Here is a 115,343-nt window from a genome sequence, read left to right as displayed (position 1 = left end):
CACGGTGCTCGAGGGCGACACCGTTGAGCTGGGCAAGCACGAGCTGAGCTTCATCGAGGCCCCGTGGGTGCACTGGCCCGAGGTCATGATGACGTACGACGCCGTGAGCGGCACGCTGTTCTCGGCCGACGCGTTCGGCACGTTCGGCGCGCTCGACGGCAACATCTACGCCGACCAGGTCAACTTCGCTGACGAGTGGCTCGACGACGCCCGCCGCTACTACTGCAACATCGTGGGCAAGTACGGCCCCTACGTGCAGGACGTCCTCAAGAAGGCCGCTGACCTGCAGCTCCAGCGCGTCTGCCCGGCCCACGGCCCCATCTGGCGCACGGACCTCGGCTGGTACATCAACAAGTACAACACGTGGAGCACGTACGAGCCCGAGGACAACGCCGTCGCTGTCTTCTGCGGCTCCATCTACGGCGGCACGGAGAACGCGGCCAACATCCTGGCGTCCAAGCTGTCCGCCGCCGGCGTGCGCGACGTCAAGGTGTACGACGTCTCGAAGACCGACGTCAGCTATCTCGTGGCCGAGGCGTTCCGCTGCAGCCACCTCGTGTTCGCCAGCGTCACGTACAACGACGGCATCTTCACGAAGATGCGCGACCTGCTCGAGGACCTGGCCGACCACCACATGCGCAACCGTCACGTCTCGTTCGTGCAGAACGGCACGTGGCACCCGCACTCGGGCGAGCTCATGCGCGAGCTCGTGGCCGACAAGATGCCCGGCATGACGATGGTGGGTGACGTCGTCACGGTGAAGAGCGCCGTCAACGACTGCGCCATCCAGCAGATCGACGCGCTGGCCGGCGCCATCGCCGCCTCGCTCAAGGGCGACGACTCGCAGGCCACGCAGCTCTCCGAGGCCGCCGTCGACACGGTGAGCGGCGCCACGGCGCACGCCCCGCACGCGCCGGCCACGCCCGAGCCGGAGCCCGCGCCCTCGAAGGCCGTGCAGGCTGACGGCTCCATCGACCCGTCGCAGCTCTCCGAGGCCGACAAGATCAAGCTCGTCATGGGCCTGCCGCTCGGCTCGCTCGGCGGCGACGGCACGCCCGAGAAGGCGGCGGCCAAGTACGTGGCGCCTGTCGAGGAGAAGCGCGAGGCCGCCAAGGTCGACGCCATCTCCGCGGCGACGTCCTGGTTCCCGACGATGCACCACTAGGCCGCTGGGCTCATACAGGCAGCAAAACAACGCGACCCCCGAAGGCCAATCGTACGGCCTTCGGGGGTCGCTCAGTCGAGAGCGCGCCCTTCGGAGGGGGAGCCGTTAGGCGTGCTACTCCTCGACCTCAAACACGGTGCTGGATGCCAGCGGCGAGACGGTGCCGTCCTCGGTGACGGCGCGCACGTCGAGCTTGAACGTGCCCGGCTGCTCGGCCACGTAGTCGAAGTTCCAATACACCCAGCTCTCAGTATCCGACGAGGACGTGTCGAACGACGTCCACGTCTGCCCGCCGTCCAGGGAGAACTCAACGGCCGTGACCTGGGTCCCGCAGTCGTCCGCGTAGCCCTCGAACGAGATCTGGTCGCCGACCTTGAACGTGTCGCGCACGGTGTTCATGACGCTGACCTTGGCGCGCTGGTCGGCATCGGGACCCTCGACCTCGGGCAGCACTTCCTGCGTCGACAGCTCGATGTCGGTGACGGCGCGGGTGAAGTACTTCGCGACCGTGTCGGGGATCCAGACCTGCAGGCGCTCGCCGTCGGAGAACGGCTGGCCGCCGACCTGGTACACGAGCAGAGCGTCCTTGTCCGTCACGTAGGACAGCGGCAGGGGCAGGCCGTAGCCGTCCTTGTCCTTGAACGTGATGGTGTTGGCCTCGGGCGCCACCTCGGTCATCGAGAGGATGTCGGAGACGCGGACACCCTGCACCTGGGCCATCGCGATGGCGGGGCTCATGCCGCACGTGCAGCGCATCTGCTGCGTCTCGGAGTCCATCTGCTCGATCTGGTCGAGGCCGACGGTGTAGACCTTCTTCACGTCGCCGCCGACGTTGAGGTAGTAGCACTCGTGCGACACCTCGTCGAAGGCGTATCCGGGCTTGGCGCACAGCGTCGTCGTCGCGGTGCCGAACAGGTTGAACACGTCGTCGCCGGGCGTGAGCACGTCCTGGGAGAACGAGAACGTGCCGTTGACGTTCGGGATCGTCGCGTACTCGACGGCGTCGCGCTGCACGACCTCGACGGGTGCCGGGGCCTCGTCGGCCATTGCGACGAGCGGGGCGGCAAGGCCTGTGCCCGCAAGAGCGATGCTCGCGCCCATGGTGCAGCTCAGGAGCTTCGTCCCAAGAGTGTTGTTCATGTCGTTACGCCTCCACGTCGCTCTTCGCGGTGACCATTACCTTCTGGGGGTCGACGCTGACCAGGCCGGACTCGGTCGTCGCCCGCACGATGAGCACGTAGCTGCCGTCGGACTCGGGCGTCCAGGTGAAGTGCCAGTACACCCACTGGCGCGGGTCGGTCTGGCCGAGGTCGAACGCGGTCCACGTCTCGCCGCCGTCCATGGAGAACTCGAGCTTCGTCACGGCCTCGTTAAAGGCGTCCGCGTAGCCCTCGAACGTGAACGGCACGCCGGTCTCAATGATCTTGCCCTCGGGGACCTTCAGCACGGTGGCGTTGGGCTTGTTCATGTAGGGGCCCTCGCCGTACGTGTTGAAGCCGTTCATCATCCAGCCGTCCCAGTTCTTCTCCTCGTTCGTCAGCGTGTAGCCCACGACCTGCTTCACGTTGGACTGGGCGTCGCACGCCTCGACCCAGTTGATGCACGGGCTGCCGGAGCTCACGTCGATGGGCTTGCCGCCGATCTCGTAGACGAGGTAGACGTCGCCGAACTTGTCCTCGGGCACGCCGCGGCTGCTGTGCGACATGGCGCTGTTCGTGTGGAACTCGCGGCGGTCGAACAGGACGCCGGTGATGTCCTCGCTCGGGCCGCCGGCCTTCTCGACGAGCCACGTGAGCGGGATGCCCGTGATCTCGACGTTGGAGATGCCGCCGCCACCGGGCATGTTGTCGACGCAGTGGATCTTCGACAGCTTCGTGACAACGGCGCCGTCGGCTTCGGCCTCAGCGATGAGGTCGCCGAGCTTCGCGGTGAACGGCTCGTTGACGAGGCCGTTCATGGTGATCTCCCAGTTGTAGACCGCGTCCTCGGGGAACGACTCGTCGAGCTTGTTCTTGCCCAGGATGGTGATCATGTGGTCGTAGTCGGAGTGGATCCAGTCGTACGTGTACATGTCCTCGGGCGCGACGACTGTGTCCTGGTCGAACTCGAACTCGCCCTGGACGTCGGCGACGTCAACGATGCCGTCGAGGTGGTCGTACTTCACGACGTCCCACAGCTCGACGCCGTTGCCGTTCTCCGTCATGTTGTGGCAACTGTTGCAGTTGCCGTTCATGGCGTCGAACGTCTCGCCGTTGCGCGTGCCGTAGTGGACGGCGTGCAACAGCGTGCCGAACTCGTAGCCGTCGTCGTCGCTGTGGCACAGCATGCACTGGTCGACGGTCGTCCAGCTGCCCAGCGCCTCGTTCCACACGGTCGGGTGCGCGTACTCCATGTTCGACAGCGTGTCGGCGAGGTCGATGTGGCAGGCACCGCAGCCGCGGTGGTCGGCGTCGAGATAGTAGTTGTTGTACGACATGCCGTTCTGGTACGGACGGTTCCAGTGGTAGCCCCGGTACTCGGTGGGCGTGCGCTGAACCTTCGTGCCGTCCTCGAGCGTGCGCACCTCGGGAGCGTACTCGGCGTTGATCTCGTCCTGACGCGCGTTGACCTCTGCGAGGTAGTCGAGTCCCCTCTCGTACTCCTCGGTGTCTTCGATGCTCGTGCGAAGGACGTCGTCCGATCCTGATCCCATTTCGGTGTTCGCGAGTGCGGTCCCGCTGACGAGCAGCGAGCCGGCGAGCATCGCAGAGACTATGGCGACCCTCTTCCTCATGCCCCTTCCCCTTTCTTTGTCCCCCTGCGCAAAGGCGCCTATGGCTCACCACCATACGGTGAGCGGTTATCCCGGCGTATCACCCAAATGTCCTATTTGCTGACCATTGGGGCTATACGCAGGCGTTTTGTCGCCTACAATGCCTGTGCGGGTGCATGGGCTGCGCGGGGTTGTGCATCAAGGGGCGCAGCACTGCGAAACGGGGGAGAGATGACGGCGGCGGGGGATGTGCGGGGGACGAATCGCCTGATGGGGTGGTTTTTGTCCGATCCGCTGGGACGTGCGGGCGGTGCCCTGATCGCGCTGTGCATGGGGCTGAACCTTGTGTGGTGCACGCTCATGGGCCACACGGACGGTTTCACGTCGCTGATGTGGGAGACGCGCCTCGAGGTGAACCCCCGCCTGTTCTTCCTGTTGGGCGTCGCCGTGGCTGGGCTGATCAGCGTGGCGGTGCCGGGCTGGCTGAGGCATGCCGACGCCGTGCTGCGCTTTGCCCTGCCTCTGCTCGGCCTTCTGGGTACGGCGTGCTTTGCCGTCCCCCATCGCTGGGGCGGCCACGATTTCTGCGTGCAGCTCGCCGTCGTCGGATTGCTTGCGACGGGCGTTGTCTACTTCTGGATTCCCGCCCGCTGCGTGCTCGTCACGATGCGAACGCGCGGCGCCGCGTCGGTGCTGGCGTGCCTGACGGGCGCGACGGCCGTCCGGCTGGTTGTGCCCCCGCTCGTGGGGGTGGCCGTCAGCCCGGACGTGCAAGTGGGCATCGCGATGGGGATGCCCGTGCTCGCCTGCGTTGCCTTCGAGCTCGCCTGCGTCTGCCTGCGGCGCGCCGCTGCTCGGGAGCGGGACGCGCGCGAGACGGTTGGGATGGGCGAGGGGAGTGCGGCGCAAGGCATCGAGAGCTTGCGCGCTCGCACGGTGTACGGCATCCCGCAGCGCTCCGACGTGCACGGCGCCGTGGCGGCGTCGCAGGCGGCGACGGCGTACCTGCTGATATTCATCGCGGGCGTCGTGCTGGCCGTGACGCGCAGCACCAGCGTGTTCGGCGAGTGGGGAGACGTGGACGGACATATTTCCGGCGTGCATTCGCTGCTGCTCGTGATTATCGTGCCGCTCGCGTGCACGGTCCTGTTCGCGTATGGCGTCGTAGGCAAGATGGCGCACCGGCCTCTCGCCGTGCGCTTTCAGCCCGCGCTGCTGCTGACGCTCGCCGGTCTGTTCGTGTCGGGCATCCAGCTCGCCCCTGGTGACGGCGGTGTTGTCTTGCTGCTCGTCATCGAGCAGGTGGGCGAGCTGTGGGCGCATCTGCTGTTCTGGCTCATCGTCGCCACGGCGCTCGACGTGGTCGGCCAACCATCCTATCGCGTCATCGGCGCAGGCGGGCTCGTGTACGGTCTGGGCTCTGCCGTGTGGATGACGCTGTTCGGGGAGGGCGAGGCGCGGCCGATGCTCGCCGCCCTGCTCGGCGTGTACGTCCTGGTCACGGTGCTGCTCAGCATTCTGAGCAGCCGCTTTCTGGGCGAGACCCCATTTGGACGCGCCACGGGACCGGTGGCTCCCGCGCTCGCGCCTGCCACTGCGCTTGCCGGCGGGACGAATGCGGCCCAGGATCCCGCTACTGTGGGCTCCATGCTGGACTTCTGCGCCGACCTCGCCGAGCGCTACGGCCTGTCGCCACGCGAGACGGAGGTATTCGTGCTCATGGTGCAGGGGCGCTCGCGCTCGTTCATCCAGGAGGAGCTGTCACTGTCGGGCAACACCGTGAAGACGCATGTCACGCACATCTACGCGAAGATGGGCATCCAGGGCCGCCAGGAGCTCATGGATCTCATCTGGCGGTAGGGCGGGCGTTTCCAAAAAAGCCTGGCAAAGTTAGTCCGATCTCTTGCATTCCGGCCATTACATGTGTACTATGTGAAATACAGAAAGTTACTTGACAGGATGCAAAGACATCCTGCAGAGGCTTTCTGGGCGTTCTTCCGTTGCTCGCATTGACGTGAAGAAAGGGGTGGTCGAGATGACGGGAACAAAGATCGCTCTCGACGAGGGCACTGAGCCCGGCAGTACGGCCGCCGTCGGCGGGGGTTTCCCGCTCTAACGAGATTCGCAGGCGGCGGCGAGATTTTCTCAGCGTGACCGCATGTTGCGCTTTTTAGCATTCCATCAGAGCATCTATCCCGCACTACGAGAGCAGCTGGCTGAATGGGAGCTGAGTCCAAAGTAAGATGATCGGTCTACCTCATGGTACCGAGCGCTAAAGAGGCGAGGGGCGGATCCCCTCAAACTGTCGTACGTTGACAGAGGTTGCACGTTGATATGCCTATGAGCGCGCGTCGCACGCGCTCGCGGGAGCCGGCAGCAGAACGGGTGCGCCGGCCCCCGCTTTTTGTTTGCGGGGTTTTAGGCGCGGGCTATGCGCTAGAGTGGCGGCAGATCTTTCGACCTGGGGAGCTGAGGCCCGATGCCGTGCTGCGACAACCGATTCTGCCGCTCGCTCGAGGATGCTGACCGCGCGGAGCTCTGCCGCATCTGTGCCCGCTCGCACTTCGAGAAAGACGCGCTCTTGCCGCAGGAGCCGTTCGAGGCGCATCTGATGCTCATCGTCTCCGGTGCCCTCACGACTATCAAGGCGGCCAACGGCAAGATGCAGTATCTCTACTGCTCGGGCGACATCATCGGGCACGAGTACCTGTTCAACGAGCGCCGCATCAAGTACACGGGCTATGGCCTGCTCCAGGCGTTTCGCGACCTCGAGGTCGCCTGGTTTCCGACGATGCGCCTGCGGGAGCTGTTTTACGAGCGTCCGGGTATCGCGCGGGCCCTCTACATGAACGTGTCGGTCATGGATAACCGCAAGGCATACTACCGCATTATGGTGTCGCTCGAGGACGCTTACCACGCTGTGCTCTACATGATGCTATACCTGCAGCGCCGCGGCATCTCGACGCCTAGTCACGCTGAGCTCGCCTTTCTCTGCGGCCTGAACCGTGTGACTGTCACACGCGTGCTCAAAGAGATCCTGCGTTCGGAGCCCTATGAGGACTTGCGGGAGTATATGGAAAGCGAGCTCGGGCGCCTGTCGTTTCCCGACTGACGCCAGTCCCGCCTCTTTTTGTAGCCCAGGCTACAGCCCGCTGGGGCCGGTAGCCTGGGCTACATCTTTGTCTCGACCCATTTCGTACTCTGCCTACCGCACTGCGAGGGAGGCTCTGCTCCGGCGTCCGAAAGGATGCAGGGGCGTGGTTGCCCATCGCGCGACACGAGCGAGTATGGAGGAGAGATGGGGGAGAGCGATACCCTGGCGCGCCCGTCGAGGCGCGCGTTTCTGAAGGGTGCGGGCGTTGTTGCGGGCGCCGGCCTGTTCGGTTCGGGCCTGTCCGTCTTTGACGCGAGCGCCTGGCTGGCGCCGGTGCAAGCATCGGCCGACGAGGCCCCGCAGGAGCGGGTCATCTGTACATACCACTCCGCGAACTGCGGCAACCGCTGCGCCATGAGGTGCACGGTGCGTGACGGCCGCCTTGTGCTCATCGAGCCAAACAAGTGGAGCGGGCCCGAGGCGGACCACTCCGTCTGCTGTCTCAAGGGCATCAGCGAGATCCAGCGTACGTACAGCCCCGACCGCATCCAGCGTCCGCTGCGACGCGTGGGGCCGCGTGGCTCGGACGAGTTCGAGGAGATCAGCTGGGACGAGGCCTACCGGACGATCGTCGACGCGTTTTCCAGGGCAAACGAGGAGTATGGCCCTGGCTCCATCCTGTTCGAGTACGGCTCTCCCGTCGAGTATCCCATGCCTAAGCTGCGCGCCTTTCTCGGCGCCTGCTCCGGCATGGTCGACGGCATCGACATGGGCCAGGGCAACGGCATGGACCTCACGACGGGCGAGCGTATGGTCGGCCTGCACATGCACGAGATCACGGACTGGCCCAACTCAAACCTGGTGCTGCTTGTGGGCAACAACTTCCTCGAGACGCAGATGACGGACGCAGACATCTTCTTCCGGGCTAAGGAGGCGGGCACGAAGTTCGTCTGCATCGACCCCATGTTCACGCCGACGGCCCAGCACTGCGACGCGTGGTACTCCATCCGCCCCGGTACGGACGCGGCCCTCTACCTGGGCATGGCGGCCGAGATCATCGAGCAGGGCTACTACGACGAGCAGTTCATCCTCGAGCACAGCACGTTCCCGTTCCTCATCGATCCCGACGACGGAACTCTGCTGAGGGAGAAGACCCCCTCCGAGGGCGATGACGCCGAGTCGAACCCCTTCCTTGTGTGGGACACGGTCACGAAGTCTGCGCGCCCGGCCAACGACGAGAAGGTCGTCCCGGCCCTCGAGGGGACGTACACGGTTGGCGGGAAGAGGTGCGCGACCGTATTCTCGCGGTTCAAGGAGGAGCTCGCCGAGGGAGACACCGTTGCGTGGGCGGCCGAGGAGACCGACATCGACGCCGACGTCATCCGCGAGCTCGCACGACAGTATGCCTGCGACGGCCCGGCCTTCCTCGCGACGGGGTTCGGCGGCATCGACAAGTTCTCCAACGCTGATATCGCGGGCCACGCTGCATCCATCCTGCCGGTTCTCACGGGAAACTTCGGTAACGTTGGTGGCGGGTACGGCTGCGTCAACACGCACCTGGCATGCCACGGCTGGACGCACGGCATCGGTGGCTGGCAACTGCCCGGGCAGTTTGCCGAGACACCCAACACCGTTCAGCCCGTGCTGTACAAGAGCGTCGAGAACAGCGTGCACGTCGTCGTGTGCATCGGCAACAACCTCTATACGGCCATGGGCAACTGGACGACCACGACGAAGTGGCTGGACACGCTCGACCTCGTCGTAACCGTCGACCCGCACTTCAACGACTCGGCGCGCTACTCCGACATCATCCTGCCGGGGACGGGCTGCTTCGAGAGCCGCGAGCCGTACCGCGGCGTCACGGGCACGAAGAACCACATGCTGCTGCAGCGCGCCGTCATCGAGCCGCTGTTCGAGTCCAAGACGGACTACGAGATCGAGCGCGACCTCTGCGAGCTGCTCGGATTTGCCGAGTACCTGCCCGAGAGCCGGGAGGCGGAGCTGCGCGCGGGCTTTGCCCAGGTTGAGGGTGACGAGGCTATGGCAGGCATCACGCTCGACACGCTGGTCGAGAACGACTCCATCATGCGCTTCGACGTGCCGACCGACGTATACGACAAGTACCGCGACCTCCAGTTCGCGACGGACTCGGGCCGGCTTGAGCCGTACCACGCCTCCATGGTGGCGGTGGACCAGGAGCTGCCTCACTACATCCCGCCTGTCGAGGCGTACCGCGACAACCCGCTCGCCGAGAAGTACCCGCTGCAGCTCGGCCAGAAGCACGGGCGGTATCGCGCCCACTCAATGTTCTCCAACTCGACGTGGATCAACCAGATCGAGCCTGCCGGCCTGGTGTACGTCTCCGTCGATGACGCGACGCAGCGAGGCATTGCAAGCGGTGATCGCGTGCGCGTCTTTAACGATCGCGGCTCCATGGAGGGCGTCGCCCGCGTGAGCGGCGCGGTCAGGCCCGGCTCGCTGCTCGTCAACGACGGCTGCTGGACGCGCGAGACGGGCGGACAGGGCATGCCCAACCTCATCAACGACGCGCTGAACGAGCGCGCGGCGCACCTGATTTACGGCGGGAACATGGCGCTGAACGACACGCTCGTCCAGGTCGAGAAGGCGTAGGGGGAAGACATGAGACTTGGAATGGTCATAGATCTCAAGCGGTGCATCGGGTGCCAGACGTGCATGATCAGCTGCAAGGTCAGCAACCGCGTGCCGCAGGGCATGTTCTGGAACCGCGTGGAGAGCACGGCGGAGGATTGCTACGACGGTGCCGTTGGCTCCTGGCCACACCTCAGCAGGACGTATACGCCCATCGCCTGCCAGCACTGCGAGAACCCTGCGTGTGAGCGGGTGTGCCCGACGGGCGCCACTTACGTTGATGACGAGGGGCGCGTCGAGATCGACTATGACCGTTGTATCGGGTGCCGCATGTGCATGGCGGCGTGCCCGTACAACGCGCGCCAGTTCAACTGGTCTGACCCGGCGTATGACCCCGAGTTCGCCTACGGGCGCTCCGACGTGCCCGTTCGACCGCAGGGCGTTGCCGAGAAGTGCACGCTGTGCCGGGAGCGCACCGCCCGGGGCGAACAGCCGATGTGCGTGAGTACCTGCCTGGGACACGCCCGCGTTTTCGGTGACCTCGACGATCCCGACAGCGAGGTGTCTCGCCTGCTCGCGGCGAACAACGCCGTGCAGCTTCTGCCCGAGATGGGGACGAACCCCCACGTCTACTACCTGATGTAAGGATGGGTGCTCATGAATCGCGCATCTCTGGGGAGCAAGACGCTTATGGGTGTCTGCGCGCTCCTGACGCTCATGGCGTTTGGAGCGTGGGTGTTCCAGCAGGTGAACGGCCTGTCCGTCACGGGCATGTCCAACGTCACCTCGTGGGGCCTCTACATCGTCTGCTTCATGTTCTTCGTGGGCCTCTCTGCTGGCGGCCTGATCGTGGCCTCGTCTGCAACGGTGTTCCACATCGAGCGCTTTAAGAGCGTCGCGCTGCCCGCCGTCATCCTCTCGACGGTCTGTATCTGCCTGGCTGGGGCGTTTGTTCTCATCGACCTCGGCGGCATCCAGCGCGTGTGGCGCATGTTTACGGGGCTCAACGTGCGCTCGCCGCTGGCCTGGGACATGGTCGTCATCGTTTGCTACCTCACGATCAATGTCATCTACCTGTACTTCATGTGCGCTCCGCGCGCCAGACGCGACAACGTCAGGTACGTCTCGCGCGTCGCTCTGCCGGTGGCCATCCTCGTCCACACGGTCACGGCGTGGATATTCGGCCTGCAAATCAGCCACGAGGGCTGGCACTCGGCCATCATGGGCCCGCTGTTCGTCGTGTCTGCCATGGACTCGGGACTGGCGCTGCTCATCCTCGTGTTGCTCGGCCTCGAGAGGCGCGGCGCGTTCCACACGGAGAAGGCGCTCATCTCCTCGCTCGCCGGTCTCATGGTCACGTGCCTTGCTGTCGATGCGTACATGATCGGCTGCGAGCTGCTGACGACGGGCTATCCCGGAGGTGAGGGCTTCGAGCGCATCCTGTCCGTCATGCTGAGCGGGCAGACGGCCCCGTTCTTCTGGTTCGAGGTCATCGCGGGCATCCTGGTCCCGTTCTGTATCCTCGTGTTCAAGCGCGGCCGCGAGAACACGGCGCTGGTTGCTCTGTCGAGCGTGCTCATCGTCTGTGGCGTGTTCTGCAAGCGCGTTTGGCTGCTGTTCACGTCGTTCGTGCATCCGAACCTTTCTGGCGCGCCGGGCGTGTCGCTGGGAACGACGGTGGCTCAGGGCGGCGACGCGTGGGCGGTGTTCGCCACGGTAGGGACGTATGCCCCGACGTGGGTGGAGCTTGCCGTTGTCGTTGGCGCCGTGGCGTTTGGTGTGCTGGCGTTCACACTGCTGGCGCGCTGGCTGCTGCCCAAGGCGCGCTAGGGGGCGATCGCTATGTCAGTCGTGTTGCAAGCAGCGGGTGCGAGGGATGTCGTGACGTGCAATAGGCTTGCCCAGGCCTACGCGTTTCTGGGCAACTCGCTGCTGAGTCCCATAAGCGAGACGGGTACATACGGTCTGGATGTCGAGCTTTGGGATCGCTTGCGCGCGCTTGACGATCGCGAGGTCAGCGAGGCTGTGGACGCGATGGTCGCGTTTCTCGAGCGCCATGCGGGGCACGACGTCTCCGAGCTCGTCCGGGAGTGCTCCGTCGAGCACGCCTGGCTGTTCGTTGGGCCGCCGCGACCCCACGTGTACCCTTGGGAGACGCTGGCGCGCTCCGGGGGCGCGGGCCCGGCGTTCGGCTTGCCGGCTCGGTGCCTTGCCGAGCTCATGCGCGAGGACGGGCTGGTGCTGGCGCAGGCAAATCGACAGGCTGAGGATCACATGGGCGTCGAGCTGCTCTACCTGTCAGTGCTGAGCGAGCGTATGGCTCGCTGCCTCGAAGAGGACGATTCGCGGGGTGCCGAGCGGGCTGCGGGACGCCTTCGGGTTCTGCTTGACGGGCACATCCTCGGATGGATCGGCGCGTTTGTGCAGCAGGTTTGCCAGGAGCGTCCCGATGGGTATTATGCGCCGCTCGTGCGCGTTGCCCAGACGCTTGTAGAGAAGCATCGCTCGCTACTGGTGTAACGGGGCGTTTGGGGGCTGCCCGGCGGGCGCAGGCTACCTGCCGGGCGGAGGCTCCTCAGGGGTTGGGCCGCGCGCTCTGATTTGGGATGTGGGCCGCGCGCGGGCGCGGGGCCGGGCCCCGGCCTCCCGGTTCTCGGGATCTTGAACCTCGGGACCCTGAGCCTCCGGATCTCTGGCCAGGTCAATTGTTGCGGTTGTGCGAGGTTTTGCAAAACCCGGGGCTGGAAATGGGCGCGGATTGCGGTTGTGCTAGGTTTGCGCGGCTCTTTCGCGTGCGTGGCGAGGGGATCGTGGAGCCCGCAACCTCCCTACCTGCGGGTTTCTCTGGGCGTCCTGCGCATGCACGGCACATCCGGGTCCGCAAACCTTGCAGAGCCGTAAATTGGGGCCAGTTTCGGTGCCTCTTTTTGCAAAACCTAGCAGAACCGAAAATCAAGGCCACCAGAAAGGCGGCTATCCCCAGCGCCGGCCCCGCGCGTGGCTTGGGACAGCCGAGTCCGCACCTGCGCCTGGTCAAGCGCGGCACAAAAAGCCCCCGCCACCCAGCAGGCGCGGGTGGCGGGGGCTTGGGGAATGCCCTTGGAATCCTGCAGCGCTTTTACGCGAGCGGGCGCTCGGTGGCGGTGCTCAGCGGCTCCTCCTTCTCGGAGCCGAACGCGGTCTCAGCGCGCTTCTTGAAGCAGCTCACGGCGATGATGACGCCGAGCACGAGCAGAAGCACGCCAAAGATGAGCTGCAGCCCCTGCTTGAGGAAGCTGAAGTCCGCCGTCCCGATCGTCGGCACGATGCCGATGAGGATGCTCACGAGCGACACGAACACGACGACGAGCATGAAGCACGCCGGGATGACGAGCATGAGGCCCTTGCGGCCCGTGGCCTTGAGGAACACGGACAGCGCGATGAGCACCATGGCGGCAAGCAGCTGGTTAGCGGAGCCGAACAGCGCCCAGATGTTGTTGTAGCCGCCCAGGGCCAGCAGGAAGCCCGGCACAAGCACGAGCAGCGTGGCGACCCAGCGGCTGCCCAGGAAGCGGCGCACGGGGTTGACGTCGGAGCCGTCGGCCTTCTCGCCGAGGAACAGCTCCTGGAAGCTCATGGCGCCGATGCGGGCCACGGCGTCCAGCGAGGACAGGGCGAGCGTCGACACGGCCATCGTCATGAAGACCTGCGAGAACACGACGGGCAGGCCGAGCTGCTCCATGAACGACGCGACGGACGTGGAGAACACGCTGAACGGCGTGCCTGTGCCGACCTCCGAGTAGTCGCCGCCGGCGGTGGCAACGGCCGCGACGCAGATGAGCGCCAGCGTGGCCACGACGCACTCGAGCACCATGGAGCCGTAACCCACGGGCAGCATGTCGCGCTCGTTGGCGATGGTCTTCGACGACGTGCCCGTGCTCACGAGGCTGTGGAAGCCCGACACGGCGCCGCACGCAATGGTGACGAACAGCACGGGGAACAGCATCTTGGCGCTCGAGCCCTCGCCGAGCACGAAGCCGTTGAACATGTTGAGCTGCAGCGTCGGGTTGTACACGACGACGCCGACGAACGCGAACACGATCATGCCGATCAGCACGATGAAGCACAGGTAGTCACGCGGCTGCTTGAGGTAGGTCATGGGCACGCACGACGCGAAGAACAGGTACACCATGATGGCGATGTCCCACGTGATCTTGTTCGGCGTCTCGATGGGGAACACCATGCCCACGGCAAACGACGCGACGAACAGCACCATGGCGACGAGGAACTTCACGATGCCACGCAGCTGCAGACGCGCGCAGGCGATGCCCATGATGACGGCCGCGACGATGAACGCGATGTTGATCGTGGCCGTGGCGCCGTTGGCGTATGTCGTGGCGTCGTCGCCGGCCTTGGAGACGAACGTGCCGGCCACCATGTCCGTGAACGCGGCGACGACGAGCATCGTGAACAGCCAGCAGAACAGCAGGAACAGACGGCGGCCGTAGCGGCCGATGTACTTCTCGATGAGCAGGCCCATCGACTTGCCCTGGTTGCGCACCGAGGCGTACAGCGCGGTGAAGTCCTGCACGGCGCCGAAGAAGATGCCGCCGACGAGGATCCACAGGAACGCGGGCAACCAGCCGAACACGCAGGCGATGATGGGGCCGGTCACAGGGCCGGCGCCGCAGATGGACGAGAACTGGTGCGCGAACACGGACAGGCGGTCGGAGGGCGCATAGTCCTTGCCATCCTCAAACTGCTTGGCGGGCGTGAGCGCCTTGGGGTCGATGCCCCATGTCTTCTGCAGCCACCGGCCGTACAGAAGATAGCCGGCGGCGAGCACGACGACGGCGATGATGAGCAGTGTCAAGCCATTCATGGAGCTGATCGACCTTCTTTCTTGAGAAGCCTGTGGAACGTTGGCGGAAAACTCTAGCACGCAGAGCTCCATATGCGCAGGGGCATCCGGAAGTTTTTTCCTTCCGGATGCCCCCTCTTTTTTCAAAGATTAAGGTAGGTGGCGGAGAGCCCAACAGAAAGGTCGCGTGGGATACCTGCAGGACGTGGGCCAGCGGCAATTTGCCTGCTAGTCGATGACGACGGCCGTTCCCGACGCCGTGACCATGAGCATGCCGTTGTCCGTACCGAGCACCTCGTAGTCGATGTCGACGCCCACGACGGCGTTGGCGCCGCGATCCGCCGCGCGGTTCTGCATCTCGGCGAGCGCCTCTTCGCGGGCATCGGACAGCTCCTTCTCGTAGCCTGCCGAGCGGCCGCCGACGAGGTTGCGCACGCCGGCGAACATGTCGCGGAACATATTGACGCCGGTGATGACCTCGCCGAACACGATGCCCTCGTAGCGGACGATGCGGTGGCCTTCGACGCTTGCGGTGGTGGTGACAACCATGGGAGTTCCTTTCGGTGGGGGAGGGACGCGGGCAGCGCCCACTATTTAGTATAGACGGCGCCGTGCGGGCTCTCAGATTCTTGGCAGCTTGCTTAAAGCGCGGCTCTGCTACAGCGGACGCCCGAACGCAACGGCCGTCTCGTCGGGCCCGAGCTGCTGGCCCTCGTAGTTGATGCCGCGTGTGAGCTCGCAGGCGGGCGTGCCGTCGAGCAGGCCGCTCAGCAGCAGGCGGTACAGCCTCTGGGCGGTGTCGAAGCGGTCGCGGAAGCTGTCCGTGTTCGTCGCGGCGGGGTCGTCGGCGGGCAGGAACGGGTTGGTCCATGGCCGGTGTCCGGGGTTCATCGAGGCGCACGTCTCGTCGAGGTCGCTGCGGTGCGCCAGCGCCTCCATCTGCGAGTGCGGCCGGGCGCGGCGCTCAAGCGTGCCGATGCCGCGCGAGCGCAGCGACCCCGCCGGCTCGATCGTCCGGTAGCACAGACGCATGTCGGCCAGGCCTCCCGCGTAGTCGCCTGGTCGCAGCGGCAGGCTGAACACGCTCAGCGCGCAGTCGGCGAGCAGCGCGCCGCCGGCCCGCTCGGCCTCGACGTCGCCCTCGATGGCGCTGACGGGAGCGACCTGCGCTGTCGTGGTCCCGCGCAGCGCGTGCAGCATGCCGGCGTCGATGTCGCTCTCGATGAGGGCGTGCACCTCGTGGTAGGCGTCGTGCAGCTCGGGGCTGTCGTCGCACAGGGCGAACTCGTGAGCGTATACGTAGGGGTGTGCCGTGCGGTCGAGCGCGTAGTGGCCGAGCAGGCCGCACACGAACGCGAGCCCTGTGTCGCGCGCGCCCATGGGCAGGCGTGACACGCCGGCGCGCAGAGTGTCGAAGCACGCGGCCATGCGCTCGTTGTGCATGCGGTGGCCCATCTCGCGCACGACGGAGCCGCGCGGTGTCGTGACGGCGAAGAAGAACGGGTCGGGCCCTTGGTTGCCCAGCAGGAATGCTGTGCGCTGCGATGCAGTGGCGCGCAGGTGCTCGGGAAGCGCGGGCAGCGCCTCCTCGCCGAACAGGCGGTGCGTGATGAGTGCGGGCATAGGTGCCTCGTTTCGCTGACGGGCCCGCTGCGCCGAATGCGCGCGGGGCAAGCTGAGCTTTCCTATCCTACCCACAGCCGTGCTTTTCCTGACGTCCCGTGCGCCTCGCTCTGCAAGCACTCCGCAAGCTCTCGGCAAGCATCGCTCCCCATTAGCGCCTCTGTTGTAGCGCAGTGGTTGGCAAACGGATACCATAGGCATGATGGGTGCGCTGCGCTCCGCCCGCGGACATCGCGCGCATTTACCGCTGCGCCACCGTTTGTCCCGCGCCACCCGAGGGGAGAATCCCGTGTCCGACCGATCGACCAAACCTGCGGCGCCGCGCACGCATCTCGGCGGCCTCACGACGCTCGAGCGCAACTGGGTGCTCTACGACGTCGCCAACTCGGCGTTCGTGCTGCTGTCCACAGCCGTCGTGCCCATCTATCTCAACGGCCTGCTCGAGGCGGCCGGCCACTCGAACGTCGTGACGTCGTTTGGCTACGCGCAGACGATCGCCTCGCTCGTCGTGGCCATCCTCATGCCGATCCTGGGCTCGCTTGCGGACTTCCAGGGCAAGAAGATCAAGTTCTTCCTCGGCTTCTTCCTGACGGGCCTCGTGTGCTGTGCCGGCATGGCCATGCCGCTGGGTTGGCTCGCCTTCCTCTTTGTGTACGTGCTGGCGACGATCGGTCTCAACTCGTCCATGACGTTCTATGACGCCATGCTCGTCGACGTCACGACTGACGAGCGCATGGACAAGGTGTCTTCGTCGGGCTATGCCTGGGGCTATGTGGGCTCGACGATTCCGTTCCTCGTGTGCCTCGCCGTCATATTCGGCGGCCCGGCTATCGGCATCCCCACGGCGCTGGCGACGCGCATTTCGTTCATCATCACGGCGGCGTGGTGGCTGGCGTTCACGATCCCGCTGGTCAAGAGCTACAAGCAGGTGCACTTCAAGGTGAAGGGCGAGGGGGAACGCACGGGTGCCGGCGCAGCCGTCGCGGCGACGTTCAGGGGCCTGGCTGCGACGATGCGCAAGATCGCGCGCGACAAGACGCTGCTCTACTTCATGGTGGCGTTCTTCTTCTATATCGATGGCGTGCACACGGTCATCGCGATGAGCACGTCGTACGGCACGCAACTCGGCATCGACAGCACACAGCTCGTTCTGGCGCTGCTCGTGACGCAGTTCGTGGCGTTCCCCAGCGCCATTGCCTATGGCAGGCTTGCGGGGCGCTTTGGCACGTGGCGCATGATCGTCATCGCCGTCGTGGCCTACCTGTGCATCGTGTTCTTTGCGGCGTTCTTCCTCAAGACGGCAGCGGAATTCTGGGTGCTGGCCATCGCCGTCGGCCTGTTCCAAGGCGGTATTCAGGCGCTGTCGCGCAGCTACTTCGGCAAGCTCATCCCCAAGGAGAACGCCAATGAGTTCTACGGCTTCTTCGACGTGTTCGGCCGGTATGCCAGCGTGATGGGCACGCTGCTCGTCTCGGTGTTCACGCAGATCACCGGCAACGCAAGCATTGGCGTGCTCTCCATCGCCATCATACTAGGCATCGGACTTGTCTTCCTGCTGCGCATGCCGCGCCCCGCCGCCGGCAAGCCCGGCGCGCGCTAGGCCTTTTGCAGGGCGGCCGGGCTCCGAGAGCTGCCGCGGCGTTACTGGGCGCGGGGAACGGGGCCGTTGGCGTCGGGGCGCAGGCGCGACTCAGCGGCGATGACCTGGCGCATGAGCGGCTTGTCGAACGAGATGACCTCGTCGCCGTTGATGACGTTGCGCGCAACCATGAGGCAGTCGGTGTAGTCGAGCTTCGACGTGCCGAACAGGCGCGACGCCAGGCGGACGACGTCCTCCTCCTCGACGGTGATGTCCTCGAGCAGGCTCGTTATGGCGGCGCTGATGACGGAGCGCGGCACCTGGTACACGTCGCGCAGCGTCACGATCGTCCGGGCGAGGATCTCGGGGAACGTGAACGCGTCTCCCTGGGCTACGATGTCGCGCGCCTTTTTGGAGAGGTGACGGTCGTCGTCGAGCAGGTAGCGCAGCAGCAGCGTCTCATCAACGATTGTCATTGCCATACCTCTTTGCTTCCTTGGCGGACAGCGACCGCACCCACGCGTCGCGCTCCTGGCCGCGCAGGCCCGGGTTCATGTAGAGACGCAGCGCGCCGTACGCCTTGCAGGAGCTGCGCTTCATGGTTGATCGGGGGCGAAACGGCATCTGGTTCTCGACGATGCTCTGAGCCACGAACATGCGCACTGCCTCTGACAGCGAGATACCCATGCTCTTATAGAGGTCTTCCGCCTGCTTTTTCAGGTCCGCGTCAATGCGCACCTGCAGTATCGCGTCCTTTGCCATGCACGTCCGTCCGATCCATCGTTCCAGTGCTGGGCGGCCCTATCGGCCTTTTTCGCCGCTCGAATTTAACACGTGCGCGCGATGCGATGACGGAAGCATTGTCTGCTCCATCTGCCTTTCACTGCCGTATGCCTGCAGCCACGGGGGCCCTGCTCGTCTCGGCAGCCCTAATCCTCCGCGTCCTCGCCGTTGACGCATGCGAGGAACGCTGCTCCGTAGCGAGCGGCCTTGGCCGCGCCGACGCCGGACACCTCGAGCATCTCGTCGTCGGTTGTCGGCCGCTTGCGCGCCATGTCGGCGAGCGTCGCGTTGGAGAACACCAGGTATGCGGGGATGCCGGCCTCGCCGGCAATCCGTCCGCGTAGCGCGCGCAGGCGCTCGAACAGCTCGAGATCGGCCTCGTCCAGGTCGGCGACGCTTGCTTTGCCGCCGTGCGCCCGGTCAGCTCCGCCCGCGCCGTACGTCCCCGAAGCACTGCCGCTGGCCTTGGCCTCCACTCTGGGGAGACGCTTGGGCACGTTGATAGCGAACGCCCGCTTTTCTCGCAGGAACGCCAGGGTCTCGGGCGTTGCGCTCACGACGGGGTACTGTCCCCCGCTCACGGCGAGCAGCCCGGCGTCTACAAGGGCGTCGAGCACGTAGCGGATGCGCTTCGTCGCGACGTCGGCCATGATGCCGTAGGTCGAGAGCTCGTCGAAGTGCTGGTTGAGCACGGCCTGCTCCTTCGAGCCGCGCAGGATGTTTGCGATCATGGCCTTGCCCATGGACCGGCCGCGCTGGCGGAGGCGCAGCACGCACGAGATGATTTTCTGGGCTTCGACGGTGACGTCCTGCGCCTCGAAGTTCGTCGAGCAGTTCGAACAGTGCTCGCAGCGAAATGGCGCGTCGTTCTCGCCGAAGTATCGCAGGATCGTCGAGCGCAGGCAGTCCGTCGTCGTGCAGTACAGCGTCATCTTGCGCAGACGCTCCTCGTCGGCGGCGCGCGTGCGCTGGGCCAGCTCGGGATCAGCGCCGCTCGCGACGTTGTCCTCATAGGACTTTTCGATGAGGAACTGTCGCGTCTGCACGTCTCCCTTGTTGTAGATGAGCAGGCAGTCTGCCGGCGAGCCGTCGCGCCCGGCGCGCCCGGCCTCCTGGTAGTAGCTCTCGAGGTCGCCGGGCATGTTGTAGTGGATGACGAAGCTGACGTTGCTCTTGTCGATACCCATGCCAAACGCGTTTGTCGCCACCATGACGGGGGCACGGTCGAACACGAAGTCCTCCTGGTTTGCGGCGCGCTCCTCAGCCGAAAGCCCGGCGTGGTAGCGCGTCGCGGGCACGCCCTTGTCGCGCAGCAGCTCGCAGACCTCCTCGACGTTCTTGCGTGTCGAGCAGTACACGATGCCGCTCTGGTTGGCATGGGCGCGTACGAGGCGTAGCAGGCAGGCTTTTTTGTCGCGCGGCTCGGGGCGCTCGACGCCGAAGTACAGGTTGGGCCGGTCGAAGCCGGACACCATGACGAAGGGGTCGCGCAGCTCGAGTCCGACGGCGATGTCGGCGCGCACGGCTGCAGTGGCCGTGGCCGTCAGCGCGCACACCTGCGGTCGCTGTGCGCCATCGGCGACGAGGCGCTCGACGAAGCGGGCGATGCCCAGGTAGCTCGGGCGGAAGTCCTGGCCCCACTGCGAGACGCAGTGCGCCTCGTCGACGGCGAGCAGCGGGATGCGCAGGTGCGTGGCGAGCTCGAGAAAGCCGGGGTCCTCCAGGCGCTCGGGCGCCACGTACAGCAGGGACAGATGCCCGGAGCGGGCGCGCGCGAACGTCTCGGAGCGCTGCTCGGCCGAAAGGGCGCTCGTGATGCACGCGGCGGCGACGCCGGCCTGCTCCAGGGCCTGCACCTGGTCGTTCATCAGCGAGATGAGCGGGGAGATGACGACGGTCGTGCCGCCGAGCACCAGGGCCGGCACCTGGTAGACGAGCGACTTGCCCGCGCCGGTGGGCATGACGCCGAGCACGTCTCCGCCGGCGAGCACGCGCTGCACGAGCGTGCCCTGCGCCGGGCGGAAGTCCGCGTACCCGAAGCGCTCGCCCAGCACGCGCCGGGCGCGGTCGAGCAGCGTCGGGTCGCAGATCGTATCGGTGGCGTCGGGCATCGGCGGCTCCTTCGAGTGACATCGAGTCTGACGCTAAGGGTACCCCGGGGCCATGACCGAAATGAGGACGAGCGGCGCGCTCCGCCGGCTGCCAGTGCCTCGAAGGCCGCTCTTTCAGGGGTCTCTCAGGTGCCTCGCACACCTTCTTCATGCCGCACAGGGAAGCGTTTGCTACACTAGCGTTCAGCCATGTCTCTCGACCAGATGTGCCTCGGTGCGTTAGGCGGGGTCATGGCCAGCAGGTGCCAACGCACTACAGTCAATCCCCGTGCCTGCGCTCTTGATTGGAGTCCCTCAGTGCCGCAACACTTCCAGGGCAACGCGCCCCAGGGGCAGCAGATGGCCGGTGCGACGGGCCAGCAGCGCCCGGTGCAGCGCCAGCGCGCCGCCGCCATGGGCAACGTGCCGCCAACCGTCGCCATGCGCCACCTCTCGGTCGTCTATCCCGCCCAGCCCGACAAGCCCGCGCTCGACGACGTGTCCGTCGACATCATGCCGGGCGACTTCTGCTTCCTCGTCGGACACTCCGGCTCGGGCAAGTCTACGTTCATCAAGACGATCATCCGCTCTATTAAGCCTACGAGCGGCAACATCTACGTCGCTGGCCAGGACCTCTCTCGCCTGCGCGACCGCAAGGTGCCGTTCCTGCGCCGTCAGATCGGCTGCGTCTTCCAGGACTACAAGCTGCTGCCCAAGCGCACGGCCTATGAGAACGTGGCCTTCGCGCTCGAGTGCATCGGCAAGTCCAAGAACGTCATCAAGGTCCAGGTGCCCGAGGTGCTGCGCCTCGTCGGCCTCGAGGAGAAGATGGACAAGCTGCCCGACCAGCTTTCCGGCGGCGAGCAGCAGCGCGTCTCTGTGGCGCGCGCCATGGTGAACCGCCCGCCGCTGCTCGTGTGCGACGAGCCTACGGGCAACCTCGACCCGGCCATTTCTCTGGGCATCATGAAGCTTCTCGAGCGCATTAACCGCACGGGCACGACCGTGCTCGTGGCGACGCACGACCGCGAGATGGTCGACTCGATGCGCCGTCGCGTCATCGCTCTGGAGAGCGGCCATATCGTCCGTGACGAGCAGAACGGAGGGTATGGCTACTATGGTGCCCTTTAAGCTTGGCTATTCCGTCAAGGAGGCGGGCAGCCACTTTGCCCGCAACTGGTCCACGAGCCTCGGCGCTGTCGTGACCATCTTCCTGTCGCTGTTCATCATCGGCCTGTTTACGATTGGCAGCCTCATGGTGAACAACATGGTGGGCGACGTCGAGGCGCGCATCACCATCCAGGCCTTCCTGGCTGACGAGGCCGACCAGACCGTTGTCACGCAGCTCCAGGACAGCATGAAGACCTGGGAGGGCGTCGCCGACGTCACGTACAAGACGAAGGAAGAAGCGCTCGAGGACTACCGCAGCACGATGGTGGCCGCCAACGCCGAGGACGCCGTCGCGGCGCTCGACGGGCGCAACCCCATCCCTGCCTCGCTCGTCGTCAAGCTGACCGACGCCGATCAGGCCGAGCAGGTCGCCCAGCGCATCATGTCCGACCCGACGTTCCTGACGGTGTGCGACTCGCCCGACACGCCCTCGGCCTCCGTGCTCTACGGCGCCGAGACGGTCGATCGCCTGCTCACGGTCACGAACATCATCCGCATCGTCATGCTCGCCCTCGTCGTGCTGCTCATCTTCGTGGCGTTCGTGTTCATCAACAACACGATTCGCCTGTCCATCATGGCGCGCCAGGCCGAGATCGGCATCATGCGTCTCGTGGGCGCGTCGAACAGCTTCATTCGCGGGCCGTTCCTCATGGAGGGTGTGCTGCAGGCCCTCATCGGCTACCTGCTCGCCCTGGTCGCGCTCGTGTGCATCAAGGTGTTCCTCATCCCGACGTTCACGAGCAGCCTGTCGTTCCTGAACCTGTCGGTGCCCGAGCTCGCGTACTACGGCGTCTACGCCATCCTGCTCGTGCTCGGCCTGCTCATCGGTCTGCTCGGATCCACGCTCGCTATGCGCCGCTACCTCAGGGTCTAACGGGGCGCTTTCGTGGGCAGGGACTCCGGCTTGCACGGAATCCATGGACGGCTCGACGACCTTCTCGGTCGATCCGCTTCGGCGGGTCGCTCCGGGGAGGGCGGCGAGCCGTCCTCGCGTTCCGGGCGAGATGACAGTGCAAGCGAACAGCAGAATGGCGCAGGCACCACGAGCGAGTTGCCCGTGGTTGGCGGGGGTGCCGACACTACGGGCGAGCTGCCGATCGTGGGCGACGTGCGCTCTGCCGAGGAACCGATTCCGGGCGACGCGGGCGCGACGGGCGTGCTGCCGACGGCCGGCGACCGGGGTGCGGACGTCGAAGACACGGACGCGTTCATGCCCGTGAGAGCCGGCGAAGAAGACGCCGCCGCTGACGATGACGCTCCCGTCCCAGGTGTGCTTGTGTTCCGTCCGAGCCGCCACGGCTCTGCCTCTCCCGACGAAACGGCGGGCGCTGGCGAGTTGGTAGATGTTCCGCCTGCGGGGCGCGCCGAGAAGACCGATGCGTTTCCCCCGGTCGGAGAGGGCTTCTCTGCAGAGGCTACGGGGTCGCTTTCCCGACGCGCTGCTGGCAATGCGGTTGCGCGTGCCTGTCGTAATCTCTTTTCGAGAGGCGCCAAGGCGGAGGGGCCTGCCGATCGTGGCGGAAAAGCGGCGCGCTCTTCCGGGGGAGCCCGGTTCGTGCCGCCGTCCGACCATGCCGGCCTGCGCCGCGCCCTGTGGGGCATCGGGCTGGCGCTCGGAGCTGTCGTGCTTGTCGGCGGGGGTTTCGCGTTGGGGACGCGCTTTGGCGACCAGGTCGTTGACGCGGTGTTTCCCAGCGTTGCGGCCAACCGTCCGCTGCCCGAGGCGCAGACTGTCGAGCTGACGGACGGCTACGACGGCTCGCTATCGCGCCGTGTCTCTGCCGCGGCCGCTGACGTCGTGGCGTACGCGCTAGATGCCCCCTCGCTCGACGAGGTGACGGCGGGCGCGATCACGGGCGTGCTGACGTCGGCAGGAGATATGGACGCCGCGTACCTTACGCAGGAAGAATACGAGCGCTACCAGCGCCTGGCGGCCGGCGTGAGCGTCGGCGTCGGCGCGAGCTTCATCGACGGGCGGGACGGTGCCGTCGTGGCGCTGGTGGGCGAGGGCTCGCCGGCGGACGAGGCGGGGCTCACGCCCGGGGACACTATCGTCGCGGTGAACGGCGAGCGCCGCTCGTGGAGCTCGGCCGAGCTGACGGACGCTCTGGCAGGGGAGGTGGGCGCACAGGTCGAGCTGACCTGGATCGGGCCGGACTCCCAGGCGGCGCAGGAGCCTGCCGGCGCCGACGAGGGCGCTGAGGAGACGACGGCGACGATGTCGCTCGTCGATGACGGGGCCCCGATTGTGGCGTCGCGCCTGGACGGCACGACGGGCATCCTCACGCTGCTGCGCTTTGCGCCGGGAGCGGCGGATCGTCTTGCGTCTGCCATCGACGACCTCGTGCAAGGGGGCGCCACGTCGTTCGTGCTCGACCTGCGCGACAACCCCGGCGGGGAGCTGTCCGAGTTCATCCACGTTGCCTCGCTGTTCATGGAGGGGGGCACGATTGCCACGGCCGCGACGCGCGACGGGGTGGAGCGCCTCGAGGTCACGCCGGGCCTCTACGTGACGGACGCCCCGCTCGTCGTGCTCGTCTCCAACAACACGGCAAGCGCGGCTGAGCTGCTTGCCGGCGCCTTACAGGATCATCAGCGCGCGCTCATCGCCGGTGAGCTGACGCATGGCAAGGGAAGCTCTCAGACGCTGCGCACGTTGTCGTTTGGCGGGGCGCTGTCGTATACGACGGCGACGTACGAGACGCCGGACGGCAACGCCATCCAGCACGAGGGGATCGCGCCCGACCTGCTCGTCGCGCCGGCGAGCCGCACGGAGGAGCGTCTCGCCGCAAGTGCCCAGGGGCAGGCTGACCCACAGCTCACGGCTGCCGTCGGGGCGGCGCTCAGCTGGCAGCAGGGCGGCTCTGTCGCTATCGAAGGGCTGTCGAACGCGCCCGGCCCCCAGCAGGAGGCGTTCGAGCAGGCGCGCACGGCGCTGGAGAGCGCCCGCGAGGAGGCCATCGCAGCTCGCGTCGCAAGCATTTCCGGAAGCGGGGCTGCGCAGGCGGACGCCGACTCGGACGCGACGGCGGAGGGCTCGGTTGCGACCGATGCGACGGCGGCTGCCGCGGAGAATACGCCTGCTGCTGATCCCGCTGCGGTAGACGCCCCCAATGCGGGCGCCGCCGAGGCAAACGCCCCCGATGCGGTCCCAGCCGATCCGGATGAGGGCGTCGCCCTCGACGCCCAAGTTGCCCCCGCCTCGGAAGCCGGCGCCCCCACCCGCACGCTCGCTCTTGACGGGACCCGCTCGTGAGCGCAGCTCGCGCCCGTCGCGGCGGCAGGTCACACCGCCCCTCGACGCGTCCCAAGTCCCGCGCCTTCCTCGGCGGCGTCCTTCGCGTGAACGCGCGCGGCGCTGGCCAGGTCGACACGGCCGAGGGCACGTTCGCCATCCCGTCCCACCGCATCGCCGAGGCCATGGCTGGCGACACGGTGCAGATCCGCCACCTGGGCGCGCGGGAGGGTTCCACGCGTTCGGCATCGGGCCTGCCGCTCGGTGCCGTCGTCGCTGTCATAGAGCGCGCAACGACGACGTTTGCGGGCGTCTACCAGGAAGACGGCCCCCTGCGTGTTCTTGTGCCGCTCGACGATCGCCTCATGCACGACTTCGTGCTCGACGCGGGCGACCGCACGCCCGGCGAGCTCGGCGTCGAGCCTGGGGACGTCGTCACGGCTCGCATCGTGGCTTATCCCACGCGCCGCGAGGCCGGCGTTGCTACGGTCGAGCGCCGCATCGGACAGGCCGACGGCGAGGACGTGCCCGTGGAGTCCGTCATCGCCTCGCATGGGCTGGCCACGGAGTTCTCGTCGGCTGTCCTGGAGGCCGCCGACGCCCTGACGCTCGACGTCGCCGCCGAGCTTGCCGCCGACGGACGCCGCCGTGACATCCGCGATCGCTTCCTCGTGACGGTTGATCCCGCCGACGCGCGCGACTTCGACGATGCCGTCTCCCTCGACGAGCTGCCGGGCGGCGGGTGGCTGCTCGGCGTCCACATTGCCGACGTCTCGCACTACGTGGGCTGGGGCTCGCCCATCGACCTCGCCGCCCGAGAGCGCGCCACGAGCGTCTACCTCGTCGACCGCATGCTGCCGATGCTGCCCGAGCGCCTGAGCACCGACCTGTGCTCGCTGCGTCCCGGCGAAGACCGCCTTGCCATGACGGTCGACCTCGCGCTCGACGCCCGGGGCCGCGTCACGGGCAGCGACATCTACCCCTCGGCCATTCGATCGCGCACCCGCCTGTCCTACGACGAGGTCGACGCCCTGCTCGAGGGCCACGTGCCCGGCGGCCTCAGCGTGGAGGGTCGCGACCTGCTGAGTTTCTTCGCAGGGCTCGACCGCGTGAGCCGCCTGCGCCAGCAGCTGCGCCGGGAGCGGGGAGCCATCGAGTTCGTGACGACGGAGTCCAAGGTCGCACTCGACGACGAGCACCGGCCCGTCGGCGTGCGCGTGCGCCGCAGGACGGCAGCCACGCAGCTTGTCGAGGAGGCCATGCTCGCCGCCAACGAGGCAGTCGCCCGGTACCTTGACGCCGCGAGCGCCCCAGCGGCGTTTCGCGTGCACGAGCCGCCGGCCGCCGACGCGCTTGCCGGCCTTATTGCCCCGCTCGACCAGCTTGGCAGTCTTCCCTCTGAGCGCCGCCTCGGTGTCATGCAGGGCGATCCCTACGCGCTGCAGGCCGTGCTCGACGGCGTGGCGGGCGAGCCTGAAGAGCTCGTCGTGAGCGGCCTCATGCTGCGCGCCATGCGCAAGGCGTCCTACGAGCCACGCAACGAGGGGCACTTCGGCTTGGGCGCGCCAGCGTACTGCCACTTCACGAGCCCCATCCGCCGCTACCCGGACCTCGTCGTGCACCGCAGCCTCAAAGCCCAGCTCAGCGGCAAGATGCGCGGCATGTGGCGCCGCGAGCTCATCGACGCCATGCCCACGGTCTGCCGCCACTCCTCGCGGATGGAACGCGTGGCTGCCGAGGCGGCCGCCGAGAGCCAGGCCTGCAAGATGGCCGAGTATCTGGGCGGCTTCATCGGGCAGGACTTCGCGGGCGTCGTCGTGAGCGTGGCGCCCTACGGCGCGTTCGTGCGGCTCGACGACACGGGTGCCGAGGGCTTACTGCACGTGCGCGAGCTGGCCGAGCATGGCGGTTGGCACGACTTCGACGACGCGACGCGCACGCTCGTGAGCGCCGACACGGGTGATGTCTGGCAGGTGGGGAGGCGCGTTGACGTCGTCGTGGCCGACACCGATCCCATGCACGGGCGCATCGATTTTGCGCTGCCCGACGACCGAGCCCTCTAGCGGCGCTTCGTTGGGGTACAAATACCTGATCTGAAACGTTTGCTTGCGGTGCGCCTGGGATAGGTCCCGGGGCGCCTTTCGAGGAGAGGCACCATGACGCTATTCACGACCGAGCAGCTCGAGCGCGCCGAGAGCTACCTCGCCGATGCCAAGTACGACTACATCCTGCCGGCCTTCGAGGGCCTTGTCGCCGACATGGAGACGTACATCGACGAGAACTGCCCCACGACGGATGCGGTGCAGTGGTTCTCGTTCGACACGCCGTTCGAGCTGCTGACGTACCGTCGCGTCGAGAACGATCCGCGCGAACTCAAGGCAGTTGAGCGCCCGTTTGCCCGCGCCTATGCTGACCTGGCGTTTTGCCAGATCAGCCTCGGCAACTACGAGGATGCCGCCGAGAACCTCAAGAAGGCCGTGCGCTGGAACCCGATGAACTGCTCCTACCGCCTCAACCTCGCCGGCGTGATGCAGCGCCTCGGCGACTACGAGGAGCACCTGCGCATGACGTTCTCCGTGTTTGCGCGCGCCTCGCACTCCACCCACCTCGTGCGCGCCTACGCCAACTTCACGGACTACTTCATGAACTGCGAGCAGTACGAGACGGCAGCGGCGTGCGCCAAGGCCGGCCTGCGCCTGAGCGCGCACGACAAGCACCTGCTCGAGAAGGCGGCGACGCTGCGCGACGAGCATCAGTGCGATCCTCTTGCCCAGGCGGACGAGCTGACGGAGAGCCTGCTCGACGAGCAGGGCATCCCCGAGGGCGCCAACGTCGAGGTCGTGCTGAGCGCCCTGCTGCTTGCGGACATCTCCGGTGCGCGCCACGACATGCAGACGTGTGCCGACATGGCGCAGATCGCCGTTGACCTCGTGGGCCAGGAGCGCGCCACGGCGCTGGCGCACATGGTGAGCGACGCCGCGCAGGAGACATACCCCGAGGAAGGGACCGACGAGCGCGTGAGCTCGGACTTCGACGATCCCAACGCCGCCGCCACGCTCGACGCTGCCGCTGCTGCCGCAAAGGCGGCGCAGGGTGGCGGGGCTACGGCTGCCGAGAAGACGGACGCCTAGCATGGCCGCTCCAAAGACGTATGTGACGGAGGCGGGCCAGCGTGCGTCGGCCGCCGGCAAGGCCGGGGCGGCGCGGGGCAAGGGCGGCGAGCCGTCCATCAAGGTCATCGCCAAGAACCGCACCGCGAGCCATGACTTTTTCATCGACGAGACGTTCGAGGCGGGCCTCGTGCTCACAGGTACGGAGGTGCGCAGCCTGCGCGAGCGCAACTGCCAGATCACGGATGCGTTCGTGCTTATCCGCAACGGCGAGGCGTGGCTGCATGGCGTGCACATCCTGCCGTTCTCGCATGGCACGATCTTCAACGCCAACCCCGACCGCAAGCGCAAGCTGCTGCTGCACAAGCGCCAGATCGAGTATCTCAACTCCAAAGTGACGCAGCAGGGTGCGGCCGTCATCGCGCTTCAGATGTACTTTGACGAGCACAACCGCGTCAAGCTCGAGATTGGGCTCGCGCGCGGCAAGAAGACGTTCGACAAGCGCGCTGACATGGCCAAGCGGGATGCCGACCGCGAGATCCGTCGCGCGCTCAAGGAGCGCAGCCGCGGGTAGAGCGTGTGGAGCGCCCTTGTGTCCGGCTGTGATGGGGGCGTGGCGGGTATACTTAGCAAATAAGAACGATTCCTAATTTCGCGGAGAGGCCGCGAGGGGGATAGAGGAGAGGAGCTCGACATGGCTGACGAGACGAAGACCGAGGGCGCCGAGGAGACGAAGCATCACTTCCGTTGCAACCTGTGCGGCTACGTGTACGAGACGACCGACGAGGAGCTGCCGGCCGACTTCAAGTGCCCGCTGTGTGGCGCCGGCGCGAACATGTTCACGAAGGTCGACTAGGACTCTGCTGCAGGACGGCCGCGCAGGCGCGCGAGCCCGGCGCTCGGTCAGTCCTCGTACCGCAACGTTGGAGGGGCAGGAGTTGCGTTTCCTGAAGATGGGAACGCGCCCCTGCCCCTCCTTGTTGCACTGCGGAATCTCGCGGCGGGCTCGTGCGCCCGCGCGGCCTGCGTCACGCCCTAGGGGTCGGCTGGCTGGGGGAAGGGCTGAGGGCGAGCGGGCGAGTCGGAGGCTCGCGCGGTTTGCATGCGGATGGCGGGAGGATGGCCAGTTTTGTGGGGCGTGTATGGGTCGCGTGCAGACGCTGTCGACGCCACTCCGAGAAGGCGCAGGTCAGACCGGTGCTGCCTGATGAGGACGCCGTGCGCTCTCGCTTCCCGGTCGCGTACACAGTTCACGAGCTGGGTTCTTGGCCAGTTTTAGGGCCGCAGCACGCAAAACGGTCGTTACACGCCGCTCGCTGCGCGTGGAAGACAGACAACTGGCCAGTTCCGGGGGGCGTGTATAGGTCGTGTGCGAACGCTGGCGATGTTCTCCCGGGAAACTGCAGGTCAGCGCGATGCCGCCCGGTAGGGCATAGCTCGTCCCGGGCTCGTCGGCCGCGTATGCAATTCACGAGCGGGATTCCCGGCCACTTTTGGGGCGTCAGCGTGCGAGACGGCCGCCACACGCTCTCCTGCTACACACAGATGGCAGGAGGCTGGCCAGTTCCGGGGGGCGTGTATGGGCCGCACGGGGATAGCGGCGACGCTGCCTGGAGAAACTGCAGGTCAAGGCCAGTGCGCGCCTGGCAGCTCATTGCGCATTCTACCTCCCCGGTTGTGCGCGCGGTTCACGAGCCGGGTTCTTGGCCGGTTTTGGTCCGCCAGCACGCAAGACGGCCGCCGCACGCTTGCCTACTGCGCGCGGCGGCCGAGGTTTCGGGCCATAGAGGTAGCTAACCCGCGGGCGATTACAGACTCAGGAACGCGGCGAGCTCGGCGAGGCGCGCGGACGTTGCCTGCCTGCCCTGCTGGTAGAGGTCGAGCAGCTTGGCGCCATCGTGCTCCATGTTGCCGACCTGCACGGGACGCTCGGGCGCGATGACGAATATCTTCCCGGCAGCTTCGAGCTCCCAGATGCGCTCGCGCTGGGCGTTGTAGCGCTCGTGGCGGTTGAGCAGCGCCTCGAGGTAGTACGGGTAGTCGCCGTACAGCCGACGTGCGGCACTCTCCAGCGACATCGGTCCCTTCTTGTAGGGGCGCTCCTGCGTCAGCACGACGACAGCGCGCTCGACGTCCGGCTTCTGCAGCGCACGCTCCGCCGGCACGGAGTCGCACGTACCGCCATCGAGGTAACGGTGCCCATCGATGTCTACGATCTGCGACACGAGGGGCAGCGAGGCGGAAGCGCGCAGGTAGTCGGTCTGCTCGGGCAGGGAGTCGATGCGCACATAGGCGGGCTGGCCGAACACGACGTCGCTCAGCGTGGCCCACATCGCGGTGGGGGAGTTGTTGAACGTCTCATAGTCGAACGGGTCGAGCTCGTTCTGGACGGTCTCGTAGAGAAACGTCGTGCTCATGATGTTGCCGGTCGTGGCGAGCTGATAGGGGCTCATGTAGCGCCGGTCGTCGCGATAGGCGAGGTTGATGCGGGCCGAGCGACCCACCTGGCGCGAGACGTACGACGAGCCGATGAGCGCGCCGGCCGACACGCCCCATACGCTGGCGAAGCCGTAGATGTTGCGCTCCATGAGCACGTCGAGCGCGCCCGAGGTGAACAGGCCGCGGAAGCCTCCGCCCTCAAGGACGAGTGCCGTATGCTGGATCATGCAGGTCCCCCTTCAAGGTGGTACGCGCCGTGCTGTCGCCATTCGTAGTCTGTTTCCTAAGATACCCCACGAGTGCGGCGAAGATGCGCACGCTCTGTATGTCCGGCAACACAAGGCGCACCTCGGACATGTGGCAGGCTTGACAGAGGCGAGGTGTGCGACCTATAGTCAAATATCCGACCAAAGCTTCTATGCCGTAGTCGGATGCACTTTGAAAGGGTGGAACGCAGCGCCCATGCTTATGGGGGCGACTGGTTTCGACATGGTTGTCCTGAGAGGGGAAGCAGGCCGTGGTCTCCTCGCCACGTTAAACAGGGGTCCTTGTCAAAATAAATGACAAGCCTCAGTACGCCCTCGCTGCTTAATTAGCTAGCGACGTCAACCCGGAGTCCGTCCTCAGCTCCGGTGCGACGCCATTTTTGAGGACTGCTCGCGCGGACGTAGTCGGTATGCCGCGCGCTAAGACCGAACTGACTGGAGCGCCGATCGCCTGACGTCGTGCTTGACGCGCTCGAGACCTGAACGATGTCTGAGCCTGGAGATGCCCCTCAGGGGATGGCTATGGACCGGAGTTCGATTCTCCGCGCCTCCACCATCGCACAACTTATGCGAACTCGTCACCGCGCACCGTGCTTTCTGGCGGCAACGATGGCGGGCTCGCTGCGTTTGAAAGCTCTCCTCATGTGAGGGACCGCTCGGAATCTCGTCAACGCAAAGCAAACGAGCCCGCCACCGAGTGCCACTTTCTTATGGCAGCGATGGCGGGCTCGTTGCACGCGATGCCAGGATGGCGGGCTGGCGCCTACTCTTAAACGTCGTCGGTGTAGTCGAAGGCGTAAAAGAGCTGCTTCCAGCTGTGCTCGAGCGAGGTGAGGTTTTCGGGCGTTCCGGTGGGCCGGGCCTCCCATGCGTCGCCGTTCTTGGTGACGAGGCATTTGACGCTCATCCATGACCATCCGTACGTGTCGTCTTGCGCGACGGCCACGAGTTCGTCTTGGACGAGCTGGGCTAGGCCGGCCCGCAGCGCCTCCTGCGACGTCTCGCCCTGGGCTGTGAGATCGGCGACAACGGCGTCGGCTTTCTCATCGAGTTCGTTGTACAGGCGATGTATGTCGTGCATCTGCACGGGGAAGCTGACCTCTGCCAGTGTGTCGCCGAGGACGGACACCTCGATGCCGTCGGGCTCGTAGAAACCGACGCCGTCGTAAAGGAAGTCCACGACCTCCATCGGGTCGACGCCCAGCTCTGTCAGCGTGCAGGGCTCGACGGCGCCCGTCTCTTCTATCTCGGGGAACTCGCCCTTGAAGTAACCGTCGATGGCCGCAGCGAGCTCCTGCTTGCGCGTGTCGTCCGGGCTGACGAAGTACGCGTCGAACGCCTGCTGGGCTGCCGCAAGCACGGCCTGCTCGTCCTGCTCGGACAGGGCGGCCGGGGCGTCGGAAGCCTGCGAGGCACCATCCGATTCCGCTGAGCTCTCGGACGCCGGGGCGGTAGCAGCTGTCTGCTCCGGGGCACTTGTCGCCTGCCCCGTATCGCCACTTGGCGAGCAGGCGCTCAGCGCCAGCACACATCCCAGGGCCCCGAGGGACAGGGCGCCGTTTCTCACCAGGCGCGTCAGGGGCGAGGCGCCTCCTGTGAGTCCAGGAGACTCGATCGGACGAGGGGTTGTTGCCATGGCAGGTGATGCCTTCCTTCGGGTTGTGGCGTGCCGTGAGTGCGGAACGCGCATGCGGGAACGGGAAAACTCGAGGCAAACGCAAGGGCGCGCGGTCGAGAAGACGAACCTCCTCGGCCGCGCGCCCCATTCTTGCACATTCAACACGCGAGTGTGGGCTGATATCTCGTGCTTACGCTGCGCCGGTCACCACCATGACGTTGCCGGCGACGATCCACGAGCCGTCGCTGTTGATGAGCGTCGCGCCGAGGGCCGTTGCGATAGCCTGGGCCTCGGCCTCATAAGCGGCGTCCTCGTAGACGACGTACGTCGTGCTGCCCGCCGACAGGCCTGCAGCCGCGCCGCCATCGCTGACGTTCGTGTAGCCAAGCGCCGTGATGGCTCCGATCGTGCCGGCGTTGCTGGCGCCGCTGACGTCGCGTACGTCCACCGAGATGCCGGCGTTGCCGACAACCTGCGGCGTCGTTGCGGGCGTGTCCGCTGCCGGGGCGTTTGCGTCCGTCGTCGCACCGGCTGGCGCGGCGGTGCTGCTACTCGTGCTGTCGACGTACGCGCTGCCCGTGGGGTCGCTCGTAGGGTTGTTGCTGTTGATGTCGTCGAGCGGGTCGATGTAGTCGGCATCGACCGCAGGACGCTGGCCAGCGTCGACGGCTGCCATGATCTCCTGCCACTGGGCGTCGCGGTTGATCTCGTATGACGTCCCATTGATGTACTGGTTGTCTGTCGGGTTCATCGTCGAGTAGATGTCGGTGCCCGTGTCCATGCCCCTCATCGTCAGCGCGAGGCCGGCGATCTGGTCGAGCTCGAGGTCGGTCGTCACGTAGTCGGCCAGCGAGTTGATGGCGGCGATCATTGTCGTGGGGCTTGACGAGAGCAGCTTGTTGGCGAGCGCGGCGAGGAACGAGCGCTGGTTGGCGGCGCGGTAGCGGTCGCCGTCGCCCAGGTCGTCGTAGGCGTGACGCGAGCGCGTGAACACGAGCGCGCCCTCGCCGTCGAGCACCTGCACGCCGGCGTCGAGGTGGCCCGGCAGGACGTCGTCGTTGATCTCGTAGGGCACGTTGACCTCGACACCGCCGACCGCGTCGGTGATGGCGGACAGTCCGTCGATGTCCACCGCCGCGAAGTGCGAGATGGGGACGCCGGCAAACTGTGAGACGACCTCGATGACCTTCGAGACGCCGCCCACTGCGTATGCGGCGTTGATCTTCATGTCCTGCCCGTCGATGTTTACGAGCGTGTCGCGGTGGATGGACACGAGCGTGACCTGCTTGTTACCCGGGTCGATGCGTGCGAGGATGATCGTGTCGGCGCGGAACAGCGAGTCACTGTCGCCGTAGCTTTCTGACTCGGGGCCCTCCGTGCGGTTGTAGCTCTTGTCGACGCCGAGCAGCAGCGTGTAGAACGGCGTCGTGTCCTCCCAGTTCGCCGGCAGCTGCGCGTCCTGCTCCGTCAGCGACGCGCTGGCGCGAGCCTTGGCGTCAGCCTGTTGGCTGGCGAGTACGGCGCGCGTGTCGTCGTTGATGCCGCGGTGCATGCGGCTACTGATGGAGCCGATGAAGCCGGCCGCGCCGGCCACGGTGCCGATGAGCGCGACGAGCACGACGGCGAGCACGGCAATGAGCACGATGCGCTTAACCTTCTTGCGCTTGCTCCGCCCCTGGTAGTCGCTCGCATAGCGCTCTCCGCTCGCCTCGCGCGAGTACAGCAGCGAGGGATCTGACGCGCTGTCGGTGTCGCTGTCTGCGGCGAAGTCGGCGCGACGCAGGGGACCGTTGCCAGGTGCGTTGGGGTCGGGGGTCGTGGACATGGGGAGGAGCTCCTTCGTGACTGTGTTTCTCGCTGCGTTTAAGGCGTGCCTTCCGTGTGGCGGCTCTGGTGGAAGGGGTCGTGCGGGCCGTTATCGGCGGGGAGGTGCCAGGTAAGGGGGTATGTCCTCGCCTGAGCAGAGCATCTGCGCCACGCGGGCGCACGTCTGTGACAGGCGCGAGCGCGGCTTGCGCGTGAGCTCGGCGAGCGGGAGATCGGAGGCGCTGACGGGCGCGAAGTGCGTGACGCCCAGGGCGAGTCCTGCGTCGAGCATGGCCTCGTCCATCGTGCCGACGACGGCGATGACGGGCACGCCGGCTGCCTTGCAGCGCTGCGCGACGCCCGAGACGACCTTGCCGTGCAGGCTCTGCGCATCGAAGCAGCCCTCGCCGGTGATGACGCAGTCGGCCTGCGCCACGAGCTCGTCGAAGTGCGCTAGCTCGAGGACGGTCTCGATACCGAGCGTCGGCGTGGCGCCGAAAAACGCCGCCATGCTCGCCCCCATGCCGCCGCCCGCGCCGGCGCAGGGCATGTGGAGCACGTCGATGCCCAGGTCGCGCTCGATGACGCGGCCGAGCGTTGCCAGGTTTGCGTCGAGCTCGTTGACGACGGTGGGTAGCGCACCCTTGCTCGGTCCGAACGTCGCGCTTGTGCCGAGCATGCCGCACAGGGGGTTCGACACGGCGCAGATGGCGCGGATGTCGACGCTGCCCAGCTCGCTTGCCATGTTTGAGGCGTCGATGGACTCGAGCTGGCCCAGCGTGGATCCCGTGGGCGTGAACGGCTCGACATAGCGGTCGAGGAAGCGCACGCCGCACGCCGCGGCCGCGCCGCAGCCACCGTCGTTCGTGCACGAACCTCCCAGGCCGAGCAGGATGCGTGTGCAGCCGCGCCGCGCCGCATCGAGCATGAGCTCGCCGACGCCGTATGTCGTCGTTTTTGCGGGGTTCGCGCCCTCTTTGGCGAGGTGGCGCCCGCACGCTGCCGCCATCTCGATGGCTGCCGTGCCGTTGGAGAGCACGGCGTACGTCGCGCTGACGGGCGTGCCGAGCGGTCCGGTCACGCTGACCTCGACCTGCTCGCCACCAAACACCGCGAGCAGCGCGTCCATCGTGCCGCTGCCTCCGTCGGACAGGGGGATGGCGCGCGTCTGGGCCCCGGGGTAGCCTGCCGAGACACCCTCGGCCATAATGCGGCACGTCTCAAGGGACGAGAGCGTCCCTCTGAAGGAGTCAGGAGCGATCAGAAAGCGCACGGGTGTCACCGCCCTTCGTTCTCGAGAGTCTGCAACCATCCAGTGTACGCCGCCGCTGTCGCGCCCGCCCTACGGGGCACAGGGAGGCGGGCGTTCGTCCCGCAAAACTCCGTAGACTTAAAGCGAAAGTTGAACGAGACGGCTTGGCGCGCACCCCTCGAGATGGCGAGGCGGCGCTAACCCTGTGGCCATGCGAAGCCGCGGGGACTCCGGGAGAGCTACTGCATTACAATGAGATGCATGTGACCATGTGAGCCGGGCGAATCATCGATTGCCGCACGGCTCCGATGCGGGATGGGAGGCGGGCATGGAGCATGCGTGGATGGCCCCCGGTGCCGGTGCGCCGATGGACATGCCTGGCACAACTGCCTCGTTTCCCGCGGCGGAGTCGGCCTCCGCGCGCCCGAGCGCCACTGCACCCATCGGTATATTCGACTCGGGCATGGGCGGGCTGACCGTGGCGCGCGCCATCTCGCGCGAGCTGCCGTTCGAGTCCATCCTCTACGTGGGCGATACGAAGCGCTGTCCCTATGGCGTACGCACGGGAGACGAGATCCGCGGCTTCGTGCGCCAGATCGGCGCGTGGTTCTCCCGCCGCAGCGTCAAGCTCATCGTCATCGCCTGCAATACGGCGACGGCCGCCGCCCTTCCGCTGGCCCAACGCACGTTCGACGTGCCGGTCATCGGCGTCATTGACCCCGGTGCTCGTGCCGCCATCCAGACGACGCAGACGCGGCGGGTCGGCGTTATCGCCACGCCGCTCACGATCGCCTCGGACGCCTACGCCCAGGCCATCCATCGCATCGACGTCGGCGTGAACGTGACGTCGTTGGCAACGCCGCGCTTTGTCCCGCTCGTCGAGGAGGAGCTTGCTACGGGCCGCCACCTGCACGAGGACTGGCGCCGCAACCGCGAGGTCTTCCTGACCGACGAGGTGCGCGCCGTCGTGCGCGAGGATCTGGCGCCGCTCGAGCACTCGGGCATCGACACGCTCGTGCTTGGCTGCACGCACTTCCCGCTGCTCACGCCTGTCATCCGCGAGGTCATGGGGCCCGACGTGTCCATTGTTTCCTCCGCGGAGGAGACGACGCGCAGCGTTGTTGAGACGCTTACGCGCCGCCGTCAGCTTGCGGCGCCCGGCTCGCTCGTGCGCCACCGCTTCGCCACGACGTCCGACGACATCACGACGTTCGCTGCGGCCGGCGGCTTCATATTCGGCCGTCCGCTCGCCTCGATCGAGCACATCGACATCGAGGAACTCGAGTACCTCGACGCCCAGACGCCGCGCGGGTAGGGGCTGTTTTCCGCCTCGCAGCCCGCGTGTAACGACACCAAAAGGAGAGATCGCCCATGCCCAGCACCCCTGCCGACGAGAGCATCCGCCTCAAGCGCAGCTACGAGCGCGCCGAGGACGAGATGCGCCCCGTCACGCTCACCCGCAACGTCATGCCCCATGCCCTGGGCAGCTGCGAGGTGACGTTCGGCGCCACGAAGGTGCTGTGCGCCGCTTCCATCGAGGAGGGTGTGCCCGGGTGGCGCAGTCGCGCGCACGCCGGCTGGATCACGGCCGAGTACGCGATGCTTCCGTGCTCGACGAACACGCGCTCTCGCCGCGAGGGAGACCGCCGCAAGGGCCGCTCCATGGAGATCGAGCGGCTCGTGGGCCGCGCGCTGCGCACGGTTGTCGACCTCAAGGCCATGGGCGAGTACACGGTGACGGTGGACTGCGACGTCATCAACGCCGACGGCGGCACGCGCACGGCGGCCGTGACCGGCGCGTGGGTCGCACTGCACGACGCGCTCATGGCGTGGGTCGACGCGAAGAAGATCGGCCGGCTGCCCATCATCGACCAGGTTGTGGCCGTGTCCGTGGGCATGGTGCACGGTCGCGTTGTGTGCGACCTCGACTACGCCGAGGACTCGCACGCCGAGGTGGACATGAACCTCGTCGTGACGGGCAAGGGCGAGTTCGTCGAGGTGCAGGGCACGGGCGAGCAGACGCCGTTCTCGCGTGCCAAGCTCAACGAGCTGCTCGACGCCTCCGAGAAGAGCATCGCGAACCTGCTGCGCCTCCAGGACGAGTGCGTGGGATGGAGTGACTAGCGATGGCCACAAACGCTGAGGAGCAGGCCGAGCGCACCGTCGTCGTGGCGTCGGGCAACAAGCACAAGATCATCGAGATCGAGGCCATCCTGGGGGCCGTCATGCCCGGGGCGCGCTTCGTGTCCATCAAGGAGCTCGGCGACTTCCCCGATCCCGAGGAAACGGGGGACACGTTCGAGGAGAACGCGTTCATCAAAGCCCAGGCTGCCTACGAGGCGACGGGCCTGCCCGCTGTCGCCGACGACTCCGGCCTCGTCGTGGACGCGCTCGACGGCGCTCCTGGCGTGTACTCGGCGCGCTATGCCGGCGTGCACGGTGACGACGCCGCCAACAATGCCAAGCTGCTGCGCGAGCTCGACGGCGTGCCGGCGGACGAGCGTACGGCGCGCTTCACGAGCTGCGTGGCGTTTGTGGGCGAGGGCGTGCACGCCTGCGGCGTCGGGTGCTGCGAGGGCATGGTGGGCTTCGAGGAGCGCGGTGACGGCGGCTTCGGCTACGATCCGCTGTTCCTGCCCAACGACACGCCCGGCAAGACGATGGCCGAGCTCACGGCCGACGAGAAGAACGCCATCTCGCACCGGTTCCACGCGCTGCAGGATCTCGCGGGCAAGCTGACGGCGTAAGGGCGGCGCGCATCCCTATGCCAGGATGCGCGCCACTTCGTCGGGGTGCTCGGCGAGCAGGGTTGGGAAGAAGACGAGCGGGGCGGGCACCTCGGGGTGCGGGGCGATGAGGTGCTCCATCCACACCATGTCCCACCAGCGGTTATGCTTGAAGCCGCACTTTTCGAAGTGTCCGACCATGCGGTAGCCGCGTCGCTCGTGGAAGCCGACGCTGCCTCCCTGGTCGGGCACGGCAATACAGGCTTCGGCGTTCGTGACGCCTTGGACGGCGAGCAGGTCCTCCAGGGCGTCGAGCAGCCGCGTGCCCACGTGGCGACCGCGGGCCTCGCGCGCGACGTAGATGGACGTTTCGACGGCCCAGTCGTAGGCGGGACGGCCGTGGAAGGGGCTGGCATACGCGTAGCCCAGGATGCGGCTTGCGGAGTCGGCGGGGTCGAACGCGACGACGTAAGGGTGGCGGGCGAGTGTCGTGGCCACGCGCCTCTCGAACTCCTCGATGCTTGGCACGTTGTACTCGAATGTGATGGCCGTCTCGCGCACGTATGGCGCATAGACGTCGAGCAGCGCCTCCGCGTCCGCCGGCGTTGCGACGCGCAGCGCGACGCGTGCGGGCTGCTCCCTTTGAATACCTTGCGGTGCTACGTTACGTGGCTCGACGAGCACGGCTCCTCCTAGCATGTGCAGGTGCCTGATCGGAACAGCGACGATGAGCCCAGCGTACAACGCCTTTGTGATCGTCGCGTTTCGGGGTGAGGCCTCGGGATGTCTCATGCGAGCGCCTAATAATGCCCGCGCCCGACCTGTTTGGCCAAAACTGTCGTGCTTTGCGAGTCCTCAGGGGCCGCTTGGCGCACTGGCGGGAGGAAAACCGCAGGTGGGCTCGGAGCGTCGGGCGGACAGGAGGTCTTTTGAGGCTCGAAAACTGCCTATCGCCTCGCAAAGCAGGGGTGTTTTGACCAGCGGGGCGGGTTTTCGTCCTTCTCTGGGCTGGCGCCACTGCGATGAAGGCTGCGCGGGTGGGCTCGCTGCCCGCGCGCAGCGCGCCCCCGGAGCCGGTTCGTGCTCGTGCGTAGCGATTGCCGTGCGTGACGGTAGGGGCACCGAAAGCCGGGTGCGGACGGCTCATTGCTCACGCCATGGGGATATGTGGCCATGAATCGGATCAGTGTATGCCCGGCCGCGCCGCTTTCGCACGCGGCTTCGGAAAACTGCAGGTCAGAGAGGCACGATTTTCTGGCCGTGAGCGCTGGATCCCAGAGGTGAGATACACAGGCTTTCTTTTTGGCCACGCGGGCGGGATTTGCTCGCAGGCGGGCCCGCACGTATCCCGCGCACCCTGCGTCGCCCCTACAGTGCGTCCGTGTCGAGCCAGACGGTGAACGGGCCGTCGTTTTCGAGGTCGATGCGCATGTGGGCGCCGAACGTGCCCGTCGCTACGGAGCCGAGGTCGCGGCGCACGAGGTCGCAGAAGTACTCGTAGAGGCGCGTCGCCTCGGCGGGGGCGCCGGCGTTCGTGAACGAGGGACGGTTGCCCTTGCGGCAGTCGGCGTAGAGCGTGAACTGGCTGACGACCATGACCTGCCCGCTCACGTCGGCGAGCGCGAGGTTCGTCTTGCCGGCCTCGTCGTCGAATATGCGCAGCTTGGAGATCTTGGACCACAGCTTGTCGGCCTGGGCCTCCGTGTCCTGCTGGCCCACGCCGAGCAGGATGAGAAAGCCTCGCTCGATGGCGCCGGTTTGCTCCCAGGCCCCGGTGTCTTCCGCGGGCGCGCCCTCGCTCAAAGCGGTAACGCGGGCATGGTTGACGCGCTGGATGAGGGCTCGCATGGGGACATCCTTTCGCACTGGCCGAGATGGGCGGCAGGCTCCCCGCCCTCTTGTATCTTTACCGTTAATAAATTACTTTTACAATCTGTATACAACGGGCCTATCGCTAGACTCCCGTTGCGAATGGACACGATAGCACGTCGGACGGTCGCCGCATGCGACCGGAAGCGAGGTGGCGCCGATGGAACGCTGGCAGGCTGACGATCGCAGGGGGAGCGCAGGCATCCCGACGGCGGGCGGAACGTTCTCCCCGGTTCCCGTCTGCCGCGAGGGCATCGGCAGCCTACAGCGCTCCATGACGCCTCAGCCGGTCATCGACGCCGGCTTTGCGAGCTTTGGCGGCGCGGAGATGGACTTCAAGACGGTGCCGAGCGTCATCGAAGCGGCGACGCGCTTGGCCCAGGGCGGCCTGTACGGCTACACGCTTCCGACGGACGGCTACCTCGAGGCCATCACCTGGTGGATGGCCAACGCCCGCAGCTGGGACATCGACCCGGCCTGGATCGTCCCAGCTCAGGGCACGATCTTCTCCGTGGCCGCCATCATCCGTATGGCGACGGACCCCGGTGATGCCATCATCACGCAGACGCCGGTCTACTACCGCTATGAGCAGGCGGCGACGCGCCTGGGCCGCCGCACGGTCCACAACGAGCTGCGTCTCGTGGGCGACCACTACGAGATGGACTTCGACGACCTCGAGCGCCTCATGGCCGATCCTGCCAACAAGGTGCTCGTCATTTGCAACCCGCACAACCCCGTCGGGCGCGTCTGGCCGGCCGACGACCTCGCGCGCGTCGGCGAGATGGCTCAGGCCACGGACACGATTGTCGTGAGTGACGAGATATTCGCCGAGATGACGTTCGACGGCCATCGCACGACGCCGCTCGTGAGCCTGCCGCAGTGCCAGAGCTGCGGCATCACGCTGACGTCGCTGGGCAAGACGTTCGGCCTGACCGGCCTCAACAACGCCAACGCCATCATCGCCGACCCCGAGCTGCGGGCGCGGTTCACGACGCAACGCACGGCCGACCACTTCGGCAGCATCGACCCGCTGGCCTACGCCTGCGTGAAGGGCGCCTACTGCGAGGAAGGGCTCGCCTGGGTGCGCGGCGCGCGCGACTACATCGCACAGAACCGCGCCATCGTGGCCGACGCCCTGGAGCGCGAGCTCTCTCCGGTGAGGCTGTTGCCGACGGAGGGCACGTTTGTGGGCTGGATCGAGTGGCGCGGCCTGAAGCTGGCGGGCGAGGAGCTTGACCGGTTCCTCACGCAGGAGGCCCTGCTTGTGCTCGAGCCGGGCGAGGAGTACGGCGCGGGCTGCGAGCGCTTCTCGCGCATCAACCTGGCGAGCACGCACGAGCAGACGCGCGCGGCCATGGAGCGCCTCGTGGCGGCGATCGGCCGCCTCCGCACCGGCGACGAGGCATAGGGGGACGCATGACTGCAGGCGGCATCGATGCTTCTCGCATCCCCGACGAGACCCTGGACACGACGGGCATGACGCACGACGAGGCGTTTGCCTTCCTCGATCGCGTGGCCCGCGGCCTCGCCCAGACGCTCGGCCCGTTCTGCGAGACGCTCGTGCAGGACGCTACCGACGAGGGCCTCGTCGTGCGCAGCATCTACAACGGCCACGTCTCGGGCCGCTCCGTCGGCTCGACGCTGAGCATCTACGGCGGCGAGACGTCGCAGGAAAGCCCCGAAAACCGCGAGCTCGACCTCGAGGCCGACAGTGTGGGACTGCTCGCGACGGCGCCCGACGGCCGGCATGTCAAGTCGTCCACCTGGACGCTGCACGGGCCGGGCTACGTGCTTGAGCTCGGCATCAACCTGGACATCACGGCCGTGGGGCAGGCGTCCGCCGTGCTGTCCGGCCTGGCGCAGGTGGGCGGCGAGCTGCGCGAGCAGATGCGCTCCCACCCGGCCGCGCCCCAGGAGGCCCAGGGTGTGCTCGACGCCGAGCTCGCGCGCCTGGGCAAGCCGGCCGAGTCGCTCTCGCGCGACGAGCGCGTCCGCCTCGTGCGAGCCCTGCGCGCGGCCGGGTTCTTCGACTTCCAGAAGAGCGTGCCGCTCGTGGCCCGCTGCCTGGGCGTCTCGAAGTGCTCCATCTACAACTACCTGCGCGAATAGGGGACGGAGTCCAAGCGCGTTCACGTACGGCCGGGGCCCTGCGTCCCGCCATTGCGTTTCTGATTTAAAAACAATGTAAACGACCTAAACGATTGGTCAAAGTACGTGCTAGAGTGAGGCATCACGAGAGCGGGACTCCCTGGCAATCGGGGATACCACGGACAGGGGACGGGCCCTATGGGCAGGTATATCGTCAAGCGTCTCATATTCGCCGTTGTGACCATATTCGTCGTCACGACGCTCACGTTCTTCCTGATGAACATGGTGCCCGGCGGCCCGTTCACCTCCGACCGTTTGTCGGACCAGGCCCAGGCGCTCATCCGCCAGAAGTACGGCCTCGATCAGCCCGTCATCGTGCAGTTCGGCGCCTACCTCTCGCAGCTGCTCCACGGCGATCTCGGCACGTCCATCATCAACGCCGGCTACTCCGTCAACCAGATCATTGCCGACAAGTTCCCCGTCTCGTTCAAGCTCGGCATTGTCGCCATCGCGGTGTCGTGCCTCATCGGCATCCCGCTGGGCATCTTGGCTGCCTATAAGCGCGGCACGGTCGTCGACCGCGTCGTGACGGCGCTGTCGAGTCTGTTTGCCTCGCTGCCGGGTTTCGTGCTGGCCGTCGTGCTGCTCTACGCGTTCGGCATGTGGCTGCACGTGCTGCCGACGTCGGGCCTCTCGACGCCGGCGACGTACATCTTGCCGGTGGCGGCCCTATCCGTCGGACCCATCTCCGTGCTGGCGCGCATCACCCGCGCCGGCCTGCTCGACGTGCTGTCCCAGGACTCAACGCGCTTCCTGCGCGCCAAGGGCATGAGCACGCGCGTCGTTCTGTTCAAGCACGCGCTGCGCAACGCCGCCGTGCCCATCATTACGACGCTGGGTCCGCTCGCCGTGGGCATCCTGGTGGGCAACCTCGTCGTCGAGACGGTGTTCTCCATCCCGGGGCTCGGCTCGTACCTCGTGAAGTGCATCAGCCAGCGCGACTACCCCGTCATCATGGGCACGACGATCTTCTACACGGCGTTCATTGTCGTCGTGCTGCTCGTTGTCGACCTGCTGTACTGCGTCATCGACCCGCGCGTTAAGCTGGACGAGGAGTAAGCCATGGCCAAGAAAAGCGATGTCCTGCGGGCCGGGGCGAGCTCTGCGGACGGCGCCTCCCTGCTGGTTGACCCGTCCGCTCCCGGCATCGATCTGGCGGCCGGCGACTTTGCGCCCATCGCCCCGGGCGCCGCGGCCCAGCCCGAGTCGCCCGACGCCCAGCAAGCGCTGTGGCGGCGCATGGCGGCCGTGTTCTTCTCGAACAAGATTGCTGTCGTGGCGCTCGTGCTCTTTGTGGCCGTCGCGCTGTTCGGCTTCGTGGGCCCCCTGTTCACCGACGTGAGCTACGACCAGGTGTTCCGCGGCGAGGAGAAGCTTGCCCCGTGCGCTGCCCACCCGTTCGGCACGGACAGCATGGGGCGTGACCTGCTCGTGCGCTGCATGTACGGCGTGCGCATCTCTCTGCTCGTCGGCATCGTCACGGCCGTGGCCGTCCTCGTCATCGGCACGGCGTACGGCGCGGTGTCGGCTTGGTGCGGCGGCAAGGTCGATCTCGTGATGATGCGTCTCGTCGAGATCATCGAGAGCCTGCCGGCTCAGCTCGTTGTGCTGCTGATGGCCATCTCGCTCAAGGCGCCGATCGACAACCTGTTCGACCAGCTGCCGCCGAGCTTCTTCACGCAGATGGGCTCGGGCATGGTGTGCATCCTCATCGCGTTTTCGCTGCTGTACTGGACGGGCATGGCGCGCATCGTGCGCGGGTCCATCTTCCAGCTCAAGAACGAGGGCTACGCCATGGCGGCGCGCTCCATGGGCGCGAAGGGCCCGCGCGTCGTGTGGTCGCACCTGCTGCCCAACAGCATGGACGTCATCATTGTCAACGTGACGCAGTCCATTCGCGGCGCCATATTCGCCGAGGCGTTCCTGAGCTTCATCGGCATGGGCGTATCAGTGCCGATGGCCTCTCTGGGCACGCTCATCAACAACGCGCGCACGGACATGATGCTCTACCCGTACCAGATGATCGAGCCGGTCATCCTCATCTTCGTCATCACTTGGGCGCTCTACGTCATCGGCGACGCCGTGCAGGACGCCCTTGACCCGCGCATGCAGCAGCAGTAGGGGAGGGCGATGACCATGGCGAACGAGACGGAGGCGAGCGTGGGCATGCAGGCGGACGGGCCGCTGCTGCGCGTGCGCGACCTGGGCGTGCGCATTTCCTCGAAGAAGGGGTCGTACCGAGTCGTGGACGGTGTGGGCTTCGACGTGGCCCGCGGCGAGATCCTGGGCATCGTCGGCGAGAGCGGCTGCGGCAAGTCTATGACGATGAGCGCCGTCATGGGCCTGCTGCCCGACAACGCCGCCATCGACGAGGGCACGGTCGAGCTGGACGGTACCGACGTGCGCTCGCTCGACCGGCGCTCCATGGAGCAGCTGCGCGGCGGCCGCATGGCCATGGTGTTCCAGGACCCGATGACGGCGCTCGACCCGCTGTACACCGTTGGCAGCCAGATCGGCGAGGCCATCCGGGCGCACCTGGGGCTGCGTGGCCAGGCGGCGCGCGACGTCGCGATCGACTACCTGCGTCGCGTCGGCCTGTCCGAGCCGGAGAAGCGCCTGAAGCAGTACCCGTTCGAGCTGTCGGGTGGCATGCGCCAGCGCGTCATCATCGCCATCGCTCTGTGCTGCCGGCCTGACCTGCTCATCTGCGACGAGCCGACGACGGCTCTCGACGTCACGATCCAGGCGCGCATTCTCGACCTCATCCGCGAGCTGCACGAGGAGCTCGGTGGGGCCGTTGTGTTCATCAGCCACAACATGGGCGTCATCGCGAGCCTGTGCGACCGCGTGCTCGTGATGTACGCGGGCCGAGTCGTCGAGCGCGGCACGGTGTGGCAGCTGTTCAACGAGACGGCGCATCCCTACACGAAGGGCCTGCTGACGTGCGTGCCCTCGCTGGACGGCGAGCGCAGTGCCCCGCTCGTGCCCATCCCGGGCACGGTGGGCAACCCGCGCACCAGACCGGTGGGCTGCCCGTTCGCGCCTCGCTGCGGGCGTGCCATGGCCGTGTGCCTACGCGCCTGCCCGCCCGAGTTCGACCTGGGAGCTGGCCATGGCTGTGCGTGCTGGCTGGCCTGTGACGCCGCAAAGGAGGCGCATGAGCATGGCGAGCGATAAGGCTGCCGCCGAGACGGGCGCGAAGGCCGTCGATTCCGAGGGCCTCGTGCCGCTGCTGCGCGTGCGCGACCTGTGCCAGGCGTTCCCGATGCGCGTGGGCGGGCGCAAGCGCCCCGTTCCCGTCGTCGAGGGCGTGTCGTTCGACGTCGCGCCCGGCGAGTCGCTCGGCCTCGTGGGTGAGAGCGGCTGCGGCAAGACGACGGTCGGTCGTTCCATCATGCACCTCTACGAGCCGACGTCGGGCACGGTCGAGCTGAACGGCGTGCCGGTGACGCGCCACACGGCGCGCGAGGCCTACCGCTCCATGCAGATGGTGTTCCAGGATCCCTACACCTCGCTCGATCCGCGCAAGACGATCGCGGCCATCGTCGAGGAGCCGCTGCGCATCCAGAAGGTCGGCGACCGCGCGTCGCGCCGCGAGAAGGCGGCGCGCGCCGTGCAGCTCGTGGGCCTTGAGCCTGCGACGCTCGAGCGCTATCCGTTCTCGCTGTCGGGTGGCCAGCGCCAGCGCGTCGCCATCGCCCGCGCGCTCGTGAGCGACCCCAAGTTCGTCATCTGCGACGAGGCCGTGTCGGCGCTCGACGTCTCCGTGCAGGCCCAGGTGCTCAACATCCTCGTGGACCTGCAGCGTCGCCTCGGCCTGTCCTACCTGTTCATCAGCCACGACCTCGCCGTCGTGCGCCACGTGTGCGAGCGCATCGCCGTCATGTACCTCGGCCGCCTCGTCGAGGTCGCGCCGACCGACGAGCTGTTCTCCCGCCCGCGCCATCCCTACGTCGAGGCGCTGCTGTCGGCCATCCCCGTGCCCGACCCCGCGCGGGCTCGCACGAGCCGTCGCATCACGCTCGAGGGTGAGTTGCCCGCGCTGACGAACCTGCCGGCGGGCTGCGTGTTCTCGACGCGCTGCCCCTACGCGCAGGAGCGCTGCCACACGCAGCGCCCCCAGCTCGAGGAGGTCGCTCCGGGGCACACGTGCGCCTGCTTGCGCTGGCGCGAGCTGCAGCTCTCCGGCGTGGCCGAGCTCGGCATCGCCGCAGGCCCTGCGGACGCCCCCGCATCACCTGCTCCCCGGTAGTCAGCTGGCGGGCGCCCCCGAGGCCCCGCCCTATCGAAAGGACTCCCTATGAACCGCGCCACCTCTCCCTGCTCGCCCGATCGGCCGGCTCCCACCGCCGCCGGCATGACGCGCCGCGCCGCGCTTGGCCTTGCGGCCGCTGCTGGCGTCGTCGCGCTGACCGGCTGCTCCAACGACGCCAACAACGGCGGGGCCGCCTCCTCGGCCGCTGACGCCGGCGCGTCCTCGGCGCCTGCCTCCGGCGCCAAGGAGCTCACGGTTTTCGTCGTCTCCTCGCTGGCGACGCTCGACCCGCAGAACGACGCGAACTCCGACGACCAGGACATCACCGGCCTACTCGGCGAGGGCCTCTACCGCCTCGACTCCGACGGCACGACGGCCGTCCCCGCTATCGCCGAGAGCCGCGAGGTCTCCGACGACGGCCTCACGTACACGTTCAAGCTCAAGAGCGGCGTGAAGTGGCAGGACGGCCAGGACGTGACGGCCGAGCAGTTTGTCGAGGGCCTGCGCCGCTTCTACGACCCGGCCACCGCCTCCGAGAACGCCAACACGTACTTCTCGTACGTCGAAGGCTCGGCCGACGTTTACAACGGCGAGAAGGATCCCTCGACGCTGTCCGTCAGCGCCCCTGACGACACGACGCTCGAGCTCACGGTCGCCACGGTGCTGCCCGAGCCCACGGTGCTCGCCTTCCTGAGCAGCGCGCCGGCCTACCCCATCCGCACGGACAAGATCGAGGAGGGCGGCGACGGCTGGTCGACGAACCCCGAGACGCACCTGTCGTGCGGCCCTTACAAGCTCGAGCAGTACGCCCCTGACGAGAAGGTTGTCCTGACGCGTAACGACGCCTACACCGGCGACGCCCCCGCCGAGGCCGACACGATCACGTTCCGCCTGTTCGCCGACTCCTCCGCCGCCGACGTGGCCATGGGCAACGGCGAGCTCGCGTTCTACAAGTACGCCTCCGACGCGCTCATCGCGCAGATGGACGGCAAGGCGCAGGTCAACGTCAGCGAGACGTTCGGCACGGCCGTGCTCTACATGAACAACGGCGCCGCCCCGCTCGACGACCCGAAGGTGCGCGAGGCCGTGTTCCGCGCCATCGACCCGACCTACGCCAACGAGACGCTCGAGAGCGGTCGCGCGACGGTGGCCAAGGGCCTGGCCGGCGACGTGTTCTCCGACCCGACGGGCGTGTCGTTCCGCGAGAACTCGCAGATCATCGACGACTTCTCCGACGACGAGCTGCAGAAGGCCAAGGACCTGCTCAAGGAGGCCGGCTACGAGAACGGCGAGGGCCTGCCCTCCATGGCGTTCATCACGACGAGCACGACGATGGGCACGAAGCGCGCCGAGTTCTTCCAGGCCATGCTCAAGGACAACCTGGGCATCCAGGTGGACGTCGAGGCGTATGACATCCCGACGTACCTGGACAAGCTGACGTCGGGCCAGTTTGCCTTTGCGTTCGCGAACACGTCGGTGAGCTGCGACAACGTCATCGAGCTGTTCCAGAACTTCGAGGGCTCGTCCAACAACTACGGCATCAAGGTCGACGACTTCGACGACCTGCTTGCCCGCGCCTCGACGGAGTCCGACCCCCAGACGCAGGCTGACCTGTTGCACGACGCCGAGAAGGCGCTCGTGAGCGAGGCGTTCGCCATCCGTCCGGTCACGTACTCCTACCAGGTGAGCCTCGTGTCCAACGACGTCGAGAACCTCGTGATGTGCGGCACGGGCAACGTGCTGTTCAACTTCATGACGCTCAAGAGCTGGGCGTAGGAAGATTTGTGACGTGGGGGCGCCCGGGCTGTCAGCTCGGGTGCCCCCACGCGTTTGTGCGGGACGTGGCAGCGCCGGTGACGGGATGGCGGCTCTGGGCGGGATGGCGATGCGGAAAGGCGGGCGAGGCTCGTGGGCGACAAGCGGGTGCTGACGTTTGACGAGGAGTCGGTCTATCCGGCGCTGGGCGTGCCCCTGCGCAGGGGTGCCGACTTCGCCGAGGTGTTCTTCGAGGACAAGGCGGAGACGCGCATAGACAGCGACGGCGAGCGGGTGTGCGCCGCCTCGCTCACGCACATGCGCGGCGCGGGGCTCTACCTGCTGAGCGGGCAGGACACGCGCTACGGCTACACGAACGACGCCTCGTCCGCCGGCATCTCCGCGCTGGCCGACGACATCTCGAGCGCGCTGGCCTGGGACAGCCCGGCCCCGGCGCGCGAGCCGCTCGAGCTGGGGGAGGCCCGCGCCGTGCCCTCGCCCAACGCCATCGCGCTCGACCCCACGGACGTGCCGCTCGAGCGCAAGAAGGCCGTGCTGCTCGACATCTGCCGGCGCGCGCGGGGCTTTGACGCCCGCATCGTCGACGCACACGCCGACTACCAGGACCGCGTGCAGAACGTCGCCGTGCTCAACTCCGAGGGCTTGCTCACGCGTGAGCGCCGCGTCATCACGACGCTGCGGCTCTACGTGACGGCGGCCGAGGACGGGCGCAGCAACGCGAACTGGTCGAACTACTCCATGGCGGCGGGCTTCGAGTGCCTCGAGGACGAGGGGCGCCGCGCGGCCATGGTGGCAAAGACGTGCGGCGCGGCGCTGAACGGCCTGCGTGCCGTGAGCGTGGCCCCCGAGGTCATGCCCGTCGTCGTCGACAGCGGCACCTTCATCCACGAGGACTGCGGCCACCCGCTCGAGAGCACGCACCTGGCCGGTGGCGCGTCGGTGTTCTACGGCAAGATCGGCCAGCGCGTCGCCTCGCCGCTCGTGACGATCCTCGACGACGGCACGCAGAGCGGCCTGTGCGGCTCGGCCGCCATCAGCGACGAGGGCGTGGCGTCGGCCCCCAACCTGCTCATCGAGGACGGCGTCCTGCGCGGCTACATGGTCGACCGCCTGGGGTCGCGCCAGCTCGGCATGGCCCAGACGGCGGCGGGCCGGCGCCAGGACTACCGCTTTGCCCCGGTTGCCCGCATGACGAACACGTACATGCGCGCTGGCACGACGCCTAACGACAGCATCATCCCGAGCGTGTCGCACGGCCTGTACGTCAGCGAGGTCGGGGGCGGCAACGTCAACCCGACGACGGGCAACTTCAACTTCCTGGTCGCCTCGGGCTACCTCATCGAGAACGGCGAGCTGACGTACCCCATCGCGAACATCAACCTGTCGGGCCAGAGCATCGACGCCCTCATGCGCGTCGCGGCCGTGGGCGACACGTACCACCCCGACGACGGCTCGCTGTGCGGGGCCGACTCGGGCCTCATCTACGTCACTGCCTACATGCCGCGCGTGCTCATCGACGGCATGCTCGTCGGTTAGGAGGCGGGCATGGCCCAGGGAAAGACGAGCATCGGCTCGGCACAGGCTGAGGGTACGACGGGCGAGCTGCGAACGGAGGGCGTGATGGGCGTGGGAGCGGTGGCGGGTGAACTAGAGCGGCTCGCGGGCTGCTATGCCGACCAGGTCGAGGGCTTCGAGCTGGACGAAGAGCGCTCCCGGCTGTTCGAGAAGATCGCGACGCCGGGCGGGACGTCAGGCACGACGTTCGCGCTGAGCCAGCGGCTGCTGCGCACGGCGGGACGGCGCGTCGTGTCCGTGCGCACGGAGGACCCCGAGGAGAGCATCGAGGCCCTGGCAGCGCGCGCTGTCGACCTGGCGGCGTGCGTCGACGAGTCCGTGCCAGCAGGCCTGCTCGGGCCGGAGGACGGCGACGGGGCGGCGCCTGCGAGTGCGGGCGCTTGCGACGCAGGGCTCGCGGACGCGTGCGAGCCGGATCTCCCCGCGCCCGACGCCGCCATGGACGCGACCGCCCGCCGGGGGCTCGACCTGCTGCTCGCGGCCGCGGGCGACCCCATGGAGCCGGCGTGCGCCGTGCGCCACTACGCCGAGGGGCATGCGATTACGAACTCGCGGGGCCTGCAGCGCCGTGGCGCGGCCGAGCACTACCAGGCGCGCATGAGCTACATCGCGCGCGGCGCCACCGAGATGCACGACGTCACGTGTCGCGCCTACGCCCCGAGTCTGGACGAGCTCGACCTTGAGGCGCTGGCTCGCCGTACGGCGCTCATGGCCACGGCGTCGCTCGACGGCGTCGAGCTGGCGAGTGGCACGTATCCCGTCGTGTTCTCCGGCCAGGTCATGTGCCAGATGCTCATGGGTTTCTGGCAGCTGTTCTCGGCGCAGAAGGTCGCGACGGGGCAAAGCCTGCTGGCTGGCAGGATCGGCCAGCGCATCGCCTCGCCGCAGCTGACGATCGTCGACGAGGCGTGCGTGCCCGGCGGCGGCGCCAAGCTGGGTTTCGACGTCCAGGGCGCCGCCAAGTCCCGCACGCTCGTCGTGGACGCCGGCGTGTTCGTTACCCCGCTGTCCGACCTGGCGTGGGCCGGCCGGCTCGGGTTGCCGGCGAGCAGCGGAAACGCGGCGCGCCGCGACACGCTGGGGCGCATCGTGCCCAACGACGTGACCATCGCGCCGAGCAACCTGTGCGTGTGGCCGACCGAAGGTGCGGGTCTGCCGTTTGACGAGCTACTCGCACAGGTGGGCGACGGCATCTACCTCACGGACATCGGCGACATCTACCACAGCTTCAACCTTGCGTCCGGCGGCGTCTCGGCGCCCTGTCGAGGCGCGTTCATCCGCGATGGGAAGCTCGCGGGCGGCATCCGCTCCTGTTCGCTGTCCGACAACCTGACGTCGCTGTTCGAGCACGTGGCTGCTGTGGGCGCCGACATGACGTTCGTCGACCTCGAGGACCTCAACGCCTACTACACCGGTGCGCCCGACGTGTTCGTCTCCGAGGTGCGCCTCGTCGGGACTGGCGCGTAGGGCTGCGCTTGGGCGGAATGCGCATCCGTGTGCATCCCGCGAATTCCGAAAGGCAAGTGGGGCACTCTCAAAGTTAGGGAACAATACCCGCAAGCAAGAAAGGGCGAGCGGCGCTTTTTCGGGCTGCCTGTCTGCACATACGTTCATGCCACGAGGGAGAGGAACCCACTATGGCCGAGGTTAAGTTCTATCGCTGCAATCACTGCGGCAACATCGTCGTGATGGTCAAGGACGCCGGCGTCAATCCCGTGTGCTGCGGCGAGAAGATGGAGCTGCTCGTCGCCGGCTCCACCGACGCTGCCACCGAGAAGCACGTGCCCGTCGTGACGCCCGTCCACAACGGCCACGCCATCGAGGTTACCGTCGGCTCCGTCGCCCACCCCATGCTCGAGGAGCACTCCATCGAGTGGATCGCACTCGTCGCTGAGGATCGCACGGAGATCCACTACCTCAAGCCCGGCGAGGAGCCCAAGACCGTCTTCGCCGGCGTTGAGCACGGCACCGTCTACGAGTACTGCAATCTGCACGGTCTGTGGAAGGCGGATTTTTAATCGGGGACTGTAGCACCCCACCTACTGCGTTGGGCCGCCCCTTACGTAGCGTTTAGTACGCTGCGGGGGCGGCCCGCCTTGTATCTGGGGCACTACAGCCCCGATTACCCATAGGAGCGGCAACCACAGCACGGCATCTACTGCGTTGGACCGGGGCTTACGTAGCGTTAGTACGCTACGCCCCGGTCCGCCTTGTATCTGCCGCACTGTGGCACCGCTTAACGAAGTAGGGAATTGTGCGAGAATTTGTTGGGCTGCCCTGCGGCGTTTAGCGCGCTGCGGGGCGGCTTACTTCATATCTGGGGCATTACGCCGCAGTCCCGATTGCCCATGATGAGCGGCAGCCGCTGCACTCCATCTGCGGCGTTGGACTGGGCCTGCCGAGGTCGGGCAGTCTCTTCGGTTGTGCTAGGTTTTGTAAAACCTGAGCCTGGAAATGGGCGCGGATTGCGGCTGTGCGAGGTTTGCGCGGCTTTTTTGCGCGCAAGGCGAAGGGGTCTCAACCTGAGCACCCCTCCTACCTGCGGTTTTCCTGGGTGCCTCACGCGTGCATGACAAAACCGGGCCCGCAAACCTCGCACAGCCGCAAATCGGGGACAATTTCGCTGCCCACTTTTACAAAACCTAGCACAACCGAAAAAGGGGCCCACAAGACGAGGCCGTGTGGGGCCGCGCACGCCCTGGCCGGCGGCTTCGGGGTAGGTCGTGCTATCCGGGGGCTGGGCGCGCCCTAGCCGCTGGTTCCGGGGGAGACCGAGTCGCCCGGGGGAACCGGGGCGCACCCTGGCTAGCGGCTTCATGAGGAGCCGGGCCGTCCGGGGCGTCTCGTGTGGCGGGTCGCGCCACCTCGCGTGATGGGCTCCCCGCGTCTTCCCGTATGTGAGCGGTCGGCATTTCTTGTGGCCGACACACACATGACTCGATGGGCCGCTATGCTACGTCCCGCTTGGGCGTCGGACGCCATCGGTGGCGCGTCCGTCACGCCGCAGGCCAGACCACAGAAAGGTGCACGTCCTATGCGTATTGCGCTCGCGCAGCTCAACTCGATCCCGGGAGACTTCTCCGGCACGGTGCGCCACATGCTCTCCTATGCCGAGCGCGCCGCCCGCCTGGGCGCAGACGTCGTCATCTTCCCGACGACAATCCTGAGCGGCACCTATCCCGTGGGTATCAGCGAGTCCACCTCCTTCGAGCTCGACATGCTTGACGCCCTCGAGGACTTCGCCGCTCGCACGCCCATCTCTGCGGTCGTTCCCGCCTACGTCTTCGACGGCGACGCCGGCTACACGGAGGTCTTCCTGTGCGCGGACGGGGCTGCGGGCCCTCTGCGCCTGCGCGAGATGGGGCGCTCTGGCGAGGACGCCCGCATCGACGAGACGGTCGCCCAGGCGCACATCGCCGGCGCCAGCATACAGTTCGTTGTCGGCGACACGGGCCTGTCCGCGCGAGACGCCGCCGTTGACGTGACCGTCGTGCTGTCGGCGCTGCCGTTCTGCGACGAGGACTCCTCGACGCTGCTGGCACCCGGCCTGGGCGACAGCTCGCTGCAGGGCCTCGTCGCCGAGTGCCCCTGCGCGATCGCGATGTTGCAGGGCGTCGGCGGCTACGACGACACCGTGCTCGCCGGCGGGAGCTTCGCCGCCTCTGCGGAAGGCTCCATCCTCGCGGCGTGCCCGAGCTTCGAGGAAGCGCTTGTCACGTTCGACATCGAGCCCACGCTCTCCGACGACGCCGCGGGCGACTCTGCCTTTGCGCCGCTCGCGACGAAGGAGACGCTCCCGAATCCGCACCTGACGACGGAGCCGGTGCTCGTGGGCGGCCCCGAGGGCGCGCGCTCGGCGGCGTTCCCCACGCTGACGGTGGTCCCCCGCGAGGAGGCGCGCCCATCTGGCGACTCCGGCGTCGCGATGCTCGTGGGCGTGCCGGTCGAGGAAGTCCCGGCCCTCTCCGAGCCGGCTCGTACGGGCCTGCTTTGGAAGGCCCTGACGCTCTCCGTGCGCGACTACGTGCGCAAGTGCGGCTTTTCCGACGTCATCGTTGGCTTGTCGGGCGGCATTGACTCCTCGGTCGTCGCGGCGCTTGCTGTCGACGCGCTCGGCCCCGAACACGTGCTGGGCATCCTGATGCCGGGGCCCTACTCGAGCGAGGGCTCGGTTGCCGACGCCACGGCGCTCGCCGAGAACCTGGGCATCGCAACGCATACCGTGTCCATCGCCGGTCTGTACGACAAGGCAGCCGCCTTGTTCTCCGAGGCGCTTGGCGCGCCGTTCGAGGGCGTCGCGGCAGAGAACCTGCAGGCCCGTCTACGCGGAACGACGCTGATGTCACTGGCCAACGCGCGTTGCGCACTCGTGCTCAACACGGGCAACAAGTCCGAGTCCGGCATGGGCTACTCGACGCTGTACGGCGACACGGTAGGGGCGTTTGCCCCGCTTGCCGACGTGTACAAAGGCCGCGTGTACGACCTGGCGCGCTGGCGCAACGCGGGCAGCGTCGGGCCAGCCATCCCGGAGAACGTGCTCGTCAAGGCGCCCTCGGCCGAGCTCTCTGCCGGTCAGACGGACGAGGGCTCGTTCGGCGTGAGCTACCCGGACATCGACAAGATCCTGACGATGCACGTCGAGCGCGGCATGAGTGCCGCCGACATCGTGGGCGCAGGCATCGACGCCGCGTCGGTGCAGCGCGTGCTCGATGCCTGTCGCGTCGCCGAGTTCAAGCGCCGCCAGGAGCCGATGGGGCCGGTCGTCTCGCTGAAGCCGTTCGTCGATCGCGCCTGGCCGGTCGTTCTGGGCTGGCGCGACAGGGCGGTGCGTCCGGCTGAGGGAGAGGCGCCGGGGCAGGAGGAGGACGCCGCGCTCTTCAGCGAGCTGATGTCCGCGCCAGAGGGCCAGGACATCGACGTGGGCAAGGTCCTGCTTGCCCTGGCGCGCGAGGCGAACCCCGTCCCCGACCGGCTCGACGCCATGCTCGGGCGCCTCGTCCATCGCGACCAGGTCGTGGGCATGCTGGGCGACGTCGCATATGGCGCGTCGATCTCCGGCCAGGGCCCCGACATGGACAGCGCTCTGGGCCTGCCGCTCTTCTCGAAGAACTGATGCGGGTAATCCAGCGGGGTGTCGTCCGGATCTGGGAAGGGGGCCCGCGTGAAGAGCGGTGATCTCGCGCGCATGGCCGGCGTGAGCGTGCGTGCGCTGCGCCACTATCACGCCATTGGCATCCTGCCCGAGCCGCCCCGGCACGAGAACGGCTATCGCGACTACGACGCGTCGTCTTTGCTGCGGGTGCTGCGCATCCGGCAGCTCGCCTCGCTTGGGTTTTCGCTCGAGCAGATCGGGCCCCTGCTCGACGCGCTCGATGAGGGGCGGGGCGAGTCGGACGCGGAGGCCTCTCTTCTCGAGGGGCAGGGCTCGCGAGACACCGACCGCGTCCTCGACGAGCTCGACACGCACCTCGCCGAGCAGATACGGCTGCTCGAGGCCCAGCGCGCCACCATCGCCCGCCTGCGTGCCGACCGGATCTCCCCCGACGTTCCCGACCGTGCCGCGGGCGCTCTCGACGCGCTTGCGGGGCTGGCGTCGCGCCTCCCCGAGCCGGGCTTTCTCGACTGGATGTTCACGTCTGCCGATCGGCTTGCGATGGGCATCGCCGTCCACCTGTATTCCGACGGCGACCTCGCCGAGATGGAGCGCGTGTTTCGCGCCATTCCCGAGCGTGGGCTCATGGGGGAGTACGTCGCGGCGAGTCGGGAGGTGGAGGCGCTCCCGGCTGACGCCTCGCCCGAAGCGCGCGACCACGCCACACGAAGGTGCGCGGCCTTTCTCGACCGGGTGCTCGACTGCTTCTCCGCCGAGAACTGGCTGCGGCCCGAGGCCGAGTACGAGCGCGTCCTCGCGTCCGTTGCGAAGCAGGGGTACAACGAGGCGCAGAAAGACGTCTCCGAGCGGGTCTTTTGCCTGCTTGCGGAGCGGCTGGCATCTCGGGAGCGCGTGGAGGGTTCCTCGGCGCTTGACCCCGACGCTACGTCGTAGTTTTTACTGCCTTCCCAGACGGGCGGCCCTGTGAGGTGCGGCCGCCTTCGCTTGGGAAGGAGAGACGATGCGTCGTCGTGCTACGGTGATCTACCTCATATCCAATGCCTGCTCGCTCATGGGAAATGCCATCGCGGGCGTTGTCTTGCCGCTCGTGCTTCTCGCGCGGACGGGCGACGTGCTGGCGGCGGGCTCGCTGGCGCTCATCTGCGCCGTTCCGCAGTTCCTCGCAGGTTTTGTCGGCGGGGCCGTCCTCGACCGGTTTGACCGCCGGCGCGTCGGCATCGCCGCCGACCTCGTGTCCGCGCTGAGCGTCGCCCTGCTACCGGTCGTCGACGCCGTGTGGGGCCTGAGCTTCGGATGGTTTGTGGCGCTCGGCCTGCTGGGCGCTGTCGGCGACGTCCCCGGCATGACGGCGCGCGACACGATCATGCCTGCCGCATGCCGCTACGACGGCGTCGAGCTGCAGCGATTCGTGGGTGTCGACCAGGGCGTGAACGCTGCCGCCGCCATCGCGGGCCCCGCTGCCGCCGCCCTGCTCATGGGGCTCGTCGGCGACGTCGGCGCCCTGTGGGCGACAGCGGCGTGCTCCTGCGTCGCGGCGCTCGCCACGATGGCCCTGCCGCGCGAGGTCGGCGCGGTCGACTCCCGGGGCGAGGGGGAGGCCACCCGCCCGGGTGCGCTCTCGCTGTTTACGGAGGGCATGCGCACCCTCTTCGCCCGCGATCGCCTCGTGCGATCGTCCATCGTGCTGTCGTTTGGCGTCACGATGGTCATGGGGAGCTTCCAGGGCATCGTGTTGCCGGCCCACTTCACGGCTGCCGGGTATCCGGAGCAGGCGGGCTACGTGGTGGCAGCCATGGGCGCGGGCCTGCTCGTCGGCTCGCTGGTGTATTCGGCTGCCGCGAAGAAGCTGTCCCAGTATGCGTGGCTCTGTGTCTCGCTCGTGGGTATGGCGGCGGGTATCGCAGGTATGGGCATGCTGCCCGGGCTGCCGCTACTGATCGCCTGCGCGGCGCTTACCGGCTTCGCTGCCGGCCCGGCCTCGGCGCTGCTGGGCTTCTTCATCTACGATCGCATCCCTGAGAACCGACGCGGCGCGGGCATGGGCGCACTGAACGCCTTGTACCTGGTCGTTGGACCTGTCGGCGTGTTTGCGGGCTCGGCGCTCATCGAGGCGATGGGATTGGGCGCCACGGGCATCTCGCTCGCCGTGGTGTGGGCCGCCGTGTGCGCCCTGTCCCTGTGTGCTCGCTCGTTTCGCAGCCTGAGGTAGCTGCCGGTGCCCTTATCCGAGCACGCGGCTGGCGACGGCCCAAGCGAGGATGAGGGCGACGACGACGCCGATGACCAGACCGATGGCGATACGGCGGTTGCGCGCACGACGCTCCTCGGCAGAGAAGATCTTGAAGCGGGCCGTCTCCCTTTCGAGGTAGCGGTCGTAGTCGATGTGGCTCGTGCGCACGGCGGGCAGCGGGTGGGCCGGCCGGTCGATCGTCGCAGCGGAGGGGTCGATCTTCTTGGCGGGTGGCTTTTGCCGTGGTGCGCTGCCGGACGGCTTCTTCTTGCCGGATGCGGTGCCCTGCGGCTGGGGGCGCTGCCCGTCTGGGCGGGGCTTCCCTGCCTGAGATGCGCTGGTCTTGTCGTGGGGCATGGCTCGGCTCGCCTCTCTGTCACGACGCGGGCGCGTCGGGACCGCACTGAACGATGCCCATCATACACGCCCGCTTTCGTTTGGGCGCCAACGCTGCACAAACGAGGTGGGGCGCTCCAGAAAGCCCCCACTGCCGCAGCGAGGGGTCCCGATGTCCAGGAACAATATCTTCTAATAGGACACTAAGATTTCCTGAGAAGAAAAAGCTGAGAAAACTTTGTTGCGAGTGTATATGGCCCGTGCAATGGGGAACAACTCTTCTCGAACACAAAAGAAGGACCTGAGGCGAGAGTCCCGAGGCCCACAGAAGGAGTGATCACCATGGCTAGCATGATCCCTTACACCCGCATCCCCGCTTCGTTCGCTCCGTTCGACTGGCTGGGCGCCATGAGCGACCTCATGACGCCGAGCAGCACGGGCACGGACGTTGCCCCCGCCTCCATGATGATGGACGTCGAGGAGACGCCGGACGCCTACGCGGTGACGGTCACGGTTCCTGGCGTGAAGCGTGAGGAAATCGACGTCGAGCTCAACCAGGGCCGCCTGAACATCACGGTCGACAAGAAGGACTCCGAAGAGGACGCCAAGAAGAACTACGTGCACCGCGAGACGTACTCCTATCACGCCACGAAGAACGTCTATCTGAAGGACGCGGACACGACGGGTCTGACCGCCCAGCTCAAGGATGGCGTGCTGACGGTTAACGTCCCCAAGAAGAAGAACAACGCCGACGTCCAGAAGATCGAGATCGCGTAAGGACGTCTGCACGACCCGGGGCCACTGCGCCTCGTCTCCAATTGCCCTCCCTCTCCTAAGGCCCGCTCGGCGGAAGCGCCGGGTGGGCCTTTTCGTGTGCAGGGGGATCGGGCGCGGGCCCCGGAGCCGATCCTACGCGAAGCTCAGCGGACGCTCCTGGCTGCCGACGACGACGCGCAGGTGCTGGGTGGGGGCGAGGCTTCGCCGTCCGGTGAGCAGAGCGCGGCGGCACGTCGACGGCAGGTTCGTGTGCTGCGAGATATGCATGCCCACGAGCGTCTGCGTCGTGCTCGTCACGAGCTCGCTGAGCGCGCTTGCCGCCTGGTCGTTGGAGAGGTGCCCACTGTCGCCGCCGATGCGCAGCTTGAGCTGGTAGGGATAGCCGGGGTAGGCGCTGAGCATCGCCGGGTCGTGGTTGCTCTCGAGCGCGAGGACGCGGGCGTCGCGTAGGTATTCGCCCGCCTCGTCGGTGAGGTGTCCCATGTCCGTGCAGTAGCCCACCGAGTCGCCGGCGCGCTCGAAGCGAAAGCCCATCGGCTCCGCGGCGTCGTGCGGCACGTTGAACGGCGTCACGCGCACACCACACACCGTGAACGGCCGGCGCGCCTGCATCTCCTCGGCCAGCACGCCGGCGGGCCACGACTCGGACGCCGCCGTGCCGCGGCTCGCGTAGACGGGAACGTGCGCCTTCGACGCCGTGACGCGCAGGCCTGCTATGTGGTCGACGTGCTCGTGCGTCACGATGATGGCACCGATGCGCTCCGGGTCGAGTCCGAGCGTGCGCATGCGCGTGAATATCTGCCGGCACGACAGGCCGCAGTCGACGAGGATGCACGCGTCTGGCGTCTCGATGACGCAGGAGTTTCCCTTGGATCCCGTGCCGAGCACGTGCAGCCGCAGCCCGTCTGCCTCCCAGGGGTCGAGCGGCACGCCGCACAGCGCGACCTGGGGCGTCGCATGCGTCGTCTCGTCGACGGCAAGCGCGACGCTCGCGCACGTCTGCGCGTCGGTGGCGCAGTCGAAGAGCGGTGCCGGGCGGTCGGATGCGGCTGTGTGAGGTGCCTGGGGCATCGATGTCCTCGCTGGGTGAGTTCGTCTGAGCTGCGTTGGGTACAATCCGCGGCGTCGTGGGCGGGCCCACGGACGCCGGTGCCGCATTATCTCGCATCGGGGACCTTGGCGCCGTCCGCCGAGAAGCCTCCCGGAGAAGAGAACAGGAGTCGCACATGCCCGTTTCGCCCTGGGGGCACGCCCTGCCGCGCGGAGGTGCCGCATGCTTGCCGCGCTGAGCGCCGCCGCTCTGCCGCCGCTGCCGTCTTCGCCCGTCATCCTGATGGTGAGCGGCGGTTCTGACTCGACGGCGCTGCTCGTGCGCGCCGTGCGGGGCACGCTTGACCTCGCCGACGGCAGGGGAGCCCAGCGCATCGACGCCGCGCGCCTCGCCGTGCTGCACGTGAACCACATGATCCGAGGCGCAGCCTCCGACGGGGACGAGGCGTTCGTGCGCGGGCTGTGCGCCGAGCTGGGCGTCGCGCTGCGCGTCGTGCGCGTCGACGTGCCGGCCCTCGTGCGCGCCGCTCGCGCCTCCGGCGATCGCAACCTCGAGGAGATCGCCCGCACCGCCCGCTACGAGGCGGCCTGGGGGCTGGCATGCGAGCTGTCCGCTGCCGCGGGCGTGCCGGTGGAGACGGCGCGCATCTGCGTGGCCCACACGGCCGACGACCGCGCCGAGACGTTTGTCATGCGCGCGATGACGGGGGCGGGGCTGCCGGGGCTCACCGGCATGCGCACGTCGTGCGGCATCGTCGCGCGGCCGCTGATTGGCGCGACGCGCATGGAGTTGCGCGCGCTGCTGGATGCTTGGGATATTGGATGGCGCGAGGATGCGACGAACGACGAGGACGTGGCGCTGCGCAGCTACGTGCGCCACCACGTGCTGCCGCCCATGCGCGAGCGCAACCCAGCGCTGAGCGCGACGATGGGGCGCATGCTCGACGTGTTGGCGCAGGAGGACGACCTGCTCGCGCGTCTGGCAGACGGCGTGCTGTCGGAGGCACTGCGGGTCGAGGGGGCGCTCGGGCAGAGCGGCGGTTCGCGTTCCGACGAGCCGGAACCTGCGGAAGCCGCCCCTGCCGAATCGGATGTTCCCGGGCAGCTTGGCGCTCCTCGGGGGCACACCGCTTCTGCCGGCGCGCTGCCCCTCTCCGTCGGGAACACCCTGCAGCTTGACGCTGCCGTGCTGGTGAGTGCGGATCCCGCCCTGGCGCGCCGCGCGCTGCTGCGGGGTTTGGGCCTGCTGCTGGGCGAGGCGGATCTGCGCCGCGCGCGCCTCGAGGGGCGCCACGTCGAGACGCTGCTGGCCCTTGCCCGCGCGGGGCGGGGAAGCGCGACACTGCCGCTTGCCATCGACGCCCGCTGCGAGGACGGCGTGCTACGCGTCGGGCGCCCCGGCTCGGCGGCCGCGTCGGGTCTTGCCGTGGCGGACGCCCCCGCACCGGAGGCGTTGTCGGTGCCGGGCTGCCTCGTGTGGGAGGGGGTGCGCCTCGAGGCGGCGCTCGTTGAGGTACCGTCTGGCGCCGACGTCGTCGCCTTCGCTCGTGAGCAGGCCGCCGAGGCGACACGCGGGATGGGTGCGCCCGACGAGCTGCTGCCGCGTCCCGTCGCCCTGCTCGACGCCGAGCGCGCGGGCGTCGCAGGGGGCGGCGCCCTGCTCGTGCGCGCGCCCCGGCCCGGCGAGCGCGTGCGCCCGCTCGGCCTGCACGGCCACACGAAGCTCGTGGCCGACCTCCTCATGGAGGCGCATGTCCCCGCCGCTCTGCGCTTCGCCTGGCCGCTCGTGTGTGCCTGTCCGACGCGTGCCGGTGCCTCGGCGGGAGCTCGACAGACAGCCACATATAACTCGGTGTCCAAAGCGCCCCAAACAGGGGGCGTAAGCTGCGGCGCAGACGATTCGTGCGTTGTGTGGGTTGCCGGGATTCGGCCCGACGAGAGCGCGGCGTACCACAAAGGCACGCGCGTCTTGCTACGATTGACAGCTATCCCCGCCTCCTAGGCGCATGCGCCGGTTACGCCTGGCGTACCGTCGCCCGGACGCCGCTCCCATGCCGGATGCCCGGCGGTGCGGCACTGTGGGCGGGGGCGTCGTCGCGTACGACCTGTGGCTCACGTTCTGTAGGACTTCCGACCCTTGAGGGGGCAGCTCGTGTCCGAGCTCGTTGCATCCGGTGCCGCTGACGGTGCCTCCACTCATCCCTATTGCATGGACGACGACATCGATCGCATCCTGTACACGCAGGAGCAGCTTGCCCAGCGCGTCTCTGAGATGGGCGCTGCCATCACGAAGGACTACGCTGGCAAGCAGCCGCTCATGGTGACGGTGCTGCGCGGCGCCTTCGTGTTCATGGCCGACCTCGTGCGCAGCGTCGACCTGCCCTCCGAGGTCGACTTCATGGCGGTGTCGAGCTACGGCAGCGCCGCCAAGTCGTCGGGCATCGTGCGCATCGTCAAAGACCTCGACACGCCGCTGCAGGATCGCGACGTCATCATCGTCGAGGACGTGCTCGACTCGGGCCTCACGCTGCGCTACCTGTCGCGCAACCTTCACGCCCGCGGCGTCCGCTCGCTCGAGATCGCGACGCTGTTGCTCAAGAACCCCGACCCCGCCGTCACGCCGCGCTACGTCGGCTTCGAGTGCCCCAACGAGTTCGTCGTCGGCTACGGCCTTGATTTCGCGGAGCGCTATCGCAACCTGCCGTACATCGGCGTCCTCAAGCCGAGCGTCTACGAGAAGTAGCGTCGGCGCGCGGCCCGACCGGCTCAACCCACCTATGCAGCAAATGGAGACTCCCCTGTGAGCGATACCAACAAGCGGCCCTCGAAGGACCAGGACAAGGACGAGAAGAAGCCCAGTCTCTCCGACCTGTGGCATCGCGCCGAGAAAGAGAAGGAGGGCGACGCCGAGTCGGGGAAGGACGGCAAGCAGGATGGCCCCAAGGCGCCGCAGGTGCGCACCGTCATCCTGTACGTCATCCTCGCGGCTGTCATCGTTGCCGTCGTCTCTGGCTTCTTCGGTACGCAGAACAAGCAGGACGTCACGGAGCTTGCCACGAGCGAGTTTGTGACGGCCGTCAACGACGGGCGCGTCCACGACGCCACGTACCGCGTCCAGAAGGGCACGGTTGACGGCACGTTCTGGGCAAACGCCGACGACGTGGACGACGAGAGCAAGCTCGTCAAGTACACGTCGACGTACATAGGCGAAGACAGCCTGGCCGAGCTCATGGCGGCGCACCCCGACGTCACGTACAAGGCCGACGTCACTCTGCCGTCGCGCTGGATCTCCGTGCTGGGCAGCGTGCTGCCCATGCTGCTCATCGTCGGCTTCATGGTGTACATGTTCAACAAGTTCCAGGACCCCAACTCCGGGGCCATGCAGTTCGGCAAGACGAAGGCCATGACGGACGCGTCGAGCCGCCCCAAGGTCAAGTTCTCCGACGTCGCTGGCTGCGACGAGGCCATCGAGGAGCTGCAGGAGATCAAGGCGTTCCTCGAGGACCCCAAGAAGTTCCAGGCCCTCGGTGCCAAGATCCCGCGCGGCGTGCTGCTCGTGGGCCCTCCTGGCACGGGCAAGACGCTGCTTGCCAAGGCCGTCGCCGGCGAGGCGGGCGTGCCGTTCTTCTCCATCTCCGGCTCGGGCTTCGTCGAGATGTTCGTCGGCGTCGGCGCCAGCCGTGTGCGCGACCTGTTCTCTAAGGCCAAGGAGGCCGCACCCTCCATCATCTTCATCGACGAGATTGACGCCGTCGGCCGCCAGCGTGGCGCCGGCCTGGGCGGCGGCCACGACGAGCGCGAGCAGACGCTCAACCAGCTGCTCGTCGAGATGGACGGCTTCGAGGAGCACGAGAGCGTCATCCTCATCGCGGCGACGAACCGCCCCGACATTCTCGACCCCGCCCTGCTTCGCCCCGGCCGCTTCGACCGTCAGATCACGGTCGACCGCCCCGACGTGAAGGGCCGTGAGGCCATCCTCAAGATCCACGCGCGCAACAAGCCTCTGTCCACCAACGTCGAGCTCGACAAGATCGCGCAGCTCACTCCCGGCTTCTCCGGCGCCGACCTCGGCAACCTCATGAACGAGTCCGCGCTGCTCGCCGCCCGTCGCGGCAAGGCGCGCGTCGGCATGAGCGAGATCAGCGAGGCCATGGAGCGCGTCATCGCCGGCCCCGAGCGCAAGAGCCGCGTCATGACGGAGGAGGAGCGCACGACGATCGCGTTCCACGAGAGCGGCCACGCCCTCGTCGGCCACCTGCTGCCCGGCGCCGACCCCGTGCACAAGATCTCGATCATCTCGCGCGGCCAGGCGCTTGGCTATACGCTGTCGCTGCCCAAGGAAGATCACTTCCTCCAGACGCGCAACGCCATGCTCGACGAGATCTCCGTGCTGCTGGGTGGCCGCGTTGCCGAGGAGCTGTTCTGCAAGGACATCACGACGGGCGCCAGCAACGACCTGGAGCGCGCCACGAAGATGGCCCGTGCCATGGTGACGCGCTACGGCATGAGCGAGAACCTGGGCACGCAGGTGTACGGCGAGGCGAACCACGAGGTCTTCCTCGGTCGCGACCTCGGCGAGCACAGTGACTACTCGCCTGAGACGGCCCGCCGCATCGACGCCGAGGTGTCGCGCATCATCAACGAGGCCCACGAGCGCACGCACAAGATCCTCTCCGAGCATGCCGACCAGATGCACCTGATGGCCAAGGTCCTGCTTGAGCGCGAGACGGTCGAGGGCAAGGGCGTCGAGGCCCTGCTCGACAACCGCTGGGACGAGTACCTGGCCCACGAGGACGAGGACCGCGCCGCCGTCGAGGCCGCTGACGCCGCGGAGGATGCCGCAGCGCAGGCAGAGGCTCCGGCTGCCGTCGTGGACGTCGCGTCGAGTGGCTCGCAGGTGCAGGTGGGCAAGGACGGCTCGACGACCGTCGTCGACAGCGACGGCCACAAGGTGACGCTGCCGCCTGTTGAGCACGCCTCCCAGGACGGCTCGCACGGGGACTCGATGCAGAAGTAGCGATTCTCGATTGTGGCAGTGCCGTTACAGGGGCGCGAAGAATAGCGAAACGCGAGAGCGGGGTCGTCCACACGGGCGGCCCCGCTTTTTATAGTGGTGCCCGCACACGACATTGACGCGCGCGTGGGGCAGGGGCCGCAGGTGGCCCGCGGAGTGCCCGTCTCACGTGCCGGTTTGGAGGGGAGCACGCTATGGCTGAAAAGGCTCTGCTTAACAGGAAGATGGTCGCGTTCGGCAACTCCAACACCGCCATCCGCAACGCCGCCGCGCGCGGGCAGGAGCTCAAGAAGCAGATCGGCGCGGAGAACGTCTTCGACTTCACGATCGGCAACCCGTTCAAGCCGGCGCCCGACGAGGTGCGCGAGGGCTTTGAGCAGGCGCTCCAGACCCTTCCCCAGGTGCCGCTGCACGGTTACGTCATGGGGAGCGGCATCCAGAGCCTGCGCGAGGCCATAGCCGACGACCTCAACAAGAAGTTCGGCGGCTCGTATACGGCGGACGACCTCATCATCTCGACCGGCGCGAGCGGTGCGGGCTACGCGACGATCGCCGCCATCACGAACCCGGGCGAAGGCGACGAGGTCATCGTGCTCGCCCCCTACTTCATGGGCTACGAGGGCTGGATAGAGTCAGCGGGGTGCGTGCGCGTGCAGGTCAACACAAAGCCCGACACGTTCCAGCTCGACATCGACGCCCTCGATGCTGCAATCAACGAGCACACGCGCGCCATCATCATGGACTCGCCCAACAACCCGACGGGCGCCATCTACCCAGCCGAGGACCTCAAGGCGCTGGGCGAGATGCTCGCGCGCAAGGAGAAGGAGCTGGGCCAGGCCATCTTCCTCATCTCTGACGAGCCCTATCGCGAGCTCGTGCTGACGCAGGGCATCGAAGTCCCGTGGGTGCCCGACTTCTACGACGACACGATCGTGCTGTACTCCTACTCCAAGTGCCTCTCCATCCCCGGCGACCGCTGCGGCTGGTCGCTGGTGGGCGAGAAGGTCAGCGACTCCCGCGAGGTGCTGGCGGCGATCGCAGGCGCGGCGCGGTGGAACGGCCTCGCGACGACGGCGTCGACCGTCGAGCACGCCGTGGAGTACTGCGTGCGCAAGGGCGTGAGGCTTGACCCACAGTGGTATATTGACAACCGCGACGCCCTGTACGCCGGCCTCGTCGAGCTGGGCTACGAGCCCTTCCTGCCCGACGGCGCGTTCTACCTGTGGCTGAAGACGCCCATCGAGAGCGCCGTCGAGTTTGCCGAGCTGGCGGTCGAGCATCACATCATGGTGACGCCGGGCGAGACGTTTGGCTGGCCGGGATACGTGCGCGTGACGTTCTGCTGCGATCTCGACACCATCAAGCGGTCCATGCCGGCGTGGACGTCCTTGAAGGCCGAGGTGGAGTCTCGCAAGACTGTGGTGGGATAAGTGGCAGAAGAGTTTAAAGACGCATCTTCGACCGGAAGCACGGCCCCTTCTGTCCCTTCGGACGGGCAAGAGGGGCCGCGCGTCCGGTCTTCAGGCTCCGGGTTCTCCCGGTCGTACTTCGCACTCGTCGTCGCGCAGATCATCTCTCTGCTGGGCGACCGCATCCTCTGCTTCGCGCTGCCTCTCTACGTGCTGAACCTCACGGGATCGGCGTCGCTCTACAGCGTCGTGACGGCCAGCGCCCTCGTGCCCTACATCGTGCTGACGCCCGTCGGGGGCGTCGTCGCCGACCGCGTGATGCGCCAGCGGCTCATGGCGTGCCTCGACTGCGTGCTTGCGCTCATCTGCGTGGCGTTCCTGCTGCTCGAGGGGTCTGTCGACCTCGTCGTGCTCTGCATCTGCGCCATGGTGGGCCTCTACGCCGTGCAGGCGTTCTACGCGCCGACGGTGCAGGCGAGCGTCCCGAGCCTCGTGGGCCGGACCAGCCTCATCCGCGCCACGGCCATCACGAACCAGGTGACGTCGCTCGTGTCGCTCGTCGGGCCGTTCGTGAGCGGCATGCTGTACGGCTTCTTCGGCCTCACGCCCATCCTCGTCGTGGGTATCTTCGCCTTTGCGTGCTCGTGCGTCGTCGTGAGCCTGTTCGTCCACACACCCCGTGTCGCGCGGCCGGGGGTCGGAGCAGACTCGGACGTCCCCGCGAGCCATCGCAGCCCGCTCGCCGTCGTTGCGGGCGACCTGCGCGACGCGGGCCGCTTCCTGCGCACGAACCCGCCGCTCATCAAGACGATCGCGCTGTCGGCAGCGCTGAACTTCGTGCTGTCCGCGTTTGCGAACGTGGGCCTGCCCGTCATCGTGACGCAGGTGCTCGGGCTGTCCAACCAGCTCATGGGCGTCGCCGAGGCGTGCGTCGGCGTGGGTGGTCTGCTCGGCGGGGCTTTTGTGGCTGTCCTGGGGCCGCGCCTGCGCTTGCGCCACGCGTCACTCGGCGTCGTCCTCGCCGCTGTGATGTTCGTGCCGATGGCGCTGGTGCTGCGGCTGCTCCCGGGCGGCATGGTGTCGTACGGGGCAGTCGTGGGGTGCCTGGCGCTCGTCATGGCGGGCTGCCAGATGTTCACGATCCAGTGCGTCACGTACGTGCAGCTCACAACGCCCGACGCACTCATCGGCAAGGTTATCTCGCTGTGCGTGGCGGCGTGCATGTGCGCGGCGCCTGCGGGCCAGCTCGTGTGGGGCGTCCTGTTTGACGCATTTCGTGCGCAGGTGGCGGGGCTCGCGCTTGCCGTCGCGGCTCTCTCGCTGCTGCTGGCCCTCGCGACGCACGCGACGTTTCGCCACCTCGCCGACCCGGCGGAGTCTTCCCGGCGAGGCGCTGCCGAGTAACCCTGGGGCATGTCGTAGAATTACGCAAGGCAAACGTGAGGAAGCAGGCTGCGATGCGCGAGGTTCTGGACGTCAACATCTTTGACGAGGGCACACCGGCCCAAAAGACGCTCATGCGCGCCTCGATCTGGCTCATGCTCGCGTGCCTTGCCCTGGCCATCGTCGCGAGCATCCCTCTGGTTCTAACCGGCTTTGGCCCGGGGCTCGACGGCCTGATGCGGTTCGTGATCGTTGTCTTTGCGGGCTATGCTGTCTCGCTGCCGGTACACGAGCTCGTTCACGCGGCGTTCTTCAAGCTGCTAGGCCCTCGGGGCACGAAGGTCATCTTCGGGTTCCAGTCTGGCATGCTCTACGCGGGGTGCCCGGGAGTGCGTTTGAGCCGCGGGCGCTGCGCGGCCGTGCTGCTGGCCCCGTTCGTCACGCTGTCGATCGTCTACGGCCTGCTCGGCCTGGCACTGCCGTTCACCTGGGCGCCGCTGCTTGCCGTCTGGCTGTTCGCGCTGCACGCGTCGGGCTGCGTCGGTGACTTCTACTTTGTCGCGCTCATCGCTCGGCACCCCGAGGCCACGCTCTGCGAGGACACGAACAAGGGCATCAGGCTGCTGGCCCCGTAGCGGGCGGACGACGCGTTGTCCGGTGGCTCGCGTATGTCCAACACGCGGGCGCCTTGCGTCTGCCTCGCTACGGGGCGACAGGGGGGGCTGGCGGGGGACCAAGGCGGGGCTGAGCTCGCCGCTGACGGCTCCTCGGCGCCGTTTTGCACGCTACCAGGACAATGATGGCCCAAAAGTCGAGTCATGTATGCCGCGACGCGGCCTCCCGAGCCGTGCGGGGCGCTTCGGCTCGCGTTTCCGCAGGTCACGCCCGGGCATGTCGGATCGCGGCGAGGCGACGTCCTAGCTGGCACATACACGGCTCGGAAATCTGCCCAGATTCCCGGCGGCAGCGTGCAGAATTTCGCGCAGGTGTGCGTGCCGAGCGGTCCGGGCGACCGGGCATGTATGCGCTACCCCGTCGGTCGCCGGCCGTCGATGGCCCGCGCACGTGTTCGCACTACGCGGCGAGTGCCACGCAGATCGTCCACACGAGGGCGACGAGCACCGTGCCCATGCTCGTGGGGGCCATGAGCTTGTCGAACCTCTCGGGATTGGGGATCTTCCACAGCGCCACGAGGACGCGGGCCCATAGCGCCCACGAGATCACGAGCGCGACGTAGGCCGGCCAGGCGCGCACGCCGCACATGGCCATGGCCGCAACGAACAGCGCGGCCGAAACGCCGAGCAGCACGGTCTCGTAGACGCGCATGGCGGGGTCGCTGAGCAGGTTGGCGATCGTGCGCTTGCCCTTGGCCTTGTCGCGCTTGGCGTCGCGCATGTTGTTGACGTTCATGACGCCCATGACCGGCAGCGTCAGCGCAAGCGCCGCCACGACGCTCGACGCCGTGAAGGCGTGCACGTAGAGGAAGCTGCCGCCCACGACGGCCACGATGCCGAAGAACAGACCGCTCACGATGTCGCCCAGGCCCAGGTAGCCGTAGGGATGCTTGCCGATCGTGTACGTGATGGCGGCGACGATGCACGCGACGCCCAGCAGCACGAACACGCCGGCGGCCAGCCACGAACCGCCCGTCATGGTGGGCCCCGTCGCAAACGACACGGCGATGAGCGCCACGCCGACGATGAACGTCGCCGCGCACAGGGCGATGAGGACGCGCTTCATCTCGCCGACCGATATGATGCCGCGCTGCATGCCGCGCTTGGGGCCGACGCGCGTCTCGTCGTCGAGGCCCGAGGCCAAATCGCCGTAGTCGTCGGCAAAGTTCGCGATGACCTGCAGCATGATGCTCGTCAGGAACATGAGCAGGAACACGGGGAGCCTGAACTGCCCCTCGGCGGCCGCGACGCCCGCCGCCACGACGGAGCCGGCGGCGGCTAGCGGCAGCGTGCGGATGCGGCATGCCTGCACCCACGCGGCGCGGCGCTCCTGGGGCGTGATCGCGCGGGCCGCGCTGGGACTTGCGGCTTCGTTTGTCGTGCGTGCAGAAGGACGTGCGCTCATTGGTGACTCCCGTGTCTCGCATTTCGTTCGTGCCAGCCAGTGTAGGGCAACGGCGCCGCGCGTGGGCTGGCACCACGTTTTCTGCTCGAGCGCGCGTTGTCCCGGGCGGCTTCTGCGCGCGGTCCACCAGGGAAGCGCACACGTGAAGGGCCCGTTTGTGCAGGCGTGGTGTCCGACGCGGCGAAAGGCTCCCCGGGCGCCCCGGGTGGTAAAGCGCAGGTCACGCTATCATTCTGCGAACGGCGTGGCCTCTCACCTGCATGTTCAAGGCATGTGTACCTAAATGTTGAGCCAGGTACATGCGAATACCACAAGATACGGTGTTCCGTTTTGCGCCAACCGCGCTATTATGGGCTCCCGGGCACAGGCGCCCTACTCCTAGTGGTAATGGGATTGTGATACCACTACATATTGTGCAGTATGTGTCACTCGATTTGCGAGATGCCGCCGAGACCCCCACAAGGGGCCCTGTGCGGAGTGCAGGAAGCGGGACGGTAAGGGAGCAACCATGAAGATCATCAAGCGCAACGGCTCAGAGGTCGACTTCGACATCGCTAAGATCACGAACGCCATCTCCAAGGCGAACGCCCAGGTGCTTCCCGCCCACCGTCTCACGCCCGAGCAGATCACGCGCATCTCCAACAAGGTGGAGCAGCTTGTCGAGGACACACCCCACATCGTCTCCGTCGAGGAGATCCAGGACATGGTGGAGAACGCCATCATGAGCGCCAACGCGTTCGAGGTGGCCCGCCACTACATCACCTACCGCTACGTGCAGGGCCTTAAGCGCCAGGCCAACACGACCGACGACAAGATCCTCTCGCTCATCGAGTGCAACAACGAAGAGGTCAAGCAGGAGAACTCCAACAAGAACCCCACCGTCAACTCCGTGCAGCGCGACTACATGGCGGGCGAGGTCTCCAAGGACCTCGCGATGCGCCGACTGCTGCCGGCCGACGTCGTGGAGGCCCACAAGGAAGGCATCATCCACTTCCACGACTCCGACTACTACGCGCAGCACATGCACAACTGCGACCTCGTCAACCTCGAGGACATGCTGCAGAACGGCACCGTCATCTCCGGCACGCTCATCGAGAAGCCGCACAGCTTCTCGACGGCGTGCAACATCGCCACGCAGATCATCGCGCAGGTCGCCAGCTCGCAGTACGGCGGCCAGTCCATCTCGCTGACGCACCTCGCGCCGTTCGTCGACGTCAGCCGTAAGAAGATCCGCAAGGACGTCATCGCCGAGCTCACGGAGATGGGCGTCGAACCCGAGCTGGACAAGCTGTCCGACGTCGTCGAGAAGCGCCTGCGCGAGGAGATCCGCCGAGGCGTGCAGACCATCCAGTACCAGGTCGTCACGCTCATGACGACGAACGGCCAGGCCCCGTTCGTCACGGTGTTCATGTACCTCAACGAGGCGAAGGACGAGCGCGAGAAGCACGACCTCGCCATGATCATCGAGGAGACGCTGCGCCAGCGCTACGAGGGCGTCAAGAACGAGGAGGGCGTCTGGATCACGCCGGCCTTCCCCAAGCTCATCTACGTGCTCGAGGCCGACAACATCGAAGAGGGCCAGCCGTTCTTCTACCTCACGAAGCTTGCGGCAAAGTGCACGGCCAAGCGCATGGTGCCCGACTACATCTCCGAGAAGAAGATGAAGGAGCTCAAGCTGTCCAAGGGCGAGACGGAGGGCAACGGCGACTGCTACACGTGCATGGGCTGCCGCAGCTTCCTGACGCCGGACCGCAGCGGCAACGGCTATGACAACGTGGCCAACGCCGGCAACTACGAGCCGGGCAAGCCGAAGTACTACGGCCGCTTTAACCAGGGCGTCGTGACGATCAACCTGCCCGACGTCGCACTGTCGGCCGGCCGTGACATGGACAAGTTCTGGGAGATATTCGACGAGCGTCTCGAGCTGTGCCACCGTGCACTGCGCTGCCGTCACGACCGCCTCAAGGGCACGCTGTCCGACGCCGCGCCCATCCTGTGGCAGTATGGTGCGCTGGCTCGCCTGCCGAAGGGCACGCCCATCGACCCGCTGCTCTACGGCGGCTACTCCACGATCAGCCTGGGCTATGCCGGCCTGTACGAGTGCGTGAAGGCCATGACGGGCGAGAGCCATACCAACGAGGAGGCCAAGCCGTTCGCGCTGCAGGTCATGCAGCACATGAATGACAAGTGCACCGAGTGGAAGACGGCCGAGAACATCGACTACTCGCTGTACGGCACGCCGCTCGAGTCGACGACGTACAAGTTCTCGAAGTCCCTGCAGCGCCGCTGGGGCATCATTCCTGGCGTCACGGACAAGGGCTACATCACGAACAGCTATCACGTCCACGTGAGCGAGCAGATCGACGCCTACACGAAGCTCAAGTTCGAGAGTGAGTTCCAGCGCCTGTCGCCCGGCGGTGCCATCAGCTACGTCGAGGTGCCCAACATGCAGGACAACCTCGAGGCCGTCATCGACGTGCTGCAGTTCATCTACGACAACATCATGTATGCCGAGCTCAACACGAAGAGCGACTACTGCCAGGTGTGCGGCTATGACGGTGAGATCCAGATCATCGAGGAGGACGGCAAGCTCGTGTGGGAGTGCCCGCACTGCGGCAACCGCGACCAGTCCAAGATGAACGTTGCGCGTCGCACGTGCGGCTACATCGGCACGCAGTTCTGGAACCAGGGCCGCACGGAGGAGATCCGCGACAGGGTGATGCACCTGTAACACCATTGTCGCGCGCTCTGTCGGGGGCCTGGACCTATACCTCGGTGCTCAAACAGCTTCGCCGCAGAGGGCGCGGCTGCAGAACTGCGCCCGAGGTATAGGTCCAGGCCCCTCGCGTGCGTCGTGATGTTTGGCTGGGGGAAGGGCTAAGGGCGACGGGTAAGGACGTGCTCATGAACTACGCGGAGATCAAGTATGTTGACATTGCTAATGGGCCGGGGACGCGGACGAGCTTGTTCGTGTCGGGGTGCCGCATCCATTGCAAGAACTGCTTCAACGCGCAGACGTGGGACTTCCTGTTTGGCAAGCCGTTCACGGCCGAGGTCGAGGACGAGATCCTCGCGAGCCTTGAGCCTCGCTACGTGCACGGCCTGACTGTGCTGGGCGGCGAGCCGATGGAGCCGGAGAATCAGCGGGCCCTCGTGGGCTTCCTACACCGGGTGCGCGAGCGCTTCCCGCGCAAGACCATCTGGTGCTTCACGGGGTACACGCTGGATGTCGTGGCGTTCGGGGCCAAGCATTGCGAGGCGACCGACGAGCTGCTCGGCCTCATCGACGTGCTTGTAGACGGCCCATTCGTCGAGGAGAAGCACGAGCTCGGCCTGCGTTTCCGGGGCTCGTCCAACCAGCGTCTTATCGACATGCGGGCGACGCGGGCGGCCTGGGATGCGGCGCGCGCCGGACTGGGCGCCGACGCCTCGGAGCAGGACGTGCGGGCTGCCTTGCGGGTTGTCGAGCCCGTGTGGTGGGTAGACGATCCGGTGTACGCGACCCATACAATGTAGCGGTGCCGGTCTTTTGATGGGCGTCAGCCGTCTTGGGGTACCATCGCGAGGACGCATCGGTGCCGGGGAGGCGAGGCCTCCCGAGAGGAGACGGACATGGGCGAGGGTACGGTACGGGTCGGCGATGTGAGCTGGCTGGCGGGCGATCGCCAGCTGCGCCTGCCTATGGCGCGACGCATAGCGTGCAAGGGCCCCTATCCGCTCTATGCGGAGAACTGCCAGCCGTACGGCATCGATGATTACGCGCTCGAGGCCGGCGGGACTGTCATGGTGAGCGCCGTGGGTCAGGTGCTCACGAGCGCTGGGACGCTCATCGCGCACCTCGAGCCGGGGCGCTGTTCCGCGAGCGAGCACGTGCACGCCGTCGTGCCGCATGACCCCGGTGACGCCCGCTATCTCTGGCGCGTCCTGACGACGACGCCTGCCGCCTCCTTCTACGTGGCCGGGTCTTCCCAGCTGCGCCAGCTTGCGCCCTCGGCCCTCATGTCGCTGCGCATCCCGTGGCCCGACGCCGATCGGCGCGCCGCGTTCGTGGCGGCGCTTGACGGGTGCGACGACGAGCGTGCGCGCCTGAACGACCTCATCCCGCAGCTTTACGCCCGCGCCGACGCGGCATATGCTGCCGAAGTTGCTGCGAGCTCCGAAGAGCGCGTGCGCGTGGCTGACGTGTGTCGCCTCGCGCGGGGCACCGACGTTCCCGCGGCCGATCGCGCGCCCGACAAGCCCGTGCGCGTCGAAGGTCCCAACGGCAGGCTCGGGCGCTGCGACGAGGCGCTCGTGAGCGAGCCTGCCGTCATGGTGGGGCCGTCCGGCCGGCACCTGCTGGCGCACTATGTGGACGAGCCGGCCCACCCCATCGCAGAGATGGCGTTCGTCACCCGCGGGGCCTGCGACGTCGACCTGCCCATGCTGCTGCTCGCGCTGCGCAATGCCGGCGTTCTCGACCGCTTGCACGTCAACGGCGAGCTCGTAGGCACGGCGGGCCTGACGATGGAAAACCTCGGCGACGTGGCGCTTGCTCTTGGCACGCCCGCCGCCCGAGAGGCGTTTGCTGCCAAGGTAGCGGATGCCGTACGCGACGTGTGTGCCGCCCAGCGGGCCCTGGACGAGTTGGCTCGCTCACGCTCCGAGCTCGTCGCCTCGTTCTTCTCCGAGACGGACTACGAGCCGGCCGAGCTGCCCACCCCGCGGGGCATCACCGTCTTCCCGGCCGCCCTCGGGGCGGCGCAGGCGGCTCCCGTGACGCCGGAGCCAGGAAGTGATCCCGCCCTGGGCGCGCTCGGCGACATCGTGCGCGAGCACTCCTTTGGCTTGGCTCCCGATGACGTCGCGTGGGAGCTCGGCCCGCTCGCTGTCGTGCACGCCTGCGCCGACACTGGCGAGTGGGAGCCCGTCGCGGCTGCCGCCCGTGCCACGGCCCAGGCGGACCTCTCTGCCGCCGAGGGCGATCCAGGTCCTGCGCCCGAGGCCCCCGCAGGTGTCGTTGCGGCGCTTGACGCTGCCATGGCATCGCTGTCCGAGCGGGACGACCTGCTGTCGTTCTTGCCGAACCTGTCGTACGCGAGCTCGCTGCTGACGCCTGCCCAGCTCGCGCAGTGGGTGATGCTGCTCGACGCTATCGAGCCGTCTGTCGTTACGTCCGACGCCGTGCGCGCCGTGTTCTCGCTGCCTCCGATGGCGCGTGCCCTGCCGCCCGCAGTGGCGACCGTGTTTGCGGGGGCGCTGCGCGGGGCTGTCACTGGCATGGAGGCGCGGGGCGATGCGGGCCGGCTTGAGACGGCATACGTCCCCTACGAGGCCGACGGCACCGTTATTGACGTGCTGGCTCGCGAGCTTCCCGACGTGACGCTGCGTGCGCAGTTCGAGGACTTCCCCTGCATGCTGGCGAGCGCCATGGTGCGCGCTGTCGAGCTGCGTGACGCCCGGGAGACGCGCGGAGGGCTGGGGGCGGCTGCCGGCAGCGCCTTGGCTGCCGACGAGTTCGCCGACTGGAAAGCGCCGATCGTCTGCGCGGCGCTGCCTCCCAATGCCGGGGAGTGGCATGCCGGGGCTCCGGCGGCTGATGACCCACGCTGGGTGCTGGGGATGCCGCCGCGCAACAAGGCAAACTACGCCTGGTTGCAGCACGCTCTGGCGCACCAGTCCCACGGCGGCGCGACGCTGCTGCTCGTGGGCAATGCGGCGCTGCACTCGACGTCGGGTTCGGAGCCGCTGCTGCGCCGTACGCTCGTCGAGCAGCGTCGCGTACGTCTCGTCTGTGCGTTGCCGGCGGGCGTGTTCGGCGACGATCGCCCTGCGATGAGCCTTGTCGCGCTCGGCGACGAGGGCTGCGCTGACGACATCCTGTTTGTGGACGCGCTCGGCGAGGGCCGGCCCATCGAGGGGGCGGGGCTGCGCGCCTGTCCGCGTCGCGTGGTTCCAGACGACCTTGCTTGCGCCATCGCGGGCGTTTGCGAGGCGTGGCTTGGCGCAACGGGGCTGCTGGCGTCTGATGCAGCCCCTGTGCCGCTGCGCGTCGTCAGCGTTAATGACGTGCTCGCTCAGGGCGCCACGCTTGCTCCGTGGGCCTACGCCCCGGCGAGGTAGACAGACGGCATGCTAGATCGACGCCAGGCTGATCTTCACAACGTGGCGAACGGGCATGTTCGAGAGAATTAGCTCGAACTCTTTGTCCTCGATTGGGTTGAGGTACGCTTCCTGGATCTCCTGGCTGCCATGCATCGTGGTCCCGCCCTGGTGGACGTAGCCGGGGTGTATCTCGTACTCTGTGCCCTTCCGTATGTTCACGGACAGGCCGGGGTTTCCGCCCTTGCGCATCTTCTCCTCGGTTTTTACCAGCAGGCGGTAGTCGGACAGGAAGAACTCGTTCTTGCGCCGGGGGACGAGGTACATGGAGGCGATCTGGAGGTACCCGTCGCTGCCGTCGTTCCTCATTTCGAAGGACGGGACCAGGATGGAAGGGACGTCGAGCCCCTTGATCGCCGGTGACCCATCGTTGGCGTATCGGCCGACGTACTCGTTGTACGAGACGACCTCAGCCGAGCTTATGCGCACCGAGTAGCCGTCCGTCCTCTCCGCTGACCCGCTCATCACGTATGCCCCGCCGAGTGGAACCCACTCGCCCATGCCGTGCGCGACAACGTTGGGCTTCGGCGTCGCACTCGCGTTGACCCACCACGTCCGGGCGCTGACGCCTGTGAGGACGACTGCGGCTGCAAAGGCGGTGAGGAGGACGCGCCGGGACACGGCGGGGGTCGGCCCCGGGTAACTGGCCGTGCTGTGGGCCCCGGCGCTCATGAGGCATCGCCGCCTGTCGCCGGCCTCAGCACCTCGTGGCTGTCCACGTGCCCCTCGGCAAGGTACCAGATCTCGTCGGACAGCTCATGGAGTACGTCGGCGTCGTGGCAGGCGAGCACCACCGTGGCCCCGCGATCGGCGGCGGCCTTGATCTGGGAGACGGCGCACCTGACGCCCTGCGTGTCGAGCGCGTTCGTAGGCTCGTCGACGACGAGGACGTCGGGGCGCTCCATGATTGCCCCGGCGAGTCCGAGGCGCTGCTTCATCCCGAGTGAGTACTTGCGATACTTGCGGCGGTCGTCCGGGTCGAGGCCCATCGCCTCTATGGATGCGCGTATGTCCTCCCGGCTCGCGGTCCCCCGGATGGACGCGAGCAGCTCGAGGTTGCGGTAGCCCGTGTAGCCGTCCAGGAACGCAGGGCCCTCGAGCAGCAGGCCGACGCAGATTCCGTCGTCCTTCCAGCCGCGCCCGCCTTCTCCGCGTGCCCACGCATCGCGGCCGTCGACGGTAACCTCGCCGCTTGTCGGTCGGATGAGCCCGACGATCGCCCTCATGAGCATAGTCTTGCCCGAGCCGTTGGGACCGGACAGCCCGGTGACGCGGCCGGGCGCCATCTCCATTGACACGTCGTCGAGGACGACGGTCGACCCGATGCACTTGCACAGGTTCCTTACCCTGATCACGAGCGGTCACGCTCCCTTCCTAGGATGTCCATGCGCGAGAACGCCAGCCCACCGATGACAACGAGGGCGATGAGTAGAAGGGCCGAGAGGGCGATGCCGGCCGCGGGGTCAAAGCCGCCACGCATGAGCGCGCCAGTCCGCGCGAGCATGAGGTAGTTGCCGGGGAGCCACCAGTACCGGAAGAAGGCGGACAGGAGTAGGACAGAGACGCTGACCGCCAGGCCGATGACGGGGTTGACGAGCAGCGAGACGACGAGCTGCGCGATGGCTATCGCCACCAGGGAGACGGCCAGCGCGGCTACGGCGGGCGTGATCCCGACGGCGGCCTGCGAGGCGACGTCGGCGCCCACCTCCCCGAACGCGGCCCCGCCGTCCTGGGCCGCGGTGTCCCCTGCCCTCAGGGATGCCGCAATGTCCGGGCGGACGGCGATGGACCAGTCCCCTCCCGAGACGAGCGTCGCGACGGCGCATATGGCGATCGGTATCGCCAGGCACACGAGCGTACATGCGACGACCCAGCCGCACTTAGCCAGCCACCAGGCCCACCTGCTCCCGCAGGCGACGATCACGTGCGAGCCCATGCCGCCGAGGTCGCGGAACGGGTAGTCTGCCATGACGTACAGCATGGAGAGGAAGATGGCGAACCACGCCATCGGGAACTGGAAGGGCCGGCCGGACGCCGGGGAGTAGGGCATCATCCCCCGAAACATGCAGAGGATGCCCTCGCCGAACGTGAGTTTCCCCCTAAGCTCGGGGACGTTGACGAGCAGGGCGGTGTAGGAGAGAAAGAACACGAACAGGCTGACGAGGGCGACTATGGCGAGACGGCCGGCTACGGCGGAGAACAGGCCGTACCTGATGTCGCTTACAAGGATTCTGACGGTTGCCCTCATAGGACATCACGATTCCTCGTAGCAATCGGGATCAATAGGGACACGGCGAGCATGACCAGGGCTCCGGCGAGCACGGCGGCCCCGTCGTAGTAGAACGCGTCCCCTCTCGCTTTTAGCTGGTCGAGTATGGTCAGGCTGCTCAGGCGGACACCCGCGAGGACGTAGATGCGCTCTGACACGTACTTGATCACCACGAGGGCGACGTACGGCAGGGCGATGATCGCCACGCGGTTGCGCACGAAGATCGACAGGGCAAGTACGGTCGTCGCCCAGAGCCCCGCGAGCGCCGCGTCGATGAGGAGCCGCAGGACGACGTAGAGGGCCGGCCAGCGGTAGAGGACCTCGGAGAGGAAGACCTTCTCCCACAGCCCCGTGTAGACGACGTCGATTATGTCGGGCACGTATGCCGGGACGAGGCAGAGCACGACGGCGAGGTTTACCAAGAGTGGCAAGGCGACGACGAGAGCTCCGGAGAGGAAGGTCGCGACGGCCTTGGCCCAGTACACCCTGGTCCTGGCGGAGCGCACCATGACGGATTGGGCGTACCCGCTGTCGAGGTCCGACCTCCACGACCACGCGTACGCCAGGCTGATGAGCAGCGGCGCTATGAAGAAGAACAGGTTCGGCAGGGACTGCGAGACGCACATGGGCATCCAGAGGGTGAAGACGCCCTGGGCGAACTGGTTGGCGTAGCTCGTCGCCAGGTACTGCGCCTCGCGCTCACTCACGTCCCAGTAGCCCCACACCGACGCGATCGCGGCGGCGAGCGCGATGGCGGTACCGACCGACAGAGAGAGGGCGAACGTCCGCCCGTGGAGCATCCTGGAGAGTTCTATTCTAACGAGAGGCCGCAACGCCACCACCGCTTTCGGATGTTCCCCGACTCGAGCCTGTCTCCTGATCGCCCGGGAGTCCAAGGTCGAACACGAAGCGTCCCATGCCCCATGACGCTGGGGAGATGAAGAGGTCGTCGGGTTCGAATGGACCGTCGAGCCAGAACCCCAGCGTGTAGGTCGCGGTCTTGCCTGGCTCGAGGACGAAGTTTGAGGCTGACTGCGATGTGGGGTCTGTCCCCTCGGGGGCGCCATCGAACGAGTAGATGAACCCGGCGAAGGCAACCTCCCCGCTTTCTGTTACGAACTTCGGCTGGAACAGCGTGGAGAAAAACTCGTAGGCTCCCTTGCCGGACTCTGGCGCCGCTAGTCTCGAGATAGCGTCGACGTTATGGAACGTCATCCTCACGACGAGAATACGGTGCTCGGAGCGGTCGCGTTGGTCGACCACGGTGCCGAGGTTCTCGGCTGTGGCGGCCTCCTCGGGGGAGCCGTAGAGCGTCGCGCTATCCACCGCGACTTCCATCGTGCCGTCCCACATCACGTCCTGGGTCGCCGAAGACGGGTCATTGGAGAGGGCCGCCGCGGTCCCGACGGGGATGTGCCCCGATTCGTCCCACGAGGCAGATGAAGCTGAGGGGAGACCGTCAGAGGACGGTGTCGCGACGATCGGGCCCCGATTTTCGCTAGCGGAGGCTGCTTCCTGCACAGAGGGCTGGGAGGAGCACGCGCATAGCGAGAAAGACGCCGCTATTGCAAAGGTTGCCCCCACTAAGGCGGTGCTGCAGACGGCCGCCTGCTTCCGCCACGCTTTATGGTTGGTCATGCCAACACCCCCGCGAGCTTGTTGTAGCGGCCTGCCTGGTCACGTGCCCGCCTGCAGGCCGCCACATCCCGTCGATGGATTAATTCGTCAGAAGAAAGTCGACTCGATAACGGCTAGTTCAAGCTCGGGTAGGTGCCCCAGCTGTCGGGGCTCCAGTAGCCCTCGAGGTCGCCCGTCTCGTCATCGCACCAGCCGGTAAGCCGTGCATAGCCATAGTTGTTCTCGTAAACAACGTTGTGAATCCACCAGTCGCCAGGATCAACCAGGTAGGCAGATCCGCCAACAGTGCAGTTGATCCATGGGCCGCTTTGGTAGGTGCCACCGTCGATGTAGAGCTCGAGGTCGTACATCGTCATGTTGGTTACGGTAATCCAAGAGGCTGTATCGTCCTCCTTTGGAACACCGTACGTTCCCTGAGTTGCCCCGGGATAGGCGAAGTAGAAGTCATACCACTGGTTCTCTGTGGTGAGGGGCTGGATCCGGTCTTCGCTGGCTATGGCAGGCGTTGCGGCTGTTGCTGCTGCAAGTCCTGCCGCTGCCAAGAGAGAAGCAATGGATAGGACAATGTGCTTGCGGAGTTCCATTTGAGTCCCTTTCTCGCAGGGTCTGTGCCGTCCGTGTGGTGCGGCACAACACAACCCTAGCCAAGGGGCCCCTGGGCGTCTGTAGGCAGCCGATTATTCTTTCTTCTTGCTGGGTGTCACATTGTCGAGTACCTGCGAGTTTGCTTTGAGGCGAAGGATTCTTCGGCAAGCTGGTGAGCCGGCCACGAAAAAGACGATGACACTCGCCATGGCTATTGCAACAGCCAGATAGGCGAACGTTTCCGTCGCGGCGGCAGACCCAAGGAACTGGAATTTTCCTGGATGAAGAACGGCGAATCCGTAGGCGTTTGTGATCAGGGGGCCGCCAACGAGGGCGCAGCCTGCGGCAAATAGAGGAGAGTACCAGGGGCCCATCGGTTCCACCTCGATGGGACTTTGCGCGATATGGGCCCCCACGATCTCTGTGGTTTTCCCAAAGAGAAAGATGTGGGCCCACACGATTATTAGCCCCGCGCCGCTTCCGAGGAAAAAGGCAGTGACGAGTGAGGCCATACACGTGGAAAGCGCAGCGGTTTTGAACATCCGCAGCGACGCAGCGGAGCAAAGAAGGGCGATGCCGAGAATGCTTGCGCTTCCCCATTCAAGAACGGGCATCATCGAAGTGAAGTCCTGTGATCTCCAGATCTCGCCCCACGTCCACGCAGCGATTGCGACGCACAGGAGCGACGGTATTCTGGGCGTATGGTCTTCGGCGCGGGCCAGGAAGACGGTCGGACCAACACGGTGGAGAAGGACGGCCGAGCACGGGATGGCGGTAAGCGCCGATAATACGACGGCCAGGGCCCACGGTTGGCTCCCACCGACGCCGGTGATGACAACCGCGAAGCAAACCGAGGCCATGGGAAGCGCTGACAAAAGGGGACGAGTTCCCAGCGCGGCTCGGGCTAGCTCCCGTAGGCGAGAGAGAGCGATGGCGGACCAGAAGGAAATGGCGACGAGAGACGCAACGTTCAATGCTTTCTGGGGAGCGTGCCCCGGGCTTAGTGGCAGGAGCCCGGTTCTCATGACGATCTGAGAGAGGATGGCGGCGACCAATACCAAGACGGCAGCTGCGGCAGCGAGATGGATCATCACATTCGCTGCGCTGTGCTTTCTGACGAGACGTCGACTGCCGTAGGGTGCTGTAGGCGTAGATCGGGCCGCTGCAGTAAGAATAAGGCCGATTCCCATTCCCATGCAGGACGTCCATGAGTCAGTCCACGGTCTGACGCCACCGCCGAAAGGTAGAAATACGAGGACGGCAAGACAGAGGACCCCAGAAAGCGCGACCGAGGTGATGACGGCCTGGGCTCTGCTCTGGGTCTCCTGTGGGGCGTGATCGCTCCGCTCTTCGGAAAAGCGGGGCGTAACCGAGCTCGTTGGAAGTAATTCCACCGCCTCCTCGATGGAGGCGACTCCCATTTTGACGGAGACCCGACGCCTATACTCTCTGACGGTGGAGCTCTTGACGCCTATGATGCTCGCCGTCTTCGCGGAGGGGTAGTGCAGCAGGGAGGCACAGAGAACGAGCGATTCTTTGCGAGTGAGCCCGAGACCTTTGATGTGCGACCAGCCAGACTTTGTGAGAGCGCTTTCGAGCAGAGCTGTCTCTCGTTCCCGGCTTGCTGCTGTCTCGTCTTCGAGATGGCTGCTGACGCGCCTGTTCATATGGGAGATAGCAAAAAGCAAAATGAGTAGCGCAACGATGTACACGCCCAGGCATAGATAGCTGACGGCTTCCGTCACGCCGTAGATGCTGGGGGCGATTCTTGAAACTGCCCTGAATAGAAGTCCTCCGATACAAAAGGACATGAAAGTGTCGCAGGCGTTGGCCCGCGAACGGTGATCTTCGCATGCGCGGACTAGCAGGAGGGCGAGGATAAGCATGATGGCACTTGGGAGAATCGCCAAAGGTGAGACAGATTGCCAGTCATGCAGAGACGGATCGCCTCCCGAGGGTGACCCGACATAGATAAGGGGCTGGGGAAATGGCGAGTGCGGCAGAAGACGGGCCCATGCCACCGGCTGTAGGGCGCCAACAACGAGTGCGACGATGGGGAGGAGAAGGGAAGGGATGGGGCTGCGCCGCGTTTCGAAGTCAGGCAGATCGTCTGTTTCGACGACCCAGGGAAAGAGGAACCCGCAAAGCAAAGAGCAGACAAAACAGATAATGGGCGCGCCCTTGAGAAGGGAGCCCGTCTCAACGAACAGCGCGCTCGAGTAGGCCGCGATCCTCGCGGGAATCCCTTGATGGGACGCATCTCGTATGGCTGGGGCAAGCGAGACAACGTGAATCCAGACGAGGGCGCAGAAGGCAACGGAAGCGACGACGCCAACGATAAATGCAAGGGTTACCAGGGCGCCATGCCTTCCGACTTGACGACGAACGTCTGGATGCCGGGAGACCCACAGCCCAATGAGGACGCCGAGAAAGACCCATGCAGACAGGCTCGAAAGCGATGATGCACCGGCTATGGCGTCAGGTGAGGAACTTTTCGGCATATAGGGGGCGCCCGCAAGAAGGGCAAACCAGGCGCACCAGATCGTTGGGAGGGCCGTGCCAAAGCGATGATACATAGGCCCCTCCACATCCCGGTGGCATCTGTCGCTCATATATCAGAAGCATAGCTATATAGTACGCTTTGTATCTGTCGTTGGGGTCGAATGTCTATTGCATGAGTTGGCGTCTTTCGTTGTCATTGCCGCTTGTGGCATAGATGGCGCTCCGGTCTTCCGCGCCTGGGTCTCCCGTGGTGCGCGGTCCTGCCTTTTGGCGCTTGTGTGAATCCGGTTGGTAAATCTTCTGTTGCCGCCGTGTTCCTCATCCGCGCCTGTTGGATATAGAATAGGGCACAGTAGGGCCAGCAGGCCATGAGTACGGTGGCGCACGCTCTCTCGTGTGCCGGAGGGGCACCCCCGCGGTGCCAGGGAAAGGGGTTTTACCATGCAGGACTATGGGAAGAAGATGGGCTGGACCCGCAGCGGTCTGTTCGTCAGCGCCCTGCTGCTCGTCGTGATGGGCATCCTGTGCTTCGTCGCCCACGGCATCATGCCTGAGCCGCTGCACAACACGACGCTGCCGACGGGCTACGAGCCTGGCGCGCTCATCGGTGCCGCCGTCATGGCCATCGTGGGCGTTGTGTTCATGGCTGCCTTCAAGATGGGTGGCGGCTCGAAGAACCTGTCGGGCTTCATGATCCTGCCCGGTCTGTACTCCTTCATCTGCGTCATCGCGGTGCTCGTTGACCCGCTGTGCGGCACGCTGTCCTACGAGTGGGTCATCGCCGTGCTCATCGGCCTGTTTGGCGCCATCCTATTCATCGAGGGCGTCTTCGCCTCTCGTGTCATTGGCTACAGCCTGTGGGCTCTTCAGGTCGTCATCGGCCTCGTCATGATCGTCCTGGCTCTGGCTGTTGTGTACGACTCCGCCATGGCTGCTCAGGTCACCGGCGTTGCCTTCATCGTGCTCGCCGCCGAGGTTGCCCTGCGCGCCGTCAAGGCTGGCAGCATCCAGATCCCCGCGTAAGCACAAGTGCGAGAATCCTGGCGTGCCAACGGGCGCGCCTGCGCCATTGGTTGCATTTCAGGCCACTCGATCCTTTTGATCGGGTGGCCTTTTGTATAGAAGCCGTTGGGCGCGGTTGGCCGTACAGGGCCCGCACCTAGCGGATTTTCCCCATCGAGAGAGGAGCCCCAGCACGCATGTATCCCACGATCACGCTGTTCGGCCGCACGCTCGGCACATACGGCATCTGCGCTGCCCTAGGGGTGCTTGCCCTGCTGGGATGCGTTGCCTTGCTTGCCCGCAGGCGCGGCATGTCTCCTGATGACGAGGTCATCTGCGCCCTCGTCTCCCTCATCGGCGTGGCCCTGGGAGCCAGTGCGCTGTATGGACTCACGAACGCCGGCGCCATCGGGGACGTCCTCACGAACGCCTCTTCGTACTCGGGCCTGGGGGCGCTGCTGGCCGACCTAGCGCGCTGCTTCGACGGCTTTGTCTTCTACGGCGGTCTCATCGGCGGGCTTGCTGTCGGCTCGATCTACGCGCACGCGAGGGGTTGGGACGTCCTGGCCCATCTCGACATCTTCGCCGTGGCTATCCCCCTGTTCCACGTGTTCGGACGCATCGGCTGCTTCTTCGGGGGCTGCTGCTATGGCGTGGAGGTGCCGTGGGGGATAACGTATACGATGGATCCCATCGCTCAGGCAAACGGCGTTCCGCGCGTGCCCATTCAACTCATTGAGGCCGCGTGCAACCTCGTCATCTTTGCCACGTTGCTCGCGTTGTTCCTGCGAGGTCACATGGGACGCCGCCTCATCGGCGTTTACGGGCTGCTGTACGGCTGCGTGCGCTTCGTTGACGAGTTCTGGCGCGGCGATGCTTACCGAGGCTTCCTCGGGCCGTTTTCCACGTCGCAGTGGATCAGTCTCCTGGTCATCGTGGCGAGCGTGATCCTGCTCGTTGCCATGCATCGGAAGCAAAACGCCAAGGCATTCGCCACACGAGATTGATGAGTGTGGTAGGCTGTCGACGTCAAACCACGAGAAGGGAAGATCATGGATCAGAGTAACAAGGGTTTCTCGATAGCGGCGCTCGTTCTTGGTCTTCTTGCCATCGTCTTCATGTTCGTGCCCGGTATCCCGGGGTGGCTGTGCCTCCTGCTTTCCATCATCGGCCTCGTGCTGGCGTCGAAGGGCATGAAGCTCAATCCTGCCGGCGAGTCCGGCCACGGCATGGCGGTCGCGGGCCTCGTTCTGTGCATCATCACGCTCGTGATGAGCCTCTTTGCTGTCATTTGCGTCATGGGTGCCTGCGCGACGCTCGGTGTCATCGGCGCTGCCGCCGCCGCATAGACGCTGCGTTTCGTCTTGCATGCTAAGCGTACAGAGCTGATCGTCGAAAGGGGCGTCATCCGTGCAGTCCAAGGCTAGCAGCAAGGGCATCGCATCCATGGTGCTCGGCATCCTGTCCATCGTGCTGTGCTACGTTCCCGTACTGGGACTCATTCTGTCGCTTGTTGGTCTACCGCTCGGGGTGTCGGCCATGCGTGCGCTGGCGCCTGGCACGCCGGGTGGCGGCCGTGGCATGGCTATCGCCGGTGTCGTCACGTCCATCGTTGGACTCGTCTTTGGCCTGCTGATCATTGCGGGCGTCCTGCTGGTTGGCTGCGCGGGGCTCGCGGGCTTCACCCAGTACTATCCCTACTACTAGCATGGCGTCCGCTCTCGGCGAATCCGGGCCTGAGCTCACGGCGCACGGCAAGCCCGTACCTCACAACTGGCGCGTGCTCGTCACGTTCGTCTGGATCGGCCAGGCGTTCTCGATCCTGACGAGCTTCGCGGCGAACTACGCCGTTGTGTGGTGGCTCACGGAGTCGACGGGCTCGGCAACGCTGCTGACGTTCATGACGGCGATGATGTACCTACCCATGGCGGTGCTCGGGCCGTTTGCCGGCACGATCGTCGATCGCTTCTCGCGGCGCGCCGTCATGATGGGCGCCGACCTTGCCACGGCGGCCTTCGCCCTTGTCATGGCGCTGCTCGTCATCGCGGGCCACCTCTCCGTCGCGCTCATCGTCATCATGATGCTGGCGCGCTCCGTGTTCCAGTCGTTCCACTCGCCGGCCATGCAGGCGCTCATGCCCTGCCTCGTGCCCGACCGCCACCTCGTGCGCATCTCGTCGCTGGGTCAGGGCATCCAGTCCATCGCGAACATCGCGGGACCGGCGCTGGGCATCCTGCTGTACACGACGTTTGGCCTGCAGGCCGCGCTGCTGCTCGACGTAGGCGGCGCGCTCATCGCCTGCGGCTGCCTGCTGTTCGTGCACGTCGCCGACGACGGCCACATGGCAACGGCGCAGCGCACGAGCGTGTTAGCTGAGATGCGTGACGGCGTGCGGGCCGTGCGCAGCGTTCGCGGCCTCGCGCCCGCCTTCCTGTGGATTCTGGCCGGCTATCTGTTCTTTGCGCCCATGGCCTCTCTGTTCCCGCTCATGACGTACAACCACTTCGGCGGCGACGGCTTCCAGGCGTCGCTTGTCGAGGCCGTGTGGGGCATCGGCGCGTTTGTGGGAACGCTGTTGCTGGCGGCGTGGGGCGGCGGGCGCCGGCTTATGCTGCTCGTCATCGTCTCCATGGCGGGGCTGGGCGCGTTCACGCTCGTCGAGGGGCTGCTGCCGCCAAACGCGTTCGTCGCGTTCGTCATCCTCATGGCGCCAGAGGCTGTCGTGGCGGCCCTGTACTACACGCCGCTCATGGCACTCATCCAGCGCCTCATCGAGCCTCAGCTGCTCGGTCGCGTCATGGCGCTCTACATGGCGGGGAGCTCCATCGTTGCGCCCATTGCGCTGCTCATCAGCGGCCCGCTGGCCGATGCCTGGGGCGTGGCCGCGTGGTTTGCCGTGTGCGGCGCGGGCATGCTCATCGTCGGCATCGCGATGTGGCTGACGCCGAGCGTGCGCGGTCTCGACGCTCTTGCCCAGCGTCGCGCCGACGAGCTTGCTGCGGCGCAGGCGGCCCAGCCGGAACCGGCCGACAGCCCCCTGGGTTAAGGGCCTGCGACTGCCGACTAGCGGGGCAGGCGGCGCGGTGCCGCGCTATAAAATGCGGTCTCGTGAAATCGCCCGCTACAAAAAGCCGCGTCGTGTACGATTTCGAGCGTTTTGGACAGGTATTACCCATGCTATAAATAGTATCACCGCAGGTAAAACGTCTGCTGAAAATCCTACTAGCTAACGAATATCGTGCAGAAGACGCCGTTTTGTAGCAGCGCAATTCACGAGAGGGGTTTTCGTAGCAGCCGCCGCTCCTCGGGGGCTCCTCCGTCGCGCTCCATTTCCCCAGGCGTACTCGCGCGCTTCCGGGTTGTGCTCGCGCTCCTCGGGGGCTCCTCCGTCGCGTCTCCCGCATGCCCCCGGCGCCGTACTCGCGCGCTCCCGCTCTCCGGAGCGCTTCCTTTTGTGCGCCCCGGTGCTCCGCGCGCGTCCCCGTGTCTCCGCGGGCCCTGCTACTGCTCGGCCCCTTCGGGCAGCGTCCCCGTATACACGATGACGTCTCCTGCCAGTAGCGTTGTCGTGCCGTGTGGCAGCAGCGTGTCCCCGCCGCGCTTGACGAGCACGGCCAGGCCGTTCGGGGCGAGCGGCACCTGCGAGAGCTTCCGTCCTACCCAGGGGTGCCCCTCGCCGAGGGAGAGCTCTCGCAGCGGCGTGCCTTGGGAGTCGCCCCGTCCCCGAGCGGGCGTGTAGCTCGGCGCGCTCATGACGAGCTGGTCGCCGGCGCGCAGCACCGTTGCCCCGTGCGGCACGATGTCCTGGTCGCCGCGTCGCACGAGCAGGACGAGAAAGCCGCTCGGCAGCCCCGCGCTGCGCAGCTCGCACCCATCCCACGTCGAACCCGGCTTCACGTCGAGCTCGAACAGCGTGTAGGAGCTCTGCTCCTCGTAGTCGGTGAACGTGCGCATGACGGACTCGCGGTCGTCGACGAGGCCGAGCTTGCGGGCGCAGAGAGGCAGCAGCGGTCCCTGCAGCAGAATGGACAGGATGACGACCCACATGACGGTGTGGTACATCCCGAAGCCGTGGGCGGCACCCGTCCCCGAAAGCGCCTCGAGCGCGAACAGGGCGAACGTCAGCGAGGACGCGCCGCGCAGTCCGGCGGCGGACACGAACGCGAGCTGGCGCCAGCTGCGCCCGCATGGCTTGCCGATGAGTGTCGCCGCCACGGGCCGCGCCACGAACGTCAGCACGAGGAAGACGCAGACGCCCTGCGGCAGCACGGAGAGCATGTTGCTGGGGAACGCCAGCAGGCCGAACAGGAAGAAGATCATGATCTGTGCCACGTGCGTCAGGCCGTCGAAGAAGTGGACGATGGCCGTCTTGCCGCCGACGCGCCCGCTGTTGCCCACGATGAGGCCAGCGAGGTAGACGGAGAGGAACCCGTTGCCGCCCACGAACTCGGGTAGGCCGAACGCCAGCAGCGACACGGCGACGAGCAGCACGGGCGCCATGGCGTCGTCGCGCTCGCCCACCTTTGGCATGACGAGGCTCGTGCCCAGGCCGAGCAGGGCGCCGCACGCGCCTCCGATGACGAGCTGCATGACGAGCGTCGTTGCGACGGTTACCGGCGTGGCCGTGCCCTCGGCGAATAGCAGCGCCACGAACGTCAGCAGGTAGGCGAACGGGTCGTTCGAGCCCGACTCGATCTCGAGCACGGACGCGAGGCCGCCCTTGAGGTTGAGCCGCTGGGCACGCAGTACCGAGAAGACGCTCGCTGCGTCCGTCGACGAGATGACCGAGCCGAGCAGGAAGCTGTCGACCCAGGACTGGCCCAGCAGGAAGTGACAGCCGAGTGCCACGACGCCTGCAGTGACGGCCGTGCCCAGACTCGCCAGTACGAGGGACTCGACGGCGTGGGGCCGCGCGATGGACCACTTCGTCCCGAAGCCACCGTAGAACATGATGATGACGAGTCCGAGCGTCGCGACGTTCTTGCACAGCTCGTAGTTGGAGAATTGGATACCGACGGGCCCGTCCTCGCCGAAGACCATGCCAAGCAGGATGAAGGCAAGTAGCGCAGGCACGCCGATACGGGAGAACGCACGGGTGGCGAGAAGGCAGGTTATGAGGCCTGTACCTGCGATAATGAGAAATACGTTCAAATGAAAAACACCACCAAAAAAACAAGTAATATCCGACACAACGAGTGCGGTCTCACGAACTTTGTCAATGGTACAATCATCTGGAATGGCGGGTCCCGGCGTGTGTCGTGGGGACGACTCATGTTGGGTTGCTGGCGCCATAATCGGGGGGCAAAAAGGAGTTCGCGGATGAGTCAACGCCTTAAGCGAGTCCTGGTCGTCTATTCTACGGTATCCGGCTGCACTGCCACCATCGCACGGAGGATCGGCGTCGACCTCATAGCATATGGCGCGCGTCCGTTCGTACGCAGCGTCGAGGAGGTCGATCGCATCGCGGGCGCCTATGACGCCATCGTGTTCGGAAGCGGCGTGCGCATGGGCAAGTGGCACAAGGAGGCACGCGACTGGATCCAGCGCAATCTCGACGAGCTTTCGAGCCTGCCGGTGGCGCTGTTCTCCGTAGGCTTGCGCGGCGTCAGCGCTGATGGACACGTCGACGAGGCGATGGCCAAGAGCGACCTGCAGCGCGCGATGTCATCCGCTGGCGTTACCCATACGGTGGGTTCTGTCGTGCTGCCTGGCTGGAAGCGCAGCGAGGGCTTCAACGCCATGGAGAAGATCGCGCTGCGCGTTTACCCGCTGGAAGACGGGGACTACCGCAACTGGGACATGGTCGATCGCTGGGTGGCCGAGGTCGGGCCCGTGCTGATGGGTCGCGGCCCGCGCCTGTAGCGCGCGCCGGGCGCCAGCGCGGCGAGGAAGAGCGAGAGAGGGCGCGGGAACGACAGCATGAAGCGCACGACGCTGGTGAGCCCCGAAGAGACGGCCTACGGCAGCGAGCGGGGATCGCTCAAGCTGTTCTTTAGCTATGCGCCGTTTGCCGGCACAACGACGGCTCTGCTCGACGAGGTCCAGGGCATGGAGGGTCGCGGCAAGGACGTCTTCATCGCTGAGCTCACCGTGCCGGGCACGGGAGAGCGCCGCGGCGTCCCGTTCGACGTCGACCAGGTGCTTAAGCGCCGCCCCGACCTCGTGGCGCTCGATGACTTTGCGGCGGAGAACCCGTCGGGCTCGCGCAACCGCTATCGCTACCAGGACGCGCTCGAGCTGCTGCATGCCGGCATCAACGTCTACGCCGAGCTCAGCGTCGCGAACCTCGAAAACGAGGCCGATCGCGTCATGCTCGTCACGGATCGTCGGCCCGGCGAGCTCGTGCCAGACTACCTGTTCTACACGGCGCAGCAGGTCGAGTTCGTCGACATTGACCCGCAGGAGCTCATCGAGCGCTGCCAGGCGGCGGGCCGACCCGTCGACGACGTCAAGGTATTGCGACAGCTGCGCGTGCTCGCTCTGCAGTGCGTGTCGCAGTACGCGACGTCCTCTACGACGACGGACGCCGCCGCCCGCCGCGCCGTGTCGTTCGCGCCGCGCGAGAGCGTCGTGGCCATCGTGTCGCCGGGCATGCTGCCGGCCGCCGTGCTGCGCGAGGCCGCTGCCCTGGCCGGCGCCGTGCACGCTCCGTTGCGCGCCGTGTGCGCTGTTCGCGAGCGCCGCGAGGGGTCGCACCGGGCCTCGGGTGACGAGCGCTCCCTGGCGCGGCTCGCCGAGCAGGTCGAGGCCATGGGCTTCGAGTTCGAGGTCATCTATGGTGCCGACGAGGCGGAGACCGTGCGCGACTACCTGCGCGCCCAGGGCATCTCCGACGTTGTCGTCGCACGCCGGCCCGTCTCGCGCGCCCGTCGCCTGCTGCTGCCCGTCCAGCCGACGTTCGTCGATCGCATGAGCGAGGGCCTGCTCGGCGTGCGCCTGCACGTCGTGGACGCCGAGATGCCGGCCGGGCGCGCTCAGCCCGTCATCGGCCGTGGCGTCGCGACGCTGCTCGACTTCCGCGCGAGTCACCTCCTCGCCGCGTCTGTTGTGAGCGTCCTGGCGGCTGCGCTGGGCTTGGGTGCCGCTGTGCTCGGCCTGCCGGAGGTGGCGTCGAGCCTCGTGTGGGTGCTGGCCGTGGCGCTCGTCGCCGGCCTGACGCGCAGCTACTTGCCGGCTGCCCTGTCAATCGTGCTCGCCGGCGTGCTGCACGCTCGCGTTGTGGCGCCGCTGCACGGCGTCGAGGGCGCGAGCCGCGGCGTTGACCTCGTGCTGTTGCTCGTGACGCTGTCCGTCATCGCGTTCGTTGTCGTGCGCCTGGAACGCAGTGCCCGTCAGGCGCGCCGCCGCGAGCAGCATACGCAGGCGCTCTACGAGCTCAACCGTCGCCTGCTGAGCGTGCGCGGTCTCGTGGACGTCGTCGATGTCTCGCTTGACGCCATCGTGCGCCTGTTCGATCGCTCCGCCGTGTTCTACGTCGCCGACCCGCTGGCCGTGACCGGCGAGATGGCCGGCATCGGTGCGGCGCTCGTGTTTGCGGGGGGCGCGGCCCCAGAGGCGCCCTCTGCGGGCCCGACGGGCTCCAACAGCGCTCAGGGGGCGCTGCGTGCGCACCGGACGGGCGCTGTGCGCGCGGTTCCGGGCGATCTGGGCGAGCGCGAGTTCAACAAGATCACGGAGCGCAACATCGCGCACTGGGTGTTCGTTAACGGCGCCGAGGCCGGCAGCGGCACGCACACGAGCGAGACGTCCGACGTCCGCTATATCCCGCTCGTCATGGACGAGGAGGTCATCGGCGTCATCGGCATCTCCGCGCGCCGGCGTCTGTCGCTGGGCGAGGAGTCGTTCCTGCAGATGGTGGCAGACCAGGTCCTCAACGCCCTCGAGCGCCAGGCGCTGTCGATGAAGCACCTCGCCGACATGCGCGGCCTGCGCGTCGGCTCCATCCGCGACGCGTTTATGGGGCGGCTCGTGGCGTCAGTCAACCGCTCCGCCGGCACGATCGCCGAGCTTTCGCACATGCTGCAGGCCGCCCGCTCCGAGGATGCGGAGTATCGCGAGGAGCTTGAGCAGGCCGTCGGCATCGAGTCGCTGCGCAGCCGCATCATGGTGGGGCGCGTCCTCTCTGACCTCGAGGAGGAGCCGCGCGGCGTGGCGAGCGACCTGCGCGCCATCGTGTCCGACGCTGTCGAGCGCTCGCGCCAGGGCCACGGCTCGACGCTCATCGACCTCGAGCCCGGTGGCGAAGCTGCCTCGCTCGTCGTGGACCGCGAGCTTGTCGAGACGGCGGCAACGCTCGTCATAGAGGCGTCGCTGGCGTTTGCGCCCGTCGGCAGCATCGTGACGGTGAGCGTGGCCGAGCACCCCGAGCGCTTCGTCGTGAGCGTGGCCGACGACCGGCCTGACCCGCTTGCCGGCCAACCGGCGGCACTGGCACCTGGCTACGACGCCGACCGCGCGAGCGACGTCGTCGCGTTCTTCTCAGACCGCGCGTCCGTGCTGTCCGACGTTGCCCACGAGCGTCTTGCGCGCGCCATGCGCGTCCCCCCGGCGGCGTGCACGATCGACGGCCGCGTCGACCTGAGGCGCGCCCAGCGTTTCGACCGCGTCGCCTATGGCCTGTACGTAGCGGCGCTCATCGTGCGCGCCCACAACGGCGAGATAAAAACGCGCCACCGTCTGGGCGGCGGAGCCGTGACGTCGTTCTCGCTGCCGCGCGAGTAGGTTTCGCAGGGGTCGTCCTGCCGCAGGCCGCCGCGCTGGCACGTGCGCTATGATGAAACGCTACCGACGACACGATCGCACAGTGCAGGCGCCACAGGGTGCGCCCGTGAGAGGGGAGGCCCCATGGCCATGTCGGCACGAGGCGAGGACTTCGAGCGCCTTGCTATTCGCTGGGCGGACGCTCCCCACACGAAGGAGGGCTACCCCAACATCATCGCCGCGATATCGGCGTTTCCCGAGCGCTTTGTCGCCAACCGTGACAGCCTGCCGCAAAACGACACGGACCGCGCGTTCGCGCTCGTGTGCCGCGCCTGCGAGCTGCTCGACGTCAGGCTCGCCTCCGCGTCGGGCGACGAGGAGGCCAACCGCATCACGGCCGAGGCGACGGGCTGCCTCGACGAGGCGCTCAAGCTCGACCCCACGTGCTACGACGCGCTGCGCATCCGGCACATGCTCGAGTTCGGGCCGCGCGACGCCATGGTGGGCTTTCTGACGGAGAGCGCCGACGAGGTGCTCGAGATGTGCCAGGCCACCTCGCGCGCAAACGACATCGACGTGCCGCAGGGGGCGTGGTCGCACTCGGTCTACATGCGGCCCTACCTGCGCTGGCAGCTCACGCTTGCCAACGAGCAACTCAACAGCGGGCGGTACCGACGCTCGCTCGAGGTGTGCGAGGCCCTGCTCGAGCAGGACGCGCCCGACATGGCGGGCGCCCGCCTCGTCGCGGCGTACGACTGCGTGAAGCTCGAGGATCCCGAGGCGCTCGCGGCGCTCATCGCGCGCTTCCCCGGCGACGACAACGCGTGGTTTGCGCTCGCACGGCTGTTCATGGCGTACAAGCAGCGCCGGCTCGACGACGCCGCCGCCATCCTGCACGACATCGTGCGCCGCTTCGCGCTGGCAGGGACGACGCTCACGTACCAGGACGAGCTGCCGGCCGGCTCGTTCGGCCATCTCGAGTACGCGCCCGGTTCGGCCGACGAGCTGTTCGTCGCCGTGTCCGAGGCCGCCGTCATCCTCGACGAGAACTGCGGCGAGGGGCTGTCTCCGCTATCGCAGTGGATCGCCGACGACGCGATCGTCACCCAGGCTCGCGAGGTCGAGGAGGCCCAGCAGGCGGTCGAGGGCGCTGCCGATGGGAGCGCGTCGGAAAACCCTGCCGCTGGCCAGGCGCCGTCTGCGCCCGCTGAAGGAGGCCGCTGATGCTCGTTTCGTCCGAGCTTGTGAACCGCTTGCTCAAGAAGCTGTGCGTCCGGGATCCCTCCCTTGAGGCCGACGCGCACCGCATGGCCGAGCTCAGCCGCACGGCGCTGCGCAACCCGGCCTCCATCGCTGTCGACGACGAAGACCGCGCGTTCATCGCGCTGGACAAGGCCATCGCCCTCGCTCGGCGCGAGCTGGACGACGAGGCCGACTCGCCCGTGCCTCCGGCGCCGGCCGCCCGTCTCACGCGCACGCGCGCCCAGCTCAACCGCTGCCTGGCGCTCGATCCCCACTGCTATGACGCGCGCCTGTTGCTCATTCTTGCCGACGACACGACGCAGGACGTCGCGCTCGAGGAGCTGCTTGCCCTGTCTGTCGAGGCGCGCTCCTGGTGCACGGAGCGCTCGCGGGCATATGACGGCGCGACGGTTGACGCATGGGACGCTGTGTTCCTGCGTCCGTGGTTGCGCATCGAGGGCAAGATCATCGACCTGCTCGTTGCGAGCGCCTGCTATCGCGAGGCGCTTGAGCGGTGCCGCGTGCTGCTCAAGGCGTCGCCTGCCGACGGCCAGGGCATCCGCCACACGGCGGCGCTCATCCTGGCGCGCCTTGAGGACGAGCGGGGGCTCGACGAGCTCGACGCGCTGTTTGGCCGCGCGGGCAGCACGTGGATGCACCTGGCGCGTGCCATGCTGCTGTACAAGCTCGGGCGTCTCGACGCCGCCCGCCGCGCCGTCATCGGCCTGGCCGAGCTGTGTCCCGGTGCGGCATACTACCTGACGTATCCGAGCTACGTACCGCCTTACTTGCCGGATCGCCCGCCGTTCACGCCGGGCAGCGAGTACGAGTCGCTCTATGCGACGTTCGAGGCCGACTTCCTCGTCGTTGACACGCCCGACTTTGTGCCATGGGCGAACGCGGTGTCCGCCTTTGCGAGCGCTGCGGAGAAGTACGGCCGCTTGCACGGCGACGATCTGGAGTAACGGAAGGCTCACTGTCCTGAAGTGTTCGCGGGGCCTGCCGCATCTCGCGGAAAGAACGCGCTGCGGGGCGGTCGTCCTGGGTACATTGGGTGATGTGCGGATTCGTGTTTGCTCGGTGTCGCGCGGACGTGGCGGCCCGGGCCTGCACATGGTATGGTTATCGGCGCGCCGTTCGCGCCCACGGAAGGGCGTCTCAGCTCAGGCGCCCTATTGCGATTGGAGTTCTCGTCATGGCCAACAAGCTCGTGAAGGTGCACTACAAGGGCACGCTCGACGACGGCAGCGTGTTCGACAGCAGCGAGGGGCGCGACCCCATCTCGTTCGTCGAGGGCAGCCACCAGGTCATTCCCGGCTTCGAGAACGCCGTTGCCGGCATGCAGCCGGGCGACAAGGTGAAGATCCACCTGGAGCCGAAGGACGCCTATGGCGAGCGCGACGAGCGTCTCGTGCAGGTCATCCCGACGGACAGCATCCCCAACGCTGACCAGCTGCCCGTGGGCAAGACGGTGTACTTCCGCAACCCGGCCGGCTATCCCATGGCCGCTGTCGTGACGAAGATCGAGGACGGCAAGGCCCACCTCGACTTCAACCACCAGCTCGCTGGTAAGGCGCTGAACTTCGAGCTCGAGCTCGTGTCGCGCGAGGATGCCCCCGAGCACACCTGCGGTGACTGCTCGAGCTGCGGCGGCTCCTGCGGTGGCGGCTGCGGCGGCTGCTAAAGCCCGCGGTTCCGTATAGAGCGCTTGCGATTCAGCGGCTCGGTTGGCCTCTCCTGCGCGGAGGGCCGGCCGGGCCGCTTTTTCGTGGACGTGCGGCTGACTGTGCCGGCACACCGAGGCCGCCTGTGCCCAAGAGGCCGCCGCGCGGCCAAAAACGCGAGCCGTGAACGTTCCCTCATGCTCGCTAGGAATATCTGCTTGCAAGCTGCGGTGCCCTCACCTGCGATTTTGCTGAGATATCTGCAGGTGGATGCTGCAAATCCTGCGCTTGTACTCATCGGTGGTATGCACGCCCCGGATTCTCGTCCATGAAACAGCTTCTGCGCGGCAAGGTCTTCCGTGGACTCATACGCCGGGCCTCTCGGAGGGGATCTCGCTCACTGCGCTGTCGCTCGTCCCACGTTCCCTGCGCCGTCGCCTTTCAGCTCCTGCACGAGCGCTTGCACCGCCTTGTTGCTCGTCCCCGCAGGAAAGCACAGACAGAAGCATGACTGAGCCACCGTGTCGGAGATGTCGAGCGCCTCAAGCCCCGCAAGCTGCAGCATGTCGCGCTTCTGGCCGTAGGAGCGCGCCACGAGATAGACCTCGTTTGCCGACGTGTCGGGACGCAGTAGAGCCGACGGCGTGCTGACGGCTCTGACGTGGTAGCGCGGCTTGCAGCCGTGCGCCGTGAAGAAGTCGCTGCGCGTGCTGTTGAACGTCGCCATGACCGGCAGACTTGAGAGCGGCACGGGATAGGCTGCGATGTCCTGGACGCTGACGCTTGAACGTCCTGCGAGCGGATGGTGGCTGCTGACGAGCGCGACCATGGGATCCATCTCGAGGGGCAGCACACTCATGCCGTCTGGCAGGTCGACGATCTCGCCCGGCTGAAAGCTCTCCATGCAGCAGGTGCGAAACGACGCGTCGCACAGACCGGCTTCAAACGATTCTGCAATGGTCAGCGTGTTGTCGAGCGGGTGGGAGACGACTTCGTAGCGCGGGTCCTCCGCCAGCTTCGAGAGCGCCTTTCTGAACCGGGCCATCGAGGCAGCGGGGAACATGTCGATCATCGAGAACTCGCCGAACACGAAGCGAACGGCAACGACCTTAGACAACCCGCGACACTGCTCGACGAGCGCGTCGTACTCGTCAAGCAGCCCGGAGATGTGCTCGTAGAACAGGGCTCCCTCGCGTGTGAGCGACAGACTCCCGTGGCGATCGAACAGGGGAAAGCCGAGCTCGTCCTCTATGGCCTGGATGTGCATGCTCATCTTAGGCTGGCTCATGTACAGTTTCTTCGCCGCCGCCGTGAAACTCATCGACGACGCGGCGACCAAAAACTCTCGTAGGTATTCGTCCCTCACCAGCGCCCCCTGTCGTCCAGACAGTTTGCCGAGCCTCTCATCTCTTCTCATAAGAATAGTTTATGAGCGCCCTCAAGGCTAGCGATGCATGCTATGGGATTTCGGTCTTTGGGGCATCGCCTCCCGCCGACGTACTGTTTCAGCGTGTATTCAGGCGAGTCGCCCGCGCACCCGGTGTCTGGGCTCAGGGGTGGCATCGGGCGCGCGGGCGGTTCGTCCCAAGGTCGTTTCGATGGGCTCGGCAAGAGTGCGGAACGCAGCGAAGCGGCGAGGAGAGTCGAGGAAGGGACTTGCGATGGAACTGACGAGGCGGGGCTTTCTGACGGGGGCGGCCATGGCCGCGACGGGCGCAGTCGCTGCGGGCGCGATGGCCGCGCAGCCTGCGACGCAGGCCAACGCGGCCGAGGCTACGGCCCCGACGGCCGAGACGATGGCCGCCAACGCCAACGGCGACTACGTGCCCACGTGGACGTGGGAGGTGCCCCCGGCCGCCATTACCGATGACCAGATCGCCGAGACGTATGACTACGACATCGTCATCTGCGGTGCAGGCATCTCGTCCGGCCCGGCGGCTCTGTACGCCGCCCAGCAGGGCGCCAAGGTCGTCGTGCTTGAGAAGGCCGGCAAGGTCATGAACAAGCGCCTGCACACGATGGGCTTCAACGCGCGTTGCCAGAAGGAGGCGGGCATCGAGTTCGACCGCACGGAGACGCTGCGTGACTTCTGGAACATCACGAACGCCTTCCAGGGCCGCCTGTCGCTCTACGCGCGCTTCTTCGACAACTCCGGCCCGTTCATCGACTGGCTCGAGGAGCAGATGGCTACGATCGGCTGTACCCTGCTTCCCGGCATGCCGAGCTTCGCGGCGGGCGGCGGTGGCGTCCAGTTCTGGAACGAGTACCCCACGCCCATCTTCTTTGGCGAGCCGGGTACGGGCAACATCACGGTCAACGGCTCGAACTGGGACTGGGCTGAGGCCATTGCCGACCTCGCCAAGAACGCCGGTGCCGAGTACGTGTTCCACACGCCGGTGCGCCAGCTTGTCCGTGGCGGCGTCGCCAACGGCACGGAGGGCCGCGTCGAGGGTGTCATCGCCCAGCGCGAGGACGGCTCGTACGTGCGCTACAACGCCTCGAAGGGCGTGCTGCTGGCCACGGGCGACTTCGGCATGAACGAGGAGATGCTCCGCGCGTTCAACCCGACGCTGCTCAAGGTCGTCGACACGGTCGCCGAGCCCAACAACGTGGGCGACGGCCACATGATGGCCATGTGGGTCGGTGCGGACATGGACGCCTACGCCGGCGGCGACCTGTTCCCGATGAACACGACGACGGACTGCGCCGACCTGCGCCCGCTGCCCAGCGAGAACCCGGCGCTCGCCTCCATGCAGGAGCTCGGCTGGCGCCCCGCCGTCGCGAACCTCCAGGGCCTCATCGTCGACATGAGCGGTCGTCGCGTCGGCACGGAGGACATGGTGTTCCAGTCGTTCAGCCACGTCATCCTCTCGACGCCTAATGGCCGCGTCTACGGCATCTTCGACGGCGCGTGGCACGAGAAGTACAAGGACTTCGGCTACGCAGAGGTCGACCTCATGGCCATCAACACGCAGGAAGAGGTTGACAAGGAGGTCGAGCGCGGCATCATCCACAAGTACGACACGCTCGACGAGCTGTGCGCCGGCGAGGGCTTCGATCCCGACGTGTTCAACGAGACGATCCAGATCTACAACGATGCCTGCGCTGCCGGCGAGGACCGTCAGTTCCTCAAGGCGCCGAAGTACCTGGCCTCCATCGACACCGCGCCGTTCTACGTTGCCGAGATGGGCGTTGCCATGACGTCGACGCGCGGTGGCCTCAAGATCGACGACCACATCAACGTCATGGACAAGAAGGGCACGCCGATTCCGGGCCTCTATGCCGCGGGCAACACGGCCGGCTCGTTCTATGGCCACATCTATCCGCCGAACATGCCCGGCAGCGGCATCGGCCACGGCCAGACGTTCGGCTGGATCGCCGTCAAGGACATGCTGGGCGAGGATTACCTCTAACACAAAGAGACGCGTCCTGACCTGAGGTCAGACGACAGCGAGAGGGAGTGTCACGATGATCATCCATGCGAAGAGGCGCGCTATTGGTGCGCTGGCGTGCGGCGTCGTCCTGGCGGGCAGCCTGGGCATCTATGCGATGGGCAGCGACGTTGCTCTTGGCTCCGAGCAGGCGGCGAGCAGCACGGACGGGCAGGCTGCCTCGAGCGCAGCTGCCGACAACCCGTACCTCAACGTCACGCCCACGACGTACGGGGACGAGGAGCTCGCCAAGACGCTCATCGCCTCGGGCGCGACGTTCGCCGACCTGGACGAGGCCGGCATCAACGTGCTGCTCGACGAGGGCGGCAAGCTCGTGTATGACCCGCACCGCGGCCACTACGACTTCGAGTGCACTGACTGCCACCGCGAGGCTGCGACCGGCGATGCGGCCTCTGACAGCGCCGCGGGCGACGCCACGGACGTGAAGCCCGTGTTCATGTGCAACGTGTGCCACCGCATCACGGTGCCCGAGGGCTGGGAGAACCCGGAGAAGGGCGACAAGAAGCCGCAGTATGTCGACCCGAGCGTCATCTACGGCGACCTGGGCTACGGCACGAGCGGCCGCTCTTATGGCTTCCCCTACGGCTCGGCCGTGGCTGACTCCGCCAAGTAGGCCTGAGATCTTGTGATCTCCCGTGGCGTGATCGTGCGATGACGAGAGGGCCCGGCTGGAGCGTGTGCGCCAGCCGGGCCCTCCGCGTTTTGTGGGGCGCCTTTGGCTGTCCGAGGGCTTCCTCTGCCGCAGAGGACTCCTTTCGCGGCCAAAAACGCGAGCCGTGAACGTTCCCTCATGCTCGCTGGGAATATCTGCTTGCAAGCCGCAGCGCCCTCACCTGCGATTTTGCTGCGGACCCCGCAAACGTACGTAGCAGACTCGCCACCCGCTCCCGTCAGCGGCATACACGCCACGACTTCTCGTCCACGAAACGCTGACTTCCACACAAGGGAGCCTTCGAGAGGGCGCGCGTGTGGGCGCTCCGGGGTCTCCCTCGCGCGGAAGCCGGCCCGCAGGCTCTAGCGTGCCTTCCCAGCGGGGCCCATCGCGGCCTGCGCGAGGCGCCCGACGCTGGCGAGCACCGGGTAGGGGAGGACCTTCGCCGCCCCGCACGCCACCTTCATGTCGGGCGACGTGATGACGCTGCCCGCCCCGCGCTCCACGGCGGCGATGGCCTTGCGCACGATGTTGTAGGCGCTTTCCGTCCCAAAGGCAAAGCCGATGCCCGACGCCTTGCCGGCCTCGTCCCAGAAGCGTGTGCGCACGGCCTTGGGGCACACGGCACAGGCGTGGATGTCCGTGCCGCGCAGGTCCTCGTTGAGTGCGCGCGTCACGTCGAGCACGAAGCGCTTGGAGGCGGCGTAGGTCGCCATGGGGGATATGGGCAGATAGGCGGCCACGGACGCCATGTTTACGATGCGGGAGCCGGGGCCCATGTAAGCCAAGGCCATCTCGCACATCTCCGTGAGTGCCAGGCAGTTGAGTCTTACCATCTGCGTGTCGACACCGGCGGCGTCACAGGAGGCCTCGCTGTCATCCGTGCCCGCCCCAACACCGCCGAACGCCCCAAAGCGACCGAAGCCCGCGCTGTTGACGAGCCAGCCCACGCGCAGCTCACTGCCTTCGGCGGCAAGGCGGGAGGCCTCCTCGGTCAGTGCAGCCCGAAGCTCATCGAGCGCCGCCTGCTGCGTGAGATCGAGCGCGAACGGCCGTACGCGTGCATATGTGGAGCTGGCCAGTTCGGCCAGGCGCTCCGTGTTGCGCCCGATGGCCCAGAACTCGTCGATGCGTCCGTAGTATTCGCCGTCGAGCTGCCGCACGAACTCACGCCCGATGCCCGACGTGGCCCCCGTCACGATCGCGATGCTCTTCATCCAGTTGTCCTTCCTGCCTATCGTCTCTGTCTATATCCCCTTATGCCCAACAAGCTGGATCTGTGCCGACGCGGCCGCGGTTTGCTTCCTGTCTGGCGGGTGCTTGGCACCGCTATACATTCGTGGCGTACATAGGCTGCCGGTTTTGTCGTAGCGGCACGGCATACCGACCATAAAAAAGCGAGGCCGCCGACGTGATGCGGGAGCCTCGCCTCTACGTTGCAGTTTTAGCCGCTGTCGGGCGACAGGAACCGGAATCGGGCGCTACTCGCCGTCCTTTGCGGCGGCCAGCGCGTCGCGGACGGCCTGGCGCGTGCCTGCGTCCTCGAAGGCGTGGGCCAGACGCCACAGCGTGTCTGCGTCGGAGTCTGCGAGGTGCAGGTGCACGGCTCGCCGACCCTTGCTCGACAGGGCCGCCAGGTCGCCCTTGCTCTGCGCGACCTCAAGCTGTCCCAGGTAGTAGTCCTCGCCAGGCACCTTGATGTCGCCGTCCTCATAGGCGGAGAGGATGACGAACACGCCGGTGTTCTCGCCGCCCTTCTGCAGCTGGCCCGTCGAGTGCAGGTAGCGCGGGCCGATCTCCAGCGCCGTCGGCACCTCGAGGTTGCGGGCGAGCGTGTGGCGGATGACCTCCATCGGGCCGCGGCGCTCACCCGTGAACGGCAGAAACGCGTTGACGGAGATCCAGTTTTCGGGGCCGACGAGCGAGAACAGCGCGTCGAGCACCTCGTCGATCGTCCGCATCTTCGTGGGGTCGACGATGCCGGTCGCCTGCTCGAACGCGTCGGAGTACTCTGCGATGACCCAGGGCTCGGCCAGGCGGTGGGCCTTGCTCTGCATGAGGCCGTGTAGCGCGCGGCTCGCGTTGGTTTTGGCGAGCTGCACGTCGGGCTGGTTGAACGGCGGAACCTGCATGAGGTAGCCCATGAACGCGGTGGCATACTCCCACAGCACGAAGTGGCGGCCGATGTCCATGGAGTCCTCGAGCACGAACGAGCGCTGCGGCACCTCGGGCGATAGCAGCGACGCGTCGCGGTCAAACGTCGAGTCGGTGTGCGTGTGGTACACGACGACGGGATGCTTGGGCTGGTGGTGGTTCAGCAGGTTGACGTCGATCTCGATGTGCGGCACGACGCCCTTGCCGTTCTTGCCGAGCGACTCGGCGATGAGCTGCTCCATCCACAGGCCGAACACGCGGCCCGGCTGCGGCGAGATGTACGTGAAGCAGTTGGCCGACTCGTGAGACAGATTGCTCATCAGGAAGTCGGCGAGCTGGACGGCGGGGTTGTCGGGCGTGTCCTGCGCGCAGAGCGCCTCCATCTCGGCGGCGCGGGCCGCGAGGTCGCGCACGTCGAGACCGCACAGGGCGGCGGGCAGCAGGCCAAAGACCGACAGCGCGGAGAAGCGCCCGCCCACGGTGGGCTCGCCGAGGAACACGCCGCGGAATCCCAGCTCACGAGCGATGCTCTCGAGCTTCGTTCCGGGGTCGGTGATGGCAACGAAGCGCCGGCCCGCCTTATCGGGGCCGAGCTGCTCGACGGCGTCCTCCCAGATGAGCTTGAACATCGACAGCGTCTCGAGCGTGCTACCCGACTTGCTGCTCACGATGAAGAACGAGCGGGAGTAGTCGATGTTGCGCAGGATCTTGCGGATGTAGACCGGCGAGAGGCTGTCGAGCGTCGAGAAGCGTATGTCGGGGTGCTTCTCGGCGTTGAGCTTCGTGATCGTCATGGGGGCCTGGGAGCTGCCTCCCTCGCCGAGCAGGCCGACGCGGTCGAGCCCCTCGTCGATGACGTCCTGCGCGAACGCCATGATCTCATCGAGCGGCAGCGGGGGCTTGCTGGCAAGGTCGGCCCAGCCCATGAAGCCGCGGGCGCTCTCGAGTGCCTCCTCGGAGAAGTCGTACAGCGTGGCGTCCTTGGCGTGGACGCGCGAAGGAACGTTGCTGGCGATCAGGCGCTCTGAGGGCGTCAGAGCCTCCGGGGTGCACTGGGTGTCCAAGGTCAGACCTCGTTTCGGATGGGGCAATCGGTCGGTATGGCACGAAACACATGCGGTTACTATACGTCAGGTTGACGGGCCCTGCTCCCGACGCGCCTCGCTGAGGGCAAGTTGGCCGATACGCATGACAAAACTGCCCAGGCTCTTCACGCTGGCGCCACAAATGTAAAAGCATCCCACGATTGGTTTCGCGTGATCGGAACGAGGATGGCGTTAGTTGGGAGAGGCCTCGTCGTCGGACGTTGCATCGAGGGAAGCGCCGTCGTTTTGGGAAGCACGCTCGGGCAGCTTGGCGTCCTTGATGAAGTCGATGATGAATGACGACGTGAACACCGTGACGAGCGAGAACGCGATGCTGACGACCGGGATATAGCTCAGCGAGAGAGCGAGTACGGACAGGTCGGTGAACAGGTAGGAGAACGAGAGCCGCTTGCCCGTCAGGTGCGAGATGGCCAGCGCAAGCGCGTCATCGCCGCCGCTGGAGCCGCCCTGGCGCACGATGAGCCCCACGCCGACTCCCACGAAGGCGCCTCCGAGCAGCGCGGCAAGCAGCGGGGTGCCGCCGAGATCGGGCAGCAGGGGTGGCAGCGACTCCCACAGGCGATAGAACAGCGAGACGCACGTCGTGGCGTAGGCGGACAGCAGGATGAACCGCCCTCCCAGGAGGCGAAATGCCAGCAGGTAGCAGGTGATGTCGAGCACGGGCGTCGACAGCGACGGCGGGATGTTCAGCCAGTGGTTTGCGAGCAGGACGAAGCCGATGACGCCGCCCTCGGTGATGTCGACGCGCTGGTGGATGTTGTGGATGCCGAACGTGAGGATGGCTGCCCCGAGGGCGATGAGGACGATGCGCTGCCAGGTAAAGCAGGAGAGCGCGCCGCGCAGACGGGCGAGCAGGGCATGCGGCGCGGGGGAATCGTGGCCGGTACGCGGACTGTGCGGTTGGCGGGACGACATACGAATGCGCTCCTCGAGAATGCTGCCTCGTTCGTGTTCTTTTACGGTAAACGACCCTGACTCTGCAGGCAAGAGGCCGGGCCGAGGTTCCGAGAGCGTAGGACGTTTCACAAAAGAGGGGCCCGCCGCTGACCTTGCCAGCCCGGCGAGCCCCTCATCTCGATGACCTGTGGTGGTCGTTGCTTTAGCAGATCCTCGGCAGTTGCTCGCCGACGAGCATGTCGAGGATGCGCGTCGAGCCGAACGGCGTGCGCAGGCGCACCGTGTGGCCGCCCTCCTCGCTGGGCGCGACGATCTCGCCGATGATGGCGGCGTCGGCCCCGTATTTGTTGGCGCGCATGGCAGCCAACGCGGCGTCTGCCTGGTCTGTGGGTACGACGGCGACGATCTTGCCCTCGTTGGCCACCTGGAAGACGTCGTAGCCGAGCATCTCGCAGGCGCCGCGCACCTGGTCGCGCACGGGCACGCTGGCCTCGTCCACGAGGATGTCGACGCCCGACGCCTCGGAGAACTCGTTGAGCGTCGAGGCGAGGCCGCCGCGCGTCGGGTCGCGGAAGCAGCGCGTGGCCGGCGCCGCGGCCAGCACGTCGGCGATGAGGTGGTTGAGCGGCGCTGCGTCCGTCTCGATCGTCGTGGAGAACGTGAGCCCTTCGCGCTGTGAGATGATGGCGATGCCGTGGTCGCCGAGCGTCCCGGAGAGCAGCACCTTATCGCCGGGCTGGCAGTGCGAGCCCGACAGGTTGACGCCGGCCGGCACGAGGCCGACGCCTGCTGTGTTGATGAACACGCCGTCGGCGTGGCCGCGCTCGACGACCTTTGTGTCGCCGGTGACGATCTTGACGCCTGCCTCTGCCGCTACCTCGGACATCGTACGCACGATCTCGCGCAGCTTGTCCATGGGATAGCCCTCTTCGAGCACGAAGCCGCAGGACAGGTAGGCCACGCGGGCGCCGGACGTCGCGACGTCGTTTACGGTTCCGCACACGGCGAGCCGTCCGATGTTGCCGCCGGGGAAGAACTGCGGCGTCACGACGAACGAGTCAGTCGACATGGCGATACGCTCGCCGCCCAGCGGCACGACGCCTGCATCGTCGCCGGGCAGTGCAGCCTCGTCGGCGAACTCCGCCAGGAACAGGTCGTCGATGAGGCGCTTCATCATGGCGCCGCCCGAGCCGTGCCCCAGGCGAACCTCGGTATCCTTCTCCATTGCGTGCGCTCCTTTGAGCTGGTGGGGCAGGCCTGCCGTTGGCGCGGGCCCGCCGGGGTGATCTGATCGGGCGGGATAGCTTACCTGCTGTGCTCCTGGTAGCGGAAGTACGCCGCGCAGCTGCCCTCCGAGGACACCATGCAGGGGCCCACGGGGTTCTCCGGGTTGCAGCGCTTGCGGAACAGCGGGCAGTGGTCGGGCGTGATGACGCCGCGCAGCACGTCACCGCAGCGGCAGCCGCGCGGCTCGATCGTCGGCTCGACGTCGGGCTCGAAGTGGCGCCGTGCGTCGTGGGCGGCGTAGCGATCGCGGATGGCTAGGCCGCTGTTCGGGATGAGCCCCAGGCCGCGCCACGTGGCGTCGACGGGCTCGAACACGTCGACGATGACGGCGCGCGCCGCGGCGTTGCCCGTGTCGAGCACGCCGCGCCCGTATGCGTTCTCGATGCGCGCCTCGCCCTCGTCGATCTGCGCGAGCAGGCGGGCGATGCCCGAGAGGATGTCGACGGGCTCGAAGCCGGTGACGACGCCGGGCACGTGGTAGGTGTCGGCGAGGAAGTGGTAGGGCTCCAGGCCAGTGATCGTCGAGACGTGACCCGGCAGGATGAAGCCGTGGACGTTCGTCTCGGGGTCGTTGACGATGGCCTCGAGCGCCGGGGGTGTGCGCTTGTGGCAGGCGAAGACGTAGTAGTTCGTCAGGCCCTCGGCGTCGGCGGTCTTGATGCTGGCTCCGACGGCGGGCGTCGTCGTCTCAAAGCCAACGCCCAGGAAGATGACGGGGCGATCGGGCTGCTTGCGGGCGAGCGCCAGCGCATCGAGCGGCGAGTACACGACGCGCACGTCGGCGCCGGCCGCCTTCTCGGCGCCAAGCGTCGTCGTGGAGCCGGGCACGCGCACCATGTCGCCGAACGTCGCGATCGTGACACCGGGGATGCGGGCCAGGGCGATGGCGGTGTCGATGTCGCGGTTCGATGTCACGCAGACGGGGCAGCCGGGGCCGGACAGCAGGTGCAGCCCCTCGGGCATGGCTGAGCGGAAGCCGTAGCGCCCGATGGACACCGTGTGGGTGCCGCACACCTCCATGAGGTTGATATCGCCGTCGTGGTCCTGTACGAGGCGATCGATGGCGTCGAGCAGCTCGCGGGCGAGCACGGGGTCGCGAAACGAGGCGAGATCCATGGGACGGGCCCTCCCTTACGCCAGCGCGGGCTCGGTCGCGGCAACGGCCTTGCCCTGTGCGCCGCCCTGCTCGTGCGTGCCCGATGCCTGCGCGATCTCGTCGGCGAACTCGTCGCCGAGCAGGTCAGGGATCTCGCCGAGCAGGCGGAGCGTCTCGGCCGCGTCCTGCTCCTCGATGCGCTGGATGGCGTAGCCGGCGTGCACGAGCACGAAATCGCCGGGCTTGGCGTCGGGCGTGAGCATGAGCGAGCACTCGCGCTGCACGCCCATGATGTCGACCAGGGCGATGCCGCCCTCGTTGACGGAGATGACCTTGCTGGGAACTGCGAGGCACATGGTGTGCCCTCCTTCCGGACGGGGTGCCCGCGGGCTCGGGACGAGCGGGCGCCCGTAGTGGTGGCGCAGATGGTTATGCGGACGCCTCGGGGACGTTTGGTTCTTCCGGGGTTTCGGTGTTGTCGTGCGAGCGATCTTCGTCCGTGGCGCTGACGAGCGCCGCCATGCGTGCGCGGGCGACGGCGGCCTGCCCGTAGGCGATACACCCGTCGTTGACGGGCATCTCGCGGGGGAGCAACACCGTGAGGCCAGCTTCCTCCAGCCGCAGGCGCACGCCGGACAGAACGAGCCGGTTCATGAAGACGCCACCGGACAGCGCCACGCGGCCGACGCCGGCGCCGCGGGCCACGGCGATGGCCGCACGCGCGACGCCCTCGCAGAAGCCGTCGTGGAAGCGCTGGGCGATCGTCGCCGCGGGCACGCCCGACGCGCGGTCTTCGAGGATCGCGCGCACGAGCGGGCGGGCGTCGACGGTGAACGAGCCGTCGCCCGACGCGTTCATCGGGTCGTCGGCCGACTCCGTGCGCAGCTCCATGCGATAGCGCGTCGAGGCGTCGGGAGCGGATGCGTCGGGCGTCTCCGGGGCGCCTGCGGGGGCGTCGTCGGCTGCCAGGAGGTCGCTGTCGTCGGCGCGTGTCGCCACGGCCTCGAGCAGGCAGGCGGGCTCTCCGTCGTAACCGGCGACGTCGACGAGGCCCAGCAGCGCGGCGACGGCGTCGAACAGGCGGCCAGCGCTGCTCGTGCGCGGGCAGTTGAGCGAGCGCTCGAGCATCTGGCGAGCTACGGGGCCCTCGACGCCCAGGCGCCGCACGACGCTGTCGGCCGCAGGGCTGTCGCCCAGGTCGCAGGACGTGAGCAGGCCGAGCGTCGCGCGCAGGGGCTTGTGGATGGCGGCGGCCCCGCCCGGCAGGTCGAAGCGCGACAGGTGGGCGGCGCGTACGAAGTTCGCCTGGTCGCACAGCAGGATCTCGCCGCCCCAGATCGTGCCGTCCGTGCCGTAGCCGGTACCGTCGAGCGCTATGCCCACGACCGTGTCGCTCACGCCGTTCTCGGCGAGCACGGAGGCGATGTGCGCGTGGTGGTGCTGTACCTCCGTAAGGGGTACGCCGCGCCTCTCCGCCTGCTCGCGGGCCCACTTGCTCGAGAGGTACTCGGGGTGCAGGTCGCAGGCGAGCACGCCCCACTCAAGCCCGAACAGCCGCTCGTACTGGCGCAGGTCGCCCTTCCAGGCGTCGAACGTCTCGGCGTTCTCGAGGTCGCCGATGTGCTGCGAGACGAACGCCTCGTCACCACGCGTGATGCAGAACGTCGCCTTCTGCTCGGGGCCGCAGGCCAGCACCTCGGGCAGGGGCGTGGCGTCGGGGGCGCCGTCGGTGGCCAGGGCGGCCGGCACGTCGAGGCGCACCGGCGTCGGCGCGATGCCACGGGCACGGCGCACGCACAGGGGCGTGCCGCCCACGACGCGCATGACGGAGTCGTCGTAGCGCGCGCGGATGGGGCGATCGTTGCCGAGGAACGCGTCGGCGACATCCATGAGCCGGGCGACGGCTATCTGGTCGTCGCAGATGATGGGCTCTTCCGACAGGTTGCCCGACGTCATGACGAGCGGGCGCTTCACGAGTGCCATGAGCAGGTGCTGCAGCGGCGTATAGGGCAGCATGACGCCCAGCTCGGGCAGCGTTCCGGCCACGGAGGGCGCTATGGTGAGACGTGCGGGAAGGCGGTGCGCCCCCGGGGCGCCGGCCATGGCGTCGGGGCGCCGGCGCAGCAGCACGATGGGGCGCACGGAGCCGCTGAGCAGCCCGCGCTCGACGGCGTCGATCTCGCAGACGCGACGCGCCTCGTCCATGCGGCCGAACATGACGGCGAGAGGCTTGCTCGGACGGTGCTTGCGCTCGCGCAGGCGGTTGACGGCCTGCTCGTTCGTGGCGTCGCACGCCAGGTGGAACCCGCCGAGGCCCTTGATGGCGACGATGCCGCCGAACAGCAGCATCTGCGCTGCCTGCGAGAGGATGCGGTCGCTCTCTTCGAGCGTGCGCCCCCAGCTCACGACGCCGGGATGCTCGACCGTGCGCCACGACAGGTGCGGCCCGCATGCGAAGCAGGCGTCGGGCTGGGCGTGGAAGCGGCGGTCGGACGGGTCATCGTACTCGGCCTGGCACTCGGGGCACATCGCGAAGTGCGACATGGACGTGTTGGCTCGGTCGTACGGCAGGTCATCGATGATCGTGAAGCGCGGCCCGCAGTTCGTGCAGTTGATGAACGGATAGTGGTACCGGCGGTTCTCGGGGTCGAACAGCTCGCTGACGCACGCGTCGCACGTCGCGATGTCCGGCGAGATGAGCGTCGTGCGCGCGGCGTCGGAGTCGCTGTGCACGATACGGAAGTCGCTTCCCGCTTCCGCCCCGTGCGCCTGCACGCGCCGGCCCGTCTCGTCCGAGAGAGGCGCCAGGCGCTCGTCGGGCATGCGGTCGACGTGGACGGTGTCGACGCGCGCGGCGGCAGGCGCCTGCGTCGACAGCGCGAGCACGAACGAGTCGATAGCCGCCTGCTCGCCCTTCGCCTCGATGTGGACGCCGTCCGAGGCGTTGCGCACCCAGCCGGCCAGGCCGCGCGCCGTGGCGAGGCCCCATACGAACGGGCGATAGCCTACGCCCTGGACGATGCCCGTGACGTGCACGTGGACGCGCGGCATGCTAGTCCTCCAACCGATCGGTCGTGACAGCGGTCGTGAGCTTGCCATAGGTGATGCCCTTTATGCCCAGCAGACAGTCGGCCAGCTCGTGCACTGTGCGCGATATGCCCCGCACTGCGATGACCTCCAGGCAGTTGTGGTGGTCGAGGTGCACGTGCATGGACGAGATGATTTCGTCGGGGTAGTTGTGCTCGACGTCGTCGATCTTGCGCGTGAGGTCGGGCGTGTGGTGGTCGAACACGATGGTGATGGACCCGACGATGTGCGCGTTGGGGTTCTCGAGCTCCCGGTCGACGAGGGCGTCGCGAATGAGCCCGCGAATGGCCTCCGAGCGGTTGACGAGCAGGCCGCGCTGGGCCGTGTACTCATCGAACTCGTCGAGGAGGTTGCCGGGGATGGCGATGCTGAAGCGCACGAGCTCGCTGGGCATGGGAACTCCGTTCGCGGGGTGGTGGGGCGCGGGGTTGCGCAGGCGGCCCGCCGAGGTCGGGGACAGGACGCAAAACGCCCGCATCCTGCGTAGAGACGGGATGCGGGCGAGCGATGCGACGCGCCACGGAGCCGAAACCCCAGGTGGCGCAGATACGCGGTCTAGACGAGCTTGACGTCGACGCTCTTAATGGCGTTGTCGTCCTTCTCGACGGCCTCGCGCGTGTCATCGAGCTCGGCGCGCAGGTCGTCCATCATGGACTGGACCTTCTTGAGGTGCTCGGCGGCCGTATCCATCTGGGCGCCGTCAGCGAGGTGATAGCACTTGTGCGTCCAGCGACGGATGAGGGCGACGGTCTCGTCGATCATGTCGATGGTCGACTGCAGCTGGGCGGTGTTGACACCATTGGTGCACATGCTGGGCTCCAATTCCCTTGAACGTCCCTCACGTGTGCGAGGGGCAGTGTGTGCCGCGTCGACCGGTCGGACGTGCGCCGAGCGGTGCGGCCTTACGCCAGGTGCGGCTCGAACTTGGCGAGAATGCTCGCCTTGGGCGCCGCGCCCACGATTGTCTCCACCTGAGCGCCATCCTTGAACAGGATGAGGGTGGGGATGGACATCACGCTGAAGCGCAGCGCGAGATCCTGTGCCTCTTCGACGTTGCACTTGCAGACCTTCATACGGCCGTTCAGCTCTTCGGCAATCTGGTCGACAACGGGGGAGAGGGCACGACAAGGGCCGCACCACGACGCCCAGAAGTCGACGAGGCAGGGGGTCTGGGACTGCTCGACCTCGGCGGCGAAGTTGCTGGAGGTGACGCTGATGGGAGTGCTCATGTCTGGTCCTTTCCTGACTGAGGCGTGCGATAGCGTAACACTTTCTTGGTCAAAAGTGTGCACGAACTTGGGCGACGGCACGCGATCGTGGCGATGCAGACGTGCCGAGATCCGTCGTCCGGCGTCGTTCACTGCCCTTTATACCCGGCGTGTCGTGATGATTCACGGGGACGTTCCGACTGCGTTGGGCGGCATGCTCCACCACAGCGAACACACATTCGCGAGCGAAGTGTGACGGGGCGCGCACGGCTTCGGGACATCGCGTGCCATGGGCGCGGTTTTGTGGGGGCACGCTTGCCGGGCAAGCCGGGATGCGCGCGGGGATAAGATGGGTGAGGAGTGCTCAGCTGGGATGGATCGAGAGGAGAGCGCGCGATGGCGTATCGGAGCGGTTACGTGGCAGCGGGCGAGGCGGCCGACATGCGTGACGTGCGCGTTTCCTGGTCGAGTTCCGGCCAAACGGGGACGGGCGCGCGACCCTCTGCTCGCGACGAGCGAGCCGCTGCCGAGCGCTCTGCCCGCGACGTGCGCCGCGTGTCCCCCCAGATGGCCCGCGACTGTCTTGAGCGCACGCGCGAGGAGGCGCTCGAGCTCGAGCAGGCGGGCTTTGCGGCGCGCGGGCAGGCGTTTGCCCAGGTGTGTCTGCTGAAAGGGGAGCTGTCTGACGCCGAGCGCGACGGGGGCCTGCTGTTGGGAGGGCCCGACGGCGCGGCGCTGACATCGGCGCTCGCCGCGCTGGGCTACCCCGATGACTGTTGGGCTGCGCTGTCGACGGACGTGCGCGCTGCCGGCCGTCCCTGGGCGCCGGCTGAGCCCGACGACCTCGCGTGGGCCATCGAGGTCGTGGACCCCGAGCTCGTCATCGCGCTCGACGACAAGGCGGCGCGCGCATTGCGCGGCGCGTATGCTGTCGACGCGCCGCTCGCGCCCGGCGAGGTCGTGCGCGTGCGGGGGCGGCGCTTCATCGCGCTGGGCGGCTTTGCCGACGCGCTGGGGGATCCGGCTGCCAAGCGGATCATGTGGGACCGCCTGAAGCGCGTGCCCCCGCTCGGCGATCCGCTGTAGGGGTCGCGGCCCGGAGTGTGGGCTGACACGCGCGCCCAGTCCGGCCGTTTTTTTCGTTTGTGCGGGTTTTTGCAAAACCGGGCCTCATATTTGGGCGCGCCTTGCGGTTGTGCGATGTTATTCGGGTGCCCGCGAAGGGCGCGTGCGGGTGGTGCGAGACAAAGCCGCAGGTCAGCGGCTTGCAGGTCTCGTATCCTTCTCTGCAGTCCCACATCTCATGGGCGCAAACCTTGCATAACTGCAATCCGCGCCCAAATTTGGGGCGCCTGCTTGCAAGATCCAGCACAACCGTGCGAATTGGCCCGGGCGCGACGGTCAAGCCCGGCCAAGCTGGGCTCAACCCGACCCGGCTCCGCGTCACTCCCATATATAAGATGCGCGCGCTCGTGCCGGATCTGTCACGCCTCACGAAAAAGGGGCGGGGCAGACGAAGCCGCGTGTCGCGTCCTGTCTGCCCCGCCCCGTGCGTCCCAAGGCAGGCGGGAAGGCCTGCCCATGCGCTTGCGTGTGCTTAGTCCTCGTCGTCAGAGATCTCGGTGATGGCACCGGACGGGCAGGACTCCAGGCAGGAGTCGCACGCGATGCAGGACTCCTCGTCGACGACCTTCGCCACCTCGTCCTCGATGTCCAGGACGCCCATGGGGCACGCATCCACGCAAGAACCGCAGGCGGTGCACTCGTCCGTGTCAATGATAGGCTGCGGCATGTCCGCTCTCCTCTCCTTCAAGCCGGGGCACGCGGCGCCGGCCTCCCTTTTCATGCCGGGCGGGTGCCCGACGTCTCACGCCCTGTCGTGCGGCGCGACTACGTATAGCATTTTTCCCGGCCGGCACAAGCCACATGCGAGAAAAGCCGGCAACTTGAAGCAGGTTTAAGAGGAAGGGCAGGTCGATGTGGAGGCCCCGTGACGAAACGGGCGCCTCTGACGTCGGTCTTACGGCGCTCTGACAGGGCTTTTGCGCCTAAGCCGCAGCTGGTGCGCCTGTTCGTAGAAAACTTATCATGTGGACACTTAGATATTGTATAGTTTGCCGTGTGAGCGGATATAAGCGAGTCAGAACAAAGGACGGCCCCGCAGGGACAGGCACGCAGATCCCCGCGGGGCTCGCACGAGTAGACTGAAAGGATGCACACACCATGGGTAAGGTTATCGGCATCGATCTGGGTACCACGAACTCCTGCGTCGCCGTGCTCGAGGGTGGCGAGCCCACGGTCATCGTCAACGCTGAGGGCGACCGCACCACGCCGTCCGTCGTCGGCTTCCGCAAGGACGGCGACCGCGTCGTTGGCAAGCCGGCCAAGAACCAGGCCGTCACGAACCCGCTGAACACGGTGTTCTCCATCAAGCGTTTCATGGGCCGCAAGTACTCCGAGGTTCAGTCCGAGCTTAAGACCGTGCCGTACAAGGTCGAGGAGGGCAAGGACGGGCGCTGTGTCGTCAACATCGACGGCCACCAGTACACGCCCGAGGAGATCTCGGCTATGGTCCTTCAGAAGATGAAGGCCGATGCCGAGAAGTACCTGGGCGAGAAGGTCACCGAGGCCGTCATCACCGTCCCCGCCTACTTCAACGACGCGCAGCGCCAGGCCACGAAGGACGCCGGCAAGATCGCCGGCCTCAACGTCGAGCGCATCGTCAACGAGCCCACGGCCTCGGCTCTGGCCTACGGCCTGGACAAGAAGGGCGCCGACGAGAAGGTTCTCGTCTTCGACCTCGGTGGCGGCACGTTCGATGTCTCGCTGCTCGAGATCGCCGACGGCGTTTTCCAGGTGCTCGCCACGAACGGCGATAACCACCTGGGCGGCGACGACTGGGACCAGCGCGTCATCGACTGGCTTGCCGACAAGTTCCAGAAGGACAACGGCATCGACCTGCGCAAGGATCCCATGGCCCTGCAGCGCCTGAAGGAGGCGGCCGAGAACGCGAAGAAGGAGCTGTCCGCCGCCCAGCAGGCCCAGGTCAACCTGCCGTTTATTACGGCTGACGCTTCCGGCCCCAAGCACCTCGATTACACGCTGACGCGCGCTGAGTTCGAGCGCATCACGCACGACCTGCTCGAGCGCTGCAAGGAGCCTGTCACTAAGGCTCTGCGCGACGCCGGCATGCAGATCAGCGAGGTCAACGAGGTCATCCTCGTCGGCGGCTCCACGCGTATGCCCGCCGTGCAGGAGCTCGTCAAGAAGATGACGGGCAAGCAGCCTAACATGTCCGTCAACCCCGACGAGGTCGTGGCCGTGGGCGCTGCCGTTCAGGGCGGCGTGCTGACGGGCGACGTCTCCGGCATCCTGCTGCTCGATGTCACGCCGCTGAGCCTGGGCGTCGAGACCATGGGCGGCGTCATGACGAAGATGATCGACCGCAACACGACGATCCCGACGAGCAAGTCGGAGATCTACTCCACGGCCAGCGACAACCAGACGTCCGTCGAGATCAACGTCCTGCAGGGCGAGCGTGAGATGGCCCGCGACAACAAGTCGCTCGGCAAGTTCCAGCTCACCGGCATCCCGGCCGCTCGCCGCGGCGTGCCGCAGATCGAGGTCACGTTCGACATCGACGCCAACGGCATCGTGAAGGTGTCGGCCAAGGATCTCGGTACTGGCAAGCAGCAGCAGATCACGATCTCCGGCTCCACGGCCCTGTCCGACGACGAGGTTGACCGCATGGTCAAGGACGCCGAGGCCCACGCCGAGGACGACAAGCGTCAGAAGGAGGAGATCGAGGTCCGCAACCAGACGGACTCGCTCGTCTACTCCACGGAGCAGACGCTCTCCGAGCTGGGCGACAAGGTGAGCGCCGACCTCAAGTCCCAGGCCAACGAGGCCATCGACAAGGCCAAGAAGGCCCTGGAGGGCACGGACATCGAGGCCATCAAGGCTGCGGGCGAGGAGCTGAAGCAGACCGGCTACAAGCTGGCCGAGATCGTGTACTCCTCTGCCAACGATCAGGCCGGTGCCGCGGGCGCGGCTGGCGCCAACGCCGGCTCCGCTCCCGCCGATGACGTGGTCGACGCCGACTACGAGGTCGTCGACGACAAGGATCCTAAGAAGGAGAACTAATCATGAAGGTCGAAGTCGTAGATCCTGACGAGGAGAAGACCCCCGAGCGGGACGCGGCTGCCGACCGGACGCCGTGCGATGAGGGTGCCGCCTGCTCCGAGCAGGAGCGGGCGGCCGCCCAGCCGGCGGATGACGCCGACGCTGCCGCGACCGACGGGGACGAGGTGCTTGACGCCGAGTTTGAGACGATTGACCCCCGCTCTGACAAGAAGGGCAAGAAGAAGGCCAAGGCCGACGATGAGGTGTTCTCGCTGGCCGATCTCGAGGCTGCTCGCGCTGACGCGCAGGCTGCCAAGGATCGCTGCCTTCGCCTGGAGGCCGAGTGGGACAACTACCGCAAGCGCACGGCCCGCGAGCGCGAGAGCGAGCGCGCCCGTGCCGCCGAGGCGCTCGTGACGAAGCTGCTGCCGGTCGTCGATGACATCGAGCGTGCGATTGACCACGCAGACAAGTCTCAGCCCGAGGGCGAGTTCGCCCAGTTCGTCGACGGCGTGCGTGCCATGCACGCCAAGCTCGTCGACGTGCTGGCGCGCGAGGGCGTCGAGGCCATCAACCCGGTGGGCCAGCCCTTCGACATGAACGAGCACCAGGCGGTGGCCCACGTCGAGGACGCTGACGCGTACGACGAGACCGTACGCGACGTTTACCAGAAGGGCTATCGCATGGGCGACCGCGTCATCCGCACCGCGATGGTGACGGTGACGACGGGAGGCCCGAGCCGCCCCGCTGACGCGTCCGGCGACGCGAAGGACGCCTCCGACGCCGAGTAGCACGCTCGACGCGCGAAGGCATTCCCGCACGAACGAACAGGGCCGCGTCGGACGAGGGTTGTCCGGCGCGGTTCTTGCATGAGGGGCGCGGACCCGCTTCGGATCCGCACAAGCTACCAGACAAGGAAGGGAGGCGCGCGGCACATGGCACAGGAGCAGAACCTCTATGAGATACTTGGCGTGGCAAAGGACGCTTCCGATGACGACATCAAGAAGGCGTTTCGCAAGCTTGCCGTCAAGTACCACCCCGATGCCGGCGGCGACGCGGAGACCTTCAAGAAGATAAGCCAGGCGTACGACGTGCTGTCCGATCCGAAGAAGCGCGCCGAGTACGACCAGGTGCTCAAGTACGGCGCGTTCATGGGCGGCGGCCGCCCCGGCGCGGGCGGCGCGGGCATGGGCGGCATGGGCGGCATGGACTGGCAGTCCATCATCGATTCCATCCTGCGCGGCGAGGGCGCGTTCGGCACGGAGTGGAATCCGCAGGACACGGGCTTCGCCGGCTTCAACGGGTGGGGTCAGCCCCGTCCGAGCCGTGGCGCCGACCTCACGATGTCTGTCGAGGTTCCGTTCGCC

General features: G+C 66.9%; 94 protein-coding genes and 1 other RNA gene (2 of these 95 cut by a window edge). 58 read left to right on the top strand and 37 right to left on the bottom strand.

Annotation, left to right across the window (positions count from 1 at the left end):
- Positions 1-1,165 carry the 3' portion of an FprA family A-type flavoprotein gene (locus KHZ24_05485; GenBank protein MBS5450649.1) on the top strand. It extends 383 nt beyond the left edge of the window, so the window shows 1,165 of its 1,548 coding nt (coding positions 384-1,548); the start codon falls outside the window, past its left edge; it ends in the stop codon at positions 1,163-1,165.
- A gap of 114 nt (positions 1,166-1,279) precedes the next feature.
- Here the strand turns inward: KHZ24_05485 and KHZ24_05480 are convergent, their stop codons facing one another.
- Complete coding sequence (locus KHZ24_05480; protein MBS5450648.1) at positions 1,280-2,305, bottom strand: molybdopterin-dependent oxidoreductase; 1,026 nt, start codon at positions 2,303-2,305, stop codon at positions 1,280-1,282.
- A gap of 4 nt (positions 2,306-2,309) precedes the next feature.
- Positions 2,310-3,938, bottom strand: a complete 1,629-nt coding sequence (locus KHZ24_05475) for a molybdopterin-dependent oxidoreductase (GenBank protein MBS5450647.1) — start codon at positions 3,936-3,938, stop codon at positions 2,310-2,312.
- 249 nt (positions 3,939-4,187) lie between these two features.
- On the opposite strand from KHZ24_05475, the gene KHZ24_05470 reads away from it, so the two are divergent.
- From KHZ24_05470 to KHZ24_05445, 6 genes are all read left to right on the top strand, one after another.
- Positions 4,188-5,777: a helix-turn-helix transcriptional regulator gene (locus tag KHZ24_05470; protein MBS5450646.1), complete on the top strand. Its 1,590-nt coding sequence runs from the start codon at positions 4,188-4,190 to the stop codon at positions 5,775-5,777.
- 619 nt (positions 5,778-6,396) lie between these two features.
- Positions 6,397-7,029 (top strand): cyclic nucleotide-binding domain-containing protein, encoded by a 633-nt coding sequence (locus KHZ24_05465; protein MBS5450645.1) that lies wholly within the window; start codon positions 6,397-6,399, stop codon positions 7,027-7,029.
- Positions 7,030-7,215: 186 nt separating this feature from the next.
- Positions 7,216-9,642, top strand: coding sequence for a molybdopterin-dependent oxidoreductase (locus KHZ24_05460; GenBank protein MBS5450644.1), 2,427 nt, complete (start codon positions 7,216-7,218; stop codon positions 9,640-9,642).
- 9 nt (positions 9,643-9,651) lie between these two features.
- A complete protein-coding gene (locus KHZ24_05455) occupies positions 9,652-10,266 on the top strand; it encodes a 4Fe-4S dicluster domain-containing protein (GenBank protein ID MBS5450643.1) in 615 nt (204 codons plus the stop codon).
- A gap of 45 nt (positions 10,267-10,311) precedes the next feature.
- The gene (gene nrfD / locus KHZ24_05450; protein MBS5450642.1) at positions 10,312-11,451 is read left to right on the top strand and encodes a polysulfide reductase NrfD; all 1,140 of its coding nucleotides are present in this window, start codon (positions 10,312-10,314) and stop codon (positions 11,449-11,451) included.
- A 12-nt stretch (positions 11,452-11,463) separates the two neighbouring features.
- The gene (locus KHZ24_05445; GenBank protein ID MBS5450641.1) at positions 11,464-12,141 is read left to right on the top strand and encodes a molecular chaperone TorD family protein; all 678 of its coding nucleotides are present in this window, start codon (positions 11,464-11,466) and stop codon (positions 12,139-12,141) included.
- Between the two features lie 598 nt (positions 12,142-12,739).
- On the opposite strand, the gene KHZ24_05440 is transcribed toward KHZ24_05445, so the two are convergent.
- The 3 genes from KHZ24_05440 to KHZ24_05430 all read right to left on the bottom strand — a co-directional run bounded on the left by KHZ24_05440 (position 12,740) and on the right by KHZ24_05430 (position 16,084).
- The gene (locus tag KHZ24_05440) at positions 12,740-14,482 is read right to left on the bottom strand and encodes a carbon starvation protein A (protein MBS5450640.1); all 1,743 of its coding nucleotides are present in this window, start codon (positions 14,480-14,482) and stop codon (positions 12,740-12,742) included.
- Between the two features lie 207 nt (positions 14,483-14,689).
- Positions 14,690-15,010 carry a putative heavy metal-binding protein gene (locus KHZ24_05435; GenBank protein MBS5450639.1) on the bottom strand — a complete coding sequence of 107 codons (321 nt, stop codon included), beginning with the start codon at positions 15,008-15,010 and terminating at the stop codon, positions 14,690-14,692.
- Between the two features lie 108 nt (positions 15,011-15,118).
- Positions 15,119-16,084 (bottom strand): zinc dependent phospholipase C family protein, encoded by a 966-nt coding sequence (locus KHZ24_05430; GenBank protein ID MBS5450638.1) that lies wholly within the window; start codon positions 16,082-16,084, stop codon positions 15,119-15,121.
- A 202-nt stretch (positions 16,085-16,286) separates the two neighbouring features.
- On the opposite strand from KHZ24_05430, the gene KHZ24_05425 reads away from it, so the two are divergent.
- A complete protein-coding gene (locus tag KHZ24_05425; GenBank protein ID MBS5450637.1) occupies positions 16,287-17,684 on the top strand; it encodes an MFS transporter in 1,398 nt (465 codons plus the stop codon).
- 41 nt (positions 17,685-17,725) lie between these two features.
- Here the strand turns inward: KHZ24_05425 and KHZ24_05420 are convergent, their stop codons facing one another.
- From KHZ24_05420 to recQ, 3 genes are all read right to left on the bottom strand, one after another.
- Positions 17,726-18,139, bottom strand: coding sequence for a type II toxin-antitoxin system VapC family toxin (locus tag KHZ24_05420; GenBank protein ID MBS5450636.1), 414 nt, complete (start codon positions 18,137-18,139; stop codon positions 17,726-17,728).
- Complete coding sequence (locus KHZ24_05415) at positions 18,126-18,425, bottom strand: type II toxin-antitoxin system RelB/DinJ family antitoxin (protein MBS5450635.1); 300 nt, start codon at positions 18,423-18,425, stop codon at positions 18,126-18,128. The genes KHZ24_05420 and KHZ24_05415 overlap by 14 nt, the downstream gene beginning before the upstream one ends.
- 167 nt (positions 18,426-18,592) lie before the next feature.
- On the bottom strand, positions 18,593-20,557 hold the full coding sequence (gene recQ, locus KHZ24_05410; GenBank protein ID MBS5450634.1) for a DNA helicase RecQ: 1,965 nt from the start codon (positions 20,555-20,557) through the stop codon (positions 18,593-18,595).
- Positions 20,558-20,746: 189 nt separating this feature from the next.
- On the opposite strand from recQ, the gene ftsE reads away from it, so the two are divergent.
- The 7 genes from ftsE to KHZ24_05375 all read left to right on the top strand — a co-directional run bounded on the left by ftsE (position 20,747) and on the right by KHZ24_05375 (position 28,907).
- Positions 20,747-21,667 (top strand): cell division ATP-binding protein FtsE, encoded by a 921-nt coding sequence (ftsE, locus tag KHZ24_05405; GenBank protein ID MBS5450633.1) that lies wholly within the window; start codon positions 20,747-20,749, stop codon positions 21,665-21,667.
- A complete protein-coding gene (gene ftsX / locus KHZ24_05400) occupies positions 21,654-22,580 on the top strand; it encodes a permease-like cell division protein FtsX (protein MBS5450632.1) in 927 nt (308 codons plus the stop codon). Before ftsE ends, ftsX begins: the two co-directional genes overlap by 14 nt.
- Before the next feature lie 183 nt (positions 22,581-22,763).
- A complete protein-coding gene (locus KHZ24_05395; GenBank protein MBS5450631.1) occupies positions 22,764-24,962 on the top strand; it encodes a PDZ domain-containing protein in 2,199 nt (732 codons plus the stop codon).
- Entirely contained in the window at positions 24,959-27,004 is a 2,046-nt protein-coding gene (locus tag KHZ24_05390; GenBank protein MBS5450630.1) for a VacB/RNase II family 3'-5' exoribonuclease, read from the top strand. The genes KHZ24_05395 and KHZ24_05390 overlap by 4 nt, the downstream gene beginning before the upstream one ends.
- A gap of 93 nt (positions 27,005-27,097) precedes the next feature.
- Positions 27,098-28,072 carry a hypothetical protein gene (locus KHZ24_05385; GenBank protein MBS5450629.1) on the top strand — a complete coding sequence of 325 codons (975 nt, stop codon included), beginning with the start codon at positions 27,098-27,100 and terminating at the stop codon, positions 28,070-28,072.
- 1 nt (position 28,073) lies between these two features.
- A complete protein-coding gene (gene smpB, locus KHZ24_05380; GenBank protein MBS5450628.1) occupies positions 28,074-28,625 on the top strand; it encodes an SsrA-binding protein SmpB in 552 nt (183 codons plus the stop codon).
- Between the two features lie 120 nt (positions 28,626-28,745).
- The gene (locus tag KHZ24_05375) at positions 28,746-28,907 is read left to right on the top strand and encodes a rubredoxin (GenBank protein MBS5450627.1); all 162 of its coding nucleotides are present in this window, start codon (positions 28,746-28,748) and stop codon (positions 28,905-28,907) included.
- Positions 28,908-29,859: 952 nt separating this feature from the next.
- On the opposite strand, the gene KHZ24_05370 is transcribed toward KHZ24_05375, so the two are convergent.
- Positions 29,860-30,717 carry a patatin family protein gene (locus tag KHZ24_05370; GenBank protein MBS5450626.1) on the bottom strand — a complete coding sequence of 286 codons (858 nt, stop codon included), beginning with the start codon at positions 30,715-30,717 and terminating at the stop codon, positions 29,860-29,862.
- 243 nt (positions 30,718-30,960) lie between these two features.
- Here KHZ24_05370 and ssrA point away from each other — a divergent pair.
- Positions 30,961-31,312: a transfer-messenger RNA gene (ssrA, locus tag KHZ24_05365) on the top strand.
- Positions 31,313-31,525: 213 nt separating this feature from the next.
- Here the strand turns inward: ssrA and KHZ24_05360 are convergent.
- The 3 genes from KHZ24_05360 to KHZ24_05350 form a co-directional block, all read right to left on the bottom strand.
- Positions 31,526-32,392 (bottom strand): hypothetical protein, encoded by an 867-nt coding sequence (locus tag KHZ24_05360; GenBank protein MBS5450625.1) that lies wholly within the window; start codon positions 32,390-32,392, stop codon positions 31,526-31,528.
- A 172-nt stretch (positions 32,393-32,564) separates the two neighbouring features.
- Positions 32,565-34,199, bottom strand: a complete 1,635-nt coding sequence (locus KHZ24_05355) for an LCP family protein (GenBank protein MBS5450624.1) — start codon at positions 34,197-34,199, stop codon at positions 32,565-32,567.
- 90 nt (positions 34,200-34,289) lie between these two features.
- Complete coding sequence (locus KHZ24_05350; protein MBS5450623.1) at positions 34,290-35,453, bottom strand: glycerate kinase; 1,164 nt, start codon at positions 35,451-35,453, stop codon at positions 34,290-34,292.
- Positions 35,454-35,805: 352 nt separating this feature from the next.
- Between KHZ24_05350 and KHZ24_05345 the strand changes: the two genes are divergently transcribed.
- From KHZ24_05345 to rdgB, 3 genes are read left to right on the top strand one after another with little or no spacing between them, the layout of a single operon-like run.
- Complete coding sequence (locus tag KHZ24_05345) at positions 35,806-36,747, top strand: glutamate racemase (GenBank protein MBS5450622.1); 942 nt, start codon at positions 35,806-35,808, stop codon at positions 36,745-36,747.
- A gap of 56 nt (positions 36,748-36,803) precedes the next feature.
- Complete coding sequence (rph, locus tag KHZ24_05340) at positions 36,804-37,556, top strand: ribonuclease PH (GenBank protein MBS5450621.1); 753 nt, start codon at positions 36,804-36,806, stop codon at positions 37,554-37,556.
- A gap of 2 nt (positions 37,557-37,558) precedes the next feature.
- On the top strand, positions 37,559-38,179 hold the full coding sequence (gene rdgB, locus KHZ24_05335) for an RdgB/HAM1 family non-canonical purine NTP pyrophosphatase (protein MBS5450620.1): 621 nt from the start codon (positions 37,559-37,561) through the stop codon (positions 38,177-38,179).
- 15 nt (positions 38,180-38,194) lie between these two features.
- On the opposite strand, the gene KHZ24_05330 is transcribed toward rdgB, so the two are convergent.
- Together KHZ24_05330 and dtd are read right to left on the bottom strand one after the other, a co-directional pair.
- The gene (locus KHZ24_05330; GenBank protein MBS5450619.1) at positions 38,195-38,857 is read right to left on the bottom strand and encodes an N-acetyltransferase; all 663 of its coding nucleotides are present in this window, start codon (positions 38,855-38,857) and stop codon (positions 38,195-38,197) included.
- Between the two features lie 669 nt (positions 38,858-39,526).
- A complete protein-coding gene (dtd, locus tag KHZ24_05325) occupies positions 39,527-40,006 on the bottom strand; it encodes a D-tyrosyl-tRNA(Tyr) deacylase (GenBank protein ID MBS5450618.1) in 480 nt (159 codons plus the stop codon).
- A gap of 181 nt (positions 40,007-40,187) precedes the next feature.
- On the opposite strand from dtd, the gene KHZ24_05320 reads away from it, so the two are divergent.
- The 13 genes from KHZ24_05320 (at position 40,188) to KHZ24_05260 (ending at position 57,103) form a co-directional block, all read left to right on the top strand.
- A complete protein-coding gene (locus KHZ24_05320; GenBank protein ID MBS5450617.1) occupies positions 40,188-41,435 on the top strand; it encodes an aminotransferase class I/II-fold pyridoxal phosphate-dependent enzyme in 1,248 nt (415 codons plus the stop codon).
- Between the two features lie 8 nt (positions 41,436-41,443).
- Positions 41,444-42,136 (top strand): helix-turn-helix domain-containing protein, encoded by a 693-nt coding sequence (locus KHZ24_05315; protein ID MBS5450616.1) that lies wholly within the window; start codon positions 41,444-41,446, stop codon positions 42,134-42,136.
- A 177-nt stretch (positions 42,137-42,313) separates the two neighbouring features.
- On the top strand, positions 42,314-43,234 hold the full coding sequence (locus KHZ24_05310; GenBank protein MBS5450615.1) for an ABC transporter permease: 921 nt from the start codon (positions 42,314-42,316) through the stop codon (positions 43,232-43,234).
- Positions 43,235-43,237: 3 nt separating this feature from the next.
- Positions 43,238-44,296 carry an ABC transporter permease gene (locus KHZ24_05305; protein MBS5450614.1) on the top strand — a complete coding sequence of 353 codons (1,059 nt, stop codon included), beginning with the start codon at positions 43,238-43,240 and terminating at the stop codon, positions 44,294-44,296.
- A gap of 15 nt (positions 44,297-44,311) precedes the next feature.
- Positions 44,312-45,352 carry an ABC transporter ATP-binding protein gene (locus KHZ24_05300; protein ID MBS5450613.1) on the top strand — a complete coding sequence of 347 codons (1,041 nt, stop codon included), beginning with the start codon at positions 44,312-44,314 and terminating at the stop codon, positions 45,350-45,352.
- The gene (locus KHZ24_05295) at positions 45,339-46,427 is read left to right on the top strand and encodes an ABC transporter ATP-binding protein (protein ID MBS5450612.1); all 1,089 of its coding nucleotides are present in this window, start codon (positions 45,339-45,341) and stop codon (positions 46,425-46,427) included. The genes KHZ24_05300 and KHZ24_05295 overlap by 14 nt, the downstream gene beginning before the upstream one ends.
- 48 nt (positions 46,428-46,475) lie before the next feature.
- The gene (locus tag KHZ24_05290) at positions 46,476-48,206 is read left to right on the top strand and encodes a peptide ABC transporter substrate-binding protein (protein MBS5450611.1); all 1,731 of its coding nucleotides are present in this window, start codon (positions 46,476-46,478) and stop codon (positions 48,204-48,206) included.
- Between the two features lie 132 nt (positions 48,207-48,338).
- A complete protein-coding gene (locus tag KHZ24_05285; protein ID MBS5450610.1) occupies positions 48,339-49,742 on the top strand; it encodes a TldD/PmbA family protein in 1,404 nt (467 codons plus the stop codon).
- A 9-nt stretch (positions 49,743-49,751) separates the two neighbouring features.
- Positions 49,752-51,248, top strand: a complete 1,497-nt coding sequence (locus KHZ24_05280) for a hypothetical protein (protein MBS5450609.1) — start codon at positions 49,752-49,754, stop codon at positions 51,246-51,248.
- A gap of 170 nt (positions 51,249-51,418) precedes the next feature.
- Positions 51,419-51,799: a desulfoferrodoxin gene (locus KHZ24_05275; protein ID MBS5450608.1), complete on the top strand. Its 381-nt coding sequence runs from the start codon at positions 51,419-51,421 to the stop codon at positions 51,797-51,799.
- 1,016 nt (positions 51,800-52,815) lie between these two features.
- The gene (gene nadE, locus KHZ24_05270; GenBank protein MBS5450607.1) at positions 52,816-54,894 is read left to right on the top strand and encodes an NAD(+) synthase; all 2,079 of its coding nucleotides are present in this window, start codon (positions 52,816-52,818) and stop codon (positions 54,892-54,894) included.
- A 48-nt stretch (positions 54,895-54,942) separates the two neighbouring features.
- Complete coding sequence (locus KHZ24_05265; GenBank protein MBS5450606.1) at positions 54,943-55,827, top strand: MerR family transcriptional regulator; 885 nt, start codon at positions 54,943-54,945, stop codon at positions 55,825-55,827.
- Between the two features lie 67 nt (positions 55,828-55,894).
- Positions 55,895-57,103, top strand: coding sequence for an MFS transporter (locus KHZ24_05260; GenBank protein MBS5450605.1), 1,209 nt, complete (start codon positions 55,895-55,897; stop codon positions 57,101-57,103).
- 12 nt (positions 57,104-57,115) lie between these two features.
- Here the strand turns inward: KHZ24_05260 and KHZ24_05255 are convergent, their stop codons facing one another.
- On the bottom strand, positions 57,116-57,481 hold the full coding sequence (locus KHZ24_05255) for a hypothetical protein (GenBank protein ID MBS5450604.1): 366 nt from the start codon (positions 57,479-57,481) through the stop codon (positions 57,116-57,118).
- Between the two features lie 321 nt (positions 57,482-57,802).
- Here KHZ24_05255 and KHZ24_05250 point away from each other — a divergent pair, with 321 nt between their 5' ends.
- Positions 57,803-58,237, top strand: coding sequence for an Hsp20 family protein (locus tag KHZ24_05250; protein ID MBS5450603.1), 435 nt, complete (start codon positions 57,803-57,805; stop codon positions 58,235-58,237).
- Between the two features lie 132 nt (positions 58,238-58,369).
- Here KHZ24_05250 and KHZ24_05245 read toward each other — a convergent pair whose 3' ends face one another.
- A complete protein-coding gene (locus KHZ24_05245) occupies positions 58,370-59,308 on the bottom strand; it encodes an MBL fold metallo-hydrolase (protein MBS5450602.1) in 939 nt (312 codons plus the stop codon).
- A 202-nt stretch (positions 59,309-59,510) separates the two neighbouring features.
- Between KHZ24_05245 and tilS the strand changes: the two genes are divergently transcribed.
- The 6 genes from tilS (at position 59,511) to KHZ24_05215 (ending at position 67,728) form a co-directional block, all read left to right on the top strand.
- Positions 59,511-61,289 carry a tRNA lysidine(34) synthetase TilS gene (tilS, locus tag KHZ24_05240; GenBank protein ID MBS5450601.1) on the top strand — a complete coding sequence of 593 codons (1,779 nt, stop codon included), beginning with the start codon at positions 59,511-59,513 and terminating at the stop codon, positions 61,287-61,289.
- Positions 61,290-61,496: 207 nt separating this feature from the next.
- Complete coding sequence (gene hpt, locus KHZ24_05235) at positions 61,497-62,030, top strand: hypoxanthine phosphoribosyltransferase (GenBank protein MBS5450600.1); 534 nt, start codon at positions 61,497-61,499, stop codon at positions 62,028-62,030.
- Between the two features lie 210 nt (positions 62,031-62,240).
- Positions 62,241-64,304 carry an ATP-dependent zinc metalloprotease FtsH gene (ftsH, locus tag KHZ24_05230; protein MBS5450599.1) on the top strand — a complete coding sequence of 688 codons (2,064 nt, stop codon included), beginning with the start codon at positions 62,241-62,243 and terminating at the stop codon, positions 64,302-64,304.
- A gap of 191 nt (positions 64,305-64,495) precedes the next feature.
- Positions 64,496-65,731, top strand: a complete 1,236-nt coding sequence (locus KHZ24_05225; GenBank protein ID MBS5450598.1) for a pyridoxal phosphate-dependent aminotransferase — start codon at positions 64,496-64,498, stop codon at positions 65,729-65,731.
- Positions 65,732-67,114: an MFS transporter gene (locus KHZ24_05220; protein MBS5450597.1), complete on the top strand. Its 1,383-nt coding sequence runs from the start codon at positions 65,732-65,734 to the stop codon at positions 67,112-67,114. It abuts the gene before it with no gap.
- 35 nt (positions 67,115-67,149) lie between these two features.
- A complete protein-coding gene (locus KHZ24_05215) occupies positions 67,150-67,728 on the top strand; it encodes a DUF3267 domain-containing protein (GenBank protein MBS5450596.1) in 579 nt (192 codons plus the stop codon).
- Positions 67,729-68,167: 439 nt separating this feature from the next.
- On the opposite strand, the gene menA is transcribed toward KHZ24_05215, so the two are convergent.
- Entirely contained in the window at positions 68,168-69,172 is a 1,005-nt protein-coding gene (menA, locus tag KHZ24_05210) for a 1,4-dihydroxy-2-naphthoate octaprenyltransferase (GenBank protein ID MBS5450595.1), read from the bottom strand.
- Positions 69,173-69,680: 508 nt separating this feature from the next.
- Here menA and nrdD point away from each other — a divergent pair.
- From nrdD to KHZ24_05195, 3 genes are all read left to right on the top strand, one after another.
- A complete protein-coding gene (gene nrdD, locus KHZ24_05205) occupies positions 69,681-71,903 on the top strand; it encodes an anaerobic ribonucleoside-triphosphate reductase (protein ID MBS5450594.1) in 2,223 nt (740 codons plus the stop codon).
- Between the two features lie 173 nt (positions 71,904-72,076).
- Complete coding sequence (gene nrdG, locus KHZ24_05200; protein ID MBS5450593.1) at positions 72,077-72,688, top strand: anaerobic ribonucleoside-triphosphate reductase activating protein; 612 nt, start codon at positions 72,077-72,079, stop codon at positions 72,686-72,688.
- 96 nt (positions 72,689-72,784) lie between these two features.
- Positions 72,785-75,274, top strand: coding sequence for an N-6 DNA methylase (locus KHZ24_05195; GenBank protein MBS5450592.1), 2,490 nt, complete (start codon positions 72,785-72,787; stop codon positions 75,272-75,274).
- Between the two features lie 12 nt (positions 75,275-75,286).
- Here the strand turns inward: KHZ24_05195 and KHZ24_05190 are convergent, their stop codons facing one another.
- The 7 genes from KHZ24_05190 to KHZ24_05160 form a co-directional block, all read right to left on the bottom strand.
- Positions 75,287-75,985 carry a hypothetical protein gene (locus tag KHZ24_05190; protein MBS5450591.1) on the bottom strand — a complete coding sequence of 233 codons (699 nt, stop codon included), beginning with the start codon at positions 75,983-75,985 and terminating at the stop codon, positions 75,287-75,289.
- The gene (locus tag KHZ24_05185; protein MBS5450590.1) at positions 75,982-76,605 is read right to left on the bottom strand and encodes an ABC transporter ATP-binding protein; all 624 of its coding nucleotides are present in this window, start codon (positions 76,603-76,605) and stop codon (positions 75,982-75,984) included. The genes KHZ24_05190 and KHZ24_05185 overlap by 4 nt, the downstream gene beginning before the upstream one ends.
- A gap of 59 nt (positions 76,606-76,664) precedes the next feature.
- The gene (locus KHZ24_05180) at positions 76,665-77,561 is read right to left on the bottom strand and encodes a hypothetical protein (GenBank protein MBS5450589.1); all 897 of its coding nucleotides are present in this window, start codon (positions 77,559-77,561) and stop codon (positions 76,665-76,667) included.
- Positions 77,558-78,382 (bottom strand): hypothetical protein, encoded by an 825-nt coding sequence (locus tag KHZ24_05175; protein MBS5450588.1) that lies wholly within the window; start codon positions 78,380-78,382, stop codon positions 77,558-77,560. Before KHZ24_05175 ends, KHZ24_05180 begins: the two co-directional genes overlap by 4 nt.
- Before the next feature lie 16 nt (positions 78,383-78,398).
- A complete protein-coding gene (locus KHZ24_05170) occupies positions 78,399-78,908 on the bottom strand; it encodes a hypothetical protein (protein ID MBS5450587.1) in 510 nt (169 codons plus the stop codon).
- A gap of 425 nt (positions 78,909-79,333) precedes the next feature.
- Positions 79,334-79,576 (bottom strand): hypothetical protein, encoded by a 243-nt coding sequence (locus KHZ24_05165; GenBank protein ID MBS5450586.1) that lies wholly within the window; start codon positions 79,574-79,576, stop codon positions 79,334-79,336.
- 321 nt (positions 79,577-79,897) lie between these two features.
- Complete coding sequence (locus KHZ24_05160) at positions 79,898-82,417, bottom strand: hypothetical protein (protein ID MBS5450585.1); 2,520 nt, start codon at positions 82,415-82,417, stop codon at positions 79,898-79,900.
- 331 nt (positions 82,418-82,748) lie between these two features.
- Between KHZ24_05160 and KHZ24_05155 the strand changes: the two genes are divergently transcribed.
- The 5 genes from KHZ24_05155 (at position 82,749) to KHZ24_05135 (ending at position 86,355) form a co-directional block, all read left to right on the top strand.
- The gene (locus tag KHZ24_05155) at positions 82,749-83,330 is read left to right on the top strand and encodes a hypothetical protein (GenBank protein ID MBS5450584.1); all 582 of its coding nucleotides are present in this window, start codon (positions 82,749-82,751) and stop codon (positions 83,328-83,330) included.
- A gap of 176 nt (positions 83,331-83,506) precedes the next feature.
- On the top strand, positions 83,507-84,316 hold the full coding sequence (locus KHZ24_05150) for a prolipoprotein diacylglyceryl transferase (GenBank protein MBS5450583.1): 810 nt from the start codon (positions 83,507-83,509) through the stop codon (positions 84,314-84,316).
- 45 nt (positions 84,317-84,361) lie between these two features.
- Positions 84,362-84,658, top strand: a complete 297-nt coding sequence (locus KHZ24_05145) for a DUF4190 domain-containing protein (protein MBS5450582.1) — start codon at positions 84,362-84,364, stop codon at positions 84,656-84,658.
- 97 nt (positions 84,659-84,755) lie between these two features.
- A complete protein-coding gene (locus tag KHZ24_05140; protein ID MBS5450581.1) occupies positions 84,756-85,016 on the top strand; it encodes a hypothetical protein in 261 nt (86 codons plus the stop codon).
- 1 nt (position 85,017) lies between these two features.
- Positions 85,018-86,355 carry an MFS transporter gene (locus tag KHZ24_05135; GenBank protein MBS5450580.1) on the top strand — a complete coding sequence of 446 codons (1,338 nt, stop codon included), beginning with the start codon at positions 85,018-85,020 and terminating at the stop codon, positions 86,353-86,355.
- A 455-nt stretch (positions 86,356-86,810) separates the two neighbouring features.
- Here the strand turns inward: KHZ24_05135 and KHZ24_05130 are convergent, their stop codons facing one another.
- Positions 86,811-88,460, bottom strand: a complete 1,650-nt coding sequence (locus tag KHZ24_05130; protein ID MBS5450579.1) for a potassium/proton antiporter — start codon at positions 88,458-88,460, stop codon at positions 86,811-86,813.
- 168 nt (positions 88,461-88,628) lie between these two features.
- Between KHZ24_05130 and KHZ24_05125 the strand changes: the two genes are divergently transcribed.
- The 5 genes from KHZ24_05125 (at position 88,629) to KHZ24_05105 (ending at position 94,935) form a co-directional block, all read left to right on the top strand.
- Positions 88,629-89,171 (top strand): hypothetical protein, encoded by a 543-nt coding sequence (locus tag KHZ24_05125; protein MBS5450578.1) that lies wholly within the window; start codon positions 88,629-88,631, stop codon positions 89,169-89,171.
- 57 nt (positions 89,172-89,228) lie between these two features.
- Positions 89,229-92,030 carry a hypothetical protein gene (locus tag KHZ24_05120; GenBank protein ID MBS5450577.1) on the top strand — a complete coding sequence of 934 codons (2,802 nt, stop codon included), beginning with the start codon at positions 89,229-89,231 and terminating at the stop codon, positions 92,028-92,030.
- A 123-nt stretch (positions 92,031-92,153) separates the two neighbouring features.
- Entirely contained in the window at positions 92,154-93,233 is a 1,080-nt protein-coding gene (locus KHZ24_05115; protein ID MBS5450576.1) for a hypothetical protein, read from the top strand.
- On the top strand, positions 93,233-94,216 hold the full coding sequence (locus tag KHZ24_05110) for a hypothetical protein (protein MBS5450575.1): 984 nt from the start codon (positions 93,233-93,235) through the stop codon (positions 94,214-94,216). Before KHZ24_05115 ends, KHZ24_05110 begins: the two co-directional genes overlap by 1 nt.
- Before the next feature lie 230 nt (positions 94,217-94,446).
- Complete coding sequence (locus tag KHZ24_05105; GenBank protein ID MBS5450574.1) at positions 94,447-94,935, top strand: peptidylprolyl isomerase; 489 nt, start codon at positions 94,447-94,449, stop codon at positions 94,933-94,935.
- Between the two features lie 377 nt (positions 94,936-95,312).
- Here the strand turns inward: KHZ24_05105 and KHZ24_05100 are convergent, their stop codons facing one another.
- Positions 95,313-96,236 carry a LysR family transcriptional regulator gene (locus KHZ24_05100; protein MBS5450573.1) on the bottom strand — a complete coding sequence of 308 codons (924 nt, stop codon included), beginning with the start codon at positions 96,234-96,236 and terminating at the stop codon, positions 95,313-95,315.
- A 340-nt stretch (positions 96,237-96,576) separates the two neighbouring features.
- On the opposite strand from KHZ24_05100, the gene KHZ24_05095 reads away from it, so the two are divergent.
- Together KHZ24_05095 and KHZ24_05090 are read left to right on the top strand one after the other, a co-directional pair.
- Positions 96,577-98,328: an FAD-binding protein gene (locus KHZ24_05095; protein MBS5450572.1), complete on the top strand. Its 1,752-nt coding sequence runs from the start codon at positions 96,577-96,579 to the stop codon at positions 98,326-98,328.
- A 55-nt stretch (positions 98,329-98,383) separates the two neighbouring features.
- Complete coding sequence (locus KHZ24_05090) at positions 98,384-98,980, top strand: hypothetical protein (GenBank protein MBS5450571.1); 597 nt, start codon at positions 98,384-98,386, stop codon at positions 98,978-98,980.
- A gap of 401 nt (positions 98,981-99,381) precedes the next feature.
- Here the strand turns inward: KHZ24_05090 and KHZ24_05085 are convergent, their stop codons facing one another.
- The 10 genes from KHZ24_05085 to trxA form a co-directional block, all read right to left on the bottom strand.
- Positions 99,382-100,236 carry an SDR family NAD(P)-dependent oxidoreductase gene (locus KHZ24_05085; GenBank protein ID MBS5450570.1) on the bottom strand — a complete coding sequence of 285 codons (855 nt, stop codon included), beginning with the start codon at positions 100,234-100,236 and terminating at the stop codon, positions 99,382-99,384.
- A gap of 264 nt (positions 100,237-100,500) precedes the next feature.
- The gene (locus KHZ24_05080) at positions 100,501-102,237 is read right to left on the bottom strand and encodes a glucose-6-phosphate isomerase (GenBank protein MBS5450569.1); all 1,737 of its coding nucleotides are present in this window, start codon (positions 102,235-102,237) and stop codon (positions 100,501-100,503) included.
- A gap of 213 nt (positions 102,238-102,450) precedes the next feature.
- Positions 102,451-103,194 carry a YitT family protein gene (locus tag KHZ24_05075; GenBank protein MBS5450568.1) on the bottom strand — a complete coding sequence of 248 codons (744 nt, stop codon included), beginning with the start codon at positions 103,192-103,194 and terminating at the stop codon, positions 102,451-102,453.
- A gap of 184 nt (positions 103,195-103,378) precedes the next feature.
- The gene (gene hypE, locus KHZ24_05070; GenBank protein ID MBS5450567.1) at positions 103,379-104,401 is read right to left on the bottom strand and encodes a hydrogenase expression/formation protein HypE; all 1,023 of its coding nucleotides are present in this window, start codon (positions 104,399-104,401) and stop codon (positions 103,379-103,381) included.
- 80 nt (positions 104,402-104,481) lie between these two features.
- The gene (gene hypD / locus KHZ24_05065) at positions 104,482-105,579 is read right to left on the bottom strand and encodes a hydrogenase formation protein HypD (GenBank protein MBS5450566.1); all 1,098 of its coding nucleotides are present in this window, start codon (positions 105,577-105,579) and stop codon (positions 104,482-104,484) included.
- Positions 105,580-105,594: 15 nt separating this feature from the next.
- Positions 105,595-105,915 carry a HypC/HybG/HupF family hydrogenase formation chaperone gene (locus KHZ24_05060; protein MBS5450565.1) on the bottom strand — a complete coding sequence of 107 codons (321 nt, stop codon included), beginning with the start codon at positions 105,913-105,915 and terminating at the stop codon, positions 105,595-105,597.
- 73 nt (positions 105,916-105,988) lie between these two features.
- Positions 105,989-108,610: a carbamoyltransferase HypF gene (gene hypF, locus KHZ24_05055; protein MBS5450564.1), complete on the bottom strand. Its 2,622-nt coding sequence runs from the start codon at positions 108,608-108,610 to the stop codon at positions 105,989-105,991.
- 1 nt (position 108,611) lies between these two features.
- Positions 108,612-109,040, bottom strand: coding sequence for a nickel-responsive transcriptional regulator NikR (nikR, locus tag KHZ24_05050; GenBank protein ID MBS5450563.1), 429 nt, complete (start codon positions 109,038-109,040; stop codon positions 108,612-108,614).
- A 161-nt stretch (positions 109,041-109,201) separates the two neighbouring features.
- On the bottom strand, positions 109,202-109,456 hold the full coding sequence (locus tag KHZ24_05045; GenBank protein MBS5450562.1) for a dynein gamma chain protein: 255 nt from the start codon (positions 109,454-109,456) through the stop codon (positions 109,202-109,204).
- Positions 109,457-109,548: 92 nt separating this feature from the next.
- Positions 109,549-109,875 carry a thioredoxin gene (gene trxA / locus KHZ24_05040; GenBank protein ID MBS5450561.1) on the bottom strand — a complete coding sequence of 109 codons (327 nt, stop codon included), beginning with the start codon at positions 109,873-109,875 and terminating at the stop codon, positions 109,549-109,551.
- Positions 109,876-110,250: 375 nt separating this feature from the next.
- Between trxA and KHZ24_05035 the strand changes: the two genes are divergently transcribed.
- On the top strand, positions 110,251-110,940 hold the full coding sequence (locus tag KHZ24_05035) for a hypothetical protein (GenBank protein MBS5450560.1): 690 nt from the start codon (positions 110,251-110,253) through the stop codon (positions 110,938-110,940).
- A gap of 511 nt (positions 110,941-111,451) precedes the next feature.
- Here the strand turns inward: KHZ24_05035 and KHZ24_05030 are convergent.
- Positions 111,452-111,646 (bottom strand): 4Fe-4S binding protein, encoded by a 195-nt coding sequence (locus tag KHZ24_05030; GenBank protein MBS5450559.1) that lies wholly within the window; start codon positions 111,644-111,646, stop codon positions 111,452-111,454.
- A gap of 431 nt (positions 111,647-112,077) precedes the next feature.
- On the opposite strand from KHZ24_05030, the gene dnaK reads away from it, so the two are divergent.
- From dnaK to KHZ24_05015, 3 genes are all read left to right on the top strand, one after another.
- A complete protein-coding gene (dnaK, locus tag KHZ24_05025; protein ID MBS5450558.1) occupies positions 112,078-113,997 on the top strand; it encodes a molecular chaperone DnaK in 1,920 nt (639 codons plus the stop codon).
- Between the two features lie 2 nt (positions 113,998-113,999).
- Positions 114,000-114,767, top strand: a complete 768-nt coding sequence (locus KHZ24_05020; GenBank protein MBS5450557.1) for a nucleotide exchange factor GrpE — start codon at positions 114,000-114,002, stop codon at positions 114,765-114,767.
- A gap of 144 nt (positions 114,768-114,911) precedes the next feature.
- Positions 114,912-115,343 carry the 5' end (the start) of a DnaJ domain-containing protein gene (locus KHZ24_05015; protein MBS5450556.1) on the top strand. The gene runs 522 nt beyond the window's last position, so only the first 432 of its 954 coding nucleotides appear in the window; it begins with the start codon at positions 114,912-114,914; the stop codon falls past the right edge of the window.

The organism is Coriobacteriia bacterium, assembly GCA_018368455.1.
Lineage (GTDB): Bacteria > Actinomycetota > Coriobacteriia > Coriobacteriales > UMGS124 > JAGZEG01.
Note: the sequence above shows the minus strand (reverse complement) of the source record. Positions and strands in the feature narration are given on the sequence as shown.

Bases quoted from the DNA above. Each gene is read 5' to 3' on its own strand.
- KHZ24_05155 (MBS5450584.1), top strand. From the start codon at position 82,749: ATGCAGGACTATGGGAAGAAGATGGGCTGGACCCGCAGCGGTCTGTTC.
- KHZ24_05095 (MBS5450572.1), top strand. From the start codon at position 96,577: ATGGAACTGACGAGGCGGGGCTTTCTGACGGGGGCGGCCATGGCCGCG.
- KHZ24_05430 (MBS5450638.1), bottom strand. From the start codon at position 16,084: ATGCCCGCACTCATCACGCACCGCCTGTTCGGCGAGGAGGCGCTGCCC.
- smpB (MBS5450628.1), top strand. From the start codon at position 28,074: ATGGCCGCTCCAAAGACGTATGTGACGGAGGCGGGCCAGCGTGCGTCG.
- KHZ24_05330 (MBS5450619.1), bottom strand. From the start codon at position 38,857: ATGCTAGGAGGAGCCGTGCTCGTCGAGCCACGTAACGTAGCACCGCAA.
- rph (MBS5450621.1), top strand. From the start codon at position 36,804: ATGCCCAGCACCCCTGCCGACGAGAGCATCCGCCTCAAGCGCAGCTAC.
- nrfD (MBS5450642.1), top strand. From the start codon at position 10,312: ATGGGTGTCTGCGCGCTCCTGACGCTCATGGCGTTTGGAGCGTGGGTG.
- KHZ24_05370 (MBS5450626.1), bottom strand. From the start codon at position 30,717: ATGATCCAGCATACGGCACTCGTCCTTGAGGGCGGAGGCTTCCGCGGC.
- KHZ24_05470 (MBS5450646.1), top strand. From the start codon at position 4,188: ATGGGGTGGTTTTTGTCCGATCCGCTGGGACGTGCGGGCGGTGCCCTG.
- KHZ24_05125 (MBS5450578.1), top strand. From the start codon at position 88,629: ATGAGTCAACGCCTTAAGCGAGTCCTGGTCGTCTATTCTACGGTATCC.
- KHZ24_05110 (MBS5450575.1), top strand. From the start codon at position 93,233: ATGCTCGTTTCGTCCGAGCTTGTGAACCGCTTGCTCAAGAAGCTGTGC.
- KHZ24_05225 (MBS5450598.1), top strand. From the start codon at position 64,496: ATGGCTGAAAAGGCTCTGCTTAACAGGAAGATGGTCGCGTTCGGCAAC.
- KHZ24_05320 (MBS5450617.1), top strand. From the start codon at position 40,188: ATGGAACGCTGGCAGGCTGACGATCGCAGGGGGAGCGCAGGCATCCCG.
- KHZ24_05300 (MBS5450613.1), top strand. From the start codon at position 44,312: ATGGCGAACGAGACGGAGGCGAGCGTGGGCATGCAGGCGGACGGGCCG.
- KHZ24_05190 (MBS5450591.1), bottom strand. From the start codon at position 75,985: ATGAGCGCCGGGGCCCACAGCACGGCCAGTTACCCGGGGCCGACCCCC.
- KHZ24_05480 (MBS5450648.1), bottom strand. From the start codon at position 2,305: ATGAACAACACTCTTGGGACGAAGCTCCTGAGCTGCACCATGGGCGCG.
- KHZ24_05030 (MBS5450559.1), bottom strand. From the start codon at position 111,646: ATGCCGCAGCCTATCATTGACACGGACGAGTGCACCGCCTGCGGTTCT.
- ftsE (MBS5450633.1), top strand. From the start codon at position 20,747: ATGTCTCTCGACCAGATGTGCCTCGGTGCGTTAGGCGGGGTCATGGCC.
- dnaK (MBS5450558.1), top strand. From the start codon at position 112,078: ATGGGTAAGGTTATCGGCATCGATCTGGGTACCACGAACTCCTGCGTC.
- hypF (MBS5450564.1), bottom strand. From the start codon at position 108,610: ATGCCGCGCGTCCACGTGCACGTCACGGGCATCGTCCAGGGCGTAGGC.
- KHZ24_05060 (MBS5450565.1), bottom strand. From the start codon at position 105,915: ATGTGCCTCGCAGTTCCCAGCAAGGTCATCTCCGTCAACGAGGGCGGC.
- KHZ24_05145 (MBS5450582.1), top strand. From the start codon at position 84,362: ATGGATCAGAGTAACAAGGGTTTCTCGATAGCGGCGCTCGTTCTTGGT.
- KHZ24_05035 (MBS5450560.1), top strand. From the start codon at position 110,251: ATGGCGTATCGGAGCGGTTACGTGGCAGCGGGCGAGGCGGCCGACATG.
- KHZ24_05345 (MBS5450622.1), top strand. From the start codon at position 35,806: ATGCCTGGCACAACTGCCTCGTTTCCCGCGGCGGAGTCGGCCTCCGCG.
- KHZ24_05250 (MBS5450603.1), top strand. From the start codon at position 57,803: ATGGCTAGCATGATCCCTTACACCCGCATCCCCGCTTCGTTCGCTCCG.
- nadE (MBS5450607.1), top strand. From the start codon at position 52,816: ATGCGTATTGCGCTCGCGCAGCTCAACTCGATCCCGGGAGACTTCTCC.
- hypD (MBS5450566.1), bottom strand. From the start codon at position 105,579: ATGGATCTCGCCTCGTTTCGCGACCCCGTGCTCGCCCGCGAGCTGCTC.
- KHZ24_05180 (MBS5450589.1), bottom strand. From the start codon at position 77,561: ATGAGGGCAACCGTCAGAATCCTTGTAAGCGACATCAGGTACGGCCTG.
- KHZ24_05090 (MBS5450571.1), top strand. From the start codon at position 98,384: ATGATCATCCATGCGAAGAGGCGCGCTATTGGTGCGCTGGCGTGCGGC.
- KHZ24_05245 (MBS5450602.1), bottom strand. From the start codon at position 59,308: ATGCCCCAGGCACCTCACACAGCCGCATCCGACCGCCCGGCACCGCTC.
- KHZ24_05105 (MBS5450574.1), top strand. From the start codon at position 94,447: ATGGCCAACAAGCTCGTGAAGGTGCACTACAAGGGCACGCTCGACGAC.
- tilS (MBS5450601.1), top strand. From the start codon at position 59,511: ATGCTTGCCGCGCTGAGCGCCGCCGCTCTGCCGCCGCTGCCGTCTTCG.
- KHZ24_05425 (MBS5450637.1), top strand. From the start codon at position 16,287: ATGGGTGCGCTGCGCTCCGCCCGCGGACATCGCGCGCATTTACCGCTG.
- KHZ24_05115 (MBS5450576.1), top strand. From the start codon at position 92,154: ATGGCCATGTCGGCACGAGGCGAGGACTTCGAGCGCCTTGCTATTCGC.
- ftsX (MBS5450632.1), top strand. From the start codon at position 21,654: ATGGTGCCCTTTAAGCTTGGCTATTCCGTCAAGGAGGCGGGCAGCCAC.
- KHZ24_05440 (MBS5450640.1), bottom strand. From the start codon at position 14,482: ATGAATGGCTTGACACTGCTCATCATCGCCGTCGTCGTGCTCGCCGCC.
- KHZ24_05275 (MBS5450608.1), top strand. From the start codon at position 51,419: ATGGCCGAGGTTAAGTTCTATCGCTGCAATCACTGCGGCAACATCGTC.
- rdgB (MBS5450620.1), top strand. From the start codon at position 37,559: ATGGCCACAAACGCTGAGGAGCAGGCCGAGCGCACCGTCGTCGTGGCG.
- KHZ24_05435 (MBS5450639.1), bottom strand. From the start codon at position 15,010: ATGGTTGTCACCACCACCGCAAGCGTCGAAGGCCACCGCATCGTCCGC.
- KHZ24_05255 (MBS5450604.1), bottom strand. From the start codon at position 57,481: ATGCCCCACGACAAGACCAGCGCATCTCAGGCAGGGAAGCCCCGCCCA.
- KHZ24_05020 (MBS5450557.1), top strand. From the start codon at position 114,000: ATGAAGGTCGAAGTCGTAGATCCTGACGAGGAGAAGACCCCCGAGCGG.
- hypE (MBS5450567.1), bottom strand. From the start codon at position 104,401: ATGGAGAAGGATACCGAGGTTCGCCTGGGGCACGGCTCGGGCGGCGCC.
- recQ (MBS5450634.1), bottom strand. From the start codon at position 20,557: ATGCCCGACGCCACCGATACGATCTGCGACCCGACGCTGCTCGACCGC.
- KHZ24_05075 (MBS5450568.1), bottom strand. From the start codon at position 103,194: ATGTCGTCCCGCCAACCGCACAGTCCGCGTACCGGCCACGATTCCCCC.
- KHZ24_05355 (MBS5450624.1), bottom strand. From the start codon at position 34,199: ATGTCCACGACCCCCGACCCCAACGCACCTGGCAACGGTCCCCTGCGT.
- KHZ24_05185 (MBS5450590.1), bottom strand. From the start codon at position 76,605: ATGGAGATGGCGCCCGGCCGCGTCACCGGGCTGTCCGGTCCCAACGGC.
- nrdD (MBS5450594.1), top strand. From the start codon at position 69,681: ATGAAGATCATCAAGCGCAACGGCTCAGAGGTCGACTTCGACATCGCT.
- KHZ24_05100 (MBS5450573.1), bottom strand. From the start codon at position 96,236: ATGAGTTTCACGGCGGCGGCGAAGAAACTGTACATGAGCCAGCCTAAG.
- KHZ24_05415 (MBS5450635.1), bottom strand. From the start codon at position 18,425: ATGGCAAAGGACGCGATACTGCAGGTGCGCATTGACGCGGACCTGAAA.
- KHZ24_05120 (MBS5450577.1), top strand. From the start codon at position 89,229: ATGAAGCGCACGACGCTGGTGAGCCCCGAAGAGACGGCCTACGGCAGC.
- KHZ24_05385 (MBS5450629.1), top strand. From the start codon at position 27,098: ATGACGCTATTCACGACCGAGCAGCTCGAGCGCGCCGAGAGCTACCTC.
- KHZ24_05150 (MBS5450583.1), top strand. From the start codon at position 83,507: ATGTATCCCACGATCACGCTGTTCGGCCGCACGCTCGGCACATACGGC.
- KHZ24_05085 (MBS5450570.1), bottom strand. From the start codon at position 100,236: ATGAAGAGCATCGCGATCGTGACGGGGGCCACGTCGGGCATCGGGCGT.
- nrdG (MBS5450593.1), top strand. From the start codon at position 72,077: ATGAACTACGCGGAGATCAAGTATGTTGACATTGCTAATGGGCCGGGG.
- KHZ24_05295 (MBS5450612.1), top strand. From the start codon at position 45,339: ATGGCGAGCGATAAGGCTGCCGCCGAGACGGGCGCGAAGGCCGTCGAT.
- KHZ24_05160 (MBS5450585.1), bottom strand. From the start codon at position 82,417: ATGAGCGACAGATGCCACCGGGATGTGGAGGGGCCTATGTATCATCGC.
- KHZ24_05045 (MBS5450562.1), bottom strand. From the start codon at position 109,456: ATGTGCACCAATGGTGTCAACACCGCCCAGCTGCAGTCGACCATCGAC.
- dtd (MBS5450618.1), bottom strand. From the start codon at position 40,006: ATGCGAGCCCTCATCCAGCGCGTCAACCATGCCCGCGTTACCGCTTTG.
- KHZ24_05260 (MBS5450605.1), top strand. From the start codon at position 55,895: ATGCGTCGTCGTGCTACGGTGATCTACCTCATATCCAATGCCTGCTCG.
- KHZ24_05375 (MBS5450627.1), top strand. From the start codon at position 28,746: ATGGCTGACGAGACGAAGACCGAGGGCGCCGAGGAGACGAAGCATCAC.
- KHZ24_05305 (MBS5450614.1), top strand. From the start codon at position 43,238: ATGGCCAAGAAAAGCGATGTCCTGCGGGCCGGGGCGAGCTCTGCGGAC.
- KHZ24_05310 (MBS5450615.1), top strand. From the start codon at position 42,314: ATGGGCAGGTATATCGTCAAGCGTCTCATATTCGCCGTTGTGACCATA.
- nikR (MBS5450563.1), bottom strand. From the start codon at position 109,040: ATGCCCAGCGAGCTCGTGCGCTTCAGCATCGCCATCCCCGGCAACCTC.
- KHZ24_05420 (MBS5450636.1), bottom strand. From the start codon at position 18,139: ATGACAATCGTTGATGAGACGCTGCTGCTGCGCTACCTGCTCGACGAC.
- KHZ24_05475 (MBS5450647.1), bottom strand. From the start codon at position 3,938: ATGAGGAAGAGGGTCGCCATAGTCTCTGCGATGCTCGCCGGCTCGCTG.
- KHZ24_05460 (MBS5450644.1), top strand. From the start codon at position 7,216: ATGGGGGAGAGCGATACCCTGGCGCGCCCGTCGAGGCGCGCGTTTCTG.
- KHZ24_05315 (MBS5450616.1), top strand. From the start codon at position 41,444: ATGACTGCAGGCGGCATCGATGCTTCTCGCATCCCCGACGAGACCCTG.
- menA (MBS5450595.1), bottom strand. From the start codon at position 69,172: ATGAGCGCACGTCCTTCTGCACGCACGACAAACGAAGCCGCAAGTCCC.
- KHZ24_05445 (MBS5450641.1), top strand. From the start codon at position 11,464: ATGTCAGTCGTGTTGCAAGCAGCGGGTGCGAGGGATGTCGTGACGTGC.
- KHZ24_05175 (MBS5450588.1), bottom strand. From the start codon at position 78,382: ATGCTCCACGGGCGGACGTTCGCCCTCTCTCTGTCGGTCGGTACCGCC.
- KHZ24_05140 (MBS5450581.1), top strand. From the start codon at position 84,756: ATGGTGCTCGGCATCCTGTCCATCGTGCTGTGCTACGTTCCCGTACTG.
- KHZ24_05280 (MBS5450609.1), top strand. From the start codon at position 49,752: ATGGCCCAGGGAAAGACGAGCATCGGCTCGGCACAGGCTGAGGGTACG.
- KHZ24_05165 (MBS5450586.1), bottom strand. From the start codon at position 79,576: ATGACGATGTACGACCTCGAGCTCTACATCGACGGTGGCACCTACCAA.
- hpt (MBS5450600.1), top strand. From the start codon at position 61,497: ATGGACGACGACATCGATCGCATCCTGTACACGCAGGAGCAGCTTGCC.
- KHZ24_05360 (MBS5450625.1), bottom strand. From the start codon at position 32,392: ATGGCAACAACCCCTCGTCCGATCGAGTCTCCTGGACTCACAGGAGGC.
- trxA (MBS5450561.1), bottom strand. From the start codon at position 109,875: ATGAGCACTCCCATCAGCGTCACCTCCAGCAACTTCGCCGCCGAGGTC.
- KHZ24_05465 (MBS5450645.1), top strand. From the start codon at position 6,397: ATGCCGTGCTGCGACAACCGATTCTGCCGCTCGCTCGAGGATGCTGAC.
- KHZ24_05455 (MBS5450643.1), top strand. From the start codon at position 9,652: ATGAGACTTGGAATGGTCATAGATCTCAAGCGGTGCATCGGGTGCCAG.
- KHZ24_05195 (MBS5450592.1), top strand. From the start codon at position 72,785: ATGGGCGAGGGTACGGTACGGGTCGGCGATGTGAGCTGGCTGGCGGGC.
- KHZ24_05290 (MBS5450611.1), top strand. From the start codon at position 46,476: ATGAACCGCGCCACCTCTCCCTGCTCGCCCGATCGGCCGGCTCCCACC.
- KHZ24_05135 (MBS5450580.1), top strand. From the start codon at position 85,018: ATGGCGTCCGCTCTCGGCGAATCCGGGCCTGAGCTCACGGCGCACGGC.